The 112,877-nt window shown below is 62.8% G+C and carries 108 protein-coding genes and 1 pseudogene (1 of these 109 running past the window's edge); 61 read left to right on the forward strand and 48 right to left on the reverse strand.

The features are described from left to right. The first annotated feature begins 36 nt into the window (after nt 1–36). From IFT80_RS15005 to glmS, 12 genes are all read left to right on the forward strand, one after another. A complete protein-coding gene (locus IFT80_RS15005; RefSeq protein WP_122796674.1) occupies nt 37–444 on the forward strand; it encodes a F0F1 ATP synthase subunit I in 408 nt (135 codons plus the stop codon). 16 nt (nt 445–460) lie between these two features. Further along, a complete protein-coding gene (gene atpB / locus IFT80_RS15010; RefSeq protein WP_122480034.1) occupies nt 461–1,330 on the forward strand; it encodes a F0F1 ATP synthase subunit A in 870 nt (289 codons plus the stop codon). 134 nt (nt 1,331–1,464) lie between these two features. Continuing rightward, nucleotides 1,465–1,722, forward strand: coding sequence for a F0F1 ATP synthase subunit C (atpE, locus tag IFT80_RS15015; RefSeq protein ID WP_002555987.1), 258 nt, complete (start codon nt 1,465–1,467; stop codon nt 1,720–1,722). Between the two features lie 57 nt (nt 1,723–1,779). Continuing rightward, nucleotides 1,780–2,250, forward strand: a complete 471-nt coding sequence (locus IFT80_RS15020) for a F0F1 ATP synthase subunit B (protein WP_122480033.1) — start codon at nt 1,780–1,782, stop codon at nt 2,248–2,250. A 12-nt stretch (nt 2,251–2,262) separates the two neighbouring features. Beyond that, nucleotides 2,263–2,799 carry a F0F1 ATP synthase subunit delta gene (locus IFT80_RS15025; RefSeq protein WP_043192047.1) on the forward strand — a complete coding sequence of 179 codons (537 nt, stop codon included), beginning with the start codon at nt 2,263–2,265 and terminating at the stop codon, nt 2,797–2,799. 21 nt (nt 2,800–2,820) lie between these two features. Beyond that, nucleotides 2,821–4,365 (forward strand): F0F1 ATP synthase subunit alpha, encoded by a 1,545-nt coding sequence (atpA, locus tag IFT80_RS15030; protein WP_192137805.1) that lies wholly within the window; start codon nt 2,821–2,823, stop codon nt 4,363–4,365. A 50-nt stretch (nt 4,366–4,415) separates the two neighbouring features. Continuing rightward, nucleotides 4,416–5,276: a F0F1 ATP synthase subunit gamma gene (gene atpG / locus IFT80_RS15035; protein ID WP_043192052.1), complete on the forward strand. Its 861-nt coding sequence runs from the start codon at nt 4,416–4,418 to the stop codon at nt 5,274–5,276. A 27-nt stretch (nt 5,277–5,303) separates the two neighbouring features. Next, a complete protein-coding gene (gene atpD, locus IFT80_RS15040; RefSeq protein ID WP_122480031.1) occupies nt 5,304–6,680 on the forward strand; it encodes a F0F1 ATP synthase subunit beta in 1,377 nt (458 codons plus the stop codon). Nucleotides 6,681–6,722: 42 nt separating this feature from the next. Further along, on the forward strand, nt 6,723–7,148 hold the full coding sequence (locus IFT80_RS15045) for a F0F1 ATP synthase subunit epsilon (protein ID WP_043192055.1): 426 nt from the start codon (nt 6,723–6,725) through the stop codon (nt 7,146–7,148). 112 nt (nt 7,149–7,260) lie between these two features. Then, on the forward strand, nt 7,261–8,628 hold the full coding sequence (gene glmU / locus IFT80_RS15050) for a bifunctional UDP-N-acetylglucosamine diphosphorylase/glucosamine-1-phosphate N-acetyltransferase GlmU (protein WP_122480030.1): 1,368 nt from the start codon (nt 7,261–7,263) through the stop codon (nt 8,626–8,628). 190 nt (nt 8,629–8,818) lie between these two features. Beyond that, nucleotides 8,819–9,586: a DeoR/GlpR family DNA-binding transcription regulator gene (locus tag IFT80_RS15055; RefSeq protein ID WP_122480029.1), complete on the forward strand. Its 768-nt coding sequence runs from the start codon at nt 8,819–8,821 to the stop codon at nt 9,584–9,586. An 11-nt stretch (nt 9,587–9,597) separates the two neighbouring features. Continuing rightward, nucleotides 9,598–11,433 (forward strand): glutamine--fructose-6-phosphate transaminase (isomerizing), encoded by a 1,836-nt coding sequence (glmS, locus tag IFT80_RS15060; protein WP_192137806.1) that lies wholly within the window; start codon nt 9,598–9,600, stop codon nt 11,431–11,433. A gap of 73 nt (nt 11,434–11,506) precedes the next feature. Here glmS and IFT80_RS15065 read toward each other — a convergent pair whose 3' ends face one another. Continuing rightward, nucleotides 11,507–12,037 carry a DUF1003 domain-containing protein gene (locus IFT80_RS15065; protein WP_122480027.1) on the reverse strand — a complete coding sequence of 177 codons (531 nt, stop codon included), beginning with the start codon at nt 12,035–12,037 and terminating at the stop codon, nt 11,507–11,509. A 206-nt stretch (nt 12,038–12,243) separates the two neighbouring features. On the opposite strand from IFT80_RS15065, the gene IFT80_RS15070 reads away from it, so the two are divergent. From IFT80_RS15070 to IFT80_RS15100, 7 genes are all read left to right on the forward strand, one after another. Beyond that, nucleotides 12,244–12,981, forward strand: coding sequence for an IclR family transcriptional regulator (locus IFT80_RS15070; RefSeq protein ID WP_192137807.1), 738 nt, complete (start codon nt 12,244–12,246; stop codon nt 12,979–12,981). Between the two features lie 60 nt (nt 12,982–13,041). Continuing rightward, entirely contained in the window at nt 13,042–13,797 is a 756-nt protein-coding gene (locus IFT80_RS15075) for a transporter substrate-binding domain-containing protein (protein WP_185794634.1), read from the forward strand. Nucleotides 13,798–13,878: 81 nt separating this feature from the next. Next, nucleotides 13,879–14,544, forward strand: coding sequence for an amino acid ABC transporter permease (locus IFT80_RS15080; protein ID WP_192137808.1), 666 nt, complete (start codon nt 13,879–13,881; stop codon nt 14,542–14,544). 11 nt (nt 14,545–14,555) lie between these two features. Then, nucleotides 14,556–15,317: an amino acid ABC transporter ATP-binding protein gene (locus IFT80_RS15085; RefSeq protein ID WP_446730999.1), complete on the forward strand. Its 762-nt coding sequence runs from the start codon at nt 14,556–14,558 to the stop codon at nt 15,315–15,317. Nucleotides 15,318–15,351: 34 nt separating this feature from the next. Further along, nucleotides 15,352–16,776, forward strand: coding sequence for a formimidoylglutamate deiminase (locus IFT80_RS15090; RefSeq protein WP_342214345.1), 1,425 nt, complete (start codon nt 15,352–15,354; stop codon nt 16,774–16,776). Beyond that, a complete protein-coding gene (gene hutG, locus IFT80_RS15095) occupies nt 16,773–17,576 on the forward strand; it encodes an N-formylglutamate deformylase (RefSeq protein WP_192137809.1) in 804 nt (267 codons plus the stop codon). The genes IFT80_RS15090 and hutG overlap by 4 nt, the downstream gene beginning before the upstream one ends. A gap of 24 nt (nt 17,577–17,600) precedes the next feature. Next, nucleotides 17,601–18,200 carry a HutD/Ves family protein gene (locus IFT80_RS15100; protein ID WP_274604354.1) on the forward strand — a complete coding sequence of 200 codons (600 nt, stop codon included), beginning with the start codon at nt 17,601–17,603 and terminating at the stop codon, nt 18,198–18,200. A gap of 161 nt (nt 18,201–18,361) precedes the next feature. On the opposite strand, the gene IFT80_RS15105 is transcribed toward IFT80_RS15100, so the two are convergent. Continuing rightward, nucleotides 18,362–19,648, reverse strand: a complete 1,287-nt coding sequence (locus tag IFT80_RS15105; protein WP_192059296.1) for an acyltransferase family protein — start codon at nt 19,646–19,648, stop codon at nt 18,362–18,364. Between the two features lie 125 nt (nt 19,649–19,773). Next, on the reverse strand, nt 19,774–21,213 hold the full coding sequence (cls, locus tag IFT80_RS15110) for a cardiolipin synthase (RefSeq protein ID WP_122480019.1): 1,440 nt from the start codon (nt 21,211–21,213) through the stop codon (nt 19,774–19,776). A gap of 165 nt (nt 21,214–21,378) precedes the next feature. On the opposite strand from cls, the gene IFT80_RS15115 reads away from it, so the two are divergent. After that, nucleotides 21,379–21,888, forward strand: a complete 510-nt coding sequence (locus tag IFT80_RS15115) for a DUF3617 domain-containing protein (protein ID WP_446730997.1) — start codon at nt 21,379–21,381, stop codon at nt 21,886–21,888. Between the two features lie 156 nt (nt 21,889–22,044). Continuing rightward, a complete protein-coding gene (gene zigA / locus IFT80_RS15120; protein WP_192137811.1) occupies nt 22,045–23,256 on the forward strand; it encodes a zinc metallochaperone GTPase ZigA in 1,212 nt (403 codons plus the stop codon). A 10-nt stretch (nt 23,257–23,266) separates the two neighbouring features. Here zigA and IFT80_RS15125 read toward each other — a convergent pair whose 3' ends face one another. Next, a complete protein-coding gene (locus tag IFT80_RS15125; protein WP_192137812.1) occupies nt 23,267–23,617 on the reverse strand; it encodes an NADH:ubiquinone oxidoreductase in 351 nt (116 codons plus the stop codon). A gap of 26 nt (nt 23,618–23,643) precedes the next feature. Between IFT80_RS15125 and IFT80_RS15130 the strand changes: the two genes are divergently transcribed. Further along, the gene (locus tag IFT80_RS15130; protein WP_192137813.1) at nt 23,644–24,609 is read left to right on the forward strand and encodes a CobW family GTP-binding protein; all 966 of its coding nucleotides are present in this window, start codon (nt 23,644–23,646) and stop codon (nt 24,607–24,609) included. A gap of 6 nt (nt 24,610–24,615) precedes the next feature. Here IFT80_RS15130 and IFT80_RS15135 read toward each other — a convergent pair whose 3' ends face one another. Continuing rightward, nucleotides 24,616–25,005, reverse strand: coding sequence for a DUF3301 domain-containing protein (locus IFT80_RS15135; RefSeq protein ID WP_192137814.1), 390 nt, complete (start codon nt 25,003–25,005; stop codon nt 24,616–24,618). A gap of 117 nt (nt 25,006–25,122) precedes the next feature. On the opposite strand from IFT80_RS15135, the gene pdxY reads away from it, so the two are divergent. Then, on the forward strand, nt 25,123–25,989 hold the full coding sequence (gene pdxY / locus IFT80_RS15140; protein WP_192137815.1) for a pyridoxal kinase PdxY: 867 nt from the start codon (nt 25,123–25,125) through the stop codon (nt 25,987–25,989). Here pdxY and IFT80_RS15145 read toward each other — a convergent pair. After that, a complete protein-coding gene (locus IFT80_RS15145) occupies nt 25,986–26,471 on the reverse strand; it encodes an acyl-CoA thioesterase (protein WP_122480012.1) in 486 nt (161 codons plus the stop codon). The two genes, pdxY and IFT80_RS15145, sit on opposite strands and share 4 nt — an antisense overlap. Before the next feature lie 251 nt (nt 26,472–26,722). On the opposite strand from IFT80_RS15145, the gene IFT80_RS15150 reads away from it, so the two are divergent. Next, nucleotides 26,723–28,477 carry a cation:proton antiporter domain-containing protein gene (locus IFT80_RS15150; RefSeq protein WP_122480134.1) on the forward strand — a complete coding sequence of 585 codons (1,755 nt, stop codon included), beginning with the start codon at nt 26,723–26,725 and terminating at the stop codon, nt 28,475–28,477. A 101-nt stretch (nt 28,478–28,578) separates the two neighbouring features. Here IFT80_RS15150 and IFT80_RS15155 read toward each other — a convergent pair whose 3' ends face one another. The 3 genes from IFT80_RS15155 to uvrD form a co-directional block, all read right to left on the reverse strand. Beyond that, nucleotides 28,579–28,986 carry an SMI1/KNR4 family protein gene (locus IFT80_RS15155; protein ID WP_122480011.1) on the reverse strand — a complete coding sequence of 136 codons (408 nt, stop codon included), beginning with the start codon at nt 28,984–28,986 and terminating at the stop codon, nt 28,579–28,581. A gap of 117 nt (nt 28,987–29,103) precedes the next feature. Then, nucleotides 29,104–29,958, reverse strand: coding sequence for a Tim44 domain-containing protein (locus IFT80_RS15160; RefSeq protein WP_122480010.1), 855 nt, complete (start codon nt 29,956–29,958; stop codon nt 29,104–29,106). Nucleotides 29,959–30,149: 191 nt separating this feature from the next. Further along, nucleotides 30,150–32,333 (reverse strand): DNA helicase II, encoded by a 2,184-nt coding sequence (gene uvrD / locus IFT80_RS15165; RefSeq protein WP_192137816.1) that lies wholly within the window; start codon nt 32,331–32,333, stop codon nt 30,150–30,152. 154 nt (nt 32,334–32,487) lie between these two features. On the opposite strand from uvrD, the pseudogene IFT80_RS15170 reads away from it, so the two are divergent. The 3 genes and pseudogenes from IFT80_RS15170 to IFT80_RS15180 all read left to right on the forward strand — a co-directional run. Further along, a pseudogene (locus IFT80_RS15170) lies at nt 32,488–34,035 on the forward strand (PAS domain-containing protein); the annotation flags it as partial. Between the two features lie 194 nt (nt 34,036–34,229). After that, complete coding sequence (gene hexR / locus IFT80_RS15175; RefSeq protein ID WP_122480007.1) at nt 34,230–35,105, forward strand: transcriptional regulator HexR; 876 nt, start codon at nt 34,230–34,232, stop codon at nt 35,103–35,105. A gap of 99 nt (nt 35,106–35,204) precedes the next feature. Further along, entirely contained in the window at nt 35,205–35,420 is a 216-nt protein-coding gene (locus IFT80_RS15180; RefSeq protein ID WP_192059308.1) for a PA3496 family putative envelope integrity protein, read from the forward strand. Here the strand turns inward: IFT80_RS15180 and IFT80_RS15185 are convergent. Continuing rightward, nucleotides 35,362–36,324, reverse strand: a complete 963-nt coding sequence (locus tag IFT80_RS15185; RefSeq protein ID WP_192137818.1) for a LysR family transcriptional regulator — start codon at nt 36,322–36,324, stop codon at nt 35,362–35,364. The genes IFT80_RS15180 and IFT80_RS15185 overlap by 59 nt on opposite strands. Nucleotides 36,325–36,512: 188 nt before the next feature. Here IFT80_RS15185 and IFT80_RS15190 point away from each other — a divergent pair, with 188 nt between their 5' ends. Both IFT80_RS15190 and oadA read left to right on the forward strand, forming a co-directional pair. After that, a complete protein-coding gene (locus IFT80_RS15190; RefSeq protein WP_122480004.1) occupies nt 36,513–37,928 on the forward strand; it encodes an acetyl-CoA carboxylase biotin carboxylase subunit in 1,416 nt (471 codons plus the stop codon). Between the two features lie 11 nt (nt 37,929–37,939). After that, complete coding sequence (gene oadA, locus IFT80_RS15195) at nt 37,940–39,763, forward strand: sodium-extruding oxaloacetate decarboxylase subunit alpha (protein WP_185794645.1); 1,824 nt, start codon at nt 37,940–37,942, stop codon at nt 39,761–39,763. Nucleotides 39,764–39,839: 76 nt separating this feature from the next. Here oadA and IFT80_RS15200 read toward each other — a convergent pair whose 3' ends face one another. The 3 genes from IFT80_RS15200 to IFT80_RS15210 all read right to left on the reverse strand — a co-directional run bounded on the left by IFT80_RS15200 (nt 39,840) and on the right by IFT80_RS15210 (nt 44,000). After that, nucleotides 39,840–42,800 carry an autotransporter family protein gene (locus tag IFT80_RS15200; protein ID WP_192137819.1) on the reverse strand — a complete coding sequence of 987 codons (2,961 nt, stop codon included), beginning with the start codon at nt 42,798–42,800 and terminating at the stop codon, nt 39,840–39,842. Between the two features lie 61 nt (nt 42,801–42,861). Beyond that, nucleotides 42,862–43,545 (reverse strand): GNAT family N-acetyltransferase, encoded by a 684-nt coding sequence (locus IFT80_RS15205; RefSeq protein ID WP_122480001.1) that lies wholly within the window; start codon nt 43,543–43,545, stop codon nt 42,862–42,864. Nucleotides 43,546–43,553: 8 nt separating this feature from the next. Beyond that, nucleotides 43,554–44,000 (reverse strand): GNAT family N-acetyltransferase, encoded by a 447-nt coding sequence (locus tag IFT80_RS15210; protein ID WP_192055147.1) that lies wholly within the window; start codon nt 43,998–44,000, stop codon nt 43,554–43,556. Nucleotides 44,001–44,366: 366 nt separating this feature from the next. On the opposite strand from IFT80_RS15210, the gene IFT80_RS15215 reads away from it, so the two are divergent. After that, nucleotides 44,367–45,578, forward strand: coding sequence for a YeeE/YedE family protein (locus IFT80_RS15215; RefSeq protein ID WP_192137820.1), 1,212 nt, complete (start codon nt 44,367–44,369; stop codon nt 45,576–45,578). Between the two features lie 306 nt (nt 45,579–45,884). Here IFT80_RS15215 and IFT80_RS15220 read toward each other — a convergent pair whose 3' ends face one another. From IFT80_RS15220 to IFT80_RS15230, 3 genes are all read right to left on the reverse strand, one after another. Next, complete coding sequence (locus tag IFT80_RS15220; protein WP_192137821.1) at nt 45,885–46,883, reverse strand: asparaginase; 999 nt, start codon at nt 46,881–46,883, stop codon at nt 45,885–45,887. 12 nt (nt 46,884–46,895) lie between these two features. Beyond that, nucleotides 46,896–48,338 (reverse strand): alanine/glycine:cation symporter family protein, encoded by a 1,443-nt coding sequence (locus IFT80_RS15225; RefSeq protein ID WP_185794650.1) that lies wholly within the window; start codon nt 48,336–48,338, stop codon nt 46,896–46,898. A 213-nt stretch (nt 48,339–48,551) separates the two neighbouring features. After that, nucleotides 48,552–49,976, reverse strand: a complete 1,425-nt coding sequence (locus IFT80_RS15230; protein WP_122479996.1) for an aspartate ammonia-lyase — start codon at nt 49,974–49,976, stop codon at nt 48,552–48,554. Between the two features lie 273 nt (nt 49,977–50,249). Here IFT80_RS15230 and IFT80_RS15235 point away from each other — a divergent pair, with 273 nt between their 5' ends. From IFT80_RS15235 to IFT80_RS15255, 5 genes are all read left to right on the forward strand, one after another. Then, nucleotides 50,250–51,158, forward strand: coding sequence for a LysR substrate-binding domain-containing protein (locus IFT80_RS15235; RefSeq protein WP_122479995.1), 909 nt, complete (start codon nt 50,250–50,252; stop codon nt 51,156–51,158). A 314-nt stretch (nt 51,159–51,472) separates the two neighbouring features. Continuing rightward, complete coding sequence (purE, locus tag IFT80_RS15240; RefSeq protein WP_043192124.1) at nt 51,473–51,964, forward strand: 5-(carboxyamino)imidazole ribonucleotide mutase; 492 nt, start codon at nt 51,473–51,475, stop codon at nt 51,962–51,964. Between the two features lie 11 nt (nt 51,965–51,975). After that, nucleotides 51,976–53,058, forward strand: coding sequence for a 5-(carboxyamino)imidazole ribonucleotide synthase (locus tag IFT80_RS15245; RefSeq protein WP_192137822.1), 1,083 nt, complete (start codon nt 51,976–51,978; stop codon nt 53,056–53,058). 93 nt (nt 53,059–53,151) lie between these two features. After that, the gene (locus tag IFT80_RS15250; protein ID WP_122479992.1) at nt 53,152–53,400 is read left to right on the forward strand and encodes a GlsB/YeaQ/YmgE family stress response membrane protein; all 249 of its coding nucleotides are present in this window, start codon (nt 53,152–53,154) and stop codon (nt 53,398–53,400) included. Nucleotides 53,401–53,540: 140 nt separating this feature from the next. Then, nucleotides 53,541–54,074, forward strand: a complete 534-nt coding sequence (locus tag IFT80_RS15255) for a DUF3299 domain-containing protein (RefSeq protein ID WP_122479991.1) — start codon at nt 53,541–53,543, stop codon at nt 54,072–54,074. Between the two features lie 124 nt (nt 54,075–54,198). On the opposite strand, the gene IFT80_RS15260 is transcribed toward IFT80_RS15255, so the two are convergent. Together IFT80_RS15260 and IFT80_RS15265 are read right to left on the reverse strand one after the other, a co-directional pair. Further along, a complete protein-coding gene (locus IFT80_RS15260; protein ID WP_185794653.1) occupies nt 54,199–55,101 on the reverse strand; it encodes a D-hexose-6-phosphate mutarotase in 903 nt (300 codons plus the stop codon). A 51-nt stretch (nt 55,102–55,152) separates the two neighbouring features. Next, nucleotides 55,153–55,554 (reverse strand): acyl-CoA thioesterase, encoded by a 402-nt coding sequence (locus IFT80_RS15265; protein ID WP_043192132.1) that lies wholly within the window; start codon nt 55,552–55,554, stop codon nt 55,153–55,155. A gap of 325 nt (nt 55,555–55,879) precedes the next feature. Between IFT80_RS15265 and IFT80_RS15270 the strand changes: the two genes are divergently transcribed. The 8 genes from IFT80_RS15270 (at nt 55,880) to IFT80_RS15305 (ending at nt 66,292) form a co-directional block, all read left to right on the forward strand. Then, nucleotides 55,880–57,169, forward strand: coding sequence for an MFS transporter (locus IFT80_RS15270; protein WP_122479989.1), 1,290 nt, complete (start codon nt 55,880–55,882; stop codon nt 57,167–57,169). Nucleotides 57,170–57,330: 161 nt separating this feature from the next. Further along, nucleotides 57,331–58,329 (forward strand): phosphate ABC transporter substrate-binding protein PstS, encoded by a 999-nt coding sequence (locus tag IFT80_RS15275; protein ID WP_192059323.1) that lies wholly within the window; start codon nt 57,331–57,333, stop codon nt 58,327–58,329. A gap of 205 nt (nt 58,330–58,534) precedes the next feature. Continuing rightward, on the forward strand, nt 58,535–60,820 hold the full coding sequence (locus tag IFT80_RS15280) for an ABC transporter permease subunit (RefSeq protein ID WP_192137823.1): 2,286 nt from the start codon (nt 58,535–58,537) through the stop codon (nt 60,818–60,820). 16 nt (nt 60,821–60,836) lie between these two features. Further along, a complete protein-coding gene (pstA, locus tag IFT80_RS15285) occupies nt 60,837–62,507 on the forward strand; it encodes a phosphate ABC transporter permease PstA (RefSeq protein WP_192137824.1) in 1,671 nt (556 codons plus the stop codon). Nucleotides 62,508–62,624: 117 nt separating this feature from the next. Next, nucleotides 62,625–63,458, forward strand: a complete 834-nt coding sequence (pstB, locus tag IFT80_RS15290; protein WP_122479985.1) for a phosphate ABC transporter ATP-binding protein PstB — start codon at nt 62,625–62,627, stop codon at nt 63,456–63,458. Nucleotides 63,459–63,513: 55 nt separating this feature from the next. Continuing rightward, a complete protein-coding gene (gene phoU / locus IFT80_RS15295; protein ID WP_043192144.1) occupies nt 63,514–64,272 on the forward strand; it encodes a phosphate signaling complex protein PhoU in 759 nt (252 codons plus the stop codon). 147 nt (nt 64,273–64,419) lie between these two features. Then, nucleotides 64,420–65,325, forward strand: a complete 906-nt coding sequence (locus IFT80_RS15300; protein WP_192137825.1) for a response regulator — start codon at nt 64,420–64,422, stop codon at nt 65,323–65,325. 70 nt (nt 65,326–65,395) lie between these two features. Beyond that, a complete protein-coding gene (locus IFT80_RS15305; protein ID WP_192137826.1) occupies nt 65,396–66,292 on the forward strand; it encodes a peptidoglycan DD-metalloendopeptidase family protein in 897 nt (298 codons plus the stop codon). 141 nt (nt 66,293–66,433) lie between these two features. Here IFT80_RS15305 and IFT80_RS15310 read toward each other — a convergent pair whose 3' ends face one another. The 3 genes from IFT80_RS15310 to phoB form a co-directional block, all read right to left on the reverse strand. Then, nucleotides 66,434–67,774: a hemolysin family protein gene (locus IFT80_RS15310; RefSeq protein ID WP_043192150.1), complete on the reverse strand. Its 1,341-nt coding sequence runs from the start codon at nt 67,772–67,774 to the stop codon at nt 66,434–66,436. A 311-nt stretch (nt 67,775–68,085) separates the two neighbouring features. Then, a complete protein-coding gene (gene phoR, locus IFT80_RS15315; RefSeq protein WP_197975906.1) occupies nt 68,086–69,351 on the reverse strand; it encodes a phosphate regulon sensor histidine kinase PhoR in 1,266 nt (421 codons plus the stop codon). A 71-nt stretch (nt 69,352–69,422) separates the two neighbouring features. After that, nucleotides 69,423–70,112, reverse strand: coding sequence for a phosphate regulon transcriptional regulator PhoB (phoB, locus tag IFT80_RS15320; RefSeq protein WP_122479981.1), 690 nt, complete (start codon nt 70,110–70,112; stop codon nt 69,423–69,425). A 144-nt stretch (nt 70,113–70,256) separates the two neighbouring features. Between phoB and IFT80_RS15325 the strand changes: the two genes are divergently transcribed. Next, nucleotides 70,257–70,652, forward strand: a complete 396-nt coding sequence (locus tag IFT80_RS15325) for a COG4315 family predicted lipoprotein (RefSeq protein WP_122479980.1) — start codon at nt 70,257–70,259, stop codon at nt 70,650–70,652. A gap of 54 nt (nt 70,653–70,706) precedes the next feature. Here the strand turns inward: IFT80_RS15325 and ubiA are convergent, their stop codons facing one another. Together ubiA and IFT80_RS15335 are read right to left on the reverse strand one after the other, a co-directional pair. Then, nucleotides 70,707–71,597, reverse strand: coding sequence for a 4-hydroxybenzoate octaprenyltransferase (ubiA, locus tag IFT80_RS15330; RefSeq protein WP_192137827.1), 891 nt, complete (start codon nt 71,595–71,597; stop codon nt 70,707–70,709). Next, nucleotides 71,597–72,142, reverse strand: a complete 546-nt coding sequence (locus tag IFT80_RS15335; RefSeq protein WP_446730959.1) for a chorismate--pyruvate lyase family protein — start codon at nt 72,140–72,142, stop codon at nt 71,597–71,599. The genes ubiA and IFT80_RS15335 overlap by 1 nt, the downstream gene beginning before the upstream one ends. 180 nt (nt 72,143–72,322) lie before the next feature. Here IFT80_RS15335 and IFT80_RS15340 point away from each other — a divergent pair, with 180 nt between their 5' ends. The 3 genes from IFT80_RS15340 to IFT80_RS15350 all read left to right on the forward strand — a co-directional run bounded on the left by IFT80_RS15340 (nt 72,323) and on the right by IFT80_RS15350 (nt 73,545). Further along, nucleotides 72,323–72,490: a rubredoxin gene (locus IFT80_RS15340; RefSeq protein ID WP_122479977.1), complete on the forward strand. Its 168-nt coding sequence runs from the start codon at nt 72,323–72,325 to the stop codon at nt 72,488–72,490. Nucleotides 72,491–72,708: 218 nt separating this feature from the next. Continuing rightward, complete coding sequence (locus tag IFT80_RS15345) at nt 72,709–72,990, forward strand: HU family DNA-binding protein (protein ID WP_122479976.1); 282 nt, start codon at nt 72,709–72,711, stop codon at nt 72,988–72,990. A gap of 183 nt (nt 72,991–73,173) precedes the next feature. Further along, nucleotides 73,174–73,545: a helicase gene (locus IFT80_RS15350; RefSeq protein ID WP_122479975.1), complete on the forward strand. Its 372-nt coding sequence runs from the start codon at nt 73,174–73,176 to the stop codon at nt 73,543–73,545. A 16-nt stretch (nt 73,546–73,561) separates the two neighbouring features. Here the strand turns inward: IFT80_RS15350 and IFT80_RS15355 are convergent, their stop codons facing one another. The 6 genes from IFT80_RS15355 to exbB all read right to left on the reverse strand — a co-directional run bounded on the left by IFT80_RS15355 (nt 73,562) and on the right by exbB (nt 80,268). Then, nucleotides 73,562–74,959, reverse strand: coding sequence for an aminoacyl-tRNA deacylase and HDOD domain-containing protein (locus IFT80_RS15355; RefSeq protein ID WP_192137829.1), 1,398 nt, complete (start codon nt 74,957–74,959; stop codon nt 73,562–73,564). 88 nt (nt 74,960–75,047) lie between these two features. After that, nucleotides 75,048–77,123: an ATP-dependent DNA helicase RecG gene (gene recG / locus IFT80_RS15360; RefSeq protein ID WP_192103090.1), complete on the reverse strand. Its 2,076-nt coding sequence runs from the start codon at nt 77,121–77,123 to the stop codon at nt 75,048–75,050. Next, a complete protein-coding gene (locus IFT80_RS15365) occupies nt 77,120–78,046 on the reverse strand; it encodes a hydrogen peroxide-inducible genes activator (RefSeq protein ID WP_122716044.1) in 927 nt (308 codons plus the stop codon). Before IFT80_RS15365 ends, recG begins: the two co-directional genes overlap by 4 nt. Nucleotides 78,047–78,139: 93 nt before the next feature. Beyond that, complete coding sequence (locus IFT80_RS15370; RefSeq protein WP_122479973.1) at nt 78,140–78,883, reverse strand: energy transducer TonB; 744 nt, start codon at nt 78,881–78,883, stop codon at nt 78,140–78,142. Beyond that, entirely contained in the window at nt 78,880–79,305 is a 426-nt protein-coding gene (gene exbD, locus IFT80_RS15375) for a TonB system transport protein ExbD (RefSeq protein WP_122479972.1), read from the reverse strand. Before exbD ends, IFT80_RS15370 begins: the two co-directional genes overlap by 4 nt. A 3-nt stretch (nt 79,306–79,308) precedes the next feature. After that, the gene (exbB, locus tag IFT80_RS15380) at nt 79,309–80,268 is read right to left on the reverse strand and encodes a tonB-system energizer ExbB (RefSeq protein WP_192137830.1); all 960 of its coding nucleotides are present in this window, start codon (nt 80,266–80,268) and stop codon (nt 79,309–79,311) included. 195 nt (nt 80,269–80,463) lie between these two features. Between exbB and IFT80_RS15385 the strand changes: the two genes are divergently transcribed. Further along, nucleotides 80,464–81,315, forward strand: coding sequence for an SDR family oxidoreductase (locus IFT80_RS15385; RefSeq protein WP_192137831.1), 852 nt, complete (start codon nt 80,464–80,466; stop codon nt 81,313–81,315). Nucleotides 81,316–81,333: 18 nt separating this feature from the next. On the opposite strand, the gene IFT80_RS15390 is transcribed toward IFT80_RS15385, so the two are convergent. From IFT80_RS15390 to IFT80_RS15415, 6 genes are all read right to left on the reverse strand, one after another. After that, complete coding sequence (locus IFT80_RS15390; protein WP_122479969.1) at nt 81,334–82,068, reverse strand: hypothetical protein; 735 nt, start codon at nt 82,066–82,068, stop codon at nt 81,334–81,336. Nucleotides 82,069–82,127: 59 nt separating this feature from the next. Continuing rightward, on the reverse strand, nt 82,128–82,508 hold the full coding sequence (locus IFT80_RS15395; RefSeq protein ID WP_122716145.1) for a RidA family protein: 381 nt from the start codon (nt 82,506–82,508) through the stop codon (nt 82,128–82,130). A gap of 31 nt (nt 82,509–82,539) precedes the next feature. After that, nucleotides 82,540–84,651 (reverse strand): bifunctional GTP diphosphokinase/guanosine-3',5'-bis pyrophosphate 3'-pyrophosphohydrolase, encoded by a 2,112-nt coding sequence (gene spoT / locus IFT80_RS15400; protein WP_122479968.1) that lies wholly within the window; start codon nt 84,649–84,651, stop codon nt 82,540–82,542. 63 nt (nt 84,652–84,714) lie between these two features. Beyond that, complete coding sequence (rpoZ, locus tag IFT80_RS15405; RefSeq protein WP_043192179.1) at nt 84,715–84,978, reverse strand: DNA-directed RNA polymerase subunit omega; 264 nt, start codon at nt 84,976–84,978, stop codon at nt 84,715–84,717. A 97-nt stretch (nt 84,979–85,075) separates the two neighbouring features. After that, complete coding sequence (gene gmk / locus IFT80_RS15410; RefSeq protein ID WP_192137832.1) at nt 85,076–85,696, reverse strand: guanylate kinase; 621 nt, start codon at nt 85,694–85,696, stop codon at nt 85,076–85,078. A 12-nt stretch (nt 85,697–85,708) separates the two neighbouring features. Next, a complete protein-coding gene (locus IFT80_RS15415) occupies nt 85,709–86,572 on the reverse strand; it encodes a YicC/YloC family endoribonuclease (protein ID WP_122479966.1) in 864 nt (287 codons plus the stop codon). A 248-nt stretch (nt 86,573–86,820) separates the two neighbouring features. Here IFT80_RS15415 and rph point away from each other — a divergent pair, with 248 nt between their 5' ends. Beyond that, nucleotides 86,821–87,543 carry a ribonuclease PH gene (gene rph, locus IFT80_RS15420; protein WP_122479965.1) on the forward strand — a complete coding sequence of 241 codons (723 nt, stop codon included), beginning with the start codon at nt 86,821–86,823 and terminating at the stop codon, nt 87,541–87,543. A gap of 154 nt (nt 87,544–87,697) precedes the next feature. Here rph and IFT80_RS15425 read toward each other — a convergent pair whose 3' ends face one another. Next, nucleotides 87,698–88,477, reverse strand: coding sequence for an exodeoxyribonuclease III (locus IFT80_RS15425; RefSeq protein ID WP_043192186.1), 780 nt, complete (start codon nt 88,475–88,477; stop codon nt 87,698–87,700). 82 nt (nt 88,478–88,559) lie between these two features. Between IFT80_RS15425 and pyrE the strand changes: the two genes are divergently transcribed. Beyond that, nucleotides 88,560–89,201, forward strand: coding sequence for an orotate phosphoribosyltransferase (pyrE, locus tag IFT80_RS15430; protein ID WP_122479964.1), 642 nt, complete (start codon nt 88,560–88,562; stop codon nt 89,199–89,201). A gap of 10 nt (nt 89,202–89,211) precedes the next feature. Then, entirely contained in the window at nt 89,212–89,805 is a 594-nt protein-coding gene (locus IFT80_RS15435) for a DUF4124 domain-containing protein (protein ID WP_192137901.1), read from the forward strand. 57 nt (nt 89,806–89,862) lie between these two features. Here IFT80_RS15435 and argB read toward each other — a convergent pair whose 3' ends face one another. The 4 genes from argB to coaBC form a co-directional block, all read right to left on the reverse strand. After that, entirely contained in the window at nt 89,863–90,768 is a 906-nt protein-coding gene (argB, locus tag IFT80_RS15440; protein WP_043192190.1) for an acetylglutamate kinase, read from the reverse strand. A gap of 24 nt (nt 90,769–90,792) precedes the next feature. Beyond that, nucleotides 90,793–92,217 carry a phosphomannomutase/phosphoglucomutase gene (locus tag IFT80_RS21650; protein WP_244652453.1) on the reverse strand — a complete coding sequence of 475 codons (1,425 nt, stop codon included), beginning with the start codon at nt 92,215–92,217 and terminating at the stop codon, nt 90,793–90,795. 1,158 nt (nt 92,218–93,375) lie between these two features. Further along, nucleotides 93,376–93,831, reverse strand: coding sequence for a dUTP diphosphatase (dut, locus tag IFT80_RS15450; RefSeq protein ID WP_192137834.1), 456 nt, complete (start codon nt 93,829–93,831; stop codon nt 93,376–93,378). An 8-nt stretch (nt 93,832–93,839) separates the two neighbouring features. Continuing rightward, on the reverse strand, nt 93,840–95,048 hold the full coding sequence (gene coaBC, locus IFT80_RS15455) for a bifunctional phosphopantothenoylcysteine decarboxylase/phosphopantothenate--cysteine ligase CoaBC (RefSeq protein WP_122479961.1): 1,209 nt from the start codon (nt 95,046–95,048) through the stop codon (nt 93,840–93,842). A gap of 134 nt (nt 95,049–95,182) precedes the next feature. Here coaBC and radC point away from each other — a divergent pair, with 134 nt between their 5' ends. Beyond that, the gene (gene radC, locus IFT80_RS15460; RefSeq protein WP_122479960.1) at nt 95,183–95,857 is read left to right on the forward strand and encodes a RadC family protein; all 675 of its coding nucleotides are present in this window, start codon (nt 95,183–95,185) and stop codon (nt 95,855–95,857) included. A 16-nt stretch (nt 95,858–95,873) separates the two neighbouring features. Here radC and IFT80_RS15465 read toward each other — a convergent pair whose 3' ends face one another. Then, complete coding sequence (locus IFT80_RS15465; protein WP_192059351.1) at nt 95,874–97,463, reverse strand: ABC transporter substrate-binding protein; 1,590 nt, start codon at nt 97,461–97,463, stop codon at nt 95,874–95,876. Between the two features lie 372 nt (nt 97,464–97,835). Here IFT80_RS15465 and rpmB point away from each other — a divergent pair, with 372 nt between their 5' ends. Both rpmB and rpmG read left to right on the forward strand, forming a co-directional pair. Beyond that, nucleotides 97,836–98,072: a 50S ribosomal protein L28 gene (gene rpmB / locus IFT80_RS15470; protein ID WP_122479958.1), complete on the forward strand. Its 237-nt coding sequence runs from the start codon at nt 97,836–97,838 to the stop codon at nt 98,070–98,072. Nucleotides 98,073–98,084: 12 nt separating this feature from the next. Beyond that, complete coding sequence (gene rpmG, locus IFT80_RS15475) at nt 98,085–98,240, forward strand: 50S ribosomal protein L33 (RefSeq protein ID WP_022960960.1); 156 nt, start codon at nt 98,085–98,087, stop codon at nt 98,238–98,240. 144 nt (nt 98,241–98,384) lie between these two features. Here the strand turns inward: rpmG and IFT80_RS15480 are convergent, their stop codons facing one another. Further along, nucleotides 98,385–98,747, reverse strand: a complete 363-nt coding sequence (locus IFT80_RS15480; protein ID WP_122479957.1) for a cupin domain-containing protein — start codon at nt 98,745–98,747, stop codon at nt 98,385–98,387. Nucleotides 98,748–98,910: 163 nt separating this feature from the next. On the opposite strand from IFT80_RS15480, the gene IFT80_RS15485 reads away from it, so the two are divergent. Further along, on the forward strand, nt 98,911–100,404 hold the full coding sequence (locus IFT80_RS15485) for an aldehyde dehydrogenase (protein WP_122479956.1): 1,494 nt from the start codon (nt 98,911–98,913) through the stop codon (nt 100,402–100,404). Nucleotides 100,405–100,428: 24 nt separating this feature from the next. On the opposite strand, the gene IFT80_RS15490 is transcribed toward IFT80_RS15485, so the two are convergent. Both IFT80_RS15490 and IFT80_RS15495 read right to left on the reverse strand, forming a co-directional pair. Beyond that, nucleotides 100,429–101,991: a phospholipase D family protein gene (locus IFT80_RS15490; RefSeq protein ID WP_192137835.1), complete on the reverse strand. Its 1,563-nt coding sequence runs from the start codon at nt 101,989–101,991 to the stop codon at nt 100,429–100,431. A 43-nt stretch (nt 101,992–102,034) separates the two neighbouring features. Further along, nucleotides 102,035–103,474: an aminotransferase-like domain-containing protein gene (locus IFT80_RS15495; protein WP_192103100.1), complete on the reverse strand. Its 1,440-nt coding sequence runs from the start codon at nt 103,472–103,474 to the stop codon at nt 102,035–102,037. 165 nt (nt 103,475–103,639) lie between these two features. Between IFT80_RS15495 and IFT80_RS15500 the strand changes: the two genes are divergently transcribed. Next, nucleotides 103,640–103,876: a DUF1127 domain-containing protein gene (locus tag IFT80_RS15500; RefSeq protein WP_122479953.1), complete on the forward strand. Its 237-nt coding sequence runs from the start codon at nt 103,640–103,642 to the stop codon at nt 103,874–103,876. 36 nt (nt 103,877–103,912) lie between these two features. On the opposite strand, the gene IFT80_RS15505 is transcribed toward IFT80_RS15500, so the two are convergent. Continuing rightward, nucleotides 103,913–105,205 (reverse strand): NAD(P)/FAD-dependent oxidoreductase, encoded by a 1,293-nt coding sequence (locus tag IFT80_RS15505; RefSeq protein ID WP_122479952.1) that lies wholly within the window; start codon nt 105,203–105,205, stop codon nt 103,913–103,915. Nucleotides 105,206–105,315: 110 nt separating this feature from the next. Between IFT80_RS15505 and IFT80_RS15510 the strand changes: the two genes are divergently transcribed. Beyond that, nucleotides 105,316–105,669: a YkgJ family cysteine cluster protein gene (locus tag IFT80_RS15510; protein ID WP_122479951.1), complete on the forward strand. Its 354-nt coding sequence runs from the start codon at nt 105,316–105,318 to the stop codon at nt 105,667–105,669. A gap of 12 nt (nt 105,670–105,681) precedes the next feature. On the opposite strand, the gene IFT80_RS15515 is transcribed toward IFT80_RS15510, so the two are convergent. Continuing rightward, nucleotides 105,682–106,170, reverse strand: a complete 489-nt coding sequence (locus tag IFT80_RS15515; RefSeq protein ID WP_043192202.1) for an Lrp/AsnC ligand binding domain-containing protein — start codon at nt 106,168–106,170, stop codon at nt 105,682–105,684. Between the two features lie 156 nt (nt 106,171–106,326). Between IFT80_RS15515 and dadA the strand changes: the two genes are divergently transcribed. From dadA to IFT80_RS15535, 4 genes are all read left to right on the forward strand, one after another. Next, nucleotides 106,327–107,628 carry a D-amino acid dehydrogenase gene (dadA, locus tag IFT80_RS15520; RefSeq protein WP_192055116.1) on the forward strand — a complete coding sequence of 434 codons (1,302 nt, stop codon included), beginning with the start codon at nt 106,327–106,329 and terminating at the stop codon, nt 107,626–107,628. A 74-nt stretch (nt 107,629–107,702) separates the two neighbouring features. Next, on the forward strand, nt 107,703–108,770 hold the full coding sequence (gene alr / locus IFT80_RS15525; RefSeq protein WP_192137836.1) for an alanine racemase: 1,068 nt from the start codon (nt 107,703–107,705) through the stop codon (nt 108,768–108,770). 138 nt (nt 108,771–108,908) lie between these two features. Next, nucleotides 108,909–109,457, forward strand: coding sequence for a cupin domain-containing protein (locus IFT80_RS15530; protein WP_122479948.1), 549 nt, complete (start codon nt 108,909–108,911; stop codon nt 109,455–109,457). Nucleotides 109,458–109,468: 11 nt separating this feature from the next. Next, nucleotides 109,469–111,400, forward strand: coding sequence for an acetyl-CoA hydrolase/transferase family protein (locus IFT80_RS15535; protein ID WP_192137837.1), 1,932 nt, complete (start codon nt 109,469–109,471; stop codon nt 111,398–111,400). Nucleotides 111,401–111,643: 243 nt separating this feature from the next. On the opposite strand, the gene IFT80_RS15540 is transcribed toward IFT80_RS15535, so the two are convergent. Next, a complete protein-coding gene (locus IFT80_RS15540) occupies nt 111,644–112,216 on the reverse strand; it encodes a xanthine phosphoribosyltransferase (protein ID WP_122716026.1) in 573 nt (190 codons plus the stop codon). A 58-nt stretch (nt 112,217–112,274) separates the two neighbouring features. Further along, nucleotides 112,275–112,877: the 3' portion of a DNA helicase Rep gene (gene rep / locus IFT80_RS15545; protein ID WP_122479945.1), read on the reverse strand. It continues 1,407 nt past the right edge of the window; only the last 603 of its 2,010 coding nucleotides appear in the window; its start codon lies off the right edge, out of view; the stop codon is at nt 112,275–112,277.

The following is a 112,877-nucleotide window of genomic DNA, read 5'->3' on the forward strand; positions in this document are numbered from 1 at the left end:
GGCTTATGGCACGTCGACCATTGAGGAGTCGCCACGATGGAAACCCGCACGCCAAACCGCCTGCCGTTCCATCAATGGGTCGTTTTCCCGATGTTGTTGGCGCAAGGTGTCGTCGCGTTGCTGGCAGCTCTGGTGCTGTGGCAATGGCTCGGGGCGGTCAGCGGTTATTCGGGTCTCTGCGGAGGCCTGATCGCCTGGTTGCCCAATCTGTATTTCGCCTGGAAGGCATTCCGGTTCACCGGAGCCCGGGCCGCACAAGCCATCGTCCGGTCGTTCTACGCCGGCGAGGCTGGCAAGCTGATTTTGACGGCAGTGCTGTTCGCACTGACGTTCGCAGGAGTGAAACCACTGGCGCCGCTGGCTGTATTCGGCGTCTTCGGGTTGACCCAACTGGTCAGCTGGTTCGCACCCCTGCTCATGAAAACAAGACTTTCGAGACCTTAGGGCGTTTGAGGCAACCATGGCAGAAACAACCGCTTCGGGCTATATCCAGCACCACTTGCAGAACTTGACCTTCGGTCAGCTACCAGAAGGCGGCTGGGGCTTTGCCCACACCGCTGCAGAAGCCAAGGAAATGGGGTTTTGGGCGTTCCACGTCGATACCCTTGGCTGGTCGGTTGCCCTGGGCCTGATCTTCATCCTGATCTTCCGCATGGCGGCGAAGAAGGCAACGTCCGGTCAGCCGGGCGCCCTGCAGAACTTCGTCGAGGTGCTGGTCGAGTTCGTCGATGGCAGCGTGCGTGACAGCTTCCACGGCCGCAGTGCGGTGATCGCACCGCTGGCGCTGACGATCTTCGTCTGGGTGTTCCTGATGAACGCCATCGACCTGGTTCCGGTCGACTGGATCCCGATGGCTGCGGCCTGGATCTCTGGCGACTCGCACATCCCGTTCCGCGCCGTGCCGACCACCGATCCGAACGCGACCCTGGGCATGGCCCTGTCGGTGTTCGCGCTGATCATCTTCTACAGCATCAAGGTCAAGGGCCTGGGCGGCTTCATCGGCGAGCTGACCCTGCATCCGTTCGGCAGCAAGAACATCTTCGCCAAGATCCTGCTGATCCCGGTGAACTTCCTGCTCGAATTCGTCACCCTGATCGCCAAGCCGATCTCGCTGGCACTGCGACTGTTCGGCAACATGTACGCCGGCGAGCTGGTGTTCATCCTGATCGCCGTGATGTTCGGCAGCGGCCTGTTGTGGCTCAGCGGCCTGGGCGTCGTGCTGCAGTGGGCGTGGGCCGTGTTCCACATCCTGATCATCACGCTGCAGGCATTCATCTTCATGATGCTGACCATCGTCTACCTTTCGATGGCACACGAAGAAAATCATTGAGACCCGCCTGGCGAGTCTGATGCCCCTCGCGCCCTGGCACGAGGGAGGCCCCTCCGGGCCGAAACACCGGTTTGTAACACCGCTTTAAAACCTAAAAACCAAGCAAAAGACGACGTAAAAAGTCGGGAGGAAAGATGGAAACTGTAGTTGGTCTAACCGCTATCGCTGTTGCTCTGCTGATCGGCCTGGGCGCACTGGGTACCGCTATCGGCTTCGGCCTGCTGGGCGGCAAGTTCCTGGAAGGCGCTGCTCGCCAGCCAGAAATGGTTCCGATGCTGCAAGTCAAAATGTTCATCGTCGCCGGTCTGCTCGACGCCGTGACCATGATCGGTGTTGGTATCGCTCTGTTCTTCACCTTCGCGAACCCCTTCGTTGGTCAACTCGCTGGCTGATCTCTCGAACCTTCGAGTGGATTGGTGTGATGGACAAAGAACGAGCGAGGTGTTGGCGTGAACATTAATGCAACCCTGATTGGCCAGACCGTTGCGTTCTTCATTTTTGTGCTGTTCTGCATGAAGTTCGTGTGGCCTCCGGTCATCGCGGCTTTGCACGAACGTCAGAAGAAGATCGCTGATGGTTTGGACGCTGCCAGCCGAGCAGCTCGCGACCTGGAGTTGGCCCAAGAGAAAGTGGGTCATCAACTGCGCGAAGCGAAAGCTCAGGCAGCCGAAATCATTGAGCAGGCGAAGAAACGCGGCAACCAGATCGTCGAAGAGGCCGTTGAAAAGGCCCGTATCGACGCTGACCGTGTGAAAGTGCAGGCTCAAGCCGAGATCGAGCAGGAACTGAACGGCGTCAAAGACGCGCTGCGTGCCCAACTGGGTATGCTGGCCGTGGGCGGTGCCGAGAAGATTCTGGGCGCCACAATCGATCAAAACGCGCACGCGGAGCTGGTTAACAAACTGGCTGCTGAAATCTAAGCGAGGGCGATCATGGCAGAACTGACCACGTTGGCCCGACCTTACGCTAAGGCGGCCTTCGAGCACGCTCAGGCCCACCAGCAGCTGGCCAATTGGTCAGCCATGCTCGGCCTGGCTGCAGCGGTGGCGCAAGACGCCACCATGCAGAGCCTGCTCAAGGCCCCGCGACTGACGAGCGCAGACAAGGCCGCCACGTTCATTGACGTGTGCGGCGACAAGTTCGATGCCAAGGCACAGAATTTCATCCACGTCGTTGCCGAAAACGACCGTCTCCTGCTGTTGCCGGAGATCGCCGAGCTGTTCGACCTGTACAAGGCCGAGCAGGAAAAATCGGTCGACGTGGAAGTCACCAGTGCCTTCGCATTGAACCAAGAACAGCAAGACAAACTCGCCAAGGTTCTCAGTGCACGACTCGACCGGGAAGTGCGCCTGCAAGTTGCGGAGGATGCCAGCCTGATAGGTGGCGTCGTCATCCGCGCCGGCGACCTGGTTATCGATGGCTCGATTCGCGGCAAACTCGCGAAACTGGCCGAAGCATTGAAATCTTGAGTTTGAAGGGGCAGCAGAGCAATGCAGCAACTCAATCCTTCCGAAATAAGTGAAATCATCAAGGGTCGCATCGACAAGCTCGATGTGACTTCCCAAGCCCGTAACGAAGGCACCGTCGTCAGCGTTTCCGATGGTATCGTACGGATCCACGGTCTGGCCGACGTCATGTACGGCGAAATGATCGAGTTTCCAGGCGGCGTCTTCGGCATGGCACTCAACCTGGAGCAGGACTCCGTAGGCGCCGTGGTACTGGGCGCGTACACCAGTCTGGCCGAAGGCATGAGCGCCAAGTGCACCGGCCGCATCCTGGAAGTTCCGGTTGGCAAGGAACTGCTGGGTCGCGTCGTCGACGCACTGGGCAACCCTGTCGATGGCAAGGGTCCGCTGGGCAACACCGAGACCGACGCGGTCGAGAAGGTTGCACCGGGCGTTATCTGGCGTAAGTCGGTAGACCAGCCTGTGCAGACTGGCTACAAGGCCGTCGACGCCATGATCCCTGTCGGCCGTGGCCAGCGCGAGCTGATCATCGGCGACCGTCAGATCGGCAAGACCGCTCTGGCGATCGACGCGATCATCAACCAGAAGAACTCCGGTATCTTCTGCGTCTACGTCGCCATCGGTCAGAAGCAGTCGACCATCGCCAACGTGGTACGCAAGCTGGAAGAAAACGGCGCCCTGGCCAACACCATCGTGGTGGCTGCCAGTGCCTCGGAATCTCCTGCGCTGCAGTTCCTCGCGCCGTACTCCGGCTGCACCATGGGCGAGTTCTTCCGTGACCGCGGTGAAGACGCACTGATCGTCTATGACGATCTGTCCAAGCAAGCAGTGGCCTACCGCCAGATTTCCCTGCTGCTGCGCCGTCCACCAGGTCGTGAAGCCTACCCAGGCGACGTGTTCTATCTCCACTCCCGCTTGCTGGAGCGTGCTTCGCGCGTTTCCGAAGAGTACGTCGAGAAGTTCACCAACGGCGCAGTGACCGGCAAGACCGGCTCCCTGACCGCGTTGCCGATCATCGAAACCCAGGCTGGCGACGTTTCCGCGTTCGTTCCGACCAACGTGATTTCCATCACCGACGGTCAGATCTTCCTGGAATCGGCCATGTTCAACTCGGGCATCCGCCCTGCAGTGAACGCCGGTGTTTCGGTATCCCGCGTAGGTGGTGCCGCTCAGACCAAGATCATCAAGAAGCTGTCCGGTGGTATCCGTACCGCTCTGGCTCAGTACCGTGAACTGGCGGCATTCGCCCAGTTCGCGTCTGACCTGGACGAAGCCACCCGCAAGCAGCTCGAACACGGCCAGCGCGTGACCGAGCTGATGAAGCAGAAGCAGTACTCGCCAATGTCGATCGCCGACATGGCGCTGTCGCTGTATGCCGCCGAGCGTGGTTTCCTGACTGACGTCGAGATCGCCAAGGTTGGTAGCTTCGAGCAGGCCCTGATTGCTTACTTCAACCGCGATCACGCCGACCTGTTGACGAAGATCAACGTGAAGGGTGACTTCAATGACGAAATCGACGCGGGCCTCAAGGCCGGTATCGAGAAGTTCAAGGCCACCCAAACCTGGTAAGCCGCAGCAGGGGCCGCAAGGCCCCTGCTTGCTAACCTGATAGGTGTTACATGGCAGGCGCAAAAGAGATTCGCAGTAAGATTGCGAGCATCAAAAGCACGCAAAAAATTACCAGCGCCATGGAAAAAGTGGCGGTCAGCAAAATGCGCAAGGCACAAATGCGCATGGCAGCCAGCCGTCCCTACGCGGAACGTATCCGCCAGGTGATTGGACATCTGGCCAACGCCAACCCGGAATACCGCCACCCGTTCATGATCGAACGCGCCGTCAAGCGCGTCGGCTATATCGTGGTGAGCAGTGACCGTGGTCTGTGCGGCGGCTTGAATACCAACCTGTTCAAGGCCCTGGTCAAGGACATGGCGGCCAATCGCGAACGCGGCGTCGAAATCGACCTGTGCGTGATCGGCAGCAAGGGTGCAGCGTTCTTTCGCAACTTCGGCGGCAACGTCGTGGCAGCGATCAGCCATCTGGGCGAAGAGCCGTCGATCAATGATCTGATCGGCAGCGTCAAGGTGATGCTGGACGCGTACCTGGAAGGCCGTATCGATCGCCTGTCCGTGGTGTCCAACAAGTTCATCAATACCATGACGCAACAACCGACGGTGGAGCAGTTGATCCCGTTGGAGGCAACCCCGGATCAAGAACTCAAGCACCACTGGGATTACCTGTACGAACCCGACGCCAAAGAGCTGCTGGAAGGCCTGATGGTGCGTTACGTGGAGTCGCAGGTGTACCAGGCGGTGGTCGAGAACAACGCTGCTGAACAAGCGGCGCGGATGATCGCGATGAAGAATGCAACCGACAACGCCGGCGACCTGATCAGCGATTTGCAGCTGATCTACAACAAGGCGCGTCAGGCTGCGATCACCCAAGAGATCTCGGAAATCGTCGGCGGCGCTGCCGCGGTTTAACGGTTCAAATATTCAGAGGATCCAGCTATGAGTAGCGGACGTATCGTTCAAATCATCGGCGCCGTTATCGACGTGGAATTTCCACGCGACAGCGTACCGAGCATCTACAACGCGCTGAAGGTACAAGGCGCTGAAACCACCCTCGAAGTCCAGCAGCAGCTGGGCGACGGCGTGGTTCGTACCATTGCCATGGGTTCCACCGAAGGCCTCAAACGCGGCCTGAACGTACTCGACAGCGGCGCAGCCATTTCCGTACCCGTTGGCAAGGCCACCCTGGGCCGGATCATGGACGTACTGGGCAACCCGATCGACGAAGCGGGCCCGATCGACACCGAAGAGCGCTGGGGCATTCACCGTCCGGCACCTTCCTTCGCGGACCAGGCAGGCGGCAACGACCTGCTGGAAACCGGCATCAAGGTCATCGACCTGGTCTGCCCGTTCGCCAAGGGCGGTAAAGTCGGTCTGTTCGGTGGTGCCGGTGTCGGCAAGACCGTGAACATGATGGAGCTGATCCGTAACATCGCCATCGAGCACAGCGGTTATTCCGTGTTCGCCGGTGTGGGCGAGCGTACCCGTGAGGGTAACGACTTCTACCACGAGATGAAGGACTCCAACGTTCTGGACAAGGTAGCCCTTGTCTACGGACAGATGAACGAGCCGCCGGGCAACCGTCTGCGCGTCGCCCTGACCGGTCTGACCATGGCCGAGAAATTCCGTGACGAAGGTAACGACGTTCTGCTGTTCGTCGACAACATCTATCGTTACACCCTGGCCGGTACCGAAGTGTCCGCACTGCTGGGCCGTATGCCATCGGCAGTAGGCTACCAGCCGACCCTGGCCGAAGAGATGGGCGTTCTGCAGGAACGCATCACTTCGACCAAGGAAGGTTCGATCACCTCGATCCAGGCGGTATACGTACCTGCGGATGACTTGACCGACCCGTCGCCTGCGACCACCTTCGCCCACTTGGACGCCACCGTCGTACTGTCCCGTGACATCGCCTCCCTGGGTATCTACCCAGCGGTCGATCCACTGGACTCGACTTCGCGCCAGCTGGACCCGAACGTGATCGGCCAGGAGCACTACGACACCGCTCGCGGCGTTCAGTATGTGCTGCAGCGCTACAAAGAGCTGAAGGACATCATTGCGATCCTGGGTATGGACGAGCTGTCGGAAACCGACAAGCAGTTGGTATCCCGCGCTCGTAAGATCCAGCGCTTCCTGTCGCAGCCGTTCTTCGTGGCTGAAGTCTTCACCGGTGCCTCGGGTAAATACGTTTCCCTGAAAGACACCATCGCAGGCTTCAAAGGCATCCTCAACGGCGACTACGACCACCTGCCGGAACAAGCGTTCTACATGGTCGGCGGCATCGAAGAAGCGATCGAGAAAGCCAAGAAACTGTAATCCTGGCGCCCGGCGACGGGCGCTAATCAGGTTGAGGCAAGTATGGCTATGACAGTCCATTGCGATATTGTCAGCGCGGAAGGAGAAATCTTTTCCGGTCTGGTCGAGATGGTGATTGCGCACGGTAACCTGGGTGATATCGGTATCGCTCCAGGCCACGCCCCGCTGATCACCGATCTCAAGCCAGGTCCGATCCGCCTGATCAAGCAGGGTGGCGAAGCCGAGGTGTTCTACATCTCTGGTGGTTTCCTCGAGGTTCAGCCGAACATGGTCAAGGTTCTTGCCGACACCGTGCAGCGTGCTGCCGACCTGGATGAAGCTTCCGCTCAGGAAGCCGTCAAGGCTGCCGAGAAGGCCCTGAACGAAAAAGGCGCAGACTTCGACTACGGATCTGCCGCCGCACGCCTGGCCGAGGCTGCAGCTCAGCTGCGCACCGTCCAGCAGATCCGCAAGAAATTCGGCGGCTGATGCGTCGACTCACTTGCGATTGAGTAAAAGGGTAGCCTCGGCTACCCTTTTTCTTTTTCAGCACTTTCTCCCCGGTCAGCCTGCTGGCCATTCTCCGGATTGGTAGCCGTTCATGTCTCTCGATATCGTCATTCTCGCCGCCGGCCAAGGCACGCGCATGCGCTCGGCCTTGCCCAAGGTGTTGCACCCGGTCGCCGGCAATTCAATGCTCGGCCATGTTATCCACAGTGCCCGCCAGCTCAAGCCGCAGAACATCCACGTGGTGATTGGCCACGGTGCGGATGCGGTACGTGAACGCCTGGCCGCTGACGACCTGAATTTCGTGCTGCAGGACAGGCAGCTGGGCACCGGCCATGCGGTCGCCCAGGCTGTGCCAGGCCTGACGGCCGACAATGTGCTGATACTTTACGGCGACGTTCCGCTGATCGAAGTGGCGACGTTGCAGCGCCTGCTGCAGAAAGTCAGTGCCGACCAGCTAGGCCTGCTCACCGTCGAGCTTGCCGATCCCACGGGCTACGGCCGCATCGTGCGCGATGCGGATGGCCAGGTACAGGCCATCGTGGAGCACAAGGACGCCAGCGATGCACAGAAAGCCATTCGCGAAGGCAACACCGGCATTCTCGCAGTGCCTGGCAAACGTCTGGCCGAGTGGCTGGCGCGCCTGTCCAACAATAATGCTCAGGGTGAGTATTACCTGACCGATGTGATCGCCATGGCTGTCAGCGATGGCTTGGTGGTGGCCACTGAAACCGCCCAGGATCCGATGGAGGTGCAGGGCGCCAATGACCGCCGTCAACTTGCGGAACTGGAGCGTCACTACCAGTTGCGCGAAGGGCGTCGGTTGATGGCCCAGGGCGTGACCTTGCGCGACCCGGCCCGCTTCGATGTGCGCGGTGAAGTCAGCGTGGGTCGGGACGTGTTGATCGATGTCAATGTGGTGCTCGAAGGGCGGGTGGTGATCGAAGACGATGTGGTCATCGGGCCCAACTGCTACATCAAGGACAGTACGCTGGGCAGAGGCGTGGTGGTCAAGGCCAACAGCCACCTCGACGGTGCAGTGCTGCACGAAGGCAGCGATGCTGGCCCCTTTGCGCGCCTGCGACCCGGCACGGTGCTGGAAGCCCGGGCGCATGTGGGTAACTTCGTCGAGCTGAAGAATGCCCGTATGGGCGAGGGCGCCAAGGCCGGTCACTTGAGTTATCTGGGCGATGCGGACATAGGTGCCAACAGCAACATCGGCGCCGGTACCATCACTTGCAACTACGACGGCGCGAACAAATGGAAAACCACCATTGGTGAGGACGTTTTCATCGGTTCCAACAATGCGCTGGTCGCACCTGTGGATATCTTGGCGGGATCGACGACTGCTGCAGGTTCGACCATCACCCAACAGGTGCCTGCAGGGCAATTGGGCGTGGCACGTGCGCGGCAGCGTAACATCGAAGGGTGGAAGCGGCCGGTGAAGGTCAAGAAGCCTTAGTTATCCACAGGTGTAGCTATTGTATAAGGCCATTCGCGGGCAGAGCCCGCTCCTACAAAATTTCAGGTAGGACCCTGTGGGAGCAGGCTCTGCCCGCGAAGAGGCCATGAGAAATACGATGACACCATTGACGAACCTTTCAGTTTAGGTTTCTATTGCCTTCGTTATCTTTCGAATCGAAACTTAGGCCATGTCAAAGCGTAATACGCCCCAACGTCGTCACAGCATCCTTGCCCTGCTCAATGAACAGGGCGAAGTGACTGTGGATAACTTGGCGAGGCATTTCGCAACGTCCGAAGTCACTATCCGCAAGGACCTTGCCGCCCTGGAAAGCCACGGCCTGCTGCTGCGTCGCTATGGCGGCGCGGTGACCATGCCGCAGGAGCTGATCGGCGAACCGAGCCAGCGCGTCTCGGCCATCAAGCAATCCATCGCCCGCGCCGCCGTCATGCGCATCAAGGAGCACGCGCGCATCATCATCGACAGTGGCAGCACCACCGCTGCGATGATTCCCGAGCTGGGCAAGCAGCCGGGCTTGGTGGTCATGACCAACTCGCTGCACGTCGCCAATGCCCTGAGTGCATTGGAGCATGAGCCCGTCTTGCTGATGACCGGCGGCACTTGGGATCCGCACTCCGAATCGTTCCAGGGCCAGGTGGCCGAGCAGGTGCTGCGCTCCTATGACTTCGACCAGTTGTTCATCGGTGCAGACGGCATCGATCTGGAGCGCGGCACCACGACCTTCAACGAGTTGCTGGGCCTGAGCCGGGTGATGGCCGAAGTCGCTCGCGAAGTGATCGTCATGGTCGAGTCCGACAAGGTCGGACGCAGGATCCCCAATCTGGAGCTGCCCTGGGGCCGCATTAGCACCCTCATTACCGATGATCGCCTGCCCCTCGAAGCACGCGATCAGATTCAGGCGCGCGGGATAGATCTCGTGCTCGCCGCTACCAGCTAGGAGAAGCGAACATGTGTGGAATCGTCGGCGCCATCGCGGAGCGCAACATCACTGCCATTCTGGTCGAGGGCCTCAAGCGCCTGGAATATCGCGGTTACGACAGCGCAGGCGTAGCCGTGTTGAGCGAGGATGGCAGCGTGCAGCGCCGCCGTCGCGTCGGCAAGGTTGCCGAACTGCAGGCCGCGCTGGCGGATGAGCCTCTGCTCGGCAAGCTGGGCATCGCCCATACCCGTTGGGCCACCCATGGTGCGCCGACCGAACAGAACGCCCACCCACACTTTTCCACTGCTGAAGTGGCAGTGGTGCACAACGGCATCATCGAAAACCATGAAGTCCTGCGCACCCAGCTCAAGGAGCTGGGCTACGTATTCACGTCGCAGACCGATACCGAAGTCATCGCGCATCTGTTGCATCACACCCTCAAGGCATTGCCCGACCTGGCCGACGCCCTCAAGGCGACGGTCAAGCAACTGCACGGCGCCTACGGCCTGGCGGCCATCAGCGTGCACCAGCCCGACCGTCTGGTGGCCGCCCGCAGCGGCAGCCCACTGGTCATCGGCCTGGGCATGGGCGAGAACTTTCTCGCCTCAGACCAGTTGGCGCTGCGGCAGGTGACCGACCGTTTCATGTACCTGGAGGAAGGTGACATTGCCGAGATCCGCCGTGAAAGCGTGCAGATCTGGAATGCCGCCGGCATGCCTGTGCAACGTGAAAGCGTGCAGTATCACGAAGGCGCCGAGGCGGCCGACAAAGGCGAGTATCGCCACTTCATGATGAAAGAGATCCACGAGCAGCCCACCGTGGTACAGCGCACCCTGGAAGGTCGCCTGGGCCAGAACCAGGTGCTGGTGCAGGCCTTCGGTCCGCAGGCCGCCGAGCTGTTCGCCAAGGTGCGCAATGTGCAGATCGTGGCGTGCGGCACCAGCTATCACGCCGGTATGGTTGCGCGCTATTGGCTCGAGGGCCTGGCCGGCATCCCTTGCCAGGTCGAAGTGGCCAGCGAGTTCCGCTATCGCAAGGTCGTGGTGCAGCCCGACACGCTGTTCGTTTCCATTTCACAGTCCGGTGAAACGGCCGACACCCTGGCCGCGCTGCGCAATGGCAAGCAATTGGGCTTCCTCGGCAGCCTGGCGATCTGCAACGTCGGCATCAGCTCTTTGGTGCGCGAGTCCGACCTGACCTTGCTGACCCAGGCAGGTCCGGAAATCGGTGTCGCTTCGACCAAGGCCTTCACCACTCAACTGGTTGCGTTGATGCTGCTGACGCTGTCGCTTGGCCAAGTGCACGGAACGCTGGAGGAGGGCGTGGAAGCCGAGCTGGTGGCCGAACTGCGTCGTTTGCCGACTCGCCTGGGCGAAGCCCTGGCCATGGACACCACCATCGAGCGCATCGCCGAGCTGTTCGCCGAGAAGCACCACACGCTGTTCCTGGGCCGCGGCGCGCAATTCCCGGTGGCGATGGAAGGCGCGCTGAAGCTCAAGGAAATCTCCTACATTCATGCCGAAGCCTATCCTGCCGGTGAGTTGAAGCACGGGCCGCTGGCGCTGGTGGACAAGGACATGCCCGTGGTAACCGTGGCGCCGAACAACGAGCTGCTGGAAAAGCTCAAGTCCAACCTGCAGGAAGTCCGTGCCCGCGGCGGTGAGCTGGTGGTCTTCGCCGATGAGCAGGCGCAACTGAGCAATGGTCCCGGCACCCATGTGGTGGCCATGCCGCACATCATCGATGCACTGGCGCCGATCCTCTACACCATTCCTTTGCAGCTGCTTTCGTACTATGTGGCAGTGCTCAAGGGGACGGACGTGGATCAGCCGCGCAACTTGGCGAAGTCGGTGACGGTGGAGTGAGGGGGGTGTGAGGCGGTAAGCGCCGTCATCGTAGAAATCAGCCGATCCTACCCCCGGACGCCCAAGCGCACATTCACACGCTGCCCTTGGGCTCCACACTCGCCAGGATCCGATCCAGCCGCTCCAGGATCTCCTTGTCGATCTTTTCGTGCAGTCGCATGATTTCCAGCTCCGCGCGCAGGTTCACCTCGAAGTCCAGGCTTGCGGCCAGGCGGTCTTTGGCCGACTGGCGGTTCTGACTCATCATGATCACCGGCGCCTGGATGGCCGCGACGGTAGAGAGCATCAGGTTGAGAAAGATGTACGGGTAAGGGTCGAAGGCCAGGCCGAAGTGATCGAGCACATCCGTATTGAGCAGCATCCAGCCGAACAGGATGATGGTAAAGGCGATGATGAACGCCCATGAGCCGCCGATCGCCGCAACCCGATCAGACAGTCTTTCGCCGAACGTTGCGACTTCGTCGGAGGCGTCACTGGCATCGCGGCTGACGGGCAGACGCTTTTTCATCTGCTCCAGAACATGTATTTCTTCAGGTTCGAGCTGATGGGGGTGTTTGCCAAGGAAGCGTTGAGCCAGCGGTTCAAGTGGGTGCTTGGTGGCCATGGGGCAGGGTCTTCAGATGGGGAGAAAGACGGACACTATCCCATGGAATTCGGCAGCGCTGAATGCTCGGATGTGCCTGTGGCACCGCGCGTTCGGTGAAATTTCACCAGTGGCCCACGCAGTCCCATGCCAGCGACATGGAGGTTTTTTTCCCGCCCAATGAGAATCCCCCTTCAGAATCGAGAATTTGTTCTTATAGTGCAGTCATGAACGACCCACGAACCACCAGCATTGTCGACCGTGTGCTGCAGGTGCTGACCTGCGTGGCCAAGGCTGGGCAACCGATTGCGGCCAAGCGCATTGCCGCGCAGGTGCAGATGCCGTTGAGCACGGTCTATCGGCACTTGGCGTCGTTGAGGAAGTGGGGTCTGCTGCAAGAACACATGACCACGGGGCTGTACGAGCCAGGCGCGACCGGCGTGCAGTTGGCGTGGGGTTTCGATCAGACCTCCAACCTGATCAGCCAGAGCCGCGACGAGATCAGCGCCCTGGCTGAGCGCACGGGAGAAAGCGTCGGCTTGTTGGTGTACAGCAACGGCCAGATGGTGTGCATCGCCATGGAGGAGAGCAGCAGCTCGCTGCGTTGCTCGTTCACCAAGGGCCGCGCCCACTCCATGATGCAGGGCGCCTCGGCCAAGAGCTTGTTGGCGTTTCTGCCCGAATCGGTGCAACGCCAACTGCTGAAAACGCAATCGCAGGAGGGCGCCATGGACGTTGCGGCGCTGGAAAGGGAGATTACCAGGATCCGCAAGAATGGCTATGCCACCAGTGACAGTGAGGTCGATCTGGGTGTTTGGGGCGTGAGCGTCCCGCTGATTTCAGCGGACGGTGCCCTGGAAGGCACCATTACGTTGATGGCGCCGTCATTGCGCGTTGGCCCACGGGAGGCTGAACTGATCAGCCTCACCAGAAAAGCAGCCAGCCGCATCTGCAATCGCTTCTAACTGCCGCCCAATCCATGTTTCAGGTCCTGACCGGACCTACCCTTGCCGAAGGAATTCGTGATGAAAGCGTTGAAGTTATTCACCCCCCTGGCTGCCGCGCTGACGCTGATGGCTTCGCTGTGCACCTCGGCCCAGGCAGCCGATGAAGTGATGCGTGTCGGCACCGATGCGACCTTTCCACCCATGGAATTCGTGCAGGATGGCAAGCGCACCGGCTTCGATATCGAATTGATCGAAGCCATCGGCAAGCAACTGAACAAGAAGGTCGAGTGGATCGACATCGGCTTCAAGGGGCTGATCCCTGGCTTGATTTCCAACCGCTTCGACGTGGCGGCGTCGGCCATCTACATGACCGAAGAACGGCAGAAGGTGGTCAACTTCACTGATTCCTACTATCGCGGCGGCCTCGCTGTGCTGGTCCTGAAGGATGACACCAGCATCGATAAACCCGGCGATCTGGTCGCGGGCAAGAAGGTTTCAGCCCAGGTAGGTACCAAGTCGATCGACTTTCTGAAAACCAACTACCCCGCAGTGAGCGTGGTGGAAGTGGAAAAGAACCAGGCCATGTTCGACCTGTTGGCCATTGGCCGGGTGAACGCTGCAGTGACCGGGCGCCCGGCGGCGGTGGAATATGCCAAGCGTCAGCCCAAGGTCCGCGTGCTGGACGAAGGCCTGACCACCGAACTGTACGGTTTTGCCGTTCGCAAGAATGACACCGCGCTGCAACAGCAGATGAACCAGGCGCTGAAAACCCTGCGCAGCAATGGCGAATACGCCGCACTGACCCAGAAGTGGTTCGGCACCACCAAAGAATAAGTCGCCGTTGCAGGTTCGGCCGATGCTGCGACGAGCCTGCACACTTTACGCCTTCAACCGTAAGCCTCTGCGGAGTACCTCATGGATCTCGACTTTTCCCCGGTCTGGGACGGCTGGCGCGCGCTCGCCTCCGGTACCCTGACCACCATCGAAATCACCGCTGCCGCGTTGGTGCTGGGCTGTGTCCTGGGCCTGTTGATCGGGCTGGGGCGGCTGAATCCCAAGCGCACGCTGATCTACGGGCTGTGTACCACTTACTTGACGCTGGTCCGCGGCACGCCGCTGCTGGTGCAGCTGTTCATTCTGTTCTTTGGCCTGCCGCACTTCGGCATTCAGTTACCCGCTTATGTGTGCGGAATTTTCGGCCTGGGCATCTACAGTGCGGCCTATGTCTCGGAGATTGTCAGGGGTTCGATCCAGTCGGTGGAAAAGGGCCAGATGGAAGCCGCCCGCTCGCTGGGCCTGCCGCACAAACTGGCGATGCGCAAGGTCATCCTGCCCCAAGCCTTCGTGCGCATGATCCCCGCCCTGGGCAACGAATTCATCGCCTTGATCAAGAACTCGGCGCTGGTGTCACTGCTCACCATTGCCGACGTGATGCACGAAGGCGAGAAGATCATCAGCGTGTCCTACCGTTCGCTCGAAGTGTACCTGGCCATTGCCGTCATCTACCTGATGCTGACCAGCATCACCACCTTGATCCTGCGCCGCACCGAGAAGATGCTGCGCGCCGACGGGAGAGTGTGATGAGCACCGCCATTATCGATATTCAAAACCTGAGTAAATCGTTCGGCACTCATCAGGTGCTGCACAACATCGACTTCAGCGTACAGGCCAGCCAGGTCGTGGTGGTGATCGGTCCCAGCGGGTCGGGCAAGAGCACCTTCCTGCGTTGCATGAACGGCCTGGAAACCGCCGAAGGCGGAACGCTGCGCGCGTGTGGCCATACCGTGGTGGAGCAGGGCAGGATGATGTCGGAAAGCAAACTGGACGCCCTGCGCAGCGAAGTCGGCATGGTGTTCCAGTCGTTCAACCTGTTCCCGCACCTCAGCGTGCTGGACAACATCACCCTGGCGCCCATGGCCCTGCGCGGCAGATCGCGCCAAGCGGCCGAAGAGCAGGGGCTGCGCCTGTTGAACAAGGTTGGCCTGGAGCACAAGGCGCAGGTTTACCCCGGCACTTTGTCCGGTGGGCAGAAGCAGCGCGTTGCGATTGCCCGCGCGTTGGCCATGGAGCCCAAGGTCATGCTGTTCGACGAGCCTACCTCGGCGCTGGATCCGGAGCTGGTGGGCGAGGTATTGCAGGTCATGAAGACCCTGGCGAGCGAAGGCATGACCATGATCATCGTTACCCACGAAATGGGATTTGCCCGGGAAGTGGCTGACGTGGTGGTGGTCATGGATCAAGGCGCGATTGTCGAGGCCGCGCCACCGGCGCAGCTGTTCACCGCACCGCGTGAAGCGCGGACCCGCAGTTTCCTGCACAGCGTGCTGTCGCGAGACGCAGCGCCCGTTCTTTGATGGCTTGCGCTTGCGCCACTGCCCAGAGGTTTTTGTGGATATACCAATCGATTCAGTTGCCAGCCAAGCCCAGGGCAGTCTGTTTGCCCACAGCGCCTTGCTGCCTGGTGGCTGGCAGCGCAATGTACTGCTGAGCTGGAACGCCGCTGGCGATCTGACCACCGTGGCCTGCGATGCCGTGCCCTTGGCCGGCACGCCGGTGGCGCGTGGCCCGGTGATCAGTGGCATGCCCAACTTGCACTCCCACACGTTCCAGCGCGCCATGGCCGGCTTGACCGAAACCCTGGGCGACCCCGCCGATTCCTTCTGGAGCTGGCGTACCCTGATGTATCGATTTGCCCAGCGCTTGCAGCCTCGGCACTTGCAGGCCATCGGTCGGCACCTGTACATCGAAATGCTCAAGGCCGGGTACACCTCGGTGTGCGAGTTTCATTACGTGCACCACGGCGCTGACGGCCAGCCCTACGCGAACCCCGCCGAATTGTCCCTGCGCGTGGTGCGGGCGGCCGAAGAAGTAGGCATCGGCATGACCCTGCTTCCCGTGCTTTACCAATACGGTGGGCTAGGCCAGGCAGAACCCTTGCCGCACCAACGTCGTTTCATCAATTCACCGGAGTGGATTCTGGAGCTGCGTCAGCACCTGCAAAAAGCCATGCCGCAGAACGGCAATCGGCGTTATGGCGTGGCGCCGCATTCGTTACGTGCCGTGAGCGAAGCGTCCCTGTCGAGACTGATGGATGGCCTGGATGCCGACGATCCGCGCGCGCCCGTGCATATCCATATTGCCGAGCAGACCCGCGAGGTTGAGGAATGCGAGGCAATCCTCGGCCAGCGACCGGTGCAGTGGCTGTTGGACCGCCAACCCTTGGACCCGCGTTGGTGCCTGGTGCACGCCACCCACATGGACGACGCTGAATACGCAGCGTTGGCGCGCAGTGGTGCCACCGTAGGGCTATGCCCGAGCACCGAAGCCAATCTTGGCGATGGATTGTTCGACGCTCAGCGGTTTCTGGCAGACAAGGGCCGTTGGGGTATCGGTTCGGACAGCAACGTAGCCGTCAACCCCTGGGCCGAGCTACGCCTGCTGGAATACGGCCAGCGCCTGTTGCACCGTCGGCGCAATGTGCTGGCCAGCCCCGACGCGCCGGTGGTGGCGGATCGCCTGTTCGATCAGGCGGTCAAGGGCGGGGCCCAGGCGACCGGCCGCTCGGTAGCCGGGCTGATGGTGGGGCAGCGTGCCGACCTGGTCGTCATCGATTCCGACGCCGTCAATATCGCCCCGGCCCATCCAGCCCAGCTGTTGTCCTCGCTGGTGTTCTGCGAGCACGGCAACAATCTGGTACGCGACGTCTTCGTCGGCGGCAGGCAGGTCATCGATGACGGCCAGCACGCCCTGCAAGTGCAGGCTCTGCAAGGCTACCGCGCCACCCTGGCCGATTTACTGGAGCATACGCTATGAATCGGGAACCTACCTTCGAGCTGCATCAGGGCGTCGGCCCTTTGCTGATATCCATGCCTCACGTCGGCACCTTGCTGCCGGACGAGCTGAAAGCGCATTACAGCCCGGTTGGCCAGGCGGTGGATGACACCGATTGGCATATTCATGAGTTGTACGACTTCGCTGTCGCTCTGGGCGCGTCGACGTTGCGTCCACGTTTTTCGCGCTACGTGATCGACCTGAACCGGCCTGCCGATGGCGCCAGCCTGTATCCGGGCCAGAACACCACCGGGCTATGCCCGCTGACGACATTCGACGACGTGCCGCTGTACCAGCCGGGGCACGAACCAGACGATGCGCAAATCGCACAGCGCTTGGAGCATTACTGGCAGCCGTACCATCGAGCGTTGCAGCAGCAATTGGAACGAATCAAGGCGATCCATGGCTACGCCCTGCTGTGGGACGCGCACTCGATCCGTTCGGTCATCCCGCACCTGTTCGAAGGCCAGTTACCGGTGTTCAACTTCGGCACCGCCAACGGCAGCGCCTGCGCACCCGGCATCGGGGAGCAGCTGCTCGCCGTGGCCGAGCGGTTGGCTCCGCAGTTGCCGGCGGTACTCAATGGCCGCTTCAAAGGCGGCTACATCACTCGCCAGTACGGCCACCCGGCCCAAGGGGTTCACGCCGTACAGCTGGAGCTGGCACAGCGAGCCTACATGCAGGAAACCGCCCCCTACGGGTTGCAAGCAGACAAGATCGAGACTCTCCAGCCGGTACTGCGTGCACTGATCGAGCGATTCATGGCGTTCAAGCCTGCCTGACATTCCTTTGGTAGCCAGATTCCGATGACCGATGCGCACGTATACCGCCCCGAAGATTACGCGTCCATGCCGTGGAAGAACGGCGGCGGCAGTACCCTGGAAATTGTCCGGCAGCGCTCCGTCGATGACAGCGGGTATGACTGGCGCCTGTCGATTGCCCAGATCAGCGCCGACGGACCCTTCTCCGTGTTCGCCGGTTATAGCCGGATCATCACCGTGCTGCACGGCGATGGCATGGTGTTGGAAGTGAACGGGGTGGAGAGCAGGGCGCTGGGTCCCATCCAGCCTATGAGTTTCGACGGTGGGGCGAAGGTACGGTGTCGGTTGCTGGGTTCACCCATCGAGGACTTCAATCTGATCTACCGCCACGATCGGATCCAGGCATCGTTGCGCTGGGTGGAATGCCATCCGGTGGTGGTGTTGAGCTCGGTGGCGGCCGAGGTGCTCTTCTTCAACGCCTCTTCAGATGCCGTCCAGGTGACCGACGCGAGTGATGGACGCAGACACGAGTTAAGCTCGCGAGCAACGTTGCGCTGCACCAACGCAAGCGGCCGGCGCCAGCGTTACAGCCTGGAGGGTACGGACGCGCAGGTGTGCGTGGTTGAGCTGGACAGTGTGGGCTGAACCGCAGCGGCTAAATGTCCACCTTGTCGGGCGAACCGTCCCGTGCCTGCAACATCAGCCTTTGCAGCTTGCCCTTTGGAAGTCTGTACAGGGCTAGGAACGGCGCGTGGGTCCCTTGCAGCTCAGGCAGCGCCTGAACTGCAAGGACAGTCACCCGATGTTCAGGCTGCGCGCAGGGCGTTGGTGTTGCCCGACGTCTCACGCTTGCTCTTCACCACCCAGCGACTCAACGGACCCTGCAACAGCCACTGTCGCGTACGGTTGCCAATCTGCTCCTGAAAGATCACGCACAGAATGATGCACGCCAGCAGCAGCAGCGGGTAGTAAGTCAGCGACAATGGATGCCCCTTGGCCTCTGCCACGCACGCCGCCGCATTGGTGAAGCACAGGTTCACGTCGATGTTCGCCAGCATTTCCAAGCGACGGAAGACGATGAAGATCGGCGTGTGCAGGGCGAACATCGGCAGTGACGCGGCGCCCAGCCGGCGAGCCCATTTGATATGCCGCTCGCTTTGCGCACTCGAGGCCATGGCGCACAGGATGATGACGCTGAGCACCATCGGCAGCAGCAAGCCATTGTGCAGCAGCACATACCAATGGCTCTCGCCTCGCCAGTTGACCTCGGCGGCGATCGCCACACCGAACCCCAGGGCAATCACCGCCATCAATTTGCGAGGCCCGCGCAGGCCGGTACCCATCAGCCGATAATCGCGAAACAGCAGGTAGGCGACGATGCCTGCTAAAAAGACCGGCAGCCGCAGCAACGGGAAGTGGTGCAGGAAGCCAATCCAGATCGAGCTGTAGTCTTCATTGAGGACCACCAGCAATGGAGGGATCAGGCAGGCGGCCCAGATGATCAGCAGCAACCCTACCTTATGTTTGGCGGCTGCCAGGCGTGGCGCAAACCAGGGGAATGTCAGGTAGAAGAAGAACAGCGCCGAGATCGACCACAGCGGGCCGTTGTAGGCCAGGTAAACCGGGTTCCAGGCCTGCAGCAGGGTAACCTGCAGCACAGCATTCACGGCTATCTGGAAATCGCTGAGTTTGTATTTGAGCAGCTCGGGCGCGGTACGCTTGAGCAGGTCATCGGAACGATACGCCACACTCAGGTCAGTGTTGCTGTCGAACAGGCCTGTCAGCGATATCAGGACCACGCAGCTGGCGAGGCCGAATATGTGGATCGGATAGAGGTTGGCAAATCGTTTGGTCATGAAGGAGACCGGCGGCTCCCGCAGTTTGTTACCGTCGAGGTAGACGTGCGCGAGGAGAAAACCGGACAACGCAAAAAAGCTGCTTGTGGCAAAGAAACCCAATTCGGTGAATTCCACCAACCCACTCAGCTGTGTGTATTCCTCGTAGAACGGCAGCGTGTGGAACATCACCAGATACACGCCCAGGAAAAACCGCAGCCATTCCAAACCGATGAATCTCTCTTTCTCTGCGTTCATGCAGGTCCACTTCCCTTTAGTAATATCGAAGCCCGCTCATGGTACACGAAGCGTTTCCAATGTTTCCTTATATGTCTAAAGGCAGGCTTCGTTGCCGATCAGCTGACAAATTCGCCTACTGCGCGCTACAGGATAGGCGAAATCAAGCGCGCCACTCGCATACCGAGCTTTTCCAAACGATGTGTCTCTTTGCTATCACGGACATCTATTTCTCGTGACTGGGCGAAATCATCGAGCAACATCTGTTCCACTTCGCTGGTGAATGCCTTATCGACGGTCAGCAACATGATTTCGAAGTTCAAACGAAACGAGCGGTTGTCCATATTGGCACTGCCGATTGCCGTAATTTCATCGTCGACCAGCACCACTTTCTGATGCAGAAAGCCTGGGCCATAGCGATACATTTTCACCCCGGCGCGCACTGCTTCGAACGCGAACAGGCTGGATGCGGCATACACCACTTTGTGATCCGGACGCGAGGGCAGCAGGATACGGACGTCCACCCCGCGCAGTACCGCCAACCGCAGTGCGGCAAAAACCGCTTCGTCCGGTATGAAATAAGGAGTGGTTATCCACACTCTGTCATTCGCAGCGTGGATCGATTCAACGAAAAACAGCGAGCAGGTTTCATAGGGGTCGGCCGGGCCACTGGCCAGCACTTGGCACAACACGCCGTCTTCCTCATACGCTTCGGGGAGGATCAAGGGTGGCAATTCCCGTGCTGCCCAGAACCAGTCTTCGGCAAACGACTCTTGCAGGCAGGCGATCACCGGCCCGCTGATGCTCACATGGGTATCGCGCCAAGGCGAGAGCTTGGGGTTGCCGCCCAGATATTCGTCGCCCACGTTATGGCCACCGATGAAGCCTTTTACTCCGTCCACCACGACGATCTTGCGATGGTTGCGGAAATTGACCTGGAACCTGTTCAACCAGCCGCTCTGGGTAGCGAATGCTTTCACATTGACGCCACCCTCGCGCAGCCGCTCGACGTATTCGCGGGGCAGGGCGTGGCTCCCCACTCGGTCGTAAAGCACGTAGACCTCGACCCCCTCGGAGGCCTTTTGCAGCAGCAAGCCTTGCAGCTGCCGGCCGATATGATCGTCGTGGATGATGAAGAACTGCACCAGTACCGCTCGCCGGGCTTCGCGGATGGCTGCAAAGATGGCATCGAAGGTGGCGTGTCCATTGATCAGCAGACCGACCCGGTTATTGGCCAGGCATGGCATCCGGCCAAGTTTGGGCATGGCCCTGAGTGACGCGTAAGACGTGGATTTGCGTGCGGCAAGTGCTTCCTCTATCCAGGGGCGCCAATCCATGTCGGCGATGGCGGTGTGCATCTCCTTGTTGGCATGCCGGCGGGCCTTGATGTATGCGTCGAACGTGCTGCGGCCAAACACCAGGTAGGGGATCAACGTGAGGTAGGGAATGAACAACAGCGATAAGGCCCAAGCAATCGAACCTTGCGCGGTGCGTACGGTAAGAACTGCATGAACGGCGGCAGCGATGCCCAACACGTGCAGCAGGCCAAATAGATACCCAAAAAAAATCGGACTGTGATAATCCATTGCACGGCGGCTCCTTGATGCGCTGTGCTAAACAGACCACGTTCAGTGGCGGTTGTCGCGTTTTTATTACCGCGCAACTCGGCACCCGTTTCGACGTCAAAGACCCATGCCCGGACTTTTCCCAACGTTCTTGAGGAGTGGAATCAGATGAGATTTAAATGGCCGATGGCTGCATTGGTAGTGGGCCTTTCGGCAACAGGGGCACAGGCGCAGATGCTCCAGCCGGGCCTATGGGAAATGACCACCAGTAACATGCAAGTCGATGGCAAGCCGCTGCCTGACATGCAGGTGATGCTGGGTCAGTTGAAGATGCTTCCACCCGAGCAAAGGGCAATGATGGAAGGCGTGCTTGCCAACCAGGGCATTACGGTGGGCGGCAATGGCATTCGCTCGTGCCTGACGCCTGAACAGGTGAAGACCAACGACATTCCGTTACAAGATGCGAAGTCCGGCTGCACGCAGAAGATCACCGAGCGCAATGGCAATGTCTGGAAATTTCAGTTCAGTTGCCCCAAGGCCCAGGGGACCGGACAAGCCCAGTTTCTCAGCGATAGAGAGTTTCTTACCACGGTCAACGGCACGTTCAATGCCTCAGGCGTAGCGCAGAAGGGCAGCATGAACACTCGCGCCGTTTGGTTGGGAAACAACTGTGGGTCAGTGAAGCCTCGCACCTGATAGCTGCAATGCGTGTTCCACGTGGAACACGCGTTTCTCGGCCATGCAATTGTTGCCTAAAGCACAATGTGATCAAGTCAGTGGCGACTTATATGTTATGTTATAACAATATAAGCGATGCAGCGTTCGTTGCTCCCGTCACCGATGAGGTCCGTCATGCCCAACCGTTTACCCGTCACCGTGTTGTCCGGCTTCCTGGGGGCCGGCAAGAGCACGTTGCTCAATCACATCCTGCGCAACCGCGAAGATCTGCGCGTTGCCGTGATCGTCAACGACATGAGTGAGATCAACATCGACGGCAGTGAAGTGCAGCGTAACGTCAGCCTCAACCGGGCCGAAGAAAGACTGGTCGAGATGAGCAATGGCTGCATCTGCTGCACGCTGCGCGAAGACCTGCTCGAAGAAGTGGCCAAGCTGGCTGCCGAGGGGCGTTTCGATTATTTGCTGATCGAATCGACGGGCATCTCCGAGCCGCTGCCGGTGGCCGAGACTTTTACCTTCCGCGACGAGCACGGCCAGAGCCTGGCCGATCTGGCCCGGCTCGACACCATGGTCACGGTGGTCGACGGGGTCAATTTCCTGCTCGACTATCAGGCAGCGGAAAGCCTGGCGACGCGCGGCGAAACTCTGGGAGAGGACGACGAGCGAGCCATCACTGATCTGTTGGTGGAACAGGTGGAATTTGCCGACGTCATCCTCGTCAGCAAGATCGACCTGATCAGTCAGGCTGAACGCACCGAGCTGATGGCAGTACTGCACACACTCAACCCCGGCGCGCAGGTCATGCCCATGGTCATGGGCCAGGTGCCGCTGGCACGCATTCTGGACACCGGGCTGTTCGATTTCGAGCGCGCAGCGCAAGCGCCAGGCTGGCTGAAGGTGCTCAGGGGTGAGCATGTCGCGGAAACCGCAGAATACGGCATTGCATCCACGGCCTACCGCGCCCGGCGTCCGTTCCACCCACAGCGCTTCCATGACTTCATCGACAAACCCTGGACCAACGGTCGGCTGCTGCGCTCCAAAGGCTTTTTCTGGCTCGCCAGCAAACCCCAGGAAGCAGGAAGCTGGTCCCAGGCGGGTGGGTTGATGCGCTATGGCTTCGCTGGCCGCTGGTGGCGTTTCGTGCCGCAAACGCAATGGCCGCAGGAGGCCGAGAGTGTGGCTGCCATCCAGCAAACCTGGCAGACCGACACCGGAGACTGCCGCCAGGAGCTGGTATTCATCGGGCAGAACATGGATTTCGCAGCGTTAGGCCACGCCCTCGACCAGTGTCTGCTGGATGATGAGGAACTGGCCCAGGGCGCACAGGCCTGGGTGCACTGGCCGGATCCGTTCGGCGAGTGGCACGATCAAGGCCAGCAGGCGTGATCCAGATTGCTCAGGGCAAGATCCATTGTCCCTGACTGTTTTGCTCGCAGAACGGCTTGAGGTAGGCGGCGTCGCTCGCCACACCGTAGTAGTGGATGTCCTGTTCATAGGGCATGCGCTCGACCCGAGCGCCGCGGCAGATGCCGTAGGCGCCTTGTGGGCACTGCGCCAGGAATTGCACTTCGACCTGCTGCCCCGGCAGGTTGGGTCGACAAAAACCTTCCTTGAACAGCTTCGGCGGTATAGTGCGATTCTGCTGGCACACTTCAACGCTTACCCGTTCTGCCTGGCTATGCACCACGCAGGCCTCGGCCCACACCTGGGTAATGGCCAGCAGCCCCAGCAAACCCCACACACGCATCGCTCAACCTCCATAGATATCCGACCATGCTGCAGAACATCCCCACCCATGTCATCGCAGGCCCCTTGGGCGCCGGCAAGACCAGCCTGATTCGTCGTCTGCTGGCGTGCAAGCCGACAAACCAGCGTTGGGCCGTGCTGATCAACGAATTCGGCCTGGTGGGCATCGACGCCGCGCTGCTTGCCACCACCGATGATGGTATCGCAATCGGCGAAATCGCCGGAGGATGTCTGTGCTGCGTGAACGGTGCGCCGTTTCAGATCGGCCTGGGCCGCCTGCTACGCAAAGCCCGGCCGGATCGCCTGTTCATCGAACCCTCGGGCCTGGGTCATCCTTTGCAGATCCTTTCGCAACTGAGCAAAGCGCCCTGGCGCGGCGTTCTGGCGGTGCAACCGCTGGTGATGGTGCTCGACGCGCTGACCCTTGCGAAAGGCGTCGCGCTGCCAGCTGCACAGCGCGAAGCCGCTGAAGTGGCAGGCTTGGTGATCATGAACAAGGCAAAGCCGACGCCAGGAGTGTGCATAACTTCAGGGTTACCCACAGACCGACTGCTGTGGCTCGATGTCGATCAGGTGCGGTTCGAGCAATTACCCCTTGTGGATAATTCAGCGCCACTGGTTGTGGACAGGCTGAGGGAGCCCCCGCAAGCCATGGGTGAAATCTGGGTGGATAAGTCCCAGCCGCAATGCCAGGTGCAGGATCACCGCGATGGTTGGAGCATCGGCTGGCGATGGCAAGCCCGAACGCAGTTCGATTTGCCAGCAGTGGAGCGCGCATTGGCCCCTTGGTCTTGGCGACGGGCCAAGCTGGTTATCCACAGCCCGAATGGATGGTTTTCGAGCAACCTGCTGGCGGGGCAGTCGGTGCAGTGGAAAACCAGTGAATGGCGTCGTGATTCACGTTTGGAGCTGATATTCGATACGCCGCAGGACGCAGCCGCTCTTCAGGATAACTTGCAGCAGGCACGCGTGGACGACCCATCGCAGCGCTGACGTCGCTCAGGGACGCCAGCGCTTGTGTTCCTGACGCCACTGACTCATCTCGATGACTTCGGCACTGGTCGCGGTTTTCACTTCGAACGGGTAGGGCGCCAGCTCGATCTGCACCGCGTGTGGCCCGAATTGGGTGGCGATGCCTGCATGGCGCTGCTCGCCGGTCACCGTGAATTCGAAGTTGTACACACGCGCCAGACGCTTGCGGCCGTTGGCATCGGCCAGCCAGGAAAAACGCTTGAAGGCCACGTTGTCGTCGAGCAGTTCCAGATCGAGCTTGCTGCAATGCTGCTTGACCCGCGCCAGGGCTTTTTCACGCAGGCCATGGTTGTGCCACAGCCAAGCCGCACCTGCGGCCATCAACATCAGGATGAACATATTGCCAAGGGTCAACATCGAAGTGCGCTCCAACCGGTTGCTCGCAGCTTAACTGTGTCTCCGGTCTGTCGTACAGGCTGCATTTCGCGCGATACTGCGCGCCATGAAGTCCTGTCACCGGTCCGGAATCCTTGCATGAAACGTACACCACACCTGCTCGCCATCCAGTCCCATGTCGTGTTCGGCCACGCCGGCAACAGCGCGGCGGTTTTTCCGATGCAGCGGGTGGGGGTCAAGGTCTGGCCACTGAATACGGTGCAGTTTTCCAATCACACTCAGTATGGCCAGTGGACGGGAGAAGTGTTGGCGCCGCAACACATTCCCGCACTGGTCGAAGGGATTGCGACGATTGGCGAATTGGGCAACTGCGATGCCGTGCTCAGTGGCTATCTGGGCAGCGCCGCGCAGGGGCGAGCGATCCTGGGCGTGGTACGTCGGGTCAAGGCGGCCAATCCCAAGGCCCTGTATCTGTGCGACCCGGTGATGGGGCATGCGGAAAAAGGCTGCGTGGTGCCGGCCGAGGTCAGCGACTTTCTGCTCGATGAAGCCGTTGCCGCTGCCGACGTACTGTGTCCCAACCAGCTGGAGCTCGACAGCTTCAGCGGGCGCAAGGCCCAATCCCTGCCGGACTGCGTGGCCATGGCGCGGGCGTTGCTGGCGCGCGGGCCCAAGGCGGTGCTGGTCAAGCACCTGGCCTATCCGGGCAAATCGGCCGAAGACTTCGAAATGCTTCTGGTCACTGCCGCGGGCAGCTGGCACCTGCGTCGTCCGCTGCTGGCGTTTCCGCGCCAACCGGTCGGTGTGGGTGACCTGACCAGTGGCTTGTTCCTCGCCCGGCTGCTGCTGGGCGATGATTGGCTGGCCGCTTTCGAATTCACTGCGGCGGCGGTGCATGAAGTACTGCTGGAAACCCAGGCCTGTGCCAGCTACGAGCTGGAACTGGTACGTGCCCAGGACCGCATCGTGCACCCGCGCCTGCGTTTCGACGCCGTGGCGCTTTAAATCGGCTCGTCCTTGAGATCGCGGTAGCGCTTTTCCAGCTCCTGGCGAATCTGTCGACGTTGCTGTGCCTGGATGAAGCGCCGCGTGCCTTCGGCATCCTGCGGCTGCAGGGGCGGTACGCTGGCCGGCTTGCGCTGGTCATCCACTGCCACCATGGTGAAGAAACAGCTGTTGGTGTGGCGCACGGAGCGTTCGCGGATGTTCTCGGTGACCACCTTGATGCCCACTTCCATCGAAGTATTGCCGGTGTAATTGACCGAAGCCAGGAACGTCACCAGTTCGCCGACATGCACCGGCTCGCGGAAGATCACCTGATCCACCGACAAGGTCACCACATACCGGCCGGCATAGCGGCTGGCGCAGGCGTATGCCACTTCGTCGAGGTATTTGAGCAGCGTTCCTCCGTGCACATTGCCGGAAAAATTGGCCATGTCGGGGGTCATCAGCACCGTCATCGACAGCTGGGCGTTTCCAGGTTCCATAGTGAACTCACGGTTGGTTGGCAGAAGTGCAGGGGCGTCGCCTATATTGGCGTTTGCCGCTTTCAAAGAGTTGCATCCAGAAGCGGACGCCGAACGGACGGGCGCCGTCACGTCTATCGTGCCATTACGCAGGGCATAGCGGCGATCTGTTTCCGCATATTGCACCGACGTTCGCCTGCAATGGCCGGTGTTAATCTGCCTTTCTGAAACAATTGGTACAGCAATTCTGAATAGCAATGGAGGCTATCACCGTGCATGCCATCAGTTTTATCCAGGACCTGGCGGTGATCATGCTGGTAGCCGGCGTGGTGACGATTCTGTTTCACCGGCTACGGCAACCCGTGGTGCTGGGCTACATCGTTGCCGGCTTCATCATCGGCCCCCATACGCCGCCGTTCGGCTTGATCCACGACGAAGACACCATCAAGACCCTGGCCGAACTGGGCGTGATCTTTCTGATGTTCAGCCTGGGCCTGGAATTCAGCCTGCGCAAACTGTTCAAGGTCGGTGCCACGGCCTTTATCGCTGCGTTCCTGGAAATCGTGCTGATGATCTGGATCGGCTACGAAATCGGCCGCTGGTTCGATTGGGGCACCATGGACTCGCTGTTCCTCGGGGCTATCCTGGCCATTTCCTCGACCACCATCATCGTCAAGGCGCTCAACGACCTGAAGATGAAGAACGAGCGCTTCGCCCAGTTGATCTTCGGCGTGCTGATCGTCGAGGATATTCTAGGTATCGGTATCATCGCCCTGCTGTCGGGGATTGCCGTCAGCGGCGCGGTCAGTTCGGGCGAGGTGTTCTCGACGGTCGGCAAGCTCTCGCTGTTCATGGTCATTGCCCTGGTCGTAGGCATCCTGGTGGTGCCCCGACTGCTGGCCTATGTGGCCACCTTCGAAAGCAACGAGATGCTGCTGGTGACCGTGCTGGGCCTGTGCTTCGGCTTTTGCCTGCTGGTGGTCAAGCTTGAATACAGCATGGTGCTCGGGGCTTTCCTGATCGGGGCGATCATGGCCGAATCGCGGCAATTGCTGAAGATCGAGCGTCTGATCGAACCCATCCGCGACATGTTCAGCGCGATCTTCTTCGTCGCCATCGGCCTTATGCTCGACCCCGCCATCCTGCTCGACTATGCCTGGCCGATTGCAGTCATCACCGTGGCCGTGGTGCTCGGCAAGATCGTCTCTTGCGGGCTGGGCGCATTCATTGCCGGCAACGATGGCAAGACATCGCTGCGGGTGGGCATGGGCTTGTCGCAGATCGGCGAGTTCTCGTTCATCATCGCCGCGCTGGGCATGACCCTGCAGGTCACCAGCGATTTTCTCTATCCCGTTGCCGTGGCCGTGTCGGTGCTGACCACGCTGTCCACGCCGTACCTGATCCGGGCAGCCGATCCCTTGTCGCATCGCCTCGGCGCTATCGTGCCGCAACGTGTCGCACGCGTGCTGGGCATGTACGGGGAATGGCTGCGCAGCATCCAGCCGCGCGGGCAGGGCGCCATGCTGGCATCGATGATCCGCAAGATCCTCCTGCAGGTAGGGGTCAACCTGGCACTGGTGATCGGCATCTTTCTGGCCGGCGCCTATTTTGCCGAACGTATCGGCGGTCACCTGACGACTTGGGTGGCCGAGCCAGGCGGGCAGAAGGCGTTGATCTGGGGCGCAGCGTTGCTGCTGTCGCTGCCGTTTTTGATCGCCGCCTATCGCAAGCTCAAGGCACTGTCGATGCTGCTGGCGGAAATGGGGGTGAAGCCTGAAATGGCTGGCAGGCATACCCAGCGGGTGCGGCGCGTCATCGCCGAAGTCATTCCGCTGCTGTCGCTGCTGGTGATTTTCGTGCTGCTGGCGGCACTGTCAGCGAGCATATTGCCGACCATGGAATTACTGCTGTTGATTGCGGTGGTTGCAGCTGCAGTGGTGGCCGTGTTGTGGCGCTGGTTCATTCGCGTGCATACGCGGATGCAGGTGGCTTTGCTGGAAACCCTGGATAACAACGTCGAGCATTGAATTTGGGTAGGCAGGTTTGGCCTTTTCGCGGGTAGAACCCGCTCCCACAGGGTTGGCGGCGCGCCGTCGAGCTGTGAAAAGGTCACACCTGCCTCTACCGATCAGCTTTCCAGCCAGACGTCTCGTACCCAGTGCCAGACCGACTCCCAGCTTTCCTCGGTCACCAGCTCTTCCTCGCCCGACCACAGCACCACGGTGCCGTCTTCTTCGACACAGTAGTAGTCCTCGCCGTCCTGACAGATCGGGATCAGCTCGCGTGGTACGCCGATGTCCCAGGCGCTGGCGGCGACCTCCGGCAGATACGTATGCGATTGCGGGTCGGTCACGGTGACCGGTTCCAGGCTGCCATACACGACGTCGCTGACGGTGAGCAGATACTCCTTGAAGACAAACGGAATATTGATGAACAACTGCTCTTCGATCTCGACCAGCAGGTCTTCGTCTGGCAGTTCCAGGGGAACCGGTACCGGTTCATTGGCTTCTCGGAGCTGCTCGATCACTTCTTCCACGATGTTTTCCTCTGACCAGAATACGCGCTGCGGTTTATACCTTAGCTGGAAATGGATGCAACGTTCAAAATGCAAAAGCCCCGACCAGGGCCGGGGCTTTGCAAAGCGTGACGTGTATCAGTTCTGGCGGATACCCGCGACCAGCCAAGGCTGATTTTCGCCCTGGGCGCGTTCCATGTTCCAGCTTTCGCTGAAGGGTTCGCCCTTGTCGAAGCGCGAGGTCTTCGATACGCCGACGAATGTCAGGGTAGCGATGGTTTTCTCGGCGCGGTCGTCGACACCTTCCAGCTGCACTTGCAGATCGTCGATGTAGGTGGACTGGAAGCCATCACCCAGCTCGGCACGTTCCTGCTTCAATGATTGCAGCATCTGCGGCGTGACGAACTCGGCGATCTTGTCCATCTCGTTGGCGTCCCAGTGCTGCTGCAGCGACTGGAAGTGGCTGCGGGCTGCGTTCAGGAAGCTTTCTTCGTTGAACCAGGCCGGCGCGTTGATCACCGGACGGGCTGCGGAAGCACCGCTGGCGCCACCGAAGATCGACGGTTGGGCAGGTGCCTGGTCGATCGCTTCACGCTGGTACGGAGCACCGGCGCCGGCCATTTGCGGGCCCTGCTGCTGCTTGCGACGGCGAGCGGCGATGAAGCGGAAGATCAGGAAGGCGATGACCGCCATGATCAGGAAGTCGAAGATCTGCATGCCCTGGAAACCATCGCCCATGAACATGGACGCCAGCAGGCCACCGGCGGCGAGGCCGGCCAGAGGACCCAACCAGCGCGAGGCACCGCTGGCGGCTGGGGCTGCACGGCCTGGGACGGCTGCTGCGGCACCTGGGGTGGTGGGCGCGGCCTGGCGAGTCTGGTGAGTCGGGGCTGCGCCCATGCTCTTGCCGCCGCCGAAGCGTTTGGCACTGGCATCGAGGCTCATGGTCAGGCCGATGCACAGGGCCAGGGCCATGCTGAGAAAACGTTGCATAGGTTCATTCCGTTAGGTGGATTGCACGCGAGTCATGTTGCACAGGTGTGCTGTACATAGCTAGTGACAACATGTTTCGAGCTTTTGCGTAAATGCGAAGCACGGCGTAGGAAAATTCGTTGCTCCCTGGAAAGGCCGTGTCGGCTTCTTCGCGGCCGCCGGGCACCGCGACAAAACCCTGCAGCCAGTGGCTACACTGGCTCGAGCTTCGCGTACCCCAGCATCAACCACTTGCTGCCCTCGGCGAAGTTGACCTGCACTCGCGCCTGCGCGCCGGAGCCTTCGAAGTTGAGGATCACACCCTCGCCAAACACCGAATGCTGCACGCGCTGGCCCAGGTTGAACTGGGTTTCCGGAATGTTAGCCGCACCGAACAGGCTGCTCGAGTTCTGCGCCTGGCCACCGCCGAAAGGACGACTCACGCTGTTGGACAGGCGCACTTCCTGGATCAGCCCGGCGGGCACCTCGCGCACGAAGCGCGACACCTTGTTGTAGGTCTCGCTGCCGTAGAGGCGGCGCGTTTCGGCGTAGGTCATGACCAGCTGCTGCATGGCCCGGGTGATGCCGACATAGGCCAGGCGACGCTCTTCCTCGAGACGGCCAGGCTCTTCCAGGCTCATCTTGTGCGGGAACAGGCCTTCTTCCATGCCCACCAGGAACACGTAGGGAAACTCCAGGCCCTTGGCGCTGTGCAGGGTCATCAGCTGCACGCTGTCCTCGTGCTCCTCGGCCTGGGTGTCGCCGGCCTCGAGCGAGGCATGGCCCAGGAATGCCGCCAGCGGCGTCAGGTCGGCTTCTGCCTCGCCGTTTTCGAAGTTGCGCGCAGCGCTGACCAGTTCCTCGAGGTTTTCCACCCGTGCCTGGCCTTTTTCGCCCTTTTCTTCCTGGTGGTAGATGATCAGGCCGGACTGCTCGATGACCGTCTGGGTCATCAGGTGCAACGGCATCTGCATGACCTTGGCGGCGAGGTTCTCGATCAGCTCGATGAACGCGCCCAGGGCATTGGCGGCACGCCCGGTCAGGCCCTTGTTGGCCACCAGTTGGCGGCCGGCTTCCCACATCGACACTTCGGCATGACGGGCATGCTGACGGATGGCTTCGACGGTCTTCTCGCCCAGGCCGCGTGGCGGGACGTTGATCACCCGCTCCAGGGCGGCATCGTTGCCGCGCCCTTCGAGCAGGCGCAGGTACGCCATGGCGTTCTTGATTTCGGCGCGTTCGAAGAAGCGCTGCCCGCCATAGATGCGATAAGGGATACGCTCGCGCAACAGCGCCTCTTCCAGCACCCGCGACTGGGCGTTGGAACGGTAGAGAATAGCGATGTCGCTGCGCGCCAGGCCTGTCTTGAGCGCGCTCTCGATGGTTTCGACCACATAGCGCGCCTCGTCGTGTTCGTTGAACGCGGCGTACAGGCTGATCGGCTCGCCATCGCCGCCATCGGTCCACAGCTCCTTGCCCAGACGCCCGCTGTTGTTGGCGATCAGGGCGTTGGCGGCCTTGAGGATGCCGGCGGTGGAGCGGTAGTTCTGTTCCAGACGAATCAGCTGCGAATCAGGGAAGTCGGCGGAATACTGGTGAATGTTTTCGATCTTGGCGCCGCGCCAGCCGTAGATCGACTGGTCGTCGTCGCCTACCACCATCAGGCTGTCGCCACCTTGTGCCAGCAACCGCAGCCAGGCGTACTGCACGGCGTTGGTGTCCTGGAATTCGTCGACCAGCACATGGCGGAAACGGCGCTGATAGTGCGCCAGCAAGCCAGGGTTGTCGCGCCACAGGTCGAGGGCGCGCAGCAGCAGTTCGGAGAAGTCGATCACCCCCGCCCGCGCGCAGGCCGCCTCGTACGCTTCGTAGATCGAGCGCATGGTCGCCAGGAACAGGTCGCCACCGGTCTGGATGTGCTGCGGGCGCAAGCCCTCGTCCTTCTGCCCGTTGATGAACCACTGCGCCTGGCGCACCGGCCACTTCTGCTCGTCCAGGCCCAGCTCGCGCATGACCCGCTTGACCAGGCGCTGCTGGTCGTCGCTGTCGAGGATCTGGAAGTTCTGGTTCAAGCCAGCTTCCTGCCAGTGCGCGCGCAGCAGGCGATGGGCCAGGCCGTGGAAGGTGCCGACCCACATGCCGGCCGGGTTGATGCCCATCAGCTGCTCGATGCGCTGGCGCATCTCGGCGGCCGCCTTGTTGGTGAACGTCACCGACAGCAGCGAGTGCGGCGAGGCGTTTTCGACCTGGATCAGCCAGGCGATACGGTGCACCAGCACTCGGGTTTTACCGGAACCAGCACCGGCCAGGACCAACTGACGGCCGACGGAGGCCGCTACGGCCTGGCGTTGGGCATCGTTGAGGGAGTTCAGCAGAAGGGAGAGGTCATCGCGCATCCGGGCATTTTAGGGTGCGCGATGGAGTTGGGGCAAACAAGAGTTGCGCGTCTTTGGATAAATACCTGCAGAGTCGGACATAAGGTGCAAGTGCGCCGCCTGTGCTTGTGTATTCTGGCTCGACGGATGGCACCTCACGACAAGCACATTGCCCATGACGCCGAACCCCAACCCGCTGGACTCGCCCCTGGAGCAGCAGGCCCTGCAGGAGCGCTACGCCGCGCAACTGGCCGCCGAGCGCACGCGCCTGCTGTACCAGGGCTCGTTGCTGCCGACCTTGCTGATGCTGCTCAACGGCGGCCTGTGCGCCTGGCTGCTATGGACTCCGCAGCATTACCTGGGGGTCAGCATCGGGTTGCTGTGGCTGTTGCTGCTGGTGGCCGGACGGGTCATCCAGGTGGCGGCGTTCGATGCGGCCATGCCGGACCGGCAGGCCCAGGCCCACTGGCGGCGCATGTTCATCCTCGGCTCGGCCGTCAGCGGCGCGACCCTGGCGGCGGCGGCCATCATGCTGGTGTCCGAAGACAACCTCATCCAACAGGCCTGGGTGTTCGGCCTGCTCGGCGCGGCGACGCTGTCGGCCAGCGTGGCCTACGCGGTCAGCCTGCCGGGCTTTCTTGCCTATACCTTGCCGTGCCTGCTGCCGCCCACCGCCTACCTGTTCGTATGGAACGACGGCGCCCAGCGCGGCTGGGGCTGGTTCGGGCTGATTTTCCTGGGGGCATTGCTGGTGGTCGCCTGGCAGGTCAATCGCCTGACCAACCGCAGCCTGTTGCGGCGCTTTCGCAACCAGGAGCTGATCGAGACCCTGCAGTTGGCGCAAAGCCGCAGCGAGCGCCTGAACCAGGCCCTGACCACCGAAGTTGGCCAGCGCCGCGAGGCCCAGCAGCAATTGGCTCAAGCCCATGCGGAGCTGGAAAATCGCGTGCAGCAGCGCAGTCGTGAACTGGATCAGGCCAACCAGGCGCTGGGCAAGAGCGAGCAGCGTCTGGCCCTGGCGTTGGAGGCGAGCGGTTTGGGCCTGTGGGACTGGAACCTGAGCACAGACGAGGTCTATCACACCCAACTCAAGGAGCTGTTCGGCCTGGAGCCGGAATTCATGCAGGCAATGCTCAAGCAACTGCGCCCGCGCATGCACCCGGAGGACGTGCCGCGGGTGAAGCGCGCCATGATCGACCACCTCAAGGGTCGCAGCGACGACTACCTGGTGCAGTACCGGATCCGCCACCATGAAGGCCACTGGTTGTGGATCGAAGACCACGGTCGGGCCGTGGAGCGTGCGGCGGATGGCAGTGTCCTGCGCATGGTCGGCACCCGCCGCGACGCCAGCCACGACATCGCCCTGAGCGGCCAGTTGGAGCTGGCGGGGTTGGTGTTCGACCATTCCAGCGATGGCATCCTGGTGCTCGATGCTCATTGCAAAGTACTGACGTCGAATCCGGCATTCAGCCGTATTACCGGGCTGGCTGCGGATCAACTCTGCGGGCGATCCTGGTGGCAACTGCCTTGCAGTCGCGATGCGCGCAGGTGCGAGGCGTCGATTCGGCATGCCATGGACGTCGAGGGTTCATGGCAGGGAGCGCTGACCGAGACGCGACTGAATGGGGAGCAGTATGGTCAATGGCTACAACTGATCGGCGTGCGAAATGCCCGAGGTGAAGTTCACCAGACCATCGTTCTGGTCACCGACGTGTCGGCGCGTACCGGTGACCACCCCTAGCCTGGGCCGGGGTACGCGCAGGTGAGACTCATGGGTACCGATGACATTCGCAAAGGGCCGGATTGGCGGCCGATCATCCTTGCTGAGACGTTTAACTGGGCGATCACAGAGGCCTGTAGTATAACTGCAGACTAGCTACATCCCGGCCCTTCGACCCCTTTAGCGGAAGCTGTCCCTTGAACCTGCTGCAACACATCGACCAGTCTCGCCACCTGCTGCGCAAATCCGAACTCAAGGTTGCCGAGCATGTGCTGCTGGACCCTGCGGCGGTGATGCACAGCTCCATGGCCGACCTGGCGCACAGCGTGGGCATCAGCGAGCCGACCATCGTGCGTTTCTGCCGGGCGATCGGCTGCACCGGTTTTCAGGACCTCAAACTCAAGCTGGCGCAAAGCCTGGCGGCGGGGGCGAGTTTCGGTCAGTTCGCCATCCACGAAGACGACTCGGTGGCCGACTACAGCCTGAAAATCTTCGACACCACCCTGCACACCCTGATGGAGGTGCGTGAGAAGCTTGACCCCGAGGCCTTGCAGCGGGCGATCAGCGCCATGGTCACCGCGCAGCGGGTCGAGTTCTACGGGTTCGGCGCATCCGGCGCAGTGGCCGCCGATGCCCAGCACAAGTTCTTCCGTCTGCTGCTGACGGCGGCGGCGTACTCGGACCCGCACATGCAGGCCATGTCGGCAGTGACACTGAAGCCGACCGACGTGGCCGTGTGCATCTCCCAATCCGGGCGCTCGAAGGACCTGCTGATCACCGCCAACCTGGTGCGTGAAACCGGCGCCACCCTGATTTCGCTGTGCCCGGGGCAGACGCCGCTGGCGGAACTGGCGACGGTCAACCTGGCGGTCGACGTGCATGAAGACACCGAGATCTACACCCCGCTGGCCTCCCGCATCGCCCACCTGGTGGTGATCGACGTACTGGCCATGGGCGTGGCAATGGCCCGCGGCCCAGACCTGGTCAACCACTTGAAGAGCGTCAAGCGCAGTCTGCGCAGCCTGCGCCTGTCGCCCAAGTCGTTGAAGGCCCACGAGGCTCACGAGGACTGAGCGACCGCTGCGGTTTAACCCGATGTTCACCGCCTCGTCGCCAAACCTTCACATAGCCACGCCACCCTGTACTCCCGAACTCGAACTGGGAGACACGCAATGGCTCGTTACTTCGATGGCTCGCAACCGCAGGGCAACAGCGCGACCCGTACCAAACGTCAGCAGGAAGATCAGCGCCGCATGGAGTTTCGCCGCGCGATCGAGAGCTATTCCGAGCAGCGTCGTTTGCTCCAGGAAATCGGCGACGATGCCGAGCTCAATTACTGGCAGGCGGCATCGACGGGTTCCCGGCAAAGCGCTCGACCAGCGCCGTGATCTGTGCACGTTCGGCGCGGATGAATGCGGCAAAGGCCAACGCCACCGGCGACTGACGCCGTGCCTTGGCCTGCACCACGCACCAACTGCGCTGCAACGGCAGCTCTTCCACACGCAATTCGCACAACGTGCCTGTGGATAACTCCCTGGCGACGGCGTGGCGTGTCAGCAGTGCCAGCCCCAGCCCCGCAATCACGCATTCGCGCTGAGCCTCGGCGGAAGACACTTCCAGCGTCTGCGCAAAATGCACGCGCTTCTCCTTGAAATATTCCTCGCACGCTCGTCGTGTGCCCGAACCCTGTTCGCGTACCAGCAACGTATAGGCTTGCAGGTCCTGCAGGTTCACCCGTTCCTGCTGGCACAGCGGGTGCTCGGGCGGAGCCACCGCCACGATCGGATTGTTGAGGAAGGGCATGAAGTCCAGCCCCATGTCCTGCGGCACCATCGACATGATGGTCACGTCGTCGCGGTTGTCACTCAAACGGCGAATGACCTGCGCACGGTTGACCACCGTGAGCTGCAGATTGACTTCCGGATGCAGCGTGCGGAAGGCGGCGAACAGGTGTGGCGTGAAATATTTGGCACTGGATTCGACCGCCAGCTTGAGTTGCCCCTGCAGCGAGCCCTGCAGGTCGGACAGCTGCATGTCGAGGTTTTCCAGGCGGCCGAAGATATCCCGGCTGGCGGCCTGCAGCGCTTGCGCTGCCTCGGTCAGGTAGAGCTTCTTGCCCACATAGTCGAATAAGGGCTGGCCCACCAGCTCTTCCAGCTGACGAATCTGCAAGCTGACTGCCGGTTGAGTCAGCGACATTTCTTCTGCCGCGCGGCTGTAGGAGCGCAGGTCGCACACTTCGTTGAACACTTGCAGCTGACGCAACGTCAGGCGCATCAATGACTTACGCATTTCTCAATCCGATGTGCGGTGGGCAGTTCCTCAAATATAAGCTTTTACTAATATGTAACCCAACAAAGATTTATTTTTATTAATCCTCATGCCGCGCTAGCTTGCAGGGGCAACCAGGAAACAACTGGTTACCCAAAGGGTCGGCCACGCACCGACCCGAATGGATTCATCGGTCGAGGAAATTCCAAGTGATAAAAAAGATCCTGATCGCCAACCGAGGTGAGATTGCCGTACGTATCGTACGAGCCTGCGCCGAAATGGGCATTCGTTCGGTCGCGATCTACTCCGAAGCCGATCGTCATGCGCTGCACGTCAAGCGCGCCGACGAAGCCCACAGCATCGGTGCCGAGCCCCTGGCCGGTTACCTGAACCCACGCAAGCTGGTGAACCTGGCGGTGGAAACCGGCTGTGATGCCCTGCATCCAGGCTATGGCTTTCTTTCCGAGAACGCCGAGCTGGCGGATATCTGCGCCGAGCGAGGGGTGAAGTTCATCGGCCCGTCTGCCGAAGTCATCCGCCGCATGGGTGACAAGACCGAAGCCCGGCGCAGCATGATCAAGGCGGGCGTGCCGGTCACGCCCGGCACCGAGGGCAACGTGGCCGACATCCGCGAAGCGCTGGAGGAGGGCGAACGCATCGGCTATCCGGTCATGCTCAAGGCCACTTCCGGTGGCGGCGGGCGCGGCATTCGTCGCTGCAACAGCCGCGAGGAGCTGGAGCAGGCGTTCCCGCGGGTGATTTCCGAAGCGACCAAGGCTTTCGGTTCGGCCGAAGTGTTCCTGGAAAAATGCATCGTCAATCCCAAGCACATCGAAGCACAGATTCTGGGTGACAGCTTCGGCAATGTGGTGCACCTGTTCGAGCGCGACTGCTCGATTCAGCGGCGCAACCAGAAGCTCATCGAGATCGCGCCCAGCCCGCAGCTGACCCCCGAGCAGCGCGCCTACATCGGCGACCTGTCGGTGCGAGCGGCCAAGGCGGTGGGTTACGAGAACGCCGGCACCGTGGAATTCCTGCTCGCCGAGGGCGAGGTGTATTTCATGGAGATGAACACCCGGGTGCAGGTCGAACACACCATCACCGAGGAAATCACCGGCATCGACATCGTCCGTGAACAGATCCGCATCGCCTCGGGGCTGGCTCTTTCGGTAAAGCAGGAAGACATCGTGCACCGCGGCTTTGCCCTGCAGTTCCGCATCAATGCCGAGGATCCGAAGAACAATTTCCTGCCCAGCTTCGGCAAGATCACCCGCTATTACGCGCCTGGTGGGCCGGGCGTACGCACCGACACGGCGATCTATACCGGCTACACCATTCCGCCGTTCTACGATTCCATGTGCCTGAAGCTGGTGGTCTGGGCGCTGACCTGGGAGGAGGCCATGGACCGCGGCCTGCGTGCGCTGGATGACATGCGCCTGCAAGGCATCAAGACCACTGCGGCGTACTACCAGGAAATCCTGCGCAACCCCGAGTTTCGCAGTGGCCAGTTCAACACCAGTTTCGTCGACAGCCACCCCGAGCTGACCCAGTACTCGATCAAGCGCAAACCCGAAGAGCTGGCCCTGGCCATCGCCGCCGCCATCGCCGCCCACGCCGGCCTGTGAGGAACACAACAATGTCCAATACGCCTGTTTCCAAGCGAATATTCGTTACCGACACCATCCTGCGCGACGCCCACCAGTCCTTGCTGGCAACGCGCATGCGCACCGAGGACATGCTGCCTATCTGCGACAAGCTCGACCGGGTGGGCTACTGGTCGCTGGAAGTATGGGGCGGCGCCACCTTCGACGCCTGCGTGCGCTTTCTCAAGGAAGACCCGTGGGAACGCCTGCGCAAGCTGCGCGAGGCGCTGCCGAACACGCGTCTGCAGATGCTCCTGCGCGGGCAGAACCTGCTCGGCTACCGGCATTACAGCGATGACGTGGTGCGGGCCTTCGTGGCCAAGGCGGCCGACAACGGTATCGACGTGTTTCGCATCTTCGATGCCATGAACGACGTGCGGAACCTGCGCGTGGCCATCGAGGCCGTGAAGGCAGCCGGCAAACACGCCCAGGGCACCATCGCCTATACCACCAGCCCGGTGCATACCGTGGCCGCGTTCGTGGCCCAGGCCAAACAGATGGAAGCCATGGGCTGCGACTCGGTAGCGATCAAGGACATGGCCGGCTTGCTGACACCTTATGCGACCGGCGAGCTGGTCAGGGCGTTGAAGGCCGAGCAGTCGCTGCCGGTGTTCATCCACAGCCACGACACGGCAGGCCTGGCCGCGATGTGCCAGCTCAAGGCCGTGGAAAATGGCGCCGATCACATCGACACCGCCATCTCGAGCTTCGCCTGGGGCACCAGCCATCCGGGCACCGAGTCGATGGTCGCGGCGCTCAAGGGCAGCGAATTCGATACCGGCCTGAGCCTGGAACTGCTGCAGGAAATCGGCCTGTATTTCTACGCCGTGCGCAAGAAGTACCACCAGTTCGAAAGCGAATTCACCGCGGTCGATACCCGCGTGCAGGTCAACCAGGTGCCGGGCGGGATGATTTCCAACCTGGCCAACCAGCTCAAGGAGCAGGGCGCGCTGAACCGCATGAACGAGGTGTTGGCCGAGATCCCCAAGGTGCGCGAAGACCTCGGCTTCCCGCCACTGGTCACGCCCACCTCGCAGATCGTCGGTACCCAGGCATTCTTCAACGTGTTGGCCGGCGAGCGCTACAAGACCATCACCAACGAAGTGAAGTTGTACCTGCAAGGCGGCTATGGCCAGGCGCCGGGCAAGGTCAACGAACAACTGCGGCGCCAGGCGATCGGCAGCGAGGAGGTCATCGACGTACGTCCCGCCGACCTGCTCAAGCCGGAGATGGACAAGCTGCGCAAGGACATCGGCGAGCTGGCCCAGTCGGAGGAGGATGTACTGACGTTTGCGATGTTCCCCGACATCGGGCGCAAGTTCCTCGAAGAGCGTGCCGCCGGCACGCTGGTGCCCGAGGTGTTGCTGCCGATCCCCGAGGCCGGAGCGCAGGTTGCGCGCAGCGGTGAAGGGGTACCGACCGAATTCGTCATCGATGTGCACGGCGAAAGCTATCGAGTCGACATCACCGGTGTCGGGGTCAAGGCCGAAGGCAAGCGGCACTTCTACCTGTCCATCGACGGCATGCCTGAAGAGGTGGTGTTCGAGCCGTTGAACGAGTTCGTCGGCAGCGGTATCGGCAAACGCAAGCAGGCCAGCGAACCGGGCCATGTCAGCACCGCCATGCCCGGCAATATCGTCGATGTGCTGGTCAAGCTGGGTGACTCGGTCAAGGCCGGCCAGGCGCTGTTGATCACCGAGGCGATGAAGATGGAAACCGAGGTCCAGGCCGGTGTGGCAGGCAAGGTCACGGCGATCCACGTGGCCAAGGGCGACCGCGTGAACCCCGGCGAAATACTGATCGAGATCGAGGGCTGATCTCAGGTTTCAAGGTTTTCCTCTGGGGGCCGGGTGGCCCCCTTTTTTTTTGTCCACCCGGCAGCCGCGAGACTGATCAGAAGCGCATCTGCCACTGGCCGACCACAGCATGGTTGCGACTGTTGCTACCCAGCTCGCCGGTGTAACCGATGCCGACGCTCTGCCGCGCACTGACACCCAGGTCCAGGCCGGCTTCGACCATCAGGCTGTCGCGGTCCAGGGCGCTGCCTTCGACACTGAACGCATTGCCACCACTGGCAAACGCCTGCCGGGTGCTGTTGTCGACGTCTCCATGGGCATGACGCCAGCCCAGGCTGCCACGCGGGGTCAGGCTCATGCCGTTGTCCAGTTGGCTCAAGTGAGCCAGGCGCACGCCGAAAGTGCTGGTGAAGTTTTCCTGTGTCTGGGCGTCCACGGCGAGGGCGGCGGCTCCGCCTTTTTCGCGGTAGCCGTCGCGGCTGTAGCGCTGGTAGCCCAGGTTGGCGAACGGTTCGGCGCTGAGCCGGCCGCTGCCCAGGTCGTAGCCCAGTTCGGCGAAGGCTTGCTGGCTGTCGGCGTCGTAGTCGCCGCGCAAACGATCACTGAAGCCGGCGAAGTCGACACTGCGCTTGCTGTTGCCATCATGCTGGCTGTAGGCCGCACCTAGGCGCAGGGCCAGCGGACCGTTCTGGCGCAGGGCGTAGATGCCTGCGTGCCAGCTGTCGATTTTGCCGTCCACGCCGGATGCGTCCAGGTCGGTACGCGAATAACCACCCAGCAGGCCCACGCGCCAGTCCGGGGTCAGTGCCCAGTCGGTGCCCAGCAGGGCGCCCGAAGTCCGTTGTTCGAGGCCATCGCTGCCGTGTTCGCCATCGAGCTTGCCGTAGCTGCCCAGTGCCTGGACCCAGACACGGCCCTGTGCGTTGGGGTCGTTGAGGTTGAGGGCCTGGTCGGGTATGCCGCTGGCGGCCAGCACCGGCGTGTCTTGTGCGCCCAGGCCCACCAGCAGGCCGCTGCCGCTGCCCATCTGGCGCATGGCCGAGAGCATGCTGCTGCCGACCTGGGTGGTACCGGCCAGGGTTGCGGCAGCCAGGTTGGCGTTGCTGCTGCCAGCCAGTTGCTCGATGGCCGCCCCTGCGCTGGCGGTACTGGTGCCGAGCAGGGCGTTGTACAAGGTGCCGCTGCTTGCGGCAGCCAGGCTGCGGGCCGCATTGCCGCCATTGGTGGTGCTGGCGAAGTCGGCGAAGGCGATGTCGTTGCGGGTGTAGTCGAGGTCGACCGCGGTCGCGCCGTAGCTCAGGGTCGGGGTCAGAAAGGCGTAGTCGCTCGTCACCGTACCGAAGCGACCGTTCACGCTGCCCGCCTGCAGCACGGTGTAGCGGCTTTGCCAGGGGTATTCGCCACTGCTCGGGACAACGGCCAGGGTGGCGCCGTCGAGATTGGCCGCGCCTGCGACCTGCAGCGGCGCACTGCTGCCATCGGCGTTCACCCCATACGCCAGGGTTGCGCCGCGTGCCAGTGTCAGGTCGCCGTTGACCAAGGCAGTGCCCAGTTGGCTGTTGCTCGACAAGGTGCCGTTGACGAGCAGGTTGCCCACTGCGCCACCGCCGGCGTAGACGCCGCCCGGGTCAACGCTGAGGTTGCCGGCAATACTGCCCTGGTTGATCAGCGTGGCGCCGTTGGCAATGCGACTGTCGGCGCTGAAGTCGCCGATGCTGGTGAGGGTCCAGGTGCCGCTCTGCACTTCCAGGGTTTCGAAGTGGCGGCTGTTGCCGAAACTGCCGCCGGCGTTGCCCTCCAGGATCACACGATCGCGGCCGCTGCCGCCGTCGACCACACCGTTGAAGCGACCACCGCTAAGTACGGTCAAACGGTCATCGCCTGCGCCCATTTGCAGGGCCTGTCCATTGCTGCCGCCAATGGAGCCGGCGTTTATGACGGTGTCGGCGAAGGCGCCATTGAGCTGCACGCCGAAGCCGTTGAGCCCGCTGATGCTGCCATGGTTCTCCAGATAGGCGGCGCCATGGGCCGAGCCATTGCTGCCATCGTCGATCAGGATGGCATTGTCGGCGCCGCTGATGGTGGCGCCTGCCGCATTGAACATATAACCGCCGCCCATGGCGATGCCTTCGCTGGCATTGAGGGGATCGCCTGGCTTGGCACCGGATGCACCGGTGCCGCGAATGGTGCCGTAGTTCTCGATATGGCCGATGTAGTCGATGTCCACACCGTCGCCGTCACCCACGGCCTGCAGGCCGGACACATCGCCGGAGATCAGGCCGTGGTTGATGACCGTGCCGTTGCCGTCCGAACCGTAGCCCGAGCCATTGCGGCCGATCAGCGTGCCTTCGTTGTACAGCAGCGCACCTTCGTCCGTGGTCAGGCCGTGGCGGCCGCCGCTGATCAAGCCATGGTTGTACACGGACACGCCAGTGGCGGCCGCCACGTCGATACCGTCGTACTTGTCGTCGAGGCTGAAGGTGTCGCCTGTGGATATCTCGCCGTGGTTGATGATCGTGGCATTGATGCCGGTTTTCATCGCGTCGTTCTTTTCGCTGCGGATCAACCCGCCGGCGCGGTTGTCGAGGGTGGTGGCGATGCCAGCGCTTTCCAGGGCTTCCAGATCGATAGCGCGCTTGTTCAGCGAGCGCAGCGTGCCACTGTTGTCGATGACGATGGCGCCACGGCTGAAATCGTCCTTGATGCGAAAGGCATCGGACGAGCCTTGAATCAGCGCACCCGCGCGATTGATCAGGGTGTAGTTGCGCACTGCGCCGCTACTGGAGCTGTCGATGGCTCGATCGGCAGTGGAGATCAGCCGGCCCGAGTTATCCACAACCACGCCAGTACCCGCTGCCGAACCCTTGAGCTTGATCGCCTCGGCACTGGCCGTGATGCTCCCACCCTTGCTCACCGTCAGGCGATCGGTATCGCTCAGGCTTTGCGTCGCCTGGATGGCGGTATCGATCTGCAGGTCTTTGGCGAAGGCCGCCGACATCGGCGTGCCCGGGGCGAGCAGAGCGATGGCAAGGGCGAGGCGGTGCGGAGAGTACGGCATGAGCGGACGACCTGATTGCAGTGAGGTCGTCCTGTATAGCCCCTGGTCTTTACAGAATTATTTAAACGCCGACGCGAAACTGTTCCAAGGGTTTGCGCTGGCCGGAAGAAGGCTGGTTGTCTACCGCCAGCCAGCCCTCGAACGCTGCCTCGATTGCCGGCCACTCGCTGTGGGTGATGGAAAAGTACGCCGTGTCACGGTTGCGACCCTTGACTACCATGTGCTGGCGGAACACGCCTTCGAGGCTGAAACCGACGCGTTCGGCGGCGCGGCGCGAACGTTTGTTGGCGTTGTCGCACTTCCATTCGACCCGGCGATAGCCCTGACCGAATGCCAGCTTGAGCGCCAGGTAGATCGCCTCGGTGCCCTTGGGCGTGCGCTGCATGGAGGCGGCAAAGGCCACGTGGCCCACTTCCAGGCGTCCGTGCGCCGGCACGATGGACATCAGGCTGAGGATGCCCTCGGCTTTGCCGGTGTGCTGGTCGACCACGCAGAAGCCCAGCGGATCGTTGCTGATGGCATAGCCGTCGAGCCAGATGTAGAACAGCTCCAGGTCGTTGAAGGGGCCGTAGGGCAGGTAGTCCCACAGCTGCGCGTCGGACTGCGGCCCCTGCAGGGCTTCCCAGAGGTCTTCACCATGGCGCTTGGGATCGAGTTTCTCCAGGCGGATGAAGCGACCGTTCATGGTGGTCGCCACGGGTGCTTTGACGGGCTTCCAGTCGGATGCGGAGGCGGATGTGGGCATGGCAGCTCCTAGAGTGGCTTGCGAAATTGGATGAAACCGGGCTGCTCGGCGATATTCCGGTACAGCCCGATGGCGGTGCTGTTGGTTTCATGGGTGAGCCAGTGGACCTTGGCGCAACCGGCGGTCTTGGCGGTTGCGTAGACGAACTCGATCAACTGGCGACCCACGCCCCCACCGCGTACCGAAGCATCCACCAGCAGATCCTGCAGGTAGCAGGAGTTTTCAATGGTCCAGCACGAGCGGTGATAGATGTAGTGAACCATGCCGATGGCCACGCCGTCGCGCCAGGCAAGCGCCGCGTGCATGGGTTCGGCGTCGTCGAGCATGCGTTGCCAGGTGACCTGGGTCACGGCGTCGGGAATCTCGGTCTGGTAGAAAAGCTGGTAGGCCCGCCAGAGGTTCAGCCAGGCAAGATGGTCGGCTGCGGTAACAGGACGAATGGCGAGGTCGGACATGGTCGTGCTCCGGTGGGTCGTGACGGTCATCTTGGCATCTTGTGCGAGCGAGTGCATCCAACAGCACTCGGAAGATTATCCACACAGGTATCCACAGGGTTATACCCAAGGTTATACACAGGCTTATCCACAGATCGCGCTAATCATCTGGTATTACATACAGTGAAATGGCTTGCTCAGCCGTGGTTGGACAGTTTCTGACCGGTGCGTCGAGGGAACGTTGCAAGAAGGTTGTTCACAAAATCCTGCGGGTGCCTGGCACCGATCACCTGCGGCCTGAAGTCGCTCTGGTCGCAGAGACGCATCAACACCTGGCTTTAGGTTTTATACTGCTGCGCTGTCTTGTCTCTCTATTCGGATGCTGCCATGAGTTCGACTTTTTCTGTTGCCCCACGGCGTGCACTGGGTGCGCCGCTGGTGGCGATCTCTCTGCTGGTGCTCGGTGGGATGTTTCTCGCCGCTGCGGTGGGTTCGCGCCAAGTGCTGTTGTGGGCGGTCGGTGCGGCCCTGGGTCTGACGCTTTATCACGCAGCCTTCGGCTTCACGTCTGCCTGGCGGGTTTTCATCAGTGATCGCCGAGGCGCAGGGCTGCGGGCGCAGATGGTCATGCTGGCGCTGGCGGTGCTGCTGTTCTTTCCGGTTCTGGGTGTAGGCAGCCTGTTCGGCCAGCCGGTGGTGGGGCTGGTCGCGCCCGCCGGTTTGTCGGTGGTGTTCGGTGCCTTCATTTTCGGCATCGGCATGCAGTTGGGTGGCGGTTGCGCGTCGGGGACGCTGTTCACCGTCGGTGGTGGCAACGCACGCATGCTGGTGACCCTGCTGTTCTTCATCTGTGGCTCACTGATCGCGACCCACCATGTGGACTGGTGGTTTGCCTTGCCATCGTTGCCGGCGATCTCGATTGTCAAGAGCCTGGGCGTGGTGCCGGCGCTGTTGCTGAGCCTGGGCGTGTTCGCGCTGATCGCGTGGGTGACCGTGGGCCTGGAACGGCGTCGGCATGGTGCGCTGGAAACACCCGACGTGCGGGCGACGCCTGGTTCGAACAGGTTCCTGCGCGGGCCGTGGCCCTTGGTGTGGGGAGCAGTCGCGCTGGCGCTGCTGAACTTCGCCACGTTGGCGCTGGCCGGGCGGCCTTGGGGCATCACTTCGGCGTTTGCGCTGTGGGGGGCGAAAGTGGCCAGTGGGTTGGGCGTGGACGTGGGCAGTTGGGCGTTCTGGCAAACCGCATCCAACGCCAAGGCGCTGGCTGCGCCGGTGTGGGAGGACATCACCAGCGTCATGGACATCGGTATCGTGCTGGGTGCACTGCTGGCGGCGGGGTTGGCCGGACATTTCGCGCCCAGCTTGAAGATCCCGCGCCGGTCACTGATCGCGGCCGTGATTGGCGGGTTGTTACTAGGCTATGGGTCGCGCCTGGCTTATGGCTGCAACATCGGTGCGTATTTCAGCGGCATTGCCTCTGGCAGCCTGCATGGCTGGCTGTGGCTGGTCGCCGCCTTCATCGGCAACAGCGTTGGCGTTCGCCTGCGTCCGTTGTTCTTTCCCAACGAAGCGCGCGTGGAACGCCTGACCGGCTGCTGAGTGACAGTGACACCGCGGCGCCTGTTTCGCGGCCGCTGACCGCTCCTACGGGATCGTGCAAGCTTCGCAGGAGCGGCCCGTGGCCGCGAAGGGCGCGCCGCAGTCTGTCTGATGCACCGCAGCGCCTGTTTCGCGGCCGATGACCGCTCCTACGGGATCGTGCAAGCTTCGTAGGAGCGGTCCGTGGCCGCGAAGGGCGCGCCGCAGTCTGTCTGATGCACCGCAGCGTCTGTTTCGCGGCCGCTGACCGCTCCTACGGATGTGCGCAACCCTTGGAGCAGCGCGAAGGGCGCGCCGCGGTTTCGATCAGGCCAGTTCGCCGCACAGGTCGAGTTCTACCAGGCGGCGGACTTCTTCCACCGGCAAGCCTGCACCCAGCAATGCGTGCAGCTTGCCCAGTGCCGTCTCGCGGGTCATGCCGCCGCCGGAGAGCACGCCTGCATCGCGCAGGCGGCTACCGGCTTCATACACATCCAGTTCGACGCCGCCTTCCTGGCATTGCGTCAGCGCCACGACCACGATGCCCCGCGCCTGGGCTGCCCGCAGCGCGTCGAGGAACGGCGCGTTGTCGGACGGCCCGGTGCCGCTGCCGTAGCATTCGAGCAGCAAGGCCTGCACCCCGCTGTCCACGACCGCCTGCAACAGCGGCACGCCGAGGCCGGGGTACAGCGGCAATACACCGATGCTGGCAGGCTGACGTGGCTGGCGATAATCCAGCGCCGCCGGCATCGGTGCGACCCTGGCGGCGCCACCCGTGCGCCGCAATGCGGCAAACGGATTGCGCCCCGAGCTGCGCACCTTGGCGCAGCGGGTCGGCGGCAGCAACGCACCGTGGAAATGCAGGTGCACACCCGGCTCCAGGCCCCTGGCGAGATCTGCCAGGGCGCCGTTGACGTTTTCCCAGGCATCGCTGCCGGGCACCCCGGCAGGCAGCATGGAACCGGTGAACAGCACCGGTGCCTGGAGCCCCAGCAACTGGAAACTCATGGCCGCCGCGCTGTACGCCAGCGTGTCGGTGCCATGCAGGATCAGTACGGCATCGCACCCCTGCTCATCCACCGCTCGAACCACGGCTTCGCGCAGACGCTGCCAGTAGGCCGGCGTCATGTTGGCGCTGTCGATCAGCGGCAGCAGTTCCTCGAAGCTGAAGTGCGGCACCACCCGTTCAGGCTGGGCGGCGAGCTGTTCGCGCATGCGCGCCTCGAAGCCCGAAGCCGGAGCCAGGCCATTGGCACTGGCCTGCATGCCGATGGTGCCGCCGGTGTACAGCACCCGCACATGACGGGCAGGGGATGCGATGCTCATGCAGAAGCCTCCTTAACGCTGGACGGGCAGGGGTGCCTGGGCCTTTTCATCGGCTGCTGCCGGATTTGGCACCGGCCAGGCCTTGAGGTCCAGGTCGAGGTCGGCGAACTGCCGCGAATCGAACACCGGTACCTTGATCCCGGCACTGCGCTGCGCATCATAGTCGCGCAGCAGGCGCAGGCCGGTCTTGAACAGCATGGCCAAAGCGATCAGGTTGACGAAGGCCAGCAGGGTCATGGTGATGTCGGCGAAGGCAAACACCGTTTCCAGGTTTTCGATGGCGCCCCAGAAGATCAGCAACAGCACGATCGCGCGGTACACCAGCACCGCCTTGCGGTTGTCGCCGATGAGGAAGCGCAGGCTGTTCTCGCCCAGATAATAGTTGTAGAGGATCGAGGTGAATACGAACAGCGACAAGGCGACACTGATGAACACCCGGCCCCATTCACCCACCACGTTGGCCAGCGAGTTCTGCGTCAGAGCAATGCCATCGCCCTCGAAGCCCGGCGTGTAGAAGCCCGACAGCAGGATCACCAGTGCGGTACAGGTACAGATCACGAAGGTGTCGAGGAAGACGCTGAACGCCTGCACCACGCCCTGTGCAACCGGGTGTTCGACCTGCGCCACGGCGGCCACGTTAGGCGCACTGCCCAGGCCCGCTTCGTTGGCGAACACACCACGTTTCACGCCCATGACGATGGCGCTGCCGAGCAGACCGCCGAATACCGGGTCCAGGCCGAACGCGCTGCGCACGATGGTCGCCAGCATTTCCGGAACCTGATCGAACTGCAGCACGATCACATAGAGGCTGACGGCGATGTAGGCCAGGGTCTTGACCGGCACCAGCAGGTCGGCGACCGCCGCGATTCGCTTGATACCACCGAAGAACACCAGGCCCAGCAACGCGGCCAGGCCGACGCCGGTCCAAGTGGTGGACAGGCCGAAGGCATCGTTCAGCGAACTGGTGACCGCATGCGATTGCAGGCCGTTGAAGGCAAAGCCGAAGGTCAGCAGCAACAGCACCGCCATGACCATGCCCAGCCAGCGCTTGCCCAGGCCGTGCTGAATGTAGAACGAAGGACCGCCGCGGTATTGGCCGTCGGGGTCGCAGCGCTTGTAGGCCTGCGCCAGGGTACATTCGAAGAAGCTGCTGGCCATGCCCACCAGGGCGGTGACCCACATCCAGAACACCGCGCCCGGGCCACCCAGGGTCACGGCAATGCCGACGCCTGCGATGTTACCGGCGCCGACTCGCCCGGCCAGGCTGAGCATCAGTGCCTGAAACGAGCTGAGCTGGTCTGAACTGTTGCGCAGGCTGTCGCGGAACACACTGAACATGTGCAGGAAGTGGCGCAGTTGGACGAAGCGCGAGCGCACGGTGAAATAGCCACCGAGGCCGACGATAAGCACGATCAGGACTTTTCCCGAGAGGAAGTCGTTGATGACTTCAAGCATGGGGGTTACCTCGTCAAGTTCAAAAGGGCGGCACTATACCCATAGGTGTAAGGCCGCGCAGCTTTTTGGTGCATAGGACTGGGCATATTCATCTTGTGGGATGTTTGACCCAGGGCGTTACAGCGGCACAAAAAAAGGGCTCCGAAATTGCTCTCGGAGCCCTCAAAAGGTGAGAGGTGTCTAGTCCCTCAACCTGGTGAGCGTACGGCCGGCTCAGGCCTTGAGGGGCACGAGGCGCGGCGCGATCATGTTTTCCGGGCGCAGGATGTCGGCCAGCATGGCGTCGTCGAGCAGGCCTTCCTCACGTACCAGCTCCAGCACGCCGCGACCTGTCTGCAGGGCGATGCGAGCGATACGGGTGGCGTTTTCATAGCCAATGTAGGGGTTCAGCGCGGTGACCAGGCCGATGGAGTGCTCCACCAGCTCGCGGCAGCGCTGTTCGTTGGCGGTAATGCCGACGATGCAGTGTTCACGCAGCATGTCCATGGCGCGCTGCAGCAGGCGGATGGAGTCGAAGATCTTGTAGGCGATCAGCGGTTCCATGACGTTGAGCTGCAACTGCCCGCCCTCGGCGGCGATGGTCAGGGCCAGGTCGTTGCCCATGATCTCGAAGGCGCACATGTTGACCGCTTCGGGAATCACCGGATTGACCTTGCCCGGCATGATCGAGCTGCCCGGCTGGCGCGCCGGCAGGTTGATTTCGTTGATGCCGGTACGCGGGCCGCTGGACAGCAGGCGCAGGTCGTTGCAGATCTTCGACAGCTTGACCGCAGTGCGCTTGAGCATGCCGGAGAACAGCACGAAGGCACCCATGTCGGAGGTTGCTTCGATCAGGTCGGCGGCGGGCACCAGCGGCTGGCCGCTGATGGTGGCCAGGCGCGACACGGCCAGGGCCTGATAGCCCGGGTCGGCGTTGATGCCGGTGCCGATGGCGGTGCCACCCAGGTTGACTTCGGTCAGCAGTTCCGGAGCCAGGCTGCGCAGGCGGTTGAGGTCTTCGGTCAACGTGGTGGCGAAGGCCTTGAATTCCTGGCCCAGAGTCATCGGCACGGCGTCCTGCAGCTGGGTCCGACCCATCTTCAGCACGTGGGCGAATTCCACGCCCTTGGCGGCGAATGCCTGGATGAGGCTGTCGAGGCTGGCCAGCAGGGCGTCATGGCCCAGCAGCAGACCCAGGCGAATGGCCGTCGGGTAGGCGTCGTTGGTCGACTGCGCCATGTTCACGTCGTTGTTGGGGTGCAGGTACTGGTATTCGCCTTTCTGATGGCCCATGACTTCCAGGGCGATGTTGGCGATCACCTCGTTGGCATTCATGTTGGTGGACGTACCGGCGCCACCCTGAATCATGTCGACCACGAACTGATCGTGGAAATCGCCGCGCACCAGGCGGGCACACGCTTCACTGATTGCCGCATGCTTTGCTGTGTTCAGATGCCCCAACTGGTGGTTGGCATCGGCGGCGGCCTGCTTGACCATGGCCAGGGCCACGACCAGCTTGGGGTAGTGCGACAACGGCACGCCGGAGAGGCGGAAGTTGTGCACGGCGCGCAGGGTTTGAATGCCGTAGTAGGCTTCAGCCGGGACTTCGAGAACGCCGAGCAGGTCTTTTTCAGTGCGCAGTGATGCAGCGGAGGACATGATAGAGATAATCTCTGTAGAGGCCCGGCAAGTGCCGGAATGCTTGCAATGCTAGGCCTGTAGCAGATTTGCGGCTAATGCTGATGCTTGCTGGGGTATGCATAATCGGCATAATGGCGCATGTGACGCGCAAGGGTGATCCGGCGTATTCCAATGACGTCGGTGTTGTCCGCCGACGCGGCTTGCGCCGCTGCTACAAGGGATCCCTGTAGCAGCGGCGCGAGCCGCGTCCGGCTGTTACACGCTGCCCGAATCAACGTACCGAGAACCGACATGAACCTGGAAAGCAAATGGCTGGAAGATTTCAGCGCACTGGCGGCCACCCGCAGCTTTTCACAAGCGGCTGAACGCCGCTTCGTCACCCAGCCTGCGTTCAGCCGGCGTATCCGCAGCCTGGAAGCTGCGCTGGGCCTGACGTTGGTGAATCGATCGCGCACGCCGGTCGAGTTGACCGAGGCCGGTCAGTTGTTTCTGGTCACGGCGCGCACGGTGGTCGACCAACTGGGCGAGGTCTTGCGTCATCTGCATCACTTGGAAGGCGGACAGGGTGAAGTCATGCAGGTGGCTGCAGCGCACTCGCTGGCATTGGGGTTCTTTCCGGGCTGGATCGCGAAACTGCGCAACGACGGCCTGCCCATCGCCACGCGTCTTGTGGCCACCAACGTCGGCGATGCAGTGCATGCGTTGCGCGAGGGCGGCTGCGACCTGATGCTGGCGTTCTACGACCCCGATTCGGCGATGCAGATGGACCCTGAGATATTTCCGTCCCTGCATCTGGGCACCACCGAGATGCTGCCCATCTGCGCCAGCGACGCCCAGGGCCAGCCGTTGTTCGACCTGGAAGGCGAGGGCAGCATTCCACTGCTGGCTTATTCTGCAGGCGCGTTTCTCGGGCGCTCGGTGAACCTGCTGCTGCGCCAGCGCAGCCTGCGCTATACCACGGTGTACGAAACCGCCATGGCCGACAGCCTGAAAAGCATGGCGCTCGAAGGCCTGGGGATCGCCTGGGTGCCGCGCCTGAGCGTACGCGCCGAGCTGGCTCGCGGCGAGCTGGTGGTGTGTGGCGGGCAGCAGTGGCACGTGCCGTTGGAGATTCGCGTGTATCGCTGTGCGTTGGTGCGCAAGGCCAATGTGCGGCTGTTGTGGAAGCGGTTGGAGGGTGCGGCGGCGGGCAGCGCCTGACTCGATTCGGCGGTGCTGCCTTCGCGGCCACTGGCCGCTCCTACGCAAAGCCATCGTGTTTCGTGTAGGAGCGGCCAGTGGCCGCGAAGCGTTCACCGCCGATTTCACTGACCTGAAAGTCAACAAACCCGCGCTTCGCAGCCATTTGACGGTCGGTCGAGATGGCTGCAATAAATCTTCATTCTTACGGTATACTGCGCGGCCTTCGGCCGGTCTGTTCCGGCCATTATTCGCATAACGAGCCACGCCGGTCTTCCTGCGTGGCTCGTTGTTTTTTGACGCGCCTGCGGGCGCCCAAGAGAAGAGGCTCGACGATGAGTGCATTGGTTGGCGTGATCATGGGCTCCAAGTCCGATTGGTCCACCCTTAGCCACACCGCCGATATGCTGGAAAAGCTCGGTATTCCCTTCGAGGTCAAGGTGGTTTCCGCCCACCGCACCCCGGACCTGCTGTTCCAGTATGCCGACGAGGCCGAAAGCCGCGGCATCGAGGTGATCATCGCCGGTGCCGGCGGCGCGGCGCATCTGCCAGGCATGTGCGCGGCCAAGACGCACCTGCCGGTGCTGGGCGTGCCGGTGCAGTCGTCCATGCTGTCGGGCGTCGACTCGCTGCTGTCCATCGTGCAGATGCCGGCGGGCATTCCGGTCGCCACACTGGCCATCGGCAAAGCCGGCGCGATCAACGCCGCGCTGCTGTCGGCCAGCATCCTGGGCGCCAAGCACCCGCAGTTCCACGCTGCGCTGAAAACGTTCCGCGCCGAGCAGACAGACAACGTTCTGGACAATCCCGACCCGCGCCAGGCCTGAGGTTCTTTGACATGAAGATCGGTGTAATCGGTGGCGGCCAACTGGGCCGCATGCTGGCCTTGGCCGGTACCCCCCTGGGGATGAATTTCGCTTTCCTGGACCCGGCGCCCGATGCCTGTGCCGCCCCTTTGGGCGAGCACCTGCGGGCCGACTATGGCGACCAGGATCACCTGCGCCAGTTGGCCGACGAAGTCGACCTGGTCACCTTCGAGTTCGAAAGCGTTCCGGCCGAGACCGTGGCGTTCCTGTCGCAATTCGTACCGGTGTATCCCAGTGCCGACGCGCTGCGCATCGCCCGTGACCGCTGGTTCGAAAAAAGCATGTTCAAGGACCTGGACGTGCCGACGCCGACGTTCGCCGACATCCAGTCCCAGGCCGATCTCGACGCCGCGGTGGCCGGCATCGGCCTGCCCGCCGTGCTGAAAACCCGTACCCTGGGCTATGACGGCAAAGGCCAGAAGGTCCTGCGCAGCGCCGTTGATGTGGCCGGGACCTTCGCCGAACTGGGCAGCGTGCCGTGCCTGCTCGAAGGCTTCGTGCCCTTTACCGGCGAAGTGTCGCTGATCGCCGTGCGCGCACGCGATGGCGAGACCCGCTTCTACCCGCTGGTGCACAACACCCACGAGGCCGGCATCCTGCGCCTGTCGGTGGCAAGCACCGCGCATCCACTGCAGGGGCTGGCCGAAGACTACGCTGGTCGTGTGCTGGAGAAGCTCGACTACGTTGGCGTACTGGCGTTCGAGTTCTTCGAAGTGGACGGTGGCTTGAAGGCCAATGAAATCGCGCCCCGCGTGCACAACTCCGGGCACTGGACCATCGAAGGCGCCGAGTGCAGCCAGTTCGAAAACCACCTGCGCGCCGTGGCCGGGCTGCCATTGGGTTCGACCGCCAAGGTCGGCGAAAGCGCCATGCTCAACTTCATCGGCGAAGTGCCGGCAGTGGCGCAGGTCGCGGCCATCGACGACTGCCATCTGCACCACTACGGCAAGGCGTTCAAGGTCGGCCGCAAGGTCGGTCATGCCACCGTGCGCTGTGCCGATCGCGCCACGTTGCAACGCCAGATCGCCGAAGTGCAGGCCCTTATCCAGGGTTGAGGAACCATTGCCGACCATCAACCCTCTGATGGCTGTACGCCAAGGCTGCTATCGCAGCTTGGCATCAAGCCTGTTCATATCAGAGGGAATATCATGGGAATCATCGGGACTATCTTCATCGGCTTGATCGTTGGTCTGCTGGCGCGTTTTCTGAAGCCTGGCGATGACAGCATGGGTTGGATCATGACCATTCTGCTGGGTATCGCCGGTTCCCTGGCTGCGACCTACGGTGGTCAGGCGCTGGGTATCTACCGAGCTGGCGAAGGTGCCGGCTTCCTCGGCGCGCTGGTCGGCGCGATCATCCTGCTGGTGATCTACGGCATGGTCAGCAAGAAGCGTTGATTCAACGCGCCTGATACCTGCGGCAGCCCTGCAGGTACCTGACTGGTCGCACCGCAGCCCCCCTCGAGCTTGCCTCGATGGGGGCTGCGTCACGTCTGGGCTGTGGTTAGAATGGCCGACTTTCCACTCTGGGCCCTGCCATGCGCCGACTTCTACTGCTCTGCTTCATGTTCGCCGCAGCCACTGCGCATGCTGAACTGCCGGAAACCGACTGGCTGCAGCTGATGCCCAAGGCCGACCAGCAGGCTTTGGAGCGGATGCCCGAAATCGACCACGACTCACCCGAGGCGCAGGGCACGTTCACCGAAAAGGGTGGCATGAAGCAAGCCAAGGGTCTGCCGGCGGTGATGTATTCCACCAAGACCGTGGCGGCCATGAACGGCAAGGACATTCGCATCGGTGGCTACCCCGTTCCGCTGGAAAGCGATGCCAAGGGCAACAGCACGCTGTTCTTCCTGGTGCCATACCCAGGCGCGTGCATTCACGTTCCGCCGCCGCCGCCGAACCAGTTGATCCTGGTGCGCTACCCCAAGGGGCTGAAGCTGGCCGATATCTACACGCCGTTGTGGGTCACGGGCAAGGTCAAGGTGGAGAAGGTCAGCAACGACCTGGCCGATGCGGCTTATGCGCTGGATGCGCAGAAAGTGCGGGTGGTAGAGGAGTCGGATTTGTGATTCTGCAGGTCTGGCCTCTTCGCGGGTAGAAGGCTCGCCGCCCGCCCCGCTCCCACAGTGGGGCATACAGCGTCCATGTGGGAGCGGGCTCTGCCCGCGAAGAGGCCGGACCTGCCTGCAAATATCAAAGCTCTGAAGCTGTAAACCTGACGCCCATGGCACAGGCCGCACCGGGTGCCAGCGTCACTACGTCATCCCAGACGTTCGCCGTCTCGATGCACAGCATGCCCTGCCAACCGTCGTCGGCCATGTCCGGCAAGGCCGTGGCGCGCTCGACCCACGGGTTCCACACCACCGCGCTGCGCGAGCCGGTGGAGGCGAGGGTCACCCGACGTTGCCAGCCTGGGTCGACGAAACTCAGCTGCGCTGGAGTATTCAGGTAGATCCGGTCGGTTTCGCCGGCAAACCCGAGCACGCCAGCCTGCTGGCGGGGCTGCCAGCCGTCCAGGGTTTCGATGTACGTCAGGCCGCCCAGGCACTCGACGGTGGCCTGACGCACGTCGCTCACCGCAAAGTAGCTGTGCAGCGCCTGGCTCAGGCTGACGGGATGGTCGTCCAGGTTGCGACTGTGCAGGGTGATCTCCAGCGCCTCGCCAAGTACCACGCACAGCCTGACCTCGACCTTGTGCGGCCACCCTGGCAATTCACCGCGAGCTGCCTGCGGCACGCTCAATTCGACCTTGATGCCCGATTCGAGCTGGTCGATACCCAGCAACTCCCAGTCCAGCGTCCGCACCAGGCCGTGGGCAGGTGCCTCGTCGCTGGCGGTGCGCATGGCCTGTACCGCCTCGGGATTGCGCCCAAGGTTGCCGAACCATGGCCAACACACCGGCACGCCGGTGCGAACGGCCTTGCCCGGCTTGTAGAGGGCGGCCGGGTTGGGCCAGATCAGCGGCTGCTGACCGTGACGCTGATAGCTGATCACCTGGGCGCCCTGTTGCGCGATCAGCAGCTCAGCCTGATCGGTGCTGATGCGCCAGCAATTGAGTTCATCGAGCTTGACCGATTCGACCTGCGGCTCAGACATGAAGAGTTCTCGCTATGGGTTCAAAAAGTCGGCTGATGCGCCGGTGGTGCATCAGCGCCGCGGTGGTACCGCGCGTGTGCGGCCGCTGCCGTCGATGGCGACGAACACGAAGACGGCCTCGGTGACCTTGCGCCATTCGCTCGACAGTGGATCGTCGCTCCATACCTCGACCATCATCTGGATCGAGCTGCGGCCGATCTCCAGGGTCTGGGTATAGAAGGACAATTGCGCGCCGACGGCAACCGGGACCAGGAACGCCATGCGATCGATGGCTACCGTCGCCACCCGTCCACCGGCGACCTTGCTGGCCATGGCCGTTCCGGCCAGATCCATCTGGGCGACCAGCCAGCCGCCGAAAATATCGCCAAAGCCGTTGGTTTCGCGCGGCAGCGCGGTGATCTGCAAGGCCAGGTCGCCTTGGGGGATGGGATCTTCTTGTTCGAGTTCAATCATGCCGGGGGGGCCTCTGACCCGTGACGCTTTATTGGAGTGGCGCATTGATCGGCGCCAATGACAAAAGCCTACACGGCTTTTCTTTCAACTGGCGCACACAGGGTACCTCTGCGAAATCGGCTACAACGCTAGCTGCGTTTTCGCACAACACCCTTTAATTAAGGCCAGTATATAGGCGCAGAACCACCATAACGACCGTTCGCTGTCCAATTACTGCAATTGCCAATACAGGCCATGTGCTTTTTCTAGCAATTTGCTATCGTGCCTGCACTGCCAAACCCAAAACAGCAACAAAGCTGTGGATTTGTATATAAGAGAACATCAAATGACCGCCGCGCCTTCGAGTATCGCTCCGCCTTCGCGTCCGCTGACCCGCAGTGATTACAAGACACTTTCGTTGTCCGCCCTGGGCGGTGCACTTGAGTTCTACGACTTCATCATCTTCGTGTTCTTTGCGGCGGTGGTGGGCAAGTTGTTCTTTCCTGCCGACATGCCCGAGTGGCTGCGGCTGATGCAAACCTTCGGCATCTTCGCCGCTGGCTATCTGGCGCGGCCGCTGGGCGGCATCATCATGGCGCACTTCGGTGACCTGTTGGGGCGCAAGAAGATGTTCACGTTGAGCATCTTCATGATGGCCGTGCCCACCCTGATCATGGGCCTACTGCCTACCTATGCACAGATCGGCATCTTTGCGCCCATCCTGTTGCTGTTGATGCGGGTGATCCAGGGCGCGGCCATCGGCGGCGAAGTACCCGGGGCCTGGGTGTTCGTCTCCGAGCATGTGCCGGGGCGCAACGTCGGCTATGCCTGCGGCACGCTGACCTGCGGCTTGACCACCGGGATCCTGCTGGGCTCGCTGATGGCCACTGCTATCAACAGCATCTACACCCCGGCCGAGGTTTCGGACTACGCCTGGCGTATCCCTTTCCTGATCGGCGGTGTGTTCGGCCTGGCGTCGGTGTACCTGCGTCGCTGGCTGCATGAAACCCCGGTCTTCGCCGAACTGCAGCAGCGCAAGGCGCTGGCCGCCGAAGTGCCGCTGCGCACGGTGCTGCGCGACCATCGTGGGGCCGTGGCCATTTCCATGCTGCTGACCTGGTTGCTCTCGGCGGGGATCATCGTGGTCATCCTGATGACCCCGACCATTCTGCAGACCCTCTACGGCTTTACCCCCAAGCAGTCGCTGCAGGCCAATAGCCTGGCCATCGTGTTCCTGAGCCTGGGCTGCATCGGTTCGGGCGCGCTGGCCGACCGCTTCGGCGCCGGCAAGGTGTTCGTGGTCGGCAGCCTGGCGCTACTGGCCACTTCCTGGACCCTGTTCCACAGCCTGCACGCGCATCCCGATTGGCTGTTTCCGCTGTATGCGGTGACTGGCCTGTGCGTGGGCGTGATCGGCGCGGTGCCCTACGTGATGGTCAAGGCGTTCCCGGCGGTGGTGCGTTTCTCCGGCCTGTCGTTTTCGTACAACGTGGCCTATGCCATCTTCGGCGGCCTGACGCCGATGGCAGTGACCCTGCTGATGAAGTCCAATCCCATGGGGCCGGCCTATTATGTGGCGGCGATCTGTGTGATCGGCTTCCTGTGCGGGTTGTACCTGATGGCCAAGAAGCGCTGAATCAGTTGGCCTCGTTCGCTGGCAGAGCCTGCGAACGAGGCCCGCACGGAGGATGATGGCCATTCATCCTACTGTCACAATCCTTTCATAGAGTGTCCCCACGGCCCGCCAATACCGAGCGCCGAGTCAACACCCTTTTCTGGATTTGCTAGGAGCAAGGCATGAAACTCACGCGTTTGATGGCCGCCATGACCTTCGTCGCCGCAGGCGTTGCCACTGGCAATGCGGTAGCCGCCGTCGACCCTTCCATCCCTGCCTACGTCAAGACCACTGGCGTGTCGGGCAACTTGTCCAGTGTGGGCTCCGATACCCTGGCCAACCTGATGACCTTGTGGGCCGAGAACTACAAGAAGGAATACCCGAACGTCAATATCCAGATCCAGGCAGCAGGTTCGGCCACGGCGCCCACGGCGCTGATCGAAGGCACCGCCAACCTGGGGCCCATGAGCCGCAAGATGAAGGACACCGAGATGGCGGCCTTCGAGCAGAAATACGGCTACAAGCCCACGGCCATTCCGGTAGCCGTCGACGCCCTGGCCGTGTTCGTGCACAAGGACAACCCGATCCAGCACCTGACCATGGAACAGGTCGACGCGGTGTTCTCGTCCACTCGCCTGTGTGGCGCCAAGGCCGATGTGAAGACCTGGGGCGACCTGGGCGTGACCGGCGACCTGGCCAACAAACCGGTGCAGCTGTTCGGGCGCAACTCGGTGTCCGGTACCTATGGCTATTTCAAGGAAGAGGCCCTGTGCAAGGGTGACTACAAGGCCAACGTCAACGAGCAGCCAGGCTCGGCCTCGGTGGTACAGTCGATCAGCAGCTCGCTCAATGGCATTGGCTACTCGGGTATCGGTTACAAGACCGCCAGTGTGAAGACCGTCCCGCTGGCCAAGAAAGGCACCAGCGAGTTCATCGAAGACACCGAGGAAAACGCCCTGAACGGCAAGTATCCGTTGTCGCGCTTCCTCTATGTGTACGTCAACAAGGCGCCGAACAAGCCGCTGGCGCCGCTGGAGGCCGAGTTCGTCAAGCTGATGCTGTCCAAGCAGGGTCAGGAAGTCGTGGTCAAGGATGGCTACATTCCCCTGCCGGCCAAAGTCGCCGCCAAGGCCCTGGCCGACCTGGGTCTGAAGGAAGGCGCAGACGTCGCCAAGCAATAAACATCGCCACCCCGTAGGAGCGGCCGGTGGCCGCGAAACGAGCGCCGCGGTACACCTGATGCACCGCAGTGACAGGTTCGCGCCTACAGACCGCTCCTACGGGATTAACCTACATCCATTCGCCGACGGCCTTGAGCCGGCCGGCGTTTTTGTCGCGTCACCTCATTGTCATGTTTCTGTCATACAGGATCGCTAGGGTGTGCGCATGAACGATCTGGCCAATTCCCCGATGACCCCGACTTCTCCACCCAAGCGCATCGATTTCAACACGCCCGAGATGCAGCGCAAGCGGCGTATTCGCGCGCTCAAGGATCGCTTCACGCGCTGGTATGTGTTGGTCGGTGGCCTGGCCGTGCTGGCCGCGATCACCTTGATCTTCTTCTTTCTCGCCTACGTGGTGGTACCGCTGTTCAAAGGCGCAGACCTGACGGTCGAGCCGCCGCTGCATCCCGCTTGGCTGCAGGATGCCGGCAAGCCTCTGGTGTATGCGCTCGAAGAGCAGAACGAGGCGGGCATGCGCGTCTCGGAGCAGGGCACGGCACTGTTCTTCAATGCTCATACCGGGGAAGAGCTGTCGCGCACGGCGTTGCCGATTCCCGCCGGCGTGACCGTGACCGCCAGCGCCAAGGACCAGCCAGGTGCGCCACTGGTGGTACTGGGCCTGTCCAACGGCCAGGCTCTGGTGTTTCGCCACACCTACCGGGTGACTTACCCGGGTGGCAACAAGACGGTGACCCCGGCGATCGAATACCCCTACGGCAACGCCCCCATCGAACTTGATCCTCAAGGCCGCGCGCTGGAGCGGGTGAGCATCAATGCCAGCGACTCCAGCCTGATCCTGGCCGGTTCCACCGGTGACCAGCTCCACGTGCTGCAGCTCACCCGCGAAGAAAACATGATGACCGGCGAGGTCGCCAACGAGCAGAAGCGCATCGAGCTGCCGCAGATGAACCAGGCGGTAAAGGCGATCTTCATCGACCCGCGCCAGCAGTGGCTTTATGTGATCAACGGCCGTGCCCAGGTCGATGTTTTCAGCCTGCGCGACCGCAGCATGAACGGCCGCTACAAGCTCAGCGAAAACGCCGACACCCAGATCACCGCCAGCGCCCAGTTGGTCGGCGGCATCTCGCTGATCATCGGCGACTCCAGGGGCGGCCTGGCGCAATGGTTCATGGCCCGCGACGAAGACGGCGAACCACGCCTCAAGCAGATCCGTACCTTCCAGATGGGGCACGCGCCGATCATCCAGATCAGCTCCGAACAGCGACGCAAGGGCTTCACCGCCCTGGATGCATCCGGTCAGCTGGGGGTTTTCCACAGCACTGCGCACCGCACCCTGCTGATCGAGCCCGTGGTCGATGGTGCGGGTATCTACGCCATGGCGCCGCGGGCCAACAAGCTCATGGTCGAAGCCAACGGCGCGTTGCAGCCATTGACCCTGCACAACCCGCACCCGGAAGTGTCCTGGAGCTCGATGTGGAGCAAGGTCTGGTACGAAAACTACGACAAACCAGCCTATGTCTGGCAGTCGACCGCAGCCAACACCGATTTCGAACCCAAGATGAGCCTGGCGCCGCTGACGTTCGGCACCTTGAAGGCCGCGTTCTACGCAATGCTGCTGGCCGCACCGCTGGCCATTGCCGCGGCGATCTACACCGCCTACTTCATGGCCCCCGGCATGCGCCGCAAGGTCAAGCCGGTCATCGAGCTGATGGAAGCCATGCCTACGGTGATCCTCGGCTTCTTCGCCGGCCTATTCCTTGCACCTTATGTCGAAGGTCACCTGCCCGGTATCTTCAGCCTGCTCCTGCTTACCCCGCTGGGCATCCTGAGCGCAGGTTTCGTGGTCAGTCGCCTGCCGGAGTCGATCCGCCTGCGCATTCCGGACGGTTGGGAAAGCGCGATCCTGATCCCGGTGATCCTGCTGGTAGGCTGGTTTGCGCTGTACATGAGCCCGTTCCTGGAAACCTGGTGGTTCGGCGGCGACATGCGCCTGTGGATCAGCAACGACCTGGGCATCACCTACGATCAGCGCAACGCGTTGGTGGTGGGCCTGGCCATGGGCTTCGCGGTCATTCCGAACATCTATTCGATTGCCGAGGACGCCGTGTTCAGCGTGCCGCGCGGCCTGACCCTGGGTTCGCTGGCGCTGGGCGCCACACCCTGGCAGACCCTGACCCGGGTGGTGATTCTGACCGCCAGCCCAGGCATCTTCTCGGCGCTGATGATCGGCATGGGCCGGGCCGTGGGCGAAACCATGATCGTGCTGATGGCCACCGGCAACACACCGGTCATGGAAATGAACCTGTTCGAAGGCCTGCGCACCCTGGCGGCCAACGTCGCGGTGGAAATGCCCGAGTCGGAAGTGGGCGGCAGTCACTACCGCGTGCTGTTCCTCTCGGCCCTGGTGCTGCTGTTGTTCACCTTCGTCATGAACACCGCGGCCGAGCTGATTCGTCAGCGCCTGCGCAAAAAGTATTCATCGCTTTGAGAAAAGGTAGCCAGCTGTGAAGCAGAACTCCCTGAAAGGCTGGTTCAAGAGCGGCTCGCCCGGCGTATGGCTGAGCGGCGGGGCCGTGTCCATCGCGGTGATCATGACCCTGGGGCTGCTGGCGGTGATCGCCGCGCGTGGCCTGGCACATTTCTGGCCGGCCGACCTGATACACGCCAGCTACAACGTGCCGGGAATGGCCAACCACCTGGTCATCGGCGAAATCGTGCAGAAGGAAGAGGTGCCGCGCGAACGTCTGAAAAGTGCCGGCCTGCCGGTGCCGGACAGCGGCCCCGAATTCATGACCCGCGAGCTGGTCAAGGTCGGCAACCGCGACATCAATGGTGCCGATTTCACCTGGATCGTCGGCGACTGGTTGGCCGAGCAGAGCACCCCGCCCGAGCTCATGGCGCTGGAGCGGCGCGAGTGGGGCAATTTCTATGGCTACCTGGTCAATATCAAGGAACAAGGCAAGGTCGTGGCCGAGGGCGAAACTGCCTGGCCGGAACTGCAAAGCCGCATCGCCCGGGTCAGCGACCTGGCGGAGGCACTGAGGCGGCTGGAGAAGTCCGATATCGGCAAGGTCAACGCCGGCCTGGAAAGGCTGCGCCTGCAGGCCCGCCGACTGGAGCTCGAAGGCCAGCTCACGCCTGTGGCGCAGGCCGACATGGACGCCGAGCGCGCCGAGCTCGACGCGGGTTACAAAGACATCGAAACCCGCCTGGGCGCGCTGCATGCCCAGGTCAATCGCGACAGCGTCACGGTGCGTGACGCCAACGGCAAGGAAATCGAGGTTCAGCTGGGCCAGATCGTCCACGCCTATCAGCCCAATGCCATGAATACGCTGACCAAGCTGGGTTTCTATTTCAGCAAGATGTGGGAATTCCTCAGCGATGACCCGCGCGAAGCCAACACCGAGGGCGGGATCTTTCCGGCCATCTTCGGCACGGTGATGATGACCCTGATCATGGCCGTCATCGTCACGCCGTTCGGCGTACTGGCGGCGGTCTACCTGCGTGAGTACGCCAAGCAGAATACCTTCACGCGTCTGATCCGCATTGCGGTGAACAACCTGGCGGGTGTACCGGCCATCGTCTATGGCGTGTTCGGCCTGGGGTTCTTCGTCTATGTGCTCGGTGGCTCGCTCGATCGGCTGTTCTTTCCCGAGGCCCTGCCGGCGCCGACCTTCGGCACGCCGGGGCTGTTGTGGGCGTCGCTGACCCTGGCCCTGCTGGCGGTGCCGGTGGTGATCGTGGCCACCGAGGAGGGCCTGGCACGGATTCCGCGGACCGTGCGCGAGGGCTCGCTCGCCCTCGGCGCGACCAAGGCAGAAACCCTGTGGAAGATCGTCCTGCCCATGGCCAGCCCGGCAATGATGACCGGCATGATCCTGGCCGTGGCCCGCGCTGCTGGCGAGGTGGCGCCGCTGATGCTGGTGGGCGTGGTCAAGCTGGCGCCGTCGCTGCCGCTGGACGGCAACTACCCGTACCTGCACCTGGACCAGAAGATCATGCACCTGGGCTTTCATATCTATGACGTCGGTTTCCAGAGCCCCAACGTGGAGGCCGCGCGACCGCTGGTGTATGCCACCGCATTGCTGCTGGTGCTGGTGATCGCTACGCTGAACCTGTCGGCGGTGTGGATTCGTAACCACTTGCGCGAGAAGTACAAGGCGCTGGACAGTTGAGGGGTGTGTCAGTGATGACCCCTTCGCGGGCAGAGCCCGCTCCGCCCGCGAACAGCTCATCACAGCCCCCGGAATATTCCAACGTTGAACCGAATTTGACAGCCTCTGGAGTCTGCCATGCAGCATGAAAACCCATCCCATGGCATCAACCTGTCGGCCCTGGGGCGCGACAAGCAGAGCCTGAACCTGGCGAAAGAGACCGTGGCCATCGAAGTGCCTGGCCTGAGCCTGTTCTACGGCGACAAGCAAGCGCTGTTCGACATCGGCATGAACATTCCCAAGCAGCGCGTGACCGCCTTCATCGGCCCGTCGGGCTGCGGCAAGTCGACCCTGCTGCGCACCTTCAACCGCATGAACGACCTGGTCGATGGCTGCCGCGTACAGGGTGCTATCAACCTCTATGGCCACGACATCTATAGCAAGGGCGAGGACGTCGCCGAGCTGCGTCGCCGCGTCGGCATGGTGTTCCAGAAGCCCAACCCGTTCCCCAAGACCATCTACGAGAACGTGGTCTACGGCCTGCGCATCCAGGGCATCAACAAGAAGCGCATCCTCGATGAAGCGGTCGAATGGGCGCTCAGGGGCGCAGCCTTGTGGGACGAGGTCAAGGACCGCCTGCACGAGTCGGCGCTGGGCCTGTCCGGCGGCCAGCAGCAGCGTCTGGTGATCGCCCGCACCATCGCCGTCGAGCCCGAGGTACTGTTGCTCGACGAACCGTGCTCGGCGCTCGACCCGATTTCCACGCTCAAGGTCGAAGAGCTGATCTACGAGCTCAAGTCCAAGTACACCATCGTCATCGTGACCCACAACATGCAGCAGGCCGCGCGGGTGTCGGACTACACGGCGTTCATGTACATGGGCAAGCTGGTGGAGTTCGGCGATACCGACACGCTGTTCACCAATCCCGCCAAGAAGCAGACCGAAGACTACATTACCGGTCGCTACGGCTAGGGCTTCGCAGCGGTTGCTGGCATCATCCCGAGTGGACGCACCAAGGATTCGACTCATGATCAGTAAAGAAGGCCTCACCCATCACATCTCGCAGCAGTTCAACGCCGAACTCGAGGAGGTGCGCAGCCACCTGCTGGCCATGGGCGGGCTGGTCGAGAAGCAGGTCAACGACGCGGTCACCGCGCTGATCGAGGCCGACTCCGGCCTGGCCCAGCAGGTGCGCGAGGTCGACGAGCAGATCAACCAGATGGAGCGCAACATCGACGAGGAATGCCTGCGCATCCTCGCACGTCGACAGCCCGCGGCCTCCGACCTGCGGCTGATCATCAGCATTTCCAAGTCGGTGATCGACCTGGAGCGCATCGGCGACGAATCGACCAAGATCGCCCGTCGCGCCATCCAGCTGTGCGAGGAGGGCGAGTCGCCGCGTGGCTACGTCGAGGTGCGGCACATCGGCGACCAGGTACGCATCATGGTGCGCGACGCGCTCGACGCCTTCGCCCGCTTCGACGCCGACCTGGCCCTGTCGGTGGCGCAGTACGACAAGACCATCGACCGCGAGTACAAGACGGCGCTGCGCGAGCTGGTGACCTACATGATGGAAGACCCGCGCTCCATCTCCCGAGTGCTCAACGTTATCTGGGTGCTGCGCTCGCTGGAGCGCATCGGCGACCATGCGCGCAACATCTCCGAACTGGTGATTTACCTGGTGCGCGGTACCGATGTACGGCACATGGGCCTCAAGCGCATGAAGCAGGAAGTCGAAGGCACCCTCGACAGCGCTAATGTTCTGGACCAACCTGACGATAAGTAAGGTGGCCCGACACGAACGCCCGGCCTTTGCCGGGCGTTTTTCATTGTGGGTCGAAGCGAGGCAGCCGTGTGGCCAGCCACGCCACGTGGCACGTGGCACGTGGCCCTTGGCGAGCGGTAATGCCTGCGCGGTTTTCAGGAGCGGTCGATGAGCAAGATCAGTGTACTGGTAGTGGATGACGCGCCGTTCATCCGCGATCTGGTGAAGAAATGCCTGCGCAATGCCTTTCCCGGCATCGTCGTCGAAGATGCAGTCAACGGACGCAAGGCGCAGTCCTTGATGATGCACAACAGTTACGACATGGTGCTGTGCGACTGGGAAATGCCGGAAATGTCAGGCCTTGAACTGCTGACCTGGACCCGCGAGCAGGAAAACAGCAAGACCTTGCCCTTCATCATGGTGACCAGTCGAGGCGACAAGGAAAACGTCGTGCAGGCGATCCAGGCCGGCGTTTCCGATTACATCGGCAAGCCGTTCACCAACGAACAGCTGATGACCAAGGTCAAGAAGGCCCTGGCCAAGGTCGGCAAGCTGCAGGCATTGGCCGCCGGGGCGCCGACTCGCCAGCAGGCCGCTTCGGCCTTTGCCAACGATTCACTCAGTGCGTTGACCTCGGGCCGTGCCGAGCCTGCACGGGCTGCAGCTCCGGCGTCTCGTCCTGTCAGCCCACTGTTGGCAGGTGCAGCGCCGCCGCCTCCGCGAGCTTCAGCGCCCATGGGCCGCGGGCAGGGCCAACTGCGCTTGCCGGGTGGCAGCCAGCAGTGCGTGATCAAGGCCCTGAGCCTCAAGGAAGCGTTGCTGGTGGTACGCCGCGCAGCCGTGTTGCCCCAGGTGCTGGAGTTGGCCGTCCTGGACCTTGAGCAGGGCGAGAATGCCGAGGTGGCTCGCCTCAACGGCTACCTGCACGCCGTCGCCGCCTTCGAGCCCAAGCCCGACAGCGACTGGCTGCAGCTGACGTTCCGTTTTCTCGATCAGGATGCGCAGAAGCTCGACTACGTTTCGCGCTTGATCGCCCGTGGATCGGTGCAGAAACATTTCGTGCCAGGCGCCTGACAGATGGCACATTGCCGCTGCGCCGATACCTGCTAATCTTGGCGCTCGTTCCCCTTCAGACATCGCCCCCATGGTCTATCGCCTCCTGCTGATCTGCGGCCTGCTCGCGGCCGCCCCCATGGCTCAGGCGGCGACCGTCTACAAGTTCACCAATGCCGATGGCGTCACCTCCTATACCGACCGGCCCGTGCCCGGCGCGCGGGTCTTCGTGCTGCGCGAGCGCATCGTCGAGCGCATCGACCGGCAGGTTCGTCTGGAGGTGAAGAAAGGCAAGGGCAGCGCCAATTTCATGGTGCGCAACGATCTCTACGCGCCCGTCGAGGTCGAGCTGAAGCTGAGCAAGTTGCGCAACGTGCAAGGCCTGCCGTCCAGCAGCATCCGCCGGGTGGTGCCCGCGCGCAGCAGCGTCAGCCTGGTGGTGCTCACGGCCCAGCAGGCCGGCAAGCCGTTGGGCTATGCGCAGACGCTGGTGTCCTCGATCGGTGACCCGCAGGGCGAGGCGCATGGTTATCGCTATCCGTTCCCATGGCGCGGCGGACCTTTCCGCCTGACCCAGGGCCCGAATGGCAAATACAGCCATTTCGGCGCCAAGGGGCGCTATGCCATGGACATCGCCATGCCCGAAGGCACGCCGATCATAGCAGCGCGCGGCGGCACGGTGATCAAGGTGGAAAACGAGCAGGACAATCGCGGTGACAACCCGTCGGGCAACTTCGTGCGCATCCTCCACGAGGACGGCACCATGGGCGTCTATCTGCACCTGATGCGCGGTTCGGTCAGCGTCAGGGAGGGGCAGCAGGTCAGTGTCGGTTCAGCGCTGGCGCGCTCGGGCAACACCGGCAACAGCACCGGCCCGCACCTGCATTTCGTGGTGCAGCGCAACGTCGGCCTGGCGCTGGAATCGATCCCCTACCAGTTCGACCGGCCACTGGGCGTGCTCCCCAACTTTGCCGTCGGCGGCCAGTAGCCTCGTCGCAGGAACCACCCCCTGCGTGAGCAGACCTTTGTGCTACTGACCCATGTGGGAGCGGGTTCTACCCGCGAAGAGGCCAGCAAGGTCACTGCACAGTGCCCGGCCTGCTCGCAGCTAGTACCGACCTGCCACACATCACTCGATCTTGAGCACCTTGGCCAGGATGATCTTGGGCCCCTTCATCTTCTTGATGATGATGCGCAGCCCTTCGACTTCCAGCAGCTCTTCTTCCTCGGGCACCCGCTTGAGGGTCTCGTAGATCAAGCCTGCCAGGGTTTCCGCCTCGATGTGATCCAGGTCCACGCCCAACAGCCGCTCGACCTTGAACAGCGGCGTGTCGCCACGCACCAGCAACTTGCCGGGCTGATAGGCGAGGATGCCGCGCTCGGCCTTGCGGTGTTCGTCCTGAATATCGCCGACCAAGACTTCCAGCACGTCTTCCATGGTCAGATAACCGATGATCTTGCCGTCTGCTTCCTCCACCAAGGCGAAGTGTGCGCCGCCCTTGCGGAACTGCTCCAGCAGGCGCGACAGCGGCATGTGCCGCGATACGCGCTCCAACGGGCGGGTCAGCTCGGCCAGGTTGAACGACTCCGGCAGGTGGTCGAGTGCGGCCAGCTCCAGCAGCAGGTCCTTGATGTGCAACAGGCCGACGAATTCCTCGCGCTCGGTGTCGTACACCGGATAGCGGCTGAATTTATGCCGGCGAAACATCGCCAGGATTTCCTTGAGCGGCGCGTTGAATTCCAGGCTCACCAGGTCTTCGCGGGAGTTGGCCCAGTCGACCACTTCCAGCTCGCCCATCTCCACTGCCGACGCCAGCACGCGCATGCCTTGGTCACTGGGGTCCTGGCCACGGCTCGAATGCAGGATCAGCTTGAGCTCGTCGCGGCTGTAGTGATGTTCGTGGTGCGGGCCGGGCTCGCCCTGGCCGGCGATGCGCAGAATGCCGTTGGCGCTGGCGTTGAGCAGGTAGATGGCCGGGTACATCGCCCAGTAGAACAGATACAGCGGCACAGCCGTCCACATCGACAGCAGCTCGGGCTTGCGGATCGCCCAGGACTTGGGCGCCAGCTCGCCGACCACGATGTGCAGGTAGGAGATGACGAAGAAGGCACTGAAGAACGACACGCCCTTGATCACTTCCGGCGACTGCACGCCGACTGCGCCCAGCAGGGGTTCGAGTATGTGCGCGAACGCCGGTTCACCGACCCAGCCCAGGCCCAGCGAGGCCAGGGTGATGCCCAACTGGCAGGCGGACAGGTAGGCGTCCAGCTGGCTGTGCACGGTACGCAGGATGCTGCCGCGCCATCCATGCTTCTTGGCGATGGCTTCCACGCGGGTCGAGCGCAGTTTGACCATGGCGAACTCGGCGGCAACGAAGAAGCCGTTGAGCAATACCAGGAACAGAGCGAAAAGAATCATGCCGAAGTCGGCGAACAATGACGAAAGGGAGATGCCTGTGGAAGGGTCCATGGTGGCGTTTTACGGTGTCCGTGTGCTGGAAGGGAAGTGAGGCGATACCCGGCGCGGGTAATGTGTTTGGCAATGTAACGGCTGGGCGGGCACTTGCCTAGTGGGGTGCGCCGATAAGGCTGCCATATGCAGCGTTCTCCCAACAGACTGCAGCGCCTGCTTCGCGGCCAATGGCCGCTCCTACAGGAACACCACGATTCCCGTAGGAGCGGTCCGTGGCCGCGAAGGGCGCGCCGCGCTCCCCCCTGCAGACCGCAGCGCCTGCTTCGCGGCCAATGACCGCGCCTGCGACAGGATCGCGCCCTGCGCGGTTACCGGATCACTACCTGCACCGCCGAGAAGTGGCAGGTGAAGAGGCTGCCACGGCCCGGCACGCTGCTGATCTCCAGCGTGGCCCGATGGCGCAGCAGCACGTGCTTGACGATGGCCAAGCCCAGCCCGGTACCGCCGGTGTTGGAAGCCCGGCTCGAGTCCACTCGGTAGAAGCGTTCGGTGAGGCGCGGCAGGTGCTTGGCGTCGATGCCGATTCCCGAATCCTGGACCCGCAGATGGGCGCCCTGGGCATCGGCCCAGCAGCGCACACGGATGGTCCCCTGTTCCGGCGTGTATTTCACCGCGTTGAACACCAGATTGGAGAACGCACTGCGCAACTCGGCCTCGCTGCCCTTGAGCAGTACATCGTTTTCGATGTCCAGGCTGATCGTCTGGTTACGCGGTCCGGACAAGGCCCGCGCGTCGCTGACGATGCTCTGCAGCAGAGGCGTGACCGCCACCGGCAGGTTGTCCGAGGGGTAGTCGGTGGCTTCCAGTTTGGCCAGCAACAGCAGATCGTTGAGCAGGGTCTGCATGCGCACGCCTTGCTGCTCCATCTGCTGCAGGGCCCGGGTCCAGCGTGGATTGACGTTTTCGACGTTGTCCAGGAGGGTTTCCAGGTAGCCGGTGATCACCGTCAGCGGCGTGCGCAGCTCGTGGGACACGTTGGCCACGAAATCCTTGCGCATCTGCTCCAGCTGATGAATGCGGGTCACATCGCGCACCAGCATCAGGTGTTCGTTGTTGCCGTAGCGGGTGATCAGAAACTGCACGCGCAGGCGGTCGTTGACCGGCGAGGGGATTTCCAGAGGCTCGGCGTACTGCTCGTGCGCAAAGTATTCCTTGAAGCGTGGATGGCGTATCAGGTTGGTCACCGGTTGGCCGCTGTCCTGTGGGGTCTTGAGCCCCAGCAGGGTTTCGGCGGCGCGGTTCCACCATTCCAGGTTGCCGTCGGCGTCGAGCATGATCACCGCATCGCGCAGCGCCGCAGTGGACTCCTGCACGCGGTCGATCACGGCCTGCAGCCGCCCGCGCGCGCGCTGATCGCGGCGCTGCATGTGATAGATGCTGTCGAACACTTCACCCCACAGGCCATAACCGTCGGGCGGCGGTTGGTCGGGCTGGTGCTCGCGCAGCCAGCGGTGCAGGCGCAACAGTTGCTTGAGGGTCCAGGCCAGGTACACCGCCAGCCCCGCTGCCAGGCACCAGCCGTAGTGGCCAGTGAGCATCCCGACCAACAGGCACCCCGCCACCAGCAGCAGCATGTGACGCACCAGGGTGGCATACCAGTCTTGTTTCACGTATCGCGCATCCTTTGCTGTGAAAGCCTGCCGGTTCAGCTCTTGGTGGAGAAGCGGTAACCGGTGCCGCGCACGGTTTGTACCAGATTTTCGTAGGCGTCACCCAGGGCTTTGCGCAGGCGCCGGATATGCACGTCCACGGTGCGCTCTTCGACATAGACGTTGCCACCCCAGACCTGGTCGAGCAACTGCCCGCGGGTGTAGGCACGCTCCTGATGGGTCATGAAGAACTGCAGCAGGCGGTATTCGGTGGGGCCCATTTCGGCAGGCTTGCCGTCGATGGTGACGCGATGGCTGATCGGGTCGAGCAGCAGGCCGCCGACTTCGATCGGCGATTCGCCATCGCTGGGGCCGGCGCGGCGCAGCACGGCCTTGAGCCGGGCCACCAGTTCGCGCGGCGAGAACGGCTTGGTGATGTAGTCGTCGGCACCGACTTCCAGGCCCTGGATCTTGTTGTCTTCCTCGCCCTTGGCGGTGAGCATGATGATCGGGATATCGCCGGTCAGCTCGTCGCGCTTGAGGCGCCGGGCCAATTCGATGCCCGAGGTGCCGGGCAGCATCCAGTCGAGCAGGATGAGATCGGGTTTGCGGTCGACGATGATCGCGTGGGCCTGCTGCGCGTTCTCCGCCTCAAGGCTGTCGTAGCCTGCCATTTCCAGGGCCACGGCGATCATTTCGCGGATCGGTGCCTCATCGTCGACGATGAGAATGCTCCTGCCAGCCATTGTGCGAACCTCTTGTCATTACCCTGTCATGCGCCGCATTAGATAACGCAATTATTGCAGTCGTGTGACAGGTGTTCGAGCGTATCAAATTAGTCAGACTGTACTAAGCTGTAAATCCCTGTTCATTGAAGACGAGAAGCACTCATGAAGACTCGCACGACTTCGGCCTGGACGGCCCTGTGTGGCGCCTTGGCGCTGACGCTGTCCGGCATGGCGATGGCCGCCGATCATCCGCGCCTGGAACCGGGCAAGGCATTCGTCGATGGTCGCGGCATGACGCTCTATACCTACGCCGAGGACGAAGACGGCAAATCGACGTGCAACGCCGACTGCGCCAAGAACTGGCCGCCGCTGATGGCCGACAAGGGCGCCAGCGACGATGGCGACTGGACCGTGCTCAGCCGCGACGACGGCAGCCTGCAATGGGCCTACATGGGCAGCCCGCTGTACACCTACAAGGGCGACAAGAAGCCTGGCGAAACCAGTGGCGATGGCAAGAAGGAGAATGCCTGGCAGGTGGCGCGCCCTGTAGAAGACTGATCCGCTTCGCGCGCTACGCTGCAGCTGCCAGGGACGGCATCGACGCAACGCCCCTCAACGCAACGCATAGTCGAGCACGATACCGACGAAAATCGCCAGGCCCACCCAGTGGTTGTGCAGAAACGCCCTGAAGCAGGCCATCCGCTCGCGCTCGCGGCTGTGCCACCACTGCCAGCCGAAGCACACGGCGGCTACCGCCAGGCCTGCATGAAACCAGCCGCCGAGGCCGAACCGCGCGCCGGCCAGCAGCAGGCAGGCCAGCGCCAGCCCCTGTAGAATGACGATGATCAACCGATCGGCAGCGCCGAACAGGATGGCGGTCGACTTCACCCCGATGCGCAGGTCGTCGTCGCGGTCGGTCATGGCGTAATAGGTATCGTAGGCCACCGTCCACAGCAGGTTGGCGATCCACAGCAGCCAGGCGGCGGCTGGCAGCTCGCCGGTTTCGGCGGTGAACGCCATCGGCATGCCCCACGAGAACGCCATGCCCAGCACCACCTGTGGGTAGTAGGTGTAGCGCTTCATGAACGGGTAGCTCGCCGCCAATACCAGACCGCCGACCGACAGGCCGATGGTCTGGGCGTTGGTGCACAGCACCAGAATGAAACTGATGCTGACCAGTACGGCAAAGAACACCAGTGCCTCCTTGCTGCTGATCCTGCCGCTGACCAGTGGCCGCGCTTCGGTACGCTTGACGTGCCCGTCGACCTTGCGGTCGGCGAAATCGTTGATCACGCAGCCGGCCGCACGCATCAGCACCACGCCGGTAACGAAAATCACCAGGTTGGCCGCCGAAGGCCGGCCTTCGCCGGCGATCCACAGGGCCCACAGCGTCGGCCAGAGCAGCAGGTAGACGCCGATGGGCTTGTCCATGCGCGTGAGCTGAACGAAATCCCAGGCGCGCGGGTTCAGCCGGTTCAGCGACTTGAGCAGGCTCTGGTACATCAACGGCTCTCCACTTGGGTACGAACGGCGTGCCACAGCGGCGGCAGGAATACTTCGGCAACCAGCACTGCCAACGGCCCACGGTCGAAACGCGAGCGCCGCGCCCACAGGCCCTCGCCAGCCTGCTGCGCGGGCAGCCACCGGGCCGGGTAGCGGCAGGTCTGGATGGGGCCGCGGACGAACGCCGGGTCGCAGAACAACAGCTCGCCCAGCGAACGGTTGCCCAGCGCCTGCAGATCCAGGTCGCTGGCCTGCAGGCTGCTGCGCGCCGCCACGCTGCGGGCGAACACCCATGGCTGGCCGTGGCCGAGCAGGCAGACCTCGCGCACCCAACCCTGGCTGGCCGACGGCACACCCAGCATCAGGCACTCTTCATCGCGCAGCGGCTGCCAGTCCTGCAGCAGCACGGTGACGCCGAAATGATCATCGCTGAGCTGGACCAAGCGGCGGGTCAGGGAGCCTGGGTCGAACAGCCAGTCGTGTACCAGCGGTTCGGCATTGGCCAGGCATTGCCAATCGGGGGAGGGGTATCCTGAGTGGGGCACGGTAGTGGATCGGGTCGGCCGGAAAGACGCCGAGCTTATCATGTTTGCCAACGCCGATTGGCTGCCCGCGCCTGATGAAGCTTGCATCGCACGGCGTTGATCAGTACAAACCGCGAGAGCCGGGCGACAACGTCACACCATCGAGCGCCCGCCAGACCGCCTGAATACCAAGGGGAAATGATGAAGAAGTGGCAATGTATCGTCTGTGGCCTGATCTACAACGAAGCCGATGGCTGGCCCGAGGACGGGATCATCCCCGGAACCCGCTGGGAAGACGTGCCCGAAGACTGGCTTTGCCCCGATTGTGGCGTGGGCAAGATGGATTTCGAAATGATCGAGATCGGCTGATTGCTACCCACAGGCAGGCCCGGCGTGCGGATCGGCGCCGTTCTGTCGGAATAACCGGCATCTGGCCGCAACAAACCCGTGGCAGACACTGGCGCGCCCTCGTGCAGCGTGCCATTCTCACTCCGTCTGCCGCAGCGTAGAGCCTGCGGCGAGTTGGGCGTCGCCGTCCTCCAGGCAGCCGCCAATAAAAACAAAAACCGTCAATGAGAGGCTTCACCATGCGTAAACCAGAGCTCGTAGATGCCATTGCTGAAAAAGCGGACCTGACCAAGGAACAGGCCAACCGCGTCTTGAATGCCGTACTCGAAGAAATCACCGGCGCACTGCATCGCAAGGACAGTGTCACCCTGGTGGGCTTCGGCACCTTCATCCAGCGTCACCGCGGCGCCCGCACCGGCAAGAATCCGCAGACCGGCGAGCCGGTGAAGATCAAGGCCAGCAATACCGTTGCCTTCAAGCCTGGGAAATCTCTCAAGGACAGCGTGAACACCACCAAGTGAGGTGTCTGCTGCCGCGCCGCTGAGCGCAGTCCCATGGCACCCGGTTCGCCGGGTGCCTGCGACGTACGCGCCGCCGCCACTGCCGGCATACCTGCCAAACATCGTGCCCAGGCGTAGCCGGGCTGCCTTGGCCAAGGCATTGCCGGTACACTCGCCGGCACTTTCCCGTGCCGAGACTTCGCCATGAAATTCCGCCTTCTGCTCTGGGCCATGGGCCTGATGATGGCCCGCGCCAGCCGCAACAATCCGGCATTCGCCCAGCAACTCAAGGACAAGGACCTGGTGTTCCAGCTGCAGACACAGGACGGCAAGATCGCCCGGCACTTCACCGTGCGTGATCAACGCGTGACCAGCCGCAGCGGCAGCGTGGCGCAGCCGGCCTTCGCGATTGCCTTCAGGGATGCCGGATACGGCTACGACACCTTGCAGGCCAGCAATAAACAGCTGGCCTTCATGCAAGGCATCCAGGACAAGCACATTCAGATCAAGGGCAATCCGGCACTGGTCGTGTGGTTCCAGGGCGCGATGAAGTACCTCAGGCCGAAAAAGCGCTGAGGCACCCGCGCACCGGTCAGTCGAACTGGTGGGCCAGCTCGCGCAACAGCGCTTCGGCTTCCAGCACCTTGCTCACGACATCTTCGGCCTTGTCTCGGCTCAGCTCCAGGCGTTCGAGCAGGGCGTCCGGAATGTGTTGCTCGCCACTGCCGATACCGCGGCTGCGCAGCAAGCGGATGGCCAGGCAGACCAGGTTGGCGTAGGCGGCGTGCTCGCCGGTGTAGCCAGGGTCATGCTGAAAGCGCAGCGCCGTGCTCAGCTCTTCCGGCATTTCCCAATAGCGCATCAGCCAGGCACCCATCTGCTCGCGGGTAACACCCAGCAGGTGCTGCTCGACGAAGTCGTGTTGCAGATGCGGATTGACCTCCAGGTGGCGACAGATCAAGGAAAAATGCGGCGGAAAGACGTGGGCGAGCAGCAGGTAGCCAAAGTTGTGCAGCAGACCGGCCAGGTAAGTGAGGCCTGCCTCCGGACGACTGGCCCGAGGCATGGCACGCGTCAGGCCTTCGATCACCGCCGCGACATAGATGGACTGGTGCCAGTAGGGCGTGGCGTGCTGAGGATGATCCTTGGGCAGGCTCATGGTCTTGCCCAGGGCGAGGCCCAGCGCCAGGTTGATGACCAGGTCGAAACCCAGCACGCGGACGATGGCATCTTCCACCGAACGGATCTTGCCCGGTGACGCGTAGTAGGGTGAAGCGGCCCAGCTGACCACTTGCGCGGCCAGCGCCGGGTCGGTTTCGACCACGCCGGTGATGTCGTCGATGGTCGCGTTGGGGTCGACACGCAGCTTGATGATTTTCTGCGCAGTGGCCGCCAGCGGTGGAATCTCGATGGTCGACTCCAGGCGCTGCTGGATTCGCCGTGCAGTGAAATTCTGCACGGCGCGATCGATTTCCTGGCTGTCGTCGTCGGGGCGATCGAGGTTGGGGCGAACATTGGCCAGTGGTTCGCCAAACACGCCTGAGCTGGCCTTGGTGAGCATCTTGCGGAAATCGTTGCCGCTGATCTCCAGCCATGTACCCGGTTCCCCGGAACTGATCAGCAGTGTGGGTTCGAGCATCAGGCGCTCATCGTACAGGCACGGCGAACTGGTGAGGATCGGCAGGGCCGGGAGCACGGTCAGCTGGTGCTTGCCCAGCATCTTCATCAGGCGCTCTTCGGGCACCGCGGTGAGCTTGCGCCCAGTCAATTCGGCCAGGCGGCTGAGGTCCAGCAGCTTGCTCTGCGGAAACAGCACCATGAGCGCGCCGATCGCATCGGCCAGCAGCACGGCCTGGATCGTACGACTGGCATCGGCAGCGGTCACGTGCTTTGCGTCCACCTGGCTCCAGGCGATGCCGAAATCGTCGAGCATCTTCTGGATCACCGAGGCGGCGTGCGGAGTGACGGCTTCCAGCGCATATTCATTCATGGTCTGCATCCATTGTCCTACATTCGTCTCAGTATACTCAGCTTGTCTGGGAAACCGAGACCTCTATCGCGCAAGTTTCCGGCGCGCGTCAGACTTGACCGTATTGCTGCCCGTGGCGCAGCCAGCGTTCCAGCAGCGGCGTGACGTGCCCGGGCCAGCGTTCGATCAGCACTTGAGCAGCGTCGCGCACGGCCGGCAGCAGGTCGGCGTCGCGCATCAGGTCGGCGACCTTGAACTGCAGCAGTCCGGTCTGCCGGGTGCCGAGCATCTCGCCAGGGCCCCGCAGCTGCAGGTCCTTTTCGGCGATCACGAAGCCGTCATTGGTCTCGCGCATGATGCCCAGCCGTTCCCGGCCGATCTGCGACAGTGGGGGGTGGTAGAGCAGCACGCAGTGGCTGGCGGCACTGCCGCGACCAACCCGACCGCGCAACTGGTGAAGCTGGGCAAGCCCGAGGCGTTCCGGGTTCTCGATGATCATCAGGCTGGAGTTGGGTACATCGACCCCGACTTCGATCACCGTGGTAGCGATCAACAGCTGCAGTTCGCCGGCCTTGAACAGCGCCATCACCGCGGCCTTCTCGACCGGCTTCATGCGCCCGTGGATCAGTCCGACGCGCAGCTCGCCAAGGGCCAGGGTCAGCTCTTCGAAGGTACTCTGCGCGGCCTGGCAGGTCAGCTCTTCGGATTCCTCGATCAAGGTGCAGACCCAATAGGCCTGGCGGCCCTCGGCACAGGCGGCGCGCACCCGCTCCACCACTTCCGGGCGACGACTGTCGGCCACCAGCACCGTGTTGACCGGCGTGCGCCCGGGTGGCAGCTCGTCGAGCACCGAGGTGTCGAGGTCGGCGTAGGCGCTCATGGCCAGGGTCCGCGGGATGGGCGTGGCGGTCATGATCAACTGGTGCGGGCACAGGGTGCCGCCCACGCCTTTCTGCCGCAGCGCCAGACGTTGCTGCACGCCGAAACGATGCTGCTCATCGATGATCACCAGGGCCAGGCGGGCGAACTGCACCTCGGCTTGAAACAGCGCGTGGGTACCCACCACCATGGGCGCGCCGCCGACGATACGCTCCAGTGCACTGACCCTCGCCTTGCCCTTGAGCTTGCCGGCCAGCCACGCGACTTCGATGCCCAGCGGTTCGAGCCAGCGCTGGAAGGTGATGAAATGCTGTTCGGCGAGAATCTCGGTCGGCGCCATCAGGGCCACCTGATAGCCCGCTTCCAGCGCTTGCAGTGCCGCGAGGGCCGCCACTACTGTCTTGCCCGCACCAACGTCGCCCTGCACCAGGCGCAACATAGGCTCTGGCTGGCTCAAGTCGTAGGCGATCTCGGCACCCACGCGACGTTGAGCGCCGGTTGGCGCAAAACCCAGGTTGTCCAGATAGCGCCCCGGCAGGTCTTTGGCCAGGGGCAGGGCGGGTGCGCGCTGGGCACGCAGGCTTTCGCGCAGGCGTTGCTGCGAAAGCTGATGGGTCAGCAGCTCTTCGAAGGCCAGGCGGTGCTGAGCCCAGTGATGACCGACCGCAAGCTCCTCGAGATCGGCGTCCGGTGGTGGACGATGCAGGTAGCGGATCGCTTCGTCCAGCGGCGCCAGTCGATGCTCGCGCGCCAACTCCAGGGGCAACCAGTCGGGCAGGCTGCGCGGCCCCAGCAGGTCGAGGGCCTGCTGGGACAACTGACGCAGACGCTGCTGGGTCAGGCCTTCGGTGGTCGGGTAGATCGGCGTCAGGTTCTGTTCGACCGGAATGTCTTCTTCACCGGTCAGGACGCGGTATTCGGGGTGGTAGATCTCCAGCCCCGAAGCGCCGGGCCGCGCTTCGCCGTAGCAACGCAGGTGCGTGCCGCGCTTGAGCGCCTCCTTTTGAGCATTGCTGAAGTGATAGAAGCGCAGGCTCAACGAGCCACTGCCGTCGCCCAGGCGCACCAGTAGGCTGCGCCGCTTGCCCATGGACACGTCGGCACCACTGACTACACCTTCGATGACCGCATCCTGGCCGGGATGCAGGGCGCCGATCGGCACCACGCGGGTACGGTCCTGATAGCGCAGGGGCAAGTGGAACAACACGTCCTGCAGGTTTTCAAGACCGACCTTGGCGAGTTTTTCCGCCATGGCCTCGCCCACGCCCTTGAGCGCAGTGACCGCTACCTGAGCCAGCTCGGTCATGGCGTGTCGCGGCCCACCGGTTTGGCCACCGAACACAGGCGGATCGAGTCGGCGAGGATCTCGATCGCCTTGGGTCGCGGGAAGCTGGCGCGCCAGGCGATGGCCACGGTGCGGAACGGCGTCGGCGGGGTCAGTGGGCGGACTTCGATGATGCCGGGGGCGTAGTGATGGCTGTCGACTGCCGACAGCGGCAGGATCGAAACACCCAGGCCCGACGCGACCATGTGTCGAATGGTTTCCAGCGAACTGGACTCGACGGTGGTGTGCTTGGCACCCTCCGAACCCTTGGTCAGGGTGGGGCAGGCTTCCAGCACCTGGTCACGGAAGCAGTGGCCTTCACCCAGCAGCAGCAGGCTCTTGTCGTTGAGCAGGCCCGAGTCGATGGTTTCCTTGCGCGTCCACGGGTGGTCGGCAGGCATCAGCACGTAGAACGGCTCGTCATAGAGCGGCAAGGTCAGTACATCGGCTTCATTGAACGGCAGCGCGATGATCACTGCGTCCAGCTCACCGTTGCGCAGCTTGTCGCGCAGGATGTGAGTGAAGTTTTCCTCGATGTACAGCGGCATCTGCGGCGCAACGCGGTGCAGCTGCGGAATCAGGTGCGGGAACAGGTACGGGCCGACGGTGTAGATGGCGCCGACCTTGAGCGGGGCAGTCAGCTGGTTCTTGCCGGCCTGGGCCAGTTCGCGAATGCCCTGGGCCTGCTCGAGCACCTTCTGTGCCTGGGCGACGATGCCTTCACCCACCGGGGTCAGGCGCACGGCGCTCTTGCTGCGTTCGAAGATCAGCACGCCGAGCTCGTCCTCGAGCTTCTTGACGCCTACCGACAGGGTAGGCTGGCTGACGTGGCAGCGTTCGGCAGCGTGGCCGAAGTGTTGTTCCTGGGCCAGGGTAACGATGTAGCGCAATTCTGTGAGGGTCATAACGTGCGTCCATGAAGTTGCGAGCCCAGCATAGCGGCTGCAACCGATAGACGCACGTTATCAACCGTGCTGAAACGCATCAATATCCGCGATTCAGCGCTTGTCCAGCGAGTAGACGAAAGGTGCGACCACTTCCAGGCTGCCGTTGACCAGAATCTCGGCCGGCGGCTTGGGCAAGGGTTGCGCTCGACGGATCATCTCCATGGTCGCCCGATCCAGTGCGGCACTGCCTGAACCGCCGGCCAGTGAGTAAGACAACACCTTGCCGTCGGCGTCCACCACGAAGCGCAAGCGGTTGACCCCGGTCATGCCGCGACGACGCGCGTCTTCGGGGTATTTCTTGTACTTGGCCAGATGACGCAGCAGGTCGCTCTGCCAGCTGGGCAGCGCGTTGCTGTTGGATGGCACACTTGGCGCGGGCGCTGCCGGCTTGGCCGGTTGCGGTGGGGCAGGGCGGCTGTCGACGGTCTGTTCGGCCGGCGGTTGCTCCTTGGGCGGTTCGGGTTTCTTCTCGACCTTGGGCGGCTGCGGTTTGGGCTTGGGCTTGGGCGGCGTCGGCTTGGGCACGGAGATGGTCGGCTTGGGCGCTTCGGCCAGCTTCGGCAACGGATCCTCGACCACCGGTTCAGGCGGCGGAGGGGGTGTGACGACCTGGGGTGGCGGCGGTGGCGCAGGCTCGGGCAGCGGCGCCATCTCCACCATCATGGCCTGCGGCGGCAGCTCGATAGGCTGCGGCGCGGGCCAGTTCAAGGCAATCACCACGGCCACTGCATGCACGCCGAGGACTACCGCCAGGCTGGCACCATAACGCGTCGTTTTCTGGCGCGTCGTGATCATTGCTTGGCTGCCGTCTCGAGTCCGACCAGGCCTACCTTCAGGTAGCCCGCGCCGCGCAGGGTATTCATCACTTCCATCAGGTCGCCGTAATCCACGCCCTTGTCGGCCCGGAAGAAGATGGTCGTGTCCTTGTTGCCGTGAGTCTTGGCGTCGAGAATCTGGCCCAGCTGCGCACGCTCGATCCGGTCATCGCCCACGTACAGGTTCTGATCGGCCTTGACGCTCAGGAATACCGGTTTTTCGGGCCGCGGCGCCGGCTTGGCGGTGGACGCGGGCAGGTCGACCTTGATGTCCACGGTCGCCAGGGGGGCGGCGACCATGAAGATGATCAGCAGCACCAGCATGACGTCGATGAACGGCGTCACGTTGATTTCATGGTTCTCGGCGAGATCATCGCCGCCTTCGTTCAGGTGCAGGCCCATAGGTCAGCCCACCTTGACCATCTGCGGCTGAGCTGCACGCTCGCCTGGCTGGTGGTCCAGGTCGCGGCTGACCAGCAGCAGCACCTGCGCCGAAGCGTCCGATACCTGCGCCTTGTAGCCGGCGATGGAGCGGGCGAAAACGTTGTAGATGACCACCGCGGGAATGGCCGCCACCAGGCCCAGTGCCGTGGCCAGCAGGGCCTCGGCGATGCCGGGTGCGACCACCGCCAGGTTGGTGGTCTGGGTCTTGGCGATGCCGATGAAGCTGTTCATGATGCCCCACACGGTGCCGAACAGGCCGACGAAGGGTGCGGTGGAACCGATGGTGGCCAGCACGCCGGTGCCCATGCTCATGTTGCGGCCGCAGGCAGCTACCAGGCGCTCGAGACGGAAGCTCACGCGCTCCTTGATGCCTTCACGCTCGCGGGCATTGGCCGACAGGTGCATTTCTTCGAGCGCGTCGTGTACCAGCAGGTTGGCCAGCGTGCCCTTGCGGGTGGCGGTCTCGCTTGCCTGCTTCAGGTTGGCAGCCTTCTTCAACGCGGCAATTTCACCCTTGAGGCGACGCTTGGCGCCCAACAGCTCGAAGCCCTTGGCGATCCAGATGGTCCAGGTGATGATCGAGGCGATGGCCAGGCCGATCATCACGGCCTTCACCACGATGTCGGCGTTCTGGTACATGCCCCAGGGTGACAGGTCGTGGCCCATACCCAGGGTGGTGTCTTCGACCAGCGCCTGCTCGGCCGGCGCAGGGGCCAGCTGCTCCGATCCCTGCGCAGGAGCTGCGGCAGGCACGGCATTGGCCGGTGCCGCGGTGCTGGCGGGCGCGGTGTTGGGTGCAGTGTTCGGAGCGGTGGCGTCGGCGAATGACAGCGGGACGATGGCCAGGCCCAGCAGCAACGCTGCAATGGCGCGCCATGCGCGTGGCTGGTTTGGCGAAGCGGAAGGGTGTTTGCGAATCATGCTGGCCGGACCTGAGAAGAGAGAAAAAGGGGTCAACGTTCTTCAAGGCCTCGCGAAAGGCCGAGAACAGATTGGGGAAGTATTATTGCAAGTAATTCTTGTTAGCAAAAGTAATAATGTAACTTATTTAATTCCGCTGGCCGCAAAAGCCCCGGCGCAGGTAGGCTCGACGCCTGACTTTCAGGAGCCCTGCGCATGACCTCACCCACTGTATTGATAGCCGGTTGCGGCGATATCGGCAGTCGCGTCGCCCGCCGTCTGTTGGCGCTGGACTGGCGCGTGTACGGCCTGCGGCGACAGGTCGAGCAGCTGCCCACCGGTGTGCTCGGCGTCGCTGCCGACCTGCATCAGGCACGATGCCCCGACGCCTGGCCACGGGAGCCCCTGGATTACCTGCTGTATTGCGTGGCCGCCACCCAGCATGACGAGGCGGGTTATCAGGCGGCCTATGTCGACGGTCTGGGCCATGTGCTGGCCTGGTTGGCAGAGAACCGGCAGACACCCAGTCGAATAGTCTTCGTGTCCAGCAGCAGCGTGTACGGACAGAGCGAAGGGGAGTGGGTCGATGAGACCTCGCCGGTAGCGCCAGGCGGATTTTCCGGGCAGCTGATGCGCAAGGCCGAGCAACTGGCGCTGAACGCCCCGGTGCCGGCGACCGTTGTGCGCTTGACCGGCATCTATGGTCCTGGCCGTGAGCGGTTGGCGGCTCAGGTGCGCGAGGGGTATCAGGTCGCGTCGCAGCCACCGCTGTATGGCAACCGCATTCACGCGGACGATGCCGCCGGCCTGCTGGCGTTCGTGCTGCAAGCGGATGCTCGGGGTGAGGTGCTGGACGATTGCTATATAGGTGTCGACGACGCCCCGGCAGCACTGCACGAGGTCGTGGACTGGCTGCGGGGGTACCTTGGCGTCACCCATCGGTCGCAGACCCAGAGCATTCGCCGCACCGGTTCCAAGCGCTGCAGCAATGCGCGCGCCAAGGCGCTCGGCTGGCTGCCGCAGTACCCCACCTACCGTGAAGGCTACGCAGCCTTGCTGGAACGATAGTCGTGCATTCGCCTGGTGTTACTTGCTGAGCAACCAGCGCCGGGTGCCGGGCACCAGGTTGGGCATTTCGTCATCCTGGGCCTGGTTGAGCGCCTGCAGGATTTCCAGCTGATTGCCGTTGCGACGAAAGATGAACGCATTGCCGCGCTGTTGCTGCTCCAGCCACATGCTGTCGAACTCGCCACTCATGGCGGCGCAGTCGCCCGCCAGGCACAGCGCATAGCGATCCAGGCCGGCCAGCCCGTCGATGCGGCCGTCGGGAAGGAAGTGCGCCACGCCGCCCTTGCCCGGGCCCTCGACCACTTTCCAGTCGCCACCCATGTAGGCGGTGTACAGTGCCTGCTCGAAGGTGCTGCCCGCTGGCGTGTCCGCACGCACGGGCGTCGCCGACTTGCTGAACGTCTGCACCGGGGTGTTATCGCTCGCTGCCTGCTGCAGGGTATCGCCGTCGACCTTCAGGGTGTCTTCGCCGTTACCGTAGAAGTCCACCTTGAGCTGGCCGTCGGCCTGGGGCAGCAGCTTGCCTTCGCCCTCTTCGAAGCCATTGCTGAACCGGGCCTGGCCGGCCACGGTGTCGATCGACCACTCCAGGGTCGGGCCGTTGGCCAGCAGCGCCTGGCGCAGGCTTGCGCCCTTGGCCGCGGCATCGATGGCTTTCTGATTGATCCAGACGCCGTTGGGGTCCACGTTTTCGTGGCTGGCGCAGCCGCCCAGAAACAGGGCGGCCAGAGATAGGGCGAGCGCGTGACGCATGAAGGAAGTCCTTGCTGGCGAACGGCGCTGCAGCCAGTGGCCGCAGCGCGCGAAGCGGCTTATTCGATGACCAGGATAGCGTCCATTTCAACCTGCGCACCTTTGGGCAGGGCGGCAACGCCAATGGCGGCACGGGCCGGATAGGGCTGCTGGAAATAGCGGCTCATCACTTCGTTGACCGTGGCGAAATGGCCCAGGTCGGTCAGGAAGATGTTGAGTTTGACGATGTCCTTGAACGAACCACCGGCCGCCTCGGCCACCGACTTGAGGTTCTCGAAGACCTGCACGGTCTGGGCTTCGAACCCTTCGACCAGCTCCATGGTAGTGGGATCCAGTGGGATCTGGCCGGACATGTAGACGGTATTGCCGGCCTTGATGGCTTGGGAATAGGGGCCGATGGCGGCCGGGGCCTTGTCGCTGGTGATTACGGTCTTGGTCATGAACAGCTCCTTGAAATGAAGGTTCTGCGCCTCACGCACGCACACGCGTGAGACGGGTGACGCCTGCCAGGGCGCGCAGTTTCTTGATCACGCGGGCCAGGTGCACGCGGTCGTGCACGCTGACCACCAGCTGGACCACGCTGATGCGGCCATCGCGTTCGTCCATGCTGATTTTCTCGATGTTGCCATCGGCCGCGTTGACGCTGCTGGCCAGCAGCGCGATCAGGCCACGCTGGTGTTCGAGCTCCACGCGCAGTTCGACATTGAACTCGCCCGTGACGTCCTTGGCCCAGCCCAGCTGGATGCACTTCTCTGGATTGTGGCGGATTTCGCTGATGTTGCGGCAGTTTTCCAGGTGGACCACCATGCCCTTGCCCGCCGACAGGTGACCGACGATCGGGTCGCCGGGAATCGGCGTGCAGCACTTGGCATAGCTGAGCACCAGGCCTTCGGTGCCGCGGATGGCCAGCGGCCCCTCGGGGCTTGGCAGCTGCTCGCCGCCATCGGTCGCCAGCAGGCGTCGAGCCACTACATAGGCCATGCGGTTGCCCAGGCCGATGTCTTCGAGCAGGTCTTCGATGAGTTCCAGGCGGTACTCGGCCAACATCGCCTGAATGCGCTCGGCGGGGATCGTGTCCAGAGCGCTGTCGAAACCATTGAGCACCTTGTTGAGCAGGCGCTCGCCCAGGTTCACCGACTCGGAGCGGCGCTGCAGCTTCAGGGCGTGGCGAATGTGCGTGCGGGCCTTGCCGGTGACCACGAAGTTGAGCCAGGCCGGGTTGGGCCTGGCGCCGGGCGCGCTGACGATTTCCACCGTCGAGCCGCTCTGCAGCGGCTCGGAGAGCGGAGCCAGGCGTCGGTTGATGCGGCAGGCAATGCAGCTGTTGCCCACGTCGGTGTGCACCGCATAGGCGAAGTCCACCGCGGTGGAGCCTTTGGGCAGCTCCATGATGCGACCCTTGGGGGTGAACACGTAGACCTCGTCCGGAAACAGGTCGATCTTCACGCTCTCGATGAATTCCAGCGAGTTGCCGGCACGTTGCTGCATTTCCAGCACGCCCTTGACCCACTGGCGGGCACGGGCATGGGTGCCCTTGGGCTGTTCGTCGTCGCTGGACTTGTACAGCCAATGGGCAGCGATGCCGTTGTTGGCCATCTCTTCCATTTCACGGGTGCGGATCTGGATTTCGATGGGCACGCCGTGCATGCCGAACAGGGTGGTGTGCAGCGACTGGTAGCCATTGGCCTTGGGGATCGCGATGTAGTCCTTGAAGCGACCCGGCAGCGGCTTGTACAGGTTATGCACGGCGCCCAGCACGCGGTAGCAGGTGTCGACCTTGTCGACCACGATGCGGAACGCATACACATCCATGATCTCGTTGAAGGCACGACGCTTGCCGCGCATCTTCTTGTAGATGCCATAGATGTGTTTCTGCCGCCCGCTGACATCGCCCTCGATGCCATCCACCGACAGGCAATGGGCCAGGGACTGCTCGATCTTGTTGACCAGCTCCTTGCGATTGCCCCGGGCGCGCTTGACGGCCTGGTAGATACGCGCCGAGCGCATCGGGTACATGGCCTTGAAGCCCAGGTCCTCGAATTCGACGCGCACGTTGTGCATGCCCAGGCGGTTGGCGATGGGCGCGTAGATCTCCAGGGTTTCCTTGGCGATGCGCCGGCGCTTTTCACCGGACAGCACCTCGAGGGTGCGCATGTTGTGCAGGCGGTCGGCCAACTTGACCAGAATGACGCGGATATCCCGGGCCATGGCCATGGCCATTTTCTGGAAGTTTTCCGCTTGGGCCTCGGCCTTGGTCTCGAAGTTCATCTGGGTCAGCTTGCTGACCCCGTCGACCAGATCGGCCACGGTTTCGCCGAACTGGGCACTGAGTGCTTCCTTGGCGATACCGGTATCTTCGATCACATCGTGCAGCATGGCCGCCATCAGGCTCTGATGGTCCATGTGCATGTCGGCGAGAATGCCTGCCACCGCCAGCGGATGCGTGACGTAGGCTTCACCGCTGCGACGGCGTTGGCCGTCGTGGGCTTGTTCGGCGTAGAAGTACGCTCGGCGGACCAGGTTGACCTGTTCCTTGCCGAGGTAGGTCGACAGGCGATCGGCGAGGGCGTCTATGCTCGGCAAGGGAAAACCTCCTGCCGATGTGGGATAGAACCTCGCGCCGTACAGCGTCGACCGGGCATGGACTCAGACGGCCTCGTTGGCCTCGTCTTCGAACGCTGCGAAGAGGGGCTCGTCTTCAACGATTTCAGCTTCAGCGATAGCAGCATAGTCGATCAGGCCTTCGGCGATTTCACGCAGGGCTACCACGGTAGGCTTGTCATTTTCCCACGCCACTTTCGGCTCTTTGCCGCCGGTCGCCAGTTGGCGAGCGCGTTTGGTGGAGAGCATGACCAGCTCGAAACGGTTATCCACGTGTTCTAGGCAGTCTTCAACGGTTACGCGGGCCATGGTCTTCCTCGTAGCAAATGCGATTATGCGCGCAGCCCGGATGGGCGAGCGGACTAGACAGTTTAAAAAATCACCAGCGTTTAGGGAAGCTTTGTTTTCAGGCAAGCAGCTCGGCCAGCAAATTGCCGTGCCTTTGCTGCTGCGCCTGCTGCTGGAGGCGGTTGGCGCGAAACACCGCTTTCAGGTCTTCCAGGGCCGAGGCGAAGTCGTCGTTGATGATCAGGTAATCGTATTCCACATAGTGGCTCATCTCGCTGACCGCTTCGCGCATGCGCGTCTCGATGATCTCGTCGCTGTCGGTGCCGCGGTTGGTCAGGCGCTGGCGCAGCGCCAGTTGCGAAGGCGGCAGAATGAAGATCGAGCGCGCCCCTGGCATAAGCCGACGCACCTGCTCGGCGCCTTGCCAGTCGATTTCCAGGATCAGGTCGTGGCCTTCGTCGAGCGTCTGCTGCAGGTGGCTCTGGGACGTGCCGTAGAGGTTGCCGAACACTTCGGCCTGCTCCAGGAAATCGCCATGGCCGATCATGTCTATGAAGGTTTCGCGGTCGACGAAGTGGTAGTTCACGCCGCAGGCTTCGCCTGGCCGCATGGCGCGGGTGGTGTGCGAGACCGAGACGCGAATGGACGGCTGGGCGTCGATCAGGGCCTTGACCAGGCTGGTCTTGCCAGCGCCCGAAGGCGCCGAAACGATGTACAGGGTGCCGCTGCTGTGGTTCATGACGGGTTGGCCTTACTCAATGTTCTGCACTTGTTCACGCATCTGCTCGATCAACACCTTGAGGTTGACGGCAGCCTGCGTACTACGTGGGTCGAAGGCTTTGGAGCCCAGGGTGTTGGCTTCGCGGTTGAGTTCCTGCATGAGGAAATCCAGGCGTCGGCCGGCGGCGCCGCCGGCCTTGAGCACGCGACGCACTTCGGTAACGTGGGTGGCGAGGCGATCGAGCTCTTCGGCCACGTCGCTTTTCTGCGCCAACAGGACCATTTCCTGCTCCAGGCGCTGCGGATCGAGTTCGACCTGCAGGTCGGCGCAGCGATCGAGGATCTTCTGCCGTTGCGTGCTGAGCATCTGCGGTACCAGGCTGCGCAGGGTGGCGACCTCGCTGCTCATGGCATCGAGCCGGTCGTTGATCAGTCGGGCCAGTTCGGCGCCTTCGCGCACGCGGCCATGCTTCAGCTCGGCCAGCGCCTGAGCGAACAATTCGTTGGCCGCCGTGCTCAAGGCCTGCGGATCGCTGGCATCGGCCACCAGCACGCCAGGCCAGGCCAGCACTTCCAGCGGGTTGAGTGGCGCAGGCTGCTTGATCAAGCCGGCGATGGTCTCGGCGGCGGCTATCAGTTGGGTGGCGCGTTCACGATCGACCTGCAGGGGCTGGCCGCCGGTTTCCTCGGTGTAGCGCAGGGTGCATTCGACCTTGCCGCGCGAGAGGCCCTGGCGCAGAGCTTCGCGCACCGAGCCTTCGAGGTCGCGCAGGGCCTCGGGCAGGCGCAGGTGCGGTTCCAGGTAGCGGTGATTGACCGAGCGCAGCTCCCAGCTCAGGGTGCCCTGGGCCGCGGCGCGTTCGCAGCGGGCGAAGGCGGTCATGCTGTGCACCATGGGGGGAAACCTCGCAGGCGGTGGAGGATGAATCGAGGCGCAGGATTGTAGCGCAACCTGGCGCTGGCTCCCAATGCTGCCTTGTCCATCCCCGCATGGCATCGCACACACTGTGGCAGGGGGGCGGGCGGCGAGCCCTGTGCCCGCGCAGAGGCCATCTGCGATGTCCCGCTCCGACCCCGCGCGGGCAATTCGTGGTCGGACGCCCTATAATGCCCGTCAGATTTGAGTCCAGTACAGGTATCCCGATGAAACGTCCAAGTGGTCGCGCCGCCGATCAGCTCCGCTCGATCCGCATCACTCGCAACTACACCAAGCACGCCGAAGGGTCGGTGCTGGTAGAGTTCGGCGACACCAAGGTGATCTGCACCGTCAGCGTCGAAAACGGCGTTCCGCGCTTCCTCAAAGGCCAGGGCCAAGGCTGGCTGACCGCCGAATACGGCATGCTGCCACGCGCCACCGGCGACCGTAACCAGCGTGAGGCGAGCCGTGGCAAGCAAGGCGGTCGCACCCTGGAAATCCAGCGCCTGATCGGCCGTTCGCTGCGCGCAGCGCTCGACATGAGCAAGCTGGGCGACATCACCCTCTACGTCGATTGCGATGTGATCCAGGCTGATGGCGGTACCCGTACCGCGTCCATTACCGGTGCCATGGTGGCGTTGGTCGATGCCTTGAAAATGGTCAAGAAGCGCGGCGGCCTGAAAGGCGGCGATCCGCTCAAGCAGATGATCGCTGCAGTATCGGTGGGCATGTATCAGGGCGAGCCGGTCCTGGACCTGGACTACCTGGAAGACTCCGCCGCCGAGACCGACCTCAACGTGGTGATGACCAGCACCGGTGGTTTCATCGAAGTGCAGGGCACCGCCGAAGGCGCGCCGTTCCAGCCCGCCGAGCTGAACGCCATGCTGGCACTGGCTCAGCACGGCATGGAAGAAATCTTCGCCTTGCAGAAAGTCGCCTTGGGCGAGTGATGCAAACCTCTGTGGGGGGGCAGGCTCTCTCCAGGGGCGAGCTTTTCATAGCAACGGGCCTTTTGTGGAAGAGGGCCTTTTGTGGTGTTTCAAGCTCTGCAAGAAGCAAACAAAAAAGCCGACCTCGAAGGGTCGGCTTTTTTGTGCCTGGCGATCAGATCGTCAGGGTCCAGTCGTAGTCCACGATCAGTGGCGCATGCTGGGAAAAACGCGGCTGGCGCGGCAGGCGCGCGCTGCGCACGAAACGGCGCAGGCCAGGTGTGAGCAGCTGGTAGTCGAAGCGCCAGCCCAGGTTGAGCATCTCGGCCTGTTCGTTGTCGGGCCACCAGCTGTACTGGTCGCCTTCGCGGCTGACTTCGCGCAGTGCGTCGACGTAACCCATGTTGCCGACGATTTCGTCCATCCAAGCGCGCTCGGGTGCCAGGAAGCCCGGCGACTGCTGGCTGTCGCGCCAGTTCTTGATGTCGAGTTTCTGTTGCGCTACATACAGCGAGCCACAGTAGATGTATTCGCGACGCTTGCGCCGTTGCTTGTCCAGGTACTTGCCGAAGTCGTCCATGAGCTTGAACTTCTGGTTCAAGTCTTCATCGCCGTTCATGCCCGAGGGCAACAGCAGGGTGGCAATACTGAGCTTGTCGAAATCTGCCTGCAGATAACGCCCGTAGCGGTCGGCTGTCTCGAAACCCAGCCCACTGATGACCGCCTTGGGTTGCAACCGCGAGTACAGCGCCACGCCGCCTTGGGCGGGCACTTCGGCATCGCATGCATAAAGGAAGTAGCCGTCCAGTTGGAAGGCGGCATCGTCCAGTTCAAAGGCGGAAGCACGGGTGTCCTGCAAGCAGATGACGTCGGCATTCTGGGCCTGCAGCCAACTGAGCAACCCGCGCTCGACTGCCGCCTGAATACCATTGACGTTCACACTGATGATCCGCATACATGGCCCCAAAAATCTTGTGCGTGTATGATACCCGAGCTCTACCTAATTAGCTAAATCCGTGGTATCCGGGACTTTTTCGATGCAGGCCTATCAGCGCGACTTCATTCGTTTTGCCATTGATCGAGGCGTTCTGCGTTTCGGCGAATTCACCCTGAAATCAGGGCGTACCAGCCCTTATTTCTTCAATGCCGGCCTGTTCAATACCGGCGCCGCACTGGCCGAACTGGCGCGCTATTATGCCGCAGCCATCGTTGACAGCGGCATTGCCTTCGACGTGTTGTTCGGCCCTGCCTACAAGGGTATTCCCCTGGCGGCCGCCACTTCCGTGCAACTTGCCGAAAGGCACCAGCTGGACGTGCCCTGGTGCTTCAATCGCAAGGAAGCCAAGGCGCACGGTGAAGGTGGCAGCCTGGTCGGCTCGCCGTTGGCCGGCAACGTGCTGATCATCGACGACGTGATCACCGCCGGTACGGCCATCCGTGAAGTGATGCAGATCATCCAGCAGCAGGGTGCCACTGCTGCTGGAGTCATGATCGCCCTGAATCGCCAGGAGCGTGGCAACGGCGAGCTGTCGGCCATTCAGGAGGTGGAGCGTGACTTCGCCGTGCCGGTGGTCAGTATCGTTTCGCTGAACCAGGTGCTGGAATTTCTCGCCGATGATGCGCAGCTCAAGCAGCATCTGCCGGCGGTCGAAGCCTACCGTGCGCAATACGGTATCTGAGCACGTGCGTCTGCGCCTGGCGGTGGCGGCGATGAGCCTGCTGCCAATGTTGCCAGCAACGGCGGCCGACGCGCCGGGCATGCTGCTCTATCGCTACGTCGATAGCCGTGGCGTGACCGTGCTGGATCGCCAGGGCGTGCCCCCGGAGTACGTGGGCAAGGGTTACCAGGTGCTCAACCAGACCGGTCGGGTGGTGCAGACGGTGCCGCCTGCACCCACGGCCGAGGAACTGCGTCTCAAGCAGCAGGCCGATGTGCAGGCGCAGGCCGATGCACAGCTGCTCGATCGCTACCCATCGCTGGAAGAGCTGGACAAGGCCAGTGCCCGTCGTCGGGCGGAAATCGATGCGCTGATTGCCGTGGCCACGGCGAACGTGAAGACCTTGCAGGGTCAGCAGGCGACATTGCAGGGGCAGGCTGCTGCCCAGGAACGCGCAGGTCAGGAGGTGTCGACGTCGATGCTCGACCAGCTGCGTGATGTGCACGCTCAAGTCGCCGAGCTGCAAACCCGTATCGCCAGGCTGCAGCAATCGCGCAGCGAAGCCGACGCCGGCTTTGCGCAGCAGCGAACCCAACTGGTCAAGCTCCTCGAAAACCCTCTGTAGCAGCGGCGCAAGCCGCGTCGGCGATCGCTGCGGTGCGTTTGGCGCACCGCTGTCGGATCAACCGATTTTCTTGTTGCTGATCAGGGTACCGACACCGCTGTCGGTGAAGATTTCCAGCAACACGGCGTTGGGAACGCGGCCGTCGATGATGTGCGAGGTGGTCACGCCGCCCTGGACCGCTTCCAGTGCGCAGCGGATCTTGGGCAGCATGCCGCCATAGATGGTGCCGTCAGCGATCAGACCGGCGACCTGCTCGGTGGTCAGGCCGGTCAGTACATTGCCTTCCTTGTCCATCAAGCCGGCGATGTTGGTCAGCAGCATCAGCTTCTCGGCCTTGAGCGCCTCGGCCACCTTGCCCGCTACCAGATCGGCGTTGATGTTGTAGGACTCACCGTCCGGGCCGACACCGATAGGCGCGATCACCGGAATGAAATCGCCGTTGACCAGCATGTTCAGCAGATCGGTGTTGACCCCGGTGACTTCCCCGACGTGGCCGATGTCGATGATTTCCGGCTTGGTCATTTCAGGCGTCTGGCGAGTCACCGTGAGCTTGCGCGCGCGGATCAGCTCGGCGTCCTTGCCGGTCAGGCCGATGGCGCTGCCGCCGTGGCGGTTGATCAGGTTGACGATGTCCTTGTTGACCTGGCCACCCAGCACCATCTCCACCACGTCCATGGTCTGCGCATCGGTAACCCGCATGCCGTCGACGAAATGGCTCTCGATGGACAGGCGCTTGAGCAGGTCGCCGATCTGCGGCCCGCCACCGTGCACCACCACCGGGTTGATGCCGACAGCCTTCATCAACACGATGTCACGGGCGAAACCGGTCTTGAGCTCTTCGCTCTCCATCGCGTTGCCGCCGTACTTGATCACCAGGGTCTTGCCGACGAAGCGGCGGATATAGGGCAGCGCTTCGGACAATACCTTGGCGACGTTGGTGGCGGCATCACGTTCGAGGGTCATGCGGGGCTCCAGTGAAACAAGTGGTCAGAACGGTAGGTGCAGGTCAGGTGCGACTTTCAACAGCTGGGTACGGAAGACGCCCTGGATTCGTTCGAGTTCCTCGGCGTCTTCGGCTTCGAAGCGTGTCACCAGCACCGGCGTGGTGTTGGAGGCACGGACCAGGCCCCAGCCTCTAGGGTAGTCCACGCGCACGCCATCGATGGTGGTGAGCTGCGCGTCGCCCCACTGGGCGCTTTGGTGCAAGGCGTCGATGAGGCTGAATTTGCTGTCTTCGGTCACTGGGATATTCAGTTCGGGCGTGGACACGTCGTCGGCGAATGCAGCGAACACCTCTTCGGCGCTGAGGTTTTCTCGGCTGAGGATTTCCAGCAGTCGCGCGGCGCTGTAGATGCCGTCGTCGAAGCCGAACCAGCGCTCCTTGAAGAAGATGTGCCCGCTCATTTCCCCGGCTACCAGCGCGCCAGTGCGCTTCATCTCTTTCTTGATCAGGGAATGCCCCGTCTTCCACATCACCGGACGCCCGCCGTGCTCCTTGATCAGCGGGCCCAGGCGGCGCGTGCACTTGACGTCGTAGATCACGTCGGCACCGGGATTGCGCGACAGCACATCGCGCGCGAACAGCATCAGCAGGCGATCTGGATGAATGATGCGACCGGTGTTGGTCACAACGCCCACACGGTCGGCGTCGCCATCGAAGGCCAGGCCCAGGTCGGCGCCGCTTTCGTCCACCTTGGCGATCAACGCCTGCAGGTTGGCGGCTTTGCTCGGGTCCGGGTGGTGGTTGGGGAAATGCCCGTCGACCTCGCAGAACAGCGGGATAACCTCGCACCCCAGGGCCTGGATCAGTTCCGGGGCTACCACCGCGCCGGCGCCGTTGCCGCAGTCGACCACCACCTTGAGTCGACGGGTGAGCACGATGTCATCGCGGATCTGCGCGACATAGCGCGGCAGGATGTCCACCTGTTCGACACTGCCCTGGCCCTGGCTGAGGTCGTTGTGCAGCAGGCGCTGGTGCAATGCCAGGATCTGTTCGTTGGCCAGCGTGTCGCCGGCGATCACCACCTTGAAGCCGTTGTATTCAGGCGGGTTGTGGCTGCCGGTGAGCATCACCCCGGAACGTCCGGTCAGCACGTGGTTGGCATAGTACAGCGCCGGTGTCGGCACCAGGCCCACGTCGCTGACGTGGCAGCCGGCGTCGACCAGCCCCTGGATCAGCGGCTGCACCAGCTCCGGCCCGGACAGGCGTCCGTCCCGGCCGACATTGACGTTGGCCTCGCCCATGGCCAGGCTTTGCGCACCGACGGCGCGGCCGACCCAGTAGGCCGTGTCGGCATTCAGGGTACTGCCGACGATGCCGCGGATGTCATAGGCGCGAAAGATCCCGTCGGGCAGCGCCGGTGGCAGGGTGCCCAGGTGGGCGACAGGTTCCGCCGCGTCGACTTCGAGCATGTCGGTGTCCTGAAAGATCGGATTGGTCCAATTGTCCGCAGCAGGCGCTGGCGCAGCGGCAGTGCCGTCGGTGGGTTGCGCGCTGCCTTCACGCAGCGACAGCCGCGCCAGGCCCTGTGCCAGGCCATTGAGCGGCGCCAGGCTGAGGCCAAACGCCTTGACCGCCTTGCCGCCGGACAACTCGTCGAGCAACTGCTCGAGTTGCCGCGCATCGGCCTCGATGCGCGCATACAGCTGGCGCTGGGCAAGACGCACTGCCAGCGCCGCGCAGCCAATGGCAATTGCCGCCGCCAGCATCATCAGGCCCAGCGAACTCCAGGCGAAGGGCGGTTGGAACAACGGCCCCGGGCTGAATTCCAGGCGCCAGTTGGGGTTGGAGGTCGCATACGGATAGCGTGTGGCAGACGCGTTGCTGCCTTGCTCGACCAGCAGTTGCGGTGGGCTGCCCAGTACGCTTTGCTGCAGGCGCAACTGGCCGAACTCGGCGTCGGGCAATGCCAGCGCCTTGACCAGTGGCTGCATGTCGAACCCCAGCAGCAGTGTGCCCAGCACGGGTGACTGCGGGTCTTGCTGGACGGCCGCGACGGTGTAGATCCACCAGCGTCCGTTGACCTTGTAGGCTTCAGGCGGGGTGGCAACGCCGCGTTCGGCGCGGCTGAGCATGTCCAGTACGGCAAAATTGATCGGGGCCGCGCCTTGCTGGTCGACCTTGGCCTGTCCCGGCAGGTTCAGGCGCACGCCTTGCAGGCCGTCGATCAACGGCACTGCACTGGCGGCCTGGGCGATACCTGCGGGGTCCTGGCTGGCCAGCGCGGCCATGAGTGCAGGTGAATGGGCCAGGGCGGCCGCCTGGCCGGCCTGACGCGCGATCGCAGCGTCCAGGCCCGCGATGAAAGGCGCGGCGGCGCTCGCCTCGGCGTTCTGGAAGGCGCGGCCGGCCAGCGGTGCAACCACCAGAAACCAGATCAGCAGCAGGGCGGCAAGCACCCCGGCAATGGCGAGCAGCAACGCCTGGTTGCCGGCGTTGGGCCGTGCGTTCGAAGCCTGGCCGTGCTCGGCCGTCTTGGCATTGCGAGGAAATCCTTTCACCTGTCATCTCCGCATTGAACGCGTTGGAACGGCATGGTCTCGCCACGGCCGCCTGCTCTGCATGGCCGTCTACTGGGTGCCGGAGTGACCGAAACCGCCGGTCCCGCGCTGGCTTTCGTCGAAGCTTTCGACCAGCTCGAAATGGGCTTGCACCACCGGTACCAATACCAGTTGGGCGATGCGCTCGCCCACTGTCAGGGTGAACTCGGTGTGGCCACGGTTCCAGCACGAAACAATCAGTTCGCCCTGGTAATCGGAGTCGATCAGGCCGACCAGATTACCCAGCACGATGCCATGCTTGTGGCCCAGGCCCGAGCGCGGCAGGATCAGCGCCGCCAGGGCCGGATCACCGATGTAGATCGACAGGCCGGTAGGAATCAGCAAGGTCTGCCCAGGTGCCAGCAGTGTGTCTTGCTGCAACATGGCGCGCAGGTCCAGGCCGGCGGAGCCGGGTGTGGCGTAGTGCGGCAGCGGGAAGTCCCGGCCCAGGCGTGGGTCGAGGATTTTGGCTTGAAGGGCGTGCATGAATGTCGTTAAACCTGATCGAGGCGCTTGGCGATGAAGGAAACCAGCTGGCGGGCGATCTTGCCCTTGCTGGTCTGGGCGAAAGCAGTGGTCTGCAGCTGGCGGTCGATCACGCTGCAGGCGTTTTCTTCGCTGTTGAAACCGATGCTGGGGTTGGCGACGTCGTTGGCCACGATCAAGTCCAGGTTCTTGTCCTGGAGCTTGCGCGCGGCATAGTCGAGCAGGTGTTCGGTTTCGGCGGCGAAGCCGACGCTGAAAGGGCGATCGGCGCGGCCGGCGATGGTCGCCAGGATGTCCGGGTTGCGTACCATCTGCAGCAGCAGGCCGTCACCGCTGGCCGGGTCTTTCTTGAGCTTCTGCGCGGCCACCACTTCGGGGCGGTAGTCGGCCACGGCCGCGGATGCGATGAACACGTCGCAGGGCATGCCGGCTTCGCAGGCAGCGAGCATGTCGCGTGCGCTGACCACATCGATGCGCGTCACGCGGTCGGGCGTGGGCAGGTGCACCGGGCCACAGATCAAGGTGACGCGAGCGCCGGCCTCGACGGCCGCTTCGGCCAGGGCAAAGCCCATCTTGCCGGAGCTGTGGTTGGTGATGTAGCGCACCGGATCGATGTTTTCCTGGGTCGGGCCGGCGGTGATCAGCACGTGCTTGCCGGTCAAGGCCAGGTGCTCGAAGCAGTCGGCCGCGCACAGCGCGAGCTCGGTGGCTTCGAGCATGCGGCCCAGGCCGATGTCGCCACAGGCCTGGCTGCCCGCAGCCGGGCCGAAGACTTTCAGGCCACGGCTGCGCAGCAGGTGCAGGTTGTCCTGGGTGGCCGGATCGCGCCACATGGCCTGGTTCATGGCCGGCGCGATGGCCACGGTGGCATCGGTGGCCAGTACCAGCGTGGTCAGCAGGTCGTTGGCCATGCCCTGCGCCAGGCGCGCCATCAGGTCGGCAGTGGCGGGGGCGATGAGCACCAGGTCGGCCCATTTGGCCAGCTCGATATGGCCCATGGCGGCTTCGGCCGCGGGGTCGAGCAGGTCCATGTGTACCGGGTGGCCGGAAAGCGCCTGCAGCGTCAGCGGCGTGATGAACTCGCTGCCGCCCTTGGTCATTACCACGCGTACTTCGGCACCCTGCTCCAGAAGCCTACGTACCAGCTCGGCGCTCTTGTAGGCGGCAATGCCGCCGCCGACGCCCAGAATGATGCGTTTTCGATACAGCCGCTGCATAGGCCTGCCTTTATCATCTGGTAATAACACCACGGTGAAACCGCCTCCCGGGGCCGGGTCGCCGTGCAAAAAGTTGCGCTAAGATAGCACAGCGCTCGCTATGGAACAGCGAGGCTCACAGACAGGGAGTGGGGATGAGTATTCGCGATTGGCCCGAGGCCGAGCGGCCACGTGAGCGCCTGCTGGCGCATGGTCCGGGCAGTCTTTCCGATGGCGAGCTGCTGGCGATATTCCTGCGTACCGGCGTGGCCGGTCACAGCGCCGTGGACGTGGCGCGCAACCTGCTGATCCGATTCGGCGGCCTGCGGGCCCTGCTCGAGGCCGACCAGAAAACCTTCAGCCAGCACTTCGGCATGGGGCCTGCCAAATACGCCCAGCTGCAGGCCTCCATCGAGATGAACCGCCGCTACATGGCCGAGCGGCTGAACCGCGGACCGGCCATGGAAGATCCCGAGTCGGTACGCCGCTACCTCAAGGCCAAGCTGCGCCATGAGCGCCAGGAAGTGTTCGGTTGCCTGTTCCTGGACACCAAGCACCAGCCGTTGGGTTTCGAGGTGTTGTTTCGCGGCACCATCGACAGTGCGGCGGTGTATCCGCGCGAAGTGGTCAAGCGGGCCATAGCCATGAACGCCGCAGCGCTGATCCTGACGCACAATCACCCTTCCGGAAACCCGACCCCGAGCCAGGCCGACCGCGCGCTGACCCAGCGCCTCAAGGAATCACTGGCACTGGTCGACGTGCGCGTGCTCGATCACATCATCATCGGCGAAGGCGAGCCGCTGTCGATGGTCGAGCATGGCTGGATGTGAGTGGCCTCGCTGCGTCCTATTTACCCACAGACACCTTGGAAAAGTCCTGCCGGCCGAACGGGCTGACGCTGTACCCCTCGACGCCCTTGCGGGCCAGCACGGCCGCCGTCGGGTGTGCCAGTGGCAGCCACAGCGCCTGCTGCTGGATCTGCATCTGGGCCTGGTGGTACAGCTTGCTGCGTTGGGCCTGGTCGGTCACCGCCTTGCCATCACTGATCAGCTTGTCCAGGGTCTTGTCGCAATAGCGCGCGAAGTTGGTCCCGGACTGTACCGCCGCGCAGGAAAACTGCGGCGTTAGGAAGTTGTCCGGATCACCGTTGTCGCCAGCCCAGCCCATGAACAACAGGTCATGCTCACCGGCCTTGGCGCGACGGATCAGCTCGCCCCATTCGATCACGCGGATTTCGGCCTTGATGCCGACCTTGGCCAGGTCCGCCTGCAGCAGCTGCGCTCCCAGGCTGGGGTTGGGGTTGAGCAGGCTGCCCGATGGGCGGGTCCAGATGGTGGTGTTGAAGCCGTCCTTCAGGCCGGCCTTGGCCAGCAATTCACGCGCCTTGGCGGTGTCCTGCCGGTAACCCGGCAGGTCCCGCGCATAGCTCCAGGTATTGGGCGGGTAGGGCCCATTGGCCGCCTCCGCAGTGCCCTCGAACACGGCCTTGAGGTAGCTGTCCTTGTCGAACGCCAGGTTGATCGCCTGGCGCACTTCAGGCTTGTCCAGCGGCGGGTGCTGGCTGTTGATGGCCAGGAACGCGGTCATGAAGGCCTCGGTCTTGATCACCTGAAGGCTCTTGTCGTCGGCGGCTGCGGCAATGTCCAGCGGCTTGGGCGAGAGGGTCAGTTGGCACTCGTTGCGCCGCAGCTTCTGCAGGCGCACGTTGGCGTCCGGGGTGATGGCAAACAGCAGCGGGTCGACCGCAGGTTTGCCGGCGAAGTAATCCGGGTTGGCCTTGTAGCGCACCACGGCGTCCTTCTCGAAGCGTACGAAGATGAACGGGCCGCTGCCGATCGGCTGGCTGTTGAGTTTTTCCGGAGTACCGGCCTGCATCAGTTGCTCGGCGTATTGCGCCGAATAGATCGAGGCGAAGCCCATGCTCAAGGTCGCCAGGAACGTCGCATCGGGATGATCCAGGGTAAACCGGACGGTCAGCGGATCAGGCGCCTCGATCTTCTTGATCAGCCCCGGCAGCTGCATCGACTGGGCGTGCGGAAAGCCACTCTGCGCGACCTTGTGCCAGGGGTTGGCCGGGTCGAGCATGCGCTGGAAGCTGAACAGTACGTCCTGCGCATTGAGCTCGCGGTCGGGCTTGAAGTACGAGGTGCCGTGGAACTTGACGCCGGGGTGCAGCTTGAACGTGTAGGTCAGGCCATCGGCCGATACGGCCCAGCTGTCCGCCAGGCTGGGAACGACCTTGCCGGCTTTGGCATCGAACTCCACCAGGCGGTTCATCAGCACGTCGGCCGACGCGTTGGTGGTGGTCAGTGAATTGTACTGGACCACGTCGAAGCCTTCGGGGCTGGCCTCGGTACAGACTGTCAGCGGCGCGGCATGAGCCAGCGCAGAGGCAAACAGGGGAGCAAGCAAGAACGGCAAAGTCGCAAGACGCATGGTGTGTTCCTTGGCGTGTCGAGGGCCCATCTGCCTATGCAGTCTGGAGAAAAGTCCTACCCTAGAGATGTCCGGCAGCGTTGACTATCCCTAAATCGTTTTTTTGCGCGACGAGTGGTCGTGCCGCAGCACGCCCGCCACTGCTGCGCGTGAGCCAGTAGCTGTGTTGCGCGACACATTGATTGTGCATCTGCAGTTGTTGCGCCCAAGGCTTTCTGGTATAAAGCAGCGCTCTTTTCTAGGGCCCTGTTCCTCTGCCTTTACGGTGAGGTGGGTAAGACCCTGAAGAAACGCGGCGCCGTGCGCCAAATGACTGAAAGATAAGCGGCCAACCCATGCCGGGTTGGGCATGTGGTTTTAGAGGGCTGAGGCATGTCGAGAGTCTGTCAAGTTACCGGTAAGGGTCCGGTGACTGGGAATAACATTTCCCACGCAAACAACAAAACCCGTCGTCGTTTCCTGCCGAACCTGCAGCATCACCGCTTCTGGGTTGAAGAAGAGAAACGTTTTGTGCGTCTGCGCGTATCCGCCAAGGGCATGCGTATCATCGACAAGCGTGGCATCACTGTCGTGCTGGCCGAAATCCGTCGCGATGGCGGCAAGGTTTAAGGGAGCTTTATCATGCGTGAATTGATTCGTTTGATCTCGAGCGCCGGTACTGGTCACTTCTACACTACCGACAAGAACAAGCGTACTACTCCGGACAAGATCGAGATCAAGAAATTTGATCCGGTTGTTCGCAAGCACGTGATGTACAAGGAAGGCAAAATCAAGTAATTGATTTTGGCGACCAGAAAAAGGCCCGTATCGAAAGATGCGGGCCTTTTTTTTGGTGTGAATTCTGGATCGCGGGGGTGCTTTCGCGGGTAGAACCCGCTCCCACAGGTGCACTCGCTCTTACAGGGGGTGTGTGGAGCAGCCTTAATCCTTGGCTTCGAACACCACGTAGATCTTGCGGCAGGCTTCCAGTACTTCCCAAGTGCCACTGAAACCGGCGGGGATCACGAAGCGGTCGCCGGCGCGCAGCGTCTTGCCGTTGCCCTGGCTGTCGCGCAACACGGAGACGCCCTGCACGATTTCGCAGTATTCATGCTCGGTATAGTTGACTGTCCATTGCCCTACCTGGCCTTCCCATACCCCCGCGTTCATCTGCCCGCAGGGGCTCTGGTAGTGGTTGAACAGTGTCTGTTCGGGGTCGCCGCCAAGGATCTTCTCGGGCGCAGGCCGGTAGCGTTCCGGGGCGACGCTGTGTTGAGCAAAATCGACGATGCTGGTGATGTTCATGCAGGAAACCCCTCGCTTGTTGGATAAAACGCACATCCGTGGGCCTCTGTGCGCCAAGTGTCAAATATATTGAAAAGCGTCACACCGGTGGTTTAGGGTGGTTCGATGTCATCCCGTCCAGCCTTGCACGGCCGGGCTTTGCATTCAATCACAGGAGATCCGTATGACCACTCTGACTCGCGCTGACTGGGAACAACGTGCCCAGCAGCTGAAGATCGAAGGGCGCGCGTTCATCGACGGCGAATACACCGACGCCGTGTCGGGCCAGACCTTCGAATGCGTAAGCCCCGTCGATGGCCGGCTGTTGGCCCAGGTGGCCAGCTGCGACGCTGCCGATGCCCAGCGAGCGGTCGAGAATGCCCGCGCCACGTTCGACTCCGGCGTCTGGGCCAAGGCGGCACCGGCCAAGCGCAAGGCCACCCTGATTCGTTTCGCCAGCCTGCTGCGGGAAAATGCCGAAGAGCTCGCGCTTCTGGAAACATTGGACATGGGCAAGCCGATCAGCGATTCGCTGAACATCGACGTGCCTGGTTCGGCCAATGCCCTGGCCTGGAGCGGCGAGGCCATCGACAAGGTCTACGACGAAGTCGCCCCGACCCCGCACGATCAGCTCGGCCTGGTCACCCGCGAAGCCGTGGGCGTGGTCGCCGCAGTGGTGCCGTGGAACTTCCCGCTGATGATGGCCTGCTGGAAACTGGGGCCGGCCCTGGCCACGGGCAACTCGGTGATTCTCAAGCCTTCGGAAAAATCTCCGCTGACGGCCATTCGCATCGCCCAGCTGGCGATCGAGGCGGGCATTCCCAAAGGTGTGCTCAACGTGCTCCCGGGCCACGGCCACACGGTGGGCAAGGCGCTGGCTCTGCACATGGACGTGGACACCGTGGTGTTCACCGGCTCGACCAGGATCGCCAAGCAACTGATGATCTACGCTGGCGAGTCGAACATGAAGCGCGTCTGGCTGGAAGCAGGTGGCAAGAGCCCCAACATCGTGTTCGCCGATGCGCCGGACCTGCAGGCCGCGGCCGATTCGGCAGCCAGTGCCATTGCCTTCAACCAAGGCGAAGTCTGTACGGCCGGTTCACGCCTGCTGGTGGAACGTTCGGTCAAGGAGCGCTTTCTGCCGATGGTGGTCGAGGCGCTCAAGGGTTGGAAACCCGGCAACCCGCTGGACCCGGCGACCAACGTCGGTGCGCTGGTGGACACCCAGCAGATGAACACCGTGCTGTCGTACATTGCGGCCGGTCAGGAAGGCGGCGCAACGCTGCTGGTGGGCGGCAAGCGCATCCTCGAGGAAACCGGCGGCACTTACGTAGAACCGACCATTTTCGATGGCGTGACCAATGCCATGAAGATCGCCCAGGAAGAGATTTTCGGGCCGGTATTGTCGGTGCTTACCTTCGATACTGCCGAGGAGGCCGTGCGCATCGCCAACGACAGCGCCTATGGCCTGGCCGCCGCGGTATGGACGGCGGACATCTCCAAGGCGCACCTGACGGCCAAGGCGTTGCGTGCCGGCAGTGTGTGGGTCAATCAGTACGATGGTGGCGACATGACCGCGCCGTTCGGTGGTTTCAAGCAGTCGGGCAACGGCCGTGACAAGTCGCTGCACGCGTTCGACAAATACACCGAATTGAAGGCCACCTGGATCAAGCTCTGATCCATCGCCAGGGGGGCTGGGGAATCAAAGCATCTTTTCCAGCCCCACTGCCTCGCTGAACCATGCGTTCAGCCTTCGCCACCAGTCACCCGGCTCGCGGTAGAGGGTATGCATCTGCTGGTGGTCCTCGGTGTCCCATACCACCTGGCCATTTTCCAGGCGCACCTGATAGCTGCGCGCAGGCGACATGCCCTCATGGGTCAGGTGGCGCATCTGCGCTGCCAGTTCCGGGCTGTCGACCAGCACCCCGACCTCGGTATTCCACAACACCGAACGCGGATCGAAATTGAACGAGCCGATGAAGGATTTGCGCGCATCGAAGATCATCGCCTTGCTGTGCAGGCTGGAATCGGAACTGCCGGTGAAACTCAGGGACACGTCGCCATCGTCACCTGGCTGGCGACGCAGTTCGAACAGCTTCACGCCATGTTCGAGCAACGCCTTGCGGTAGGGCACGTACCCGCCGTGTACTGCGGGCACATCGGTGGCTTCCAGTGAATTGGTCAACAGGCTGACGTCGACCCCGGCGTCGGCGCGCCCGGTGAGGTAGTCGCGGCCAGCCTCGCCCGGTACGAAATAGGCAGAGATCAACATCAGTTCATGCTTGACCCGGGTCAGCTCAGGCGCGAGCTGGGTAGTCAGCAGCAGGTGCGGGTCGGGCTCGCCGCGGGCCAGCACCTTGGTAGGTGCATCCCACAGCGCCTGGCCCCAGGCCCAGATCAGTTGCTGCCGCCAGATGTCCATCTGTGGCGCGCTCTGATAGGTCATCAGGCGTTCGTAGAGAACATGGTGCTGGCGTCTGGATTCAAGCAGCGACTGCTCCAGGCGCACGCGCGTGGACGCCAGGTGCCTGGCCGTGGGAACGGTGAACAGAAAGTTGGCGATCGGCTGGCTCAGCGCACTGTTCCAGTACTGATCGAAGCTGTAGCCCAGTTGCTGGGCCACCGGCCCGAAGCCGAGCAGGTCGATGTCGGTGAAGTTCATGTCCGGCTCGGCGTCGAAGTATTCGTCGCCCAGGTTGCGCCCGCCGACGATGGCCACGCTGTTGTCGGCCAGCCACAGTTTGTTGTGCATGCGCCGGTGTTGCCGCGACAGTTGCAGCAGGCGGCCCACTGCACGCGTGGCGCCGGTGGATCGGCCCAGGTGCGTCGGGTTGAACAGGCGGATCTGGATGTTCTGATGCGCGGCCAGGGTGGCGATGGTCTTGTCCAGGCCATCGCTGGTGGTGTCGTCCAGCAGGATGCGCACGCGCACGCCGCGTTCGGCGGCCTTGAGCAGCTCGTCGACCAGCGCTCGGGTACTGAAACCGTCGTGAACGATGTAGTACTGCAGGTCGAGGCTGCCCTGGGCGTTGCGGATCAATTCGGCGCGTGCGCGAAACGCCTCATCGCTGCTCGACAACAGGCGGAACCCCGATTGTCCGTGGTGGGCCTGTACCTGAGCCTGCACCGACCTGCCGAAGGCCGATTGTTCGGCCGGTAACATCTCGCTGTAGTCCCGCGGCGCGTTCACGCTGGCGCAGCCTTGCAGGGCCAGGATCAAGGTCAACAGCAGCGGTAACAGCCTGGGGCAGGGCAAAGCGATCATCCTTGGCAGAGGGGGAGGCGTGCAGTTCGACCCTGGCAGGCCGTCAAAGGTCAGCATCGGGGTGTGGATTTTCCACCAGCAGTTGCCGTGCGCAGCTGCCCACCGCGCGCACCGCGGCCTCTATCTGCGGCGTGGGCTTGCTGGCGAAGTTCATGCGCAGGCAATTGCGGTATTTGCCCGACGCCGAAAAAATGCTGCCCACGGCGATCTGCACGCCCTGGTCGAGCAGCAGGCGGTTGAGCTTGAGGGTATCGAAGCCGTCGGGCAATTCGACCCACAGCATGAACCCGCCTTGCGGGCGGCTGCAGCGGGTGCCGGCGGGAAAGTAACGAGTGACCCAGTCGATCATCAGGTCGCGGCTGCGCTGGTACTGGGTGCGCATGCGCCGCAGATGCGGTTCGTAGTGGCCGCCCTTGATGAACTCGGCGATGGCCAGCTGCGGCTGTGTCGATGTCGACCCGGTGCCGATGTACTTCATGTGCAGCACCCGTTCCAGGTAGCGGCCCGGGGCGACGAAACCGATCCGCAGACCCGGCGCCAGGGTCTTGGAGAACGAACTGCACAACAGCACCCGGCCGTCTTCGTCGAACGACTTGATCGTGCGCGGACGTGGGTAGCTGAAGGCCAGGTCGCCATACACATCGTCCTCGATGATCGCCACGTCGAAGCGCTGGGCGAGCGTCAGCAGCGCGCGCTTGCGGGCTTCGGGCATGACGTAGCCCAATGGGTTGTTGCAGTTGGGCGTCAGCTGTATGGCCTTGATCGGCCACTGCTCCAATGCCAGTTCAAGCGCCTGCAGGCTGATGCCGGTCAGCGGGTCGGTGGGGATTTCCAGAGCCTTCATGCCCAGGCCCTTGAGCGTCTGCATGGCGCCGAAGAAGCTCGGCGAGTCCACGGCGACGATATCGCCGGGTTCGCAGATGGCGCGCACGCTGGCCGACAGCGCCTCGTGGCAGCCGGTGGTGACCACCAGTTCGCCAATGCTCAACTGGCAACCGGCGTCCACCAGCAACCGGGCGATCTGCTCGCGCAGGGCCTGGGTGCCATACAGCGAATCGTAGTACAGGCCTGGCATGGCCTGGTGTCGGCTCAGGCGGGCCAGCTCGCGCAGCAGGGGACGCAGGGTCGGGCTGCTGACATCGGGCATGCCGCGGCCCAGCTGCACCACGTCATCACGCGGCGCGGCGCGCATCAGTTCGACCACCTGGTCCCACTGCGAGATTTCCACCGGACGCTGCATGGGCCGGCCTACCGCTGGCAGCGCCGGCAGCTCACGGACGGTGGGCACGAAATAGCCGGATTTGGGCCGCGGTGCCGCCAAGCCGTGGTCTTCGAGCTGGCGATAGGCTTGCTGCACGGTGCTCAGGCTGACGCCGTGCTCGATGCTCAGGGCGCGCACCGAGGGCAGTCGATCGCCGGGGCGATAGAGGCCCTGTTCGATGCGCCGAGTGAGCAGCTGGGCGAGGTTCATGTACAGGGTCATAGGGTCGCTCGCGCGGGTAACCATACAGATGCGCCCAAAATACAGCATTCAGACCGGCAGGTCAGCTGGCTGTATGGAAAACATAAGCCCTTTTTGAATCTGTATGAGATGCCCTCGGCTGCGGCACCATGGCCTTGCTGTCCAAACACTTCAAGGAGAACGGCCATGAACGGCTTGACCGATGTACGTCTGCTGCTGCGCACCGAAGAATTGCTGGAAGAGCCGAGGCTGCGCCCCTGCGCCGAGCGCGCACCGGCAGACCTGGGACGTTGGGCGCTGATGCTGCATCGCCTGCGCACACGGCCAGCCTTGCTGGAACTGGACAAGGACCAGTTGCGCGATATCGGCCTGGATGCGCAGCAGGCGCGTAGCGAAGGCTTGAAGCCGTTCTGGCGCCTGTAGTCGTGCGAGTTCCTGGCGGCTGCAGCGTTCGCAGCGCTAGCCCAGTTCCTTGAACCGGTGCCAGAGCATGCCCAGCGCCAGCAGCGGCGAGCGCAGGTGGCGACCGCCGGGAAAGGTCATGTGCGGCACCTTGGCGAACAGGTCGAAACCACGGCTGGCCTGGCCGCTGATGGCCTCGCCAAGCAGCTTGCCGGCCAGGTGGGTAACGTTCAGGCCGTGCCCGGAGTATGCCTGGGCATAGAACACGTTGGGCTGTTCCTTGAGTCGGCCGATCTGCGGCAAACGGTTGGCGCCGATGCCGATCATGCCGCCCCACTGATAGTCGATGCGCACATCCGCCAGTTGCGGGAACACCTCGAGCATCTTCGGCCGCATGTACTGGGCGATATCCTTCGGGTCACGCCCTGAATAGTGACAGGCACCGCCGAACAGCAAGCGCCGATCGGCAGACAATCGGTAGTAGTCGACCGTCACGCGCTGGTCGCACACCGCCGTGTTGCGCGGCAGCAACTGCCGCGCCTGCTCGGCATCCAGCGGCTCGGTGGCGATGATATAGCTGCCTGCAGGCAGCACCTTGCCGCTCAGCTGTGGGTTGAGATCGTTCAGGTAGGCATTGCAGCCCAGCACCAGGTAGCGTGCCCGTACCTGGCCCTGAGCGCTGTGCACGCGCACCTGCGGGCCATACTCGATGCGTGTCACCCGCGAGTGCTCGAAAAGCTGCACGCCGAGCTGCCGCGCCACCTCGGCTTCGCCCAAGGCCAGGTTCAGCGGATGCAGGTGGCCGGAGCCCATGTCGACCAGGCCGCCGTGGTAGCGATCCGACCCGACCACGCTGCGCATGTCCTGCGCTTCGACGATCTGCAACTCATGCGCGTAGCCCAGGCTGCGCAGCGCCTCGGCTTCTTCCATGAAGCCCTGCAACTGGGCCGGTTTGTTGGCCAGGTCACAGTAGCCCCAGGTCAGGTCGCACTCGATACGATGCTGGTCGATGCGCCGGCGCACGATTTCGACCGCTTCCAGCCCCATCAGGGTCAGGTCGCGCACCCCGTCGTCGCCGATGACCTTGCGGAACTGCTCCAGGCCGTGGCCGACCCCACGAATCAATTGCCCGCCGTTGCGCCCACTGGCGCCCCAGCCGATCTGGTGGGCTTCGAGCAGCGCGACGCTGAGCCCGCGCTGAGCCAGCTCGATGGCGGTGTTGAGCCCGGAGAAACCGCCGCCCACCACGCAGACGTCGACGCTGACCTCACCCAGCAGGGGCGGGTATACCGGCTGCCGGTGCAGGCTGGCGGCGTAGTACGAAGCGGCGTGCTCGGCGTGAGCATTCATGGATAGGGTCCTGATGGCAGTGTGTGGAAAACCTGACGCAGCATAAGCCGGGGTTTCCCATGGCGGCAACCGCGCGGCACAATGGCGCCTTGCCCACCAGGTGACCCGTCATGAGCTGCAACAGCCACAAGCTCCGCTTTCTTCGCGAGCAGATTCCCTCGTTCGAATGCGTGCCGGGCTGCCACGACTGCTGCGGTCCGGTGACCACATCGTCCGAGGAAATGGCCCGGCTGCCGCGCAAGACGGCCGCCGAGCAGGAGGCCGCGATGGCCCGCCTCGACTGTGTGCACCTGGGGCCGCAGGGATGCACGGTGTACGAGGAGCGCCCGCTGATCTGCCGGCTGTTCGGGACCACGCCGACATTGCCGTGCCCCAACGGACGGCGCCCCACCGAGCTGATCGACCCTGCCGTGGAACATCAGGTGCACAAGCTGATCGCCAGTACGCGTCAGGTGCTGGTCTGAAGCGTCTGTGGATCAGTCCGGCACCGGCAGGTTCAGGCTCTCCTTCACTTCTTCCATGACGATGTAGCTCTTGGATTCGCGCACGTGGGGCAGTTTCAGCAGGATATCGCCCAGTAGCTTGCGGTAGGACGCCATCTCCGAGATACGTGCCTTGACCAGGTAGTCGAAGTCACCCGACACCAGATGGCATTCCAGCACATGGGGCAGCTTGAGCACGGCGCGGCGAAACTCTTCGAAGGTGTCGCCCGACTTGTAGTCCAGGCTGATCTCGACGAACACCAGCAGGCTGCCGCGCAGATGCTGCGGATTGAGCCGGGCGTAATAGCCCATGATGATGCCTTCGCGCTCCAGGCGGCGGACTCGCTCGGTGCACGGTGTGGTCGACAGGCCGACCTTCTCGCCCAGTTCGGTGAACGACATGCGCCCGTCGGCCTGCAGGATGCGCAGGATGTTGCGGTCGATCTTGTCGAGTTCGCGTTTGCTCTGGTGCTGGGTACGCACAGGCGATGCCCCTCCGTTAAAGCGCTGATGGCCGAGAATTGTCGCCAAATATAGCCTTGCATACAGTGAAAAGCACTGGCTGGACCTTTTTATACTGCCCACATCTTCGGACCTAACATCTTACGTCAGCGGATTTCCGCGATGAGGGCGACACACATGCGCGTTCTGGTACTCGGTAGTGGTGTGATCGGCACCGTCAGTGCCTATTATCTGGCTCGGCAGGGCATGGATGTGACCGTGGTCGATCGCCAGCCGGCCGTCGCCATGGAAACCAGCTTCGCCAATGCCGGGCAGGTATCGCCGGGCTATGCCTCGCCCTGGGCCGCGCCGGGTGTGCCGCTCAAGGCGATCAAATGGCTGCTGGAACGCCATTCACCGCTGGCGATCAAGCTGACCGGCGATGTCGACCAGTACCTGTGGATGGCGCAGATGCTGCGCAACTGCACCGCCAGCCGCTATGCGGTGAACAAGGAGCGCATGGTGCGCTTGTCCGAGTACAGCCGCGACTGCCTCGACGAGCTGCGCGCGGAAACCGGCATCGCCTACGAAGGCCGCACCCTGGGCACCACTCAGCTGTTCCGTACCCAGGCGCAACTGGACAACGCGGCCAAGGACATCGCCGTTCTGGAACAGTCCGGCGTGCCCTACGAATTGCTCGACCGCGAGGGCATTGCCCGCGTCGAGCCGGCCCTGGCATCGGTGACCGGCATTCTGGCCGGCGCCCTGCGCCTGCCCAACGACCAGACTGGCGATTGCCAGATGTTCACCACCCGCCTGGCGCAGATGGCCAAGGATCTGGGTGTGCAGTTCCGCTTCGGCCAGGCCATCGAGCGCCTGGATTTCGCCGGTGACCGCATCAACGGTGTCTGGATCGACGGCAAGCTGGAAACCGCCGACCGCTACGTGCTGGCACTGGGCAGCTATTCGCCGCAGTTGCTCAAGCCATTGGGCATCAAGGCGCCGGTCTACCCGCTCAAGGGCTATTCGCTGACCGTGCCGATCATCAACCCGGCGATGGCGCCGACCTCGACCATTCTCGACGAGAGCTACAAGGTCGCGATCACCCGTTTCGACAACCGTATCCGCGTGGGCGGGATGGCCGAAATCGCCGGTTTCGACCTGAGCCTGAACCCGCGTCGCCGCGAGACCCTGGAAATGATCGTCAATGACCTGTACCCACAGGGGGGCGATCTGGCCCAGGCCAGTTTCTGGACCGGGCTGCGGCCAACCACCCCCGACGGTACGCCGATCGTCGGTGCCACACCGTTCAAGAACCTGTTTCTCAACACCGGTCACGGCACCCTGGGCTGGACCATGGCGTGCGGCTCGGGGCGCTTGCTTGCCGACCTGATCGCGCGTAAAACGCCGCAGATCAGCGCTGCCGGTCTCGACATATCGCGCTACGGCCAGCCGCACGACACGGTTCGCCGAGGCCAGTCAGCGCCGGCGCACTCGTAAGTTTCACACCTGCTCCTCGCCCGGTTCGGTATACAACCGGGCGACTTCGTCAACTTTTGCACAAGAAGCCCGCCATGCGTCCAGCTCGCGCCTCGATCGACCTTTCGGCCCTGCGCCACAACTATCGCCTGGCGCGTGAAATGAGCGGGGCCAAGGCACTGGCAGTGGTCAAGGCCGACGCCTACGGTCACGGTGCAGTGCGCTGCGCGCAGGCGTTGGAGGGCGAAGCGGACGGGTTCGCCGTGGCCTGCATCGAGGAAGCCCTGCAACTGCGCGCGGCTGGCATCGAGGCACCGGTGTTGCTGCTCGAAGGTTTTTTCGAAGCCAGCGAATTGCCCCTCATCACCGAGCATGGGCTGTGGTGCGTGGTGCACTCGCTGTGGCAGCTCGAAGCCATCGAGCAGGCGCGGTTGAGCCAGCCGCTGCAGGTCTGGCTCAAGCTCGACTCGGGCATGCACCGCGTGGGCCTGCACCCCAAGGATTACCAGAGCGCCTATCAGCGCCTGCTGGCCAGCGGCAAGGTGGCCAAGATCGTACTGATGAGCCATTTCGCCCGCGCCGATGAACTGGACTGCCCGAGCAGTACCGAGCAATTGGCGGTATTCGACACGGCGCGCCAAGGCCTGTCAGCCGAAATCAGCCTGCGCAATTCCCCGGCCGTGCTTGGCTGGCCGCGGATCCCCAGCGACTGGGTGCGTCCGGGCATCATGCTTTACGGTGCCACACCGTTCGAAACCGCCACGCCTGCCAGCGCCGCTCTGCAGCCGGTGATGACCCTGCAATCCAAGGTCATCAGCGTGCGTGAGCTGCCTGCCGGGGAGGCCGTGGGCTACGGTGCGCGCTTCGTCACCCAGCGGCCGAGCCGAATCGGCGTGGTGGCCATGGGTTATGCCGATGGCTACCCGCGCCTGGCACCCAACGGGACGCCGGTGCTGGTCGACGGCGTACGCACCGGGTTGGCAGGGCGGGTGTCGATGGACATGCTCAATGTCGACCTGACCGATGTGCCCCATGCCGGCGTCGGCAGCACGGTCGAACTGTGGGGCAAGCAGGTGCTGGCCAGCGACGTGGCCCATGCCGCCGGGACCATCGCCTACCAGATCTTCTGCAACCTGCGCCGAGTGCCTCTGCAGTACCTCTAGCGCAACCGCTGGCGCCACGGCCGGGGCGCGTTGCGCCCATGTGCCGCGGCGGCGCCTGCCAATGTGTTGTAAATCCCGAACGCTGTTGCCATGATACCGGCCATCATGAACTGCACAGCATTCCAGGAGGCTTACGCATTGGACGTCGGCGAACGACTGCAAGCCATTCGCAAACTCAAGGGTTTGTCCCAGCGTGAACTCGCCAAACGGGCGGGCGTCACCAACAGCACCATTTCCATGATCGAGAAGAACAGCGTGAGCCCCTCGATCAGCTCGCTGCGCAAGGTGCTGGGCGGGATCCCGATGTCCATGGTCGAGTTCTTTTCCGAAGAGCTGCAGGCCGAACGGCCGACCCAGGTGGTCTACAAGGCCAGTGAGCTGATCGATATCTCCGACGGCGCGGTCACCATGAAGCTGGTGGGCAAGGCCCATCCAAGCCGGGCCATTGCCTTTCTCAGCGAGGTCTATCCACCCGGCGCCGACACGGGCATGGAAATGCTCATGCATGAGGGTGAAGAGACCGGCATCCTGGTGGAGGGGCGCCTGGAATTGGTGGTTGGCCAGGATACCTATGTGCTGGAAGAGGGCGACAGCTACTACTTCGAAAGCAGCAAGCCGCATCGCTTCCGCAATCCGTTCGATACGCCGGCACGCCTTATCAGCGCCGCCACACCGGCCAATTTCTAGGGAGCCTGTGCATGGTCCAGCGATGTTCCATCGAGGCAGCCGTGGACCAGGTGCTCGAACGACTGCCTGCCCACATTCACATGGGCATGCCGTTGGGCCTGGGCAAACCCAACCGCTTCGTCAACGCGCTGTATGCCCGGATCAAGAGCCTTCCCCAGCGACGCCTGACGATCTACACCGCACTGGTGCTGGGCCGGCCACCCTTGGGCGACGGTTTGCAGAAGCGCTTGCTCGAACCTTTCGTGGAGCGCGTTTTCGGTGATTATCCCGAGTTCGAGTTTCTCGCCGACTTGCGCCGTGACGAGTTGCCCGCAAACGTCAGCGTGCAGCAATTCTTCATGCAGCCGGGCAGTTTGTTGAGCAGCACGACGGCGCAGCAGAGCTATATCAGCAGCAACTACAGCCACGCCGCTCGCGACATCAATGCCAAGGGGCTGAACCTGGTGGCGCAACTGGTCAGCCAGCATCCCGAGCAGGCCGGTCGCCTGAGCCTGAGCTGCAATCCGGACATCACTCTGGACCTGCTGCCGATGATCGAAAAGCGTCGCGCTGCCGGCGAGACCATCCTGGTGCTGGGCCAGGTCCACGAGGCATTGCCGTTCATGCCGGGCAGTGCCGAAATCGACAGCGCGGCCTTTGACCTGCTGGTCGATACCGCAGAGCGCTCGACGCTGTTCTCGACGCCGAACATGCCGGTCGGCCTGCAGGATCACTTCATCGGTCTGCACGCCAGCACCCTGGTGCGCGACGGCGGCACCCTGCAGATCGGCATCGGTGCAATGGGCGATGCGCTGAGCGCTGCCTTGCTCGCGCGCCAGGCGGACAACGGCGGCTACCGGGCGCTGCTCGCTGAGCTCGATCTGTCGCCCTGGCAGGCGCTGATCCAGGCCGAAGGTGGGGTGGAGCCTTTTGCTACCGGCCTGTACGGCTGCAGCGAGATGTTCGTCAACGGCCTGCTGGCCCTGGCCGAAGCAGGCGTGATACGCCGCAAGGTGTATCCCGACGTGGCTCGCCAGGCGGCGGCCAACGCCGGTGTGCTGCACGCCGACGAGGACCGGGACGGGGTGGTGGTGCACGGCGGTTTCTTCCTCGGGCCGAACAGTTTCTATGAGCGCTTGCGCGAGCTGCCCCCGGCCAGCCTTGCGCAGTTCGACATGACCGCGATCAGCTACATCAACGAGTTGTACGGCGACGAGCAGCTCAAGCGTCTGCAGCGGCGCGATGCGCGCTTCATCAACACCGTGTTCACGGCCACGGTCATGGGTGCGGCGGTGTCGGACCAGCTCGAAGACGGTCGGGTCATCAGCGGGGTCGGCGGGCAATACAACTTCGTCGTTCAGGGGCATGCCCTGGAAGGCGCGCGTTCGGTGCTGATCCTGCGCAGTTGGCGCGAGTCGGCGGGGGTGATCAGTTCCAATGTGCTGTGGGACTACGGCCATTGCACGATTCCACGGCACCTGCGCGACATCGTCGTGACCGAGTACGGCATCGCCGACTTGCGTGGGCGTACCGACGCCGAGGTGATCGAGGCGATGATCAACATCAGCGATTCGCGCTTTCAGCCCAGCCTGATCGACGAGGCCCAGCGTGCCGGCAAGTTGAGCCGGGATTTCGTGCTCGATCCGCGCTTCGCGAACAACACCAGCGAGCGTCTGCAGGCGATTCGCGAGCGGCATGCTCCACTGTTTCCGGAGTATCCGCTGGGGTGTGACTTTACCAATGAAGAAAAGGACCTGCTGCGGGCGCTGAACTGGCTCAAGAGCAAGTTCAAGCTCAGCGAAATGCTCGAGCTGGGCAAGGCGGCGCTCGAAGCGCCCCCGGCCAACCGCTACCCGCTGCACCTGCAGCGCATGGCGCTGGACCAGCCGCAGGGTTTGCGCGAAGAGCTTTACCAGCGTTTGGTACTGGCCGCCCTGCAGGAGACCGAAACCCCGGTGTTCTAGGCGCTACACCGCGTGGCTCCCTTCGCGGCCGATGACCGCTCCTACGCAGGCCAATGATGCTCGCCGTAGCGGTCATGGGTCGCTCCCACGCAGGCCGATGATGCTCGCCATAGCGGTCATGGGCCGCTCCTACGCAGGCCAATGATGCTCGCCGTAGCGGTCATGGGTCGCTCCCACGCAGGCCGATGATGCTCGCCGTAGGAGCGGTCATCGGCCGCGAAGGGCTGGATGCGGTGTATCAGGTCACTCCAGGAAGGTCACGACGCCGTTGGCCAGCGACTGCACGCGCGCCAGGGACTCTACGCGATAGCCCTGTGCATCGAGCTCGGCGCGGCCGCCCTGGAAGGATTTTTCGATGACGATACCCAGCCCGGCCAGCTTGGCACCGGCCTGGTTGATGATCGAAATCAATGCCTGCGACGCCTTGCCGTTGGCCAGGAAATCATCGATCACCAACACGGTATCGCTGCTGTTCAAATGACGCGGCGAAATGGCCACGGTGCTTTCGGTCTGCTTGGTGAACGAATACACCGAAGCCACCAACAGGTTTTCCGTCAACGTCAGCGACTGATGCTTGCGCGCGAAGATCACCGGCACGCCCAGGCGCAGCCCGGCCATCACCGCCGGCGCGATACCCGAGGCCTCGATGGTGACGATCTTGGTGATCCCGGCATCGGCAAAGCGGCGGGCGAACTCGTCGCCGATCTGCTGCATCAAGAGCGGATCGATCTGGTGATTGAGAAAGGCATCGACCTTCAATACCTGATCGGAAAGCACGATGCCTTCTTCGCGAATCTTTTTGTGCAGAGCTTCCACGGTGGTTCCTCGATGTACCAATGTGCGCGGGCCGGCTGTGGCCCGGGCAGGGTTGAATTCAGCGTTTGAGCATGGCGCGGATATCGGCCAATGCAGTATTGCCGCGCACGGCTTTGACTTCCGTGGGCGTATCGTCGTTGCCTTCCCAGGCCAGGTCGTCGGGCGGCAGCTCGTCGAGGAAGCGGCTAGGTGCGCAATCGATGATCTCACCGTACTGCTTGCGCTTGGCGGCAAAGGTGAACGCCAGGGTCTGTCGCGCGCGGGTGATACCCACGTACGCCAGACGGCGTTCTTCCTCGATGGTGTCGGCCTCGATACTGGAACGGTGCGGCAGGATTTCCTCTTCCATGCCCATGATGAACACGTAGGGAAACTCCAGCCCCTTGGAGGCGTGCAGAGTCATCATCTGCACGCCCTCGGCGCCGTCCTCTTCTTCCTGCTGACGTTCGAGCATGTCGCGCAGCACCAGCTTGCCGATCGCTTCCTCGACCGTCATCGCGCCGTCTTCGTCTTTCTCCAGGGTGTTCTTCAAGGCCTCGACCAGAAACCACACGTTGCTCATGCGGTAGTCGGCGGCCTTCTCGCTGGAGCTGTTGGTGCGCAGCCACTGCTCGTAGTCGATGTCCATGATCATGCTGCGCAGCGTGCCGATCGGGTCTTC

Source organism: Pseudomonas sp. CFBP 8771 (genome assembly GCF_014841695.1).
GTDB classification, from domain to species: Bacteria; Pseudomonadota; Gammaproteobacteria; order Pseudomonadales; family Pseudomonadaceae; genus Aquipseudomonas; species Aquipseudomonas baltica.

Excerpts from the sequence above, each read along its gene's own strand:
- glmS (WP_192137806.1), top strand. The coding sequence starts at position 9,598 with ATGTGTGGAATCGTCGGCGCCATCGCGGAGCGCAACATCACTGCCATT.
- IFT80_RS15245 (WP_192137822.1), top strand. The coding sequence starts at position 51,976 with ATGAAGATCGGTGTAATCGGTGGCGGCCAACTGGGCCGCATGCTGGCC.
- radC (WP_122479960.1), top strand. The coding sequence starts at position 95,183 with ATGAGTATTCGCGATTGGCCCGAGGCCGAGCGGCCACGTGAGCGCCTG.
- IFT80_RS15045 (WP_043192055.1), top strand. The coding sequence starts at position 6,723 with ATGGCTATGACAGTCCATTGCGATATTGTCAGCGCGGAAGGAGAAATC.
- atpB (WP_122480034.1), top strand. The coding sequence starts at position 461 with ATGGCAGAAACAACCGCTTCGGGCTATATCCAGCACCACTTGCAGAAC.
- atpG (WP_043192052.1), top strand. The coding sequence starts at position 4,416 with ATGGCAGGCGCAAAAGAGATTCGCAGTAAGATTGCGAGCATCAAAAGC.
- IFT80_RS15185 (WP_192137818.1), bottom strand. The coding sequence starts at position 36,324 with ATGCGTAAGTCATTGATGCGCCTGACGTTGCGTCAGCTGCAAGTGTTC.
- rpmG (WP_022960960.1), top strand. The coding sequence starts at position 98,085 with ATGCGTGAATTGATTCGTTTGATCTCGAGCGCCGGTACTGGTCACTTC.
- IFT80_RS15425 (WP_043192186.1), bottom strand. The coding sequence starts at position 88,477 with ATGCGGATCATCAGTGTGAACGTCAATGGTATTCAGGCGGCAGTCGAG.
- IFT80_RS15160 (WP_122480010.1), bottom strand. The coding sequence starts at position 29,958 with ATGCAACGTTTTCTCAGCATGGCCCTGGCCCTGTGCATCGGCCTGACC.
- alr (WP_192137836.1), top strand. The coding sequence starts at position 107,703 with ATGCGTCCAGCTCGCGCCTCGATCGACCTTTCGGCCCTGCGCCACAAC.
- IFT80_RS15350 (WP_122479975.1), top strand. The coding sequence starts at position 73,174 with ATGAAATTCCGCCTTCTGCTCTGGGCCATGGGCCTGATGATGGCCCGC.
- IFT80_RS15480 (WP_122479957.1), bottom strand. The coding sequence starts at position 98,747 with ATGAACATCACCAGCATCGTCGATTTTGCTCAACACAGCGTCGCCCCG.
- IFT80_RS15270 (WP_122479989.1), top strand. The coding sequence starts at position 55,880 with ATGACCGCCGCGCCTTCGAGTATCGCTCCGCCTTCGCGTCCGCTGACC.
- IFT80_RS15220 (WP_192137821.1), bottom strand. The coding sequence starts at position 46,883 with ATGAGCATCGCATCCCCTGCCCGTCATGTGCGGGTGCTGTACACCGGC.
- gmk (WP_192137832.1), bottom strand. The coding sequence starts at position 85,696 with ATGAACCACAGCAGCGGCACCCTGTACATCGTTTCGGCGCCTTCGGGC.
- atpD (WP_122480031.1), top strand. The coding sequence starts at position 5,304 with ATGAGTAGCGGACGTATCGTTCAAATCATCGGCGCCGTTATCGACGTG.
- IFT80_RS15500 (WP_122479953.1), top strand. The coding sequence starts at position 103,640 with ATGAACGGCTTGACCGATGTACGTCTGCTGCTGCGCACCGAAGAATTG.
- IFT80_RS15265 (WP_043192132.1), bottom strand. The coding sequence starts at position 55,554 with ATGATTGAACTCGAACAAGAAGATCCCATCCCCCAAGGCGACCTGGCC.
- IFT80_RS15345 (WP_122479976.1), top strand. The coding sequence starts at position 72,709 with ATGCGTAAACCAGAGCTCGTAGATGCCATTGCTGAAAAAGCGGACCTG.
- IFT80_RS15080 (WP_192137808.1), top strand. The coding sequence starts at position 13,879 with ATGGATCTCGACTTTTCCCCGGTCTGGGACGGCTGGCGCGCGCTCGCC.
- rpmB (WP_122479958.1), top strand. The coding sequence starts at position 97,836 with ATGTCGAGAGTCTGTCAAGTTACCGGTAAGGGTCCGGTGACTGGGAAT.
- IFT80_RS15130 (WP_192137813.1), top strand. The coding sequence starts at position 23,644 with ATGCTGCAGAACATCCCCACCCATGTCATCGCAGGCCCCTTGGGCGCC.
- IFT80_RS15260 (WP_185794653.1), bottom strand. The coding sequence starts at position 55,101 with ATGTCTGAGCCGCAGGTCGAATCGGTCAAGCTCGATGAACTCAATTGC.
- IFT80_RS15310 (WP_043192150.1), bottom strand. The coding sequence starts at position 67,774 with ATGGACCCTTCCACAGGCATCTCCCTTTCGTCATTGTTCGCCGACTTC.
- IFT80_RS15215 (WP_192137820.1), top strand. The coding sequence starts at position 44,367 with ATGAGTTCGACTTTTTCTGTTGCCCCACGGCGTGCACTGGGTGCGCCG.
- dadA (WP_192055116.1), top strand. The coding sequence starts at position 106,327 with ATGCGCGTTCTGGTACTCGGTAGTGGTGTGATCGGCACCGTCAGTGCC.
- IFT80_RS15105 (WP_192059296.1), bottom strand. The coding sequence starts at position 19,648 with ATGAACGCAGAGAAAGAGAGATTCATCGGTTTGGAATGGCTGCGGTTT.
- IFT80_RS15280 (WP_192137823.1), top strand. The coding sequence starts at position 58,535 with ATGAACGATCTGGCCAATTCCCCGATGACCCCGACTTCTCCACCCAAG.
- recG (WP_192103090.1), bottom strand. The coding sequence starts at position 77,123 with ATGACCGAGCTGGCTCAGGTAGCGGTCACTGCGCTCAAGGGCGTGGGC.
- IFT80_RS15390 (WP_122479969.1), bottom strand. The coding sequence starts at position 82,068 with ATGCGTCACGCGCTCGCCCTATCTCTGGCCGCCCTGTTTCTGGGCGGC.
- exbB (WP_192137830.1), bottom strand. The coding sequence starts at position 80,268 with ATGATTCGCAAACACCCTTCCGCTTCGCCAAACCAGCCACGCGCATGG.
- purE (WP_043192124.1), top strand. The coding sequence starts at position 51,473 with ATGAGTGCATTGGTTGGCGTGATCATGGGCTCCAAGTCCGATTGGTCC.
- pdxY (WP_192137815.1), top strand. The coding sequence starts at position 25,123 with ATGAAACGTACACCACACCTGCTCGCCATCCAGTCCCATGTCGTGTTC.
- IFT80_RS15415 (WP_122479966.1), bottom strand. The coding sequence starts at position 86,572 with ATGGTGCACAGCATGACCGCCTTCGCCCGCTGCGAACGCGCCGCGGCC.
- phoB (WP_122479981.1), bottom strand. The coding sequence starts at position 70,112 with ATGGCTGGCAGGAGCATTCTCATCGTCGACGATGAGGCACCGATCCGC.
- IFT80_RS15370 (WP_122479973.1), bottom strand. The coding sequence starts at position 78,883 with ATGATCACGACGCGCCAGAAAACGACGCGTTATGGTGCCAGCCTGGCG.
- phoU (WP_043192144.1), top strand. The coding sequence starts at position 63,514 with ATGATCAGTAAAGAAGGCCTCACCCATCACATCTCGCAGCAGTTCAAC.
- IFT80_RS15125 (WP_192137812.1), bottom strand. The coding sequence starts at position 23,617 with ATGCGTGTGTGGGGTTTGCTGGGGCTGCTGGCCATTACCCAGGTGTGG.
- coaBC (WP_122479961.1), bottom strand. The coding sequence starts at position 95,048 with ATGCAGCGGCTGTATCGAAAACGCATCATTCTGGGCGTCGGCGGCGGC.
- IFT80_RS15115 (WP_446730997.1), top strand. The coding sequence starts at position 21,379 with ATGGCTGCATTGGTAGTGGGCCTTTCGGCAACAGGGGCACAGGCGCAG.
- IFT80_RS15485 (WP_122479956.1), top strand. The coding sequence starts at position 98,911 with ATGACCACTCTGACTCGCGCTGACTGGGAACAACGTGCCCAGCAGCTG.
- atpE (WP_002555987.1), top strand. The coding sequence starts at position 1,465 with ATGGAAACTGTAGTTGGTCTAACCGCTATCGCTGTTGCTCTGCTGATC.
- zigA (WP_192137811.1), top strand. The coding sequence starts at position 22,045 with ATGCCCAACCGTTTACCCGTCACCGTGTTGTCCGGCTTCCTGGGGGCC.
- IFT80_RS15100 (WP_274604354.1), top strand. The coding sequence starts at position 17,601 with ATGACCGATGCGCACGTATACCGCCCCGAAGATTACGCGTCCATGCCG.
- IFT80_RS15300 (WP_192137825.1), top strand. The coding sequence starts at position 64,420 with ATGAGCAAGATCAGTGTACTGGTAGTGGATGACGCGCCGTTCATCCGC.
- IFT80_RS15135 (WP_192137814.1), bottom strand. The coding sequence starts at position 25,005 with ATGTTGACCCTTGGCAATATGTTCATCCTGATGTTGATGGCCGCAGGT.
- IFT80_RS15070 (WP_192137807.1), top strand. The coding sequence starts at position 12,244 with ATGAACGACCCACGAACCACCAGCATTGTCGACCGTGTGCTGCAGGTG.
- glmU (WP_122480030.1), top strand. The coding sequence starts at position 7,261 with ATGTCTCTCGATATCGTCATTCTCGCCGCCGGCCAAGGCACGCGCATG.
- IFT80_RS15230 (WP_122479996.1), bottom strand. The coding sequence starts at position 49,976 with ATGTCCTCCGCTGCATCACTGCGCACTGAAAAAGACCTGCTCGGCGTT.
- IFT80_RS15250 (WP_122479992.1), top strand. The coding sequence starts at position 53,152 with ATGGGAATCATCGGGACTATCTTCATCGGCTTGATCGTTGGTCTGCTG.
- IFT80_RS15535 (WP_192137837.1), top strand. The coding sequence starts at position 109,469 with ATGGTCCAGCGATGTTCCATCGAGGCAGCCGTGGACCAGGTGCTCGAA.
- IFT80_RS15355 (WP_192137829.1), bottom strand. The coding sequence starts at position 74,959 with ATGAATGAATATGCGCTGGAAGCCGTCACTCCGCACGCCGCCTCGGTG.
- phoR (WP_197975906.1), bottom strand. The coding sequence starts at position 69,351 with ATGCTGCTGCTGGTGGCGGGGTGCCTGTTGGTCGGGATGCTCACTGGC.
- IFT80_RS15395 (WP_122716145.1), bottom strand. The coding sequence starts at position 82,508 with ATGACCAAGACCGTAATCACCAGCGACAAGGCCCCGGCCGCCATCGGC.
- atpA (WP_192137805.1), top strand. The coding sequence starts at position 2,821 with ATGCAGCAACTCAATCCTTCCGAAATAAGTGAAATCATCAAGGGTCGC.
- dut (WP_192137834.1), bottom strand. The coding sequence starts at position 93,831 with ATGCACGCCCTTCAAGCCAAAATCCTCGACCCACGCCTGGGCCGGGAC.
- IFT80_RS15465 (WP_192059351.1), bottom strand. The coding sequence starts at position 97,463 with ATGCGTCTTGCGACTTTGCCGTTCTTGCTTGCTCCCCTGTTTGCCTCT.
- rph (WP_122479965.1), top strand. The coding sequence starts at position 86,821 with ATGAAACGTCCAAGTGGTCGCGCCGCCGATCAGCTCCGCTCGATCCGC.
- IFT80_RS15275 (WP_192059323.1), top strand. The coding sequence starts at position 57,331 with ATGAAACTCACGCGTTTGATGGCCGCCATGACCTTCGTCGCCGCAGGC.
- IFT80_RS15065 (WP_122480027.1), bottom strand. The coding sequence starts at position 12,037 with ATGGCCACCAAGCACCCACTTGAACCGCTGGCTCAACGCTTCCTTGGC.
- argB (WP_043192190.1), bottom strand. The coding sequence starts at position 90,768 with ATGACCCTCGAACGTGATGCCGCCACCAACGTCGCCAAGGTATTGTCC.
- hutG (WP_192137809.1), top strand. The coding sequence starts at position 16,773 with ATGAATCGGGAACCTACCTTCGAGCTGCATCAGGGCGTCGGCCCTTTG.
- IFT80_RS15305 (WP_192137826.1), top strand. The coding sequence starts at position 65,396 with ATGGTCTATCGCCTCCTGCTGATCTGCGGCCTGCTCGCGGCCGCCCCC.
- IFT80_RS15365 (WP_122716044.1), bottom strand. The coding sequence starts at position 78,046 with ATGACCCTCACAGAATTGCGCTACATCGTTACCCTGGCCCAGGAACAA.
- IFT80_RS15025 (WP_043192047.1), top strand. The coding sequence starts at position 2,263 with ATGGCAGAACTGACCACGTTGGCCCGACCTTACGCTAAGGCGGCCTTC.
- IFT80_RS15490 (WP_192137835.1), bottom strand. The coding sequence starts at position 101,991 with ATGATCGCTTTGCCCTGCCCCAGGCTGTTACCGCTGCTGTTGACCTTG.
- IFT80_RS15385 (WP_192137831.1), top strand. The coding sequence starts at position 80,464 with ATGACCTCACCCACTGTATTGATAGCCGGTTGCGGCGATATCGGCAGT.
- exbD (WP_122479972.1), bottom strand. The coding sequence starts at position 79,305 with ATGGGCCTGCACCTGAACGAAGGCGGCGATGATCTCGCCGAGAACCAT.
- IFT80_RS15205 (WP_122480001.1), bottom strand. The coding sequence starts at position 43,545 with ATGCCCACATCCGCCTCCGCATCCGACTGGAAGCCCGTCAAAGCACCC.
- IFT80_RS15510 (WP_122479951.1), top strand. The coding sequence starts at position 105,316 with ATGAGCTGCAACAGCCACAAGCTCCGCTTTCTTCGCGAGCAGATTCCC.
- oadA (WP_185794645.1), top strand. The coding sequence starts at position 37,940 with ATGTCCAATACGCCTGTTTCCAAGCGAATATTCGTTACCGACACCATC.
- pstB (WP_122479985.1), top strand. The coding sequence starts at position 62,625 with ATGCAGCATGAAAACCCATCCCATGGCATCAACCTGTCGGCCCTGGGG.
- IFT80_RS21650 (WP_244652453.1), bottom strand. The coding sequence starts at position 92,217 with ATGCTCGAAGTCGACGCGGCGGAACCTGTCGCCCACCTGGGCACCCTG.
- IFT80_RS15055 (WP_122480029.1), top strand. The coding sequence starts at position 8,819 with ATGTCAAAGCGTAATACGCCCCAACGTCGTCACAGCATCCTTGCCCTG.
- IFT80_RS15200 (WP_192137819.1), bottom strand. The coding sequence starts at position 42,800 with ATGCCGTACTCTCCGCACCGCCTCGCCCTTGCCATCGCTCTGCTCGCC.
- IFT80_RS15505 (WP_122479952.1), bottom strand. The coding sequence starts at position 105,205 with ATGAATGCTCACGCCGAGCACGCCGCTTCGTACTACGCCGCCAGCCTG.
- IFT80_RS15255 (WP_122479991.1), top strand. The coding sequence starts at position 53,541 with ATGCGCCGACTTCTACTGCTCTGCTTCATGTTCGCCGCAGCCACTGCG.
- uvrD (WP_192137816.1), bottom strand. The coding sequence starts at position 32,333 with ATGCGCGATGACCTCTCCCTTCTGCTGAACTCCCTCAACGATGCCCAA.
- pyrE (WP_122479964.1), top strand. The coding sequence starts at position 88,560 with ATGCAGGCCTATCAGCGCGACTTCATTCGTTTTGCCATTGATCGAGGC.
- rpoZ (WP_043192179.1), bottom strand. The coding sequence starts at position 84,978 with ATGGCCCGCGTAACCGTTGAAGACTGCCTAGAACACGTGGATAACCGT.
- cls (WP_122480019.1), bottom strand. The coding sequence starts at position 21,213 with ATGGATTATCACAGTCCGATTTTTTTTGGGTATCTATTTGGCCTGCTG.
- IFT80_RS15225 (WP_185794650.1), bottom strand. The coding sequence starts at position 48,338 with ATGCTTGAAGTCATCAACGACTTCCTCTCGGGAAAAGTCCTGATCGTG.
- IFT80_RS15075 (WP_185794634.1), top strand. The coding sequence starts at position 13,042 with ATGAAAGCGTTGAAGTTATTCACCCCCCTGGCTGCCGCGCTGACGCTG.
- IFT80_RS15325 (WP_122479980.1), top strand. The coding sequence starts at position 70,257 with ATGAAGACTCGCACGACTTCGGCCTGGACGGCCCTGTGTGGCGCCTTG.
- IFT80_RS15495 (WP_192103100.1), bottom strand. The coding sequence starts at position 103,474 with ATGACCCTGTACATGAACCTCGCCCAGCTGCTCACTCGGCGCATCGAA.
- IFT80_RS15235 (WP_122479995.1), top strand. The coding sequence starts at position 50,250 with ATGAACCTGGAAAGCAAATGGCTGGAAGATTTCAGCGCACTGGCGGCC.
- IFT80_RS15210 (WP_192055147.1), bottom strand. The coding sequence starts at position 44,000 with ATGTCCGACCTCGCCATTCGTCCTGTTACCGCAGCCGACCATCTTGCC.
- IFT80_RS15005 (WP_122796674.1), top strand. The coding sequence starts at position 37 with ATGGAAACCCGCACGCCAAACCGCCTGCCGTTCCATCAATGGGTCGTT.
- IFT80_RS15145 (WP_122480012.1), bottom strand. The coding sequence starts at position 26,471 with ATGGAACCTGGAAACGCCCAGCTGTCGATGACGGTGCTGATGACCCCC.
- ubiA (WP_192137827.1), bottom strand. The coding sequence starts at position 71,597 with ATGTACCAGAGCCTGCTCAAGTCGCTGAACCGGCTGAACCCGCGCGCC.
- IFT80_RS15180 (WP_192059308.1), top strand. The coding sequence starts at position 35,205 with ATGGCTCGTTACTTCGATGGCTCGCAACCGCAGGGCAACAGCGCGACC.
- IFT80_RS15340 (WP_122479977.1), top strand. The coding sequence starts at position 72,323 with ATGAAGAAGTGGCAATGTATCGTCTGTGGCCTGATCTACAACGAAGCC.